This window comes from Aeromonas sp. 95A (assembly GCF_051919235.1).
Classification (GTDB): Bacteria; Pseudomonadota; Gammaproteobacteria; order Enterobacterales; family Aeromonadaceae; genus Aeromonas; species Aeromonas veronii.
Genome location: NZ_JBQBFC010000001.1, coordinates 287,146 through 402,488, shown reverse-complemented (window position 1 = coordinate 402,488; position 115,343 = coordinate 287,146). Strand labels below are relative to the sequence as shown.

General features: G+C 58.8%; 88 protein-coding genes, 7 tRNA genes and 12 pseudogenes (1 of these 107 running past the window's edge). 48 read left to right on the top strand and 59 right to left on the bottom strand.

Annotated elements, in window-relative coordinates; genetic code table 11:
* The 3 genes from dnaX to ACTG2U_RS01795 all read right to left on the bottom strand — a co-directional run.
* Window positions 1-906, bottom strand: the 5' end (the start) of a protein-coding gene (gene dnaX, locus ACTG2U_RS01805; RefSeq protein ID WP_439973936.1) for a DNA polymerase III subunit gamma/tau. 1,686 nt of this gene lie to the left of the window's left edge; 906 of the gene's 2,592 nt are visible here — the first part of the coding sequence; the start codon lies at window positions 904-906; its stop codon lies beyond the left edge, outside the window.
* A gap of 172 nt (window positions 907-1,078) precedes the next feature.
* Complete coding sequence (apt, locus tag ACTG2U_RS01800) at window positions 1,079-1,624, bottom strand: adenine phosphoribosyltransferase (RefSeq protein WP_005352403.1); 546 nt, start codon at window positions 1,622-1,624, stop codon at window positions 1,079-1,081.
* Between the two features lie 134 nt (window positions 1,625-1,758).
* Entirely contained in the window at window positions 1,759-2,136 is a 378-nt protein-coding gene (locus ACTG2U_RS01795) for a YbaN family protein (RefSeq protein ID WP_064335934.1), read from the bottom strand.
* Window positions 2,137-2,259: 123 nt separating this feature from the next.
* Here ACTG2U_RS01795 and dusC point away from each other — a divergent pair, with 123 nt between their 5' ends.
* The 3 genes from dusC to ACTG2U_RS01780 all read left to right on the top strand — a co-directional run bounded on the left by dusC (window position 2,260) and on the right by ACTG2U_RS01780 (window position 4,550).
* Entirely contained in the window at window positions 2,260-3,204 is a 945-nt protein-coding gene (dusC, locus tag ACTG2U_RS01790) for a tRNA dihydrouridine(16) synthase DusC (RefSeq protein WP_439973935.1), read from the top strand.
* Between the two features lie 97 nt (window positions 3,205-3,301).
* Window positions 3,302-3,670 carry a TraR/DksA family transcriptional regulator gene (locus ACTG2U_RS01785; protein WP_019445807.1) on the top strand — a complete coding sequence of 123 codons (369 nt, stop codon included), beginning with the start codon at window positions 3,302-3,304 and terminating at the stop codon, window positions 3,668-3,670.
* Window positions 3,671-3,830: 160 nt separating this feature from the next.
* The gene (locus ACTG2U_RS01780) at window positions 3,831-4,550 is read left to right on the top strand and encodes a substrate-binding periplasmic protein (protein WP_080764942.1); all 720 of its coding nucleotides are present in this window, start codon (window positions 3,831-3,833) and stop codon (window positions 4,548-4,550) included.
* Window positions 4,551-4,666: 116 nt separating this feature from the next.
* Here the strand turns inward: ACTG2U_RS01780 and yjjG are convergent, their stop codons facing one another.
* The 9 genes from yjjG to ACTG2U_RS01735 form a co-directional block, all read right to left on the bottom strand.
* Window positions 4,667-5,347, bottom strand: a complete 681-nt coding sequence (gene yjjG / locus ACTG2U_RS01775; RefSeq protein ID WP_042055441.1) for a pyrimidine 5'-nucleotidase — start codon at window positions 5,345-5,347, stop codon at window positions 4,667-4,669.
* A gap of 14 nt (window positions 5,348-5,361) precedes the next feature.
* Window positions 5,362-6,861, bottom strand: a complete 1,500-nt coding sequence (locus ACTG2U_RS01770) for a M17 family metallopeptidase (RefSeq protein ID WP_439975100.1) — start codon at window positions 6,859-6,861, stop codon at window positions 5,362-5,364.
* 171 nt (window positions 6,862-7,032) lie between these two features.
* A tRNA-Met gene (locus ACTG2U_RS01765) sits at window positions 7,033-7,109 on the bottom strand.
* An 87-nt stretch (window positions 7,110-7,196) separates the two neighbouring features.
* Window positions 7,197-7,273, bottom strand: a tRNA-Met gene (locus ACTG2U_RS01760).
* A gap of 88 nt (window positions 7,274-7,361) precedes the next feature.
* A tRNA-Met gene (locus ACTG2U_RS01755) sits at window positions 7,362-7,438 on the bottom strand.
* Window positions 7,439-7,526: 88 nt separating this feature from the next.
* Window positions 7,527-7,603: transfer RNA gene (locus ACTG2U_RS01750), tRNA-Met, on the bottom strand.
* A gap of 87 nt (window positions 7,604-7,690) precedes the next feature.
* Window positions 7,691-7,767 (bottom strand) — tRNA-Met (locus tag ACTG2U_RS01745).
* Window positions 7,768-7,855: 88 nt separating this feature from the next.
* Window positions 7,856-7,932, bottom strand: a tRNA-Met gene (locus tag ACTG2U_RS01740).
* A gap of 95 nt (window positions 7,933-8,027) precedes the next feature.
* Window positions 8,028-8,104 (bottom strand) — tRNA-Met (locus tag ACTG2U_RS01735).
* A gap of 196 nt (window positions 8,105-8,300) precedes the next feature.
* Between ACTG2U_RS01735 and glgX the strand changes: the two genes are divergently transcribed.
* Window positions 8,301-10,364, top strand: a complete 2,064-nt coding sequence (gene glgX / locus ACTG2U_RS01730; RefSeq protein WP_439973934.1) for a glycogen debranching protein GlgX — start codon at window positions 8,301-8,303, stop codon at window positions 10,362-10,364.
* Between the two features lie 94 nt (window positions 10,365-10,458).
* Here the strand turns inward: glgX and ACTG2U_RS01725 are convergent, their stop codons facing one another.
* The 3 genes and pseudogenes from ACTG2U_RS01725 to ACTG2U_RS01715 all read right to left on the bottom strand — a co-directional run bounded on the left by ACTG2U_RS01725 (window position 10,459) and on the right by ACTG2U_RS01715 (window position 14,155).
* Complete coding sequence (locus tag ACTG2U_RS01725; protein ID WP_335812906.1) at window positions 10,459-11,178, bottom strand: hypothetical protein; 720 nt, start codon at window positions 11,176-11,178, stop codon at window positions 10,459-10,461.
* 198 nt (window positions 11,179-11,376) lie between these two features.
* Window positions 11,377-13,014, bottom strand: a complete 1,638-nt coding sequence (locus ACTG2U_RS01720; protein ID WP_124929339.1) for an ATP-dependent endonuclease — start codon at window positions 13,012-13,014, stop codon at window positions 11,377-11,379.
* A gap of 262 nt (window positions 13,015-13,276) precedes the next feature.
* Window positions 13,277-14,155: pseudogene (locus ACTG2U_RS01715) on the bottom strand (helix-turn-helix domain-containing protein).
* 173 nt (window positions 14,156-14,328) lie between these two features.
* Here ACTG2U_RS01715 and ACTG2U_RS01710 point away from each other — a divergent pair.
* Together ACTG2U_RS01710 and ACTG2U_RS01705 are read left to right on the top strand one after the other, a co-directional pair.
* Window positions 14,329-15,244 (top strand): annotated as a pseudogene (locus tag ACTG2U_RS01710) (DMT family transporter).
* A gap of 70 nt (window positions 15,245-15,314) precedes the next feature.
* Window positions 15,315-16,181 carry a LysR family transcriptional regulator gene (locus ACTG2U_RS01705; RefSeq protein WP_429067776.1) on the top strand — a complete coding sequence of 289 codons (867 nt, stop codon included), beginning with the start codon at window positions 15,315-15,317 and terminating at the stop codon, window positions 16,179-16,181.
* Between the two features lie 76 nt (window positions 16,182-16,257).
* On the opposite strand, the gene ACTG2U_RS01700 is transcribed toward ACTG2U_RS01705, so the two are convergent.
* The 4 genes and pseudogenes from ACTG2U_RS01700 to ACTG2U_RS01685 all read right to left on the bottom strand — a co-directional run bounded on the left by ACTG2U_RS01700 (window position 16,258) and on the right by ACTG2U_RS01685 (window position 21,175).
* Window positions 16,258-17,034, bottom strand: coding sequence for a TSUP family transporter (locus tag ACTG2U_RS01700; RefSeq protein ID WP_005333472.1), 777 nt, complete (start codon window positions 17,032-17,034; stop codon window positions 16,258-16,260).
* 201 nt (window positions 17,035-17,235) lie between these two features.
* Entirely contained in the window at window positions 17,236-17,991 is a 756-nt protein-coding gene (locus ACTG2U_RS01695) for a tRNA-uridine aminocarboxypropyltransferase (protein ID WP_335812903.1), read from the bottom strand.
* Between the two features lie 173 nt (window positions 17,992-18,164).
* Window positions 18,165-19,375 (bottom strand): annotated as a pseudogene (locus ACTG2U_RS01690) (ROK family protein).
* Between the two features lie 132 nt (window positions 19,376-19,507).
* Window positions 19,508-21,175, bottom strand: coding sequence for a methyl-accepting chemotaxis protein (locus tag ACTG2U_RS01685; protein ID WP_182962845.1), 1,668 nt, complete (start codon window positions 21,173-21,175; stop codon window positions 19,508-19,510).
* 123 nt (window positions 21,176-21,298) lie between these two features.
* On the opposite strand from ACTG2U_RS01685, the gene ACTG2U_RS01680 reads away from it, so the two are divergent.
* The 4 genes from ACTG2U_RS01680 (at window position 21,299) to glpC (ending at window position 26,180) form a co-directional block, all read left to right on the top strand.
* Entirely contained in the window at window positions 21,299-21,754 is a 456-nt protein-coding gene (locus ACTG2U_RS01680; RefSeq protein WP_115522427.1) for a YchJ family protein, read from the top strand.
* 243 nt (window positions 21,755-21,997) lie between these two features.
* Window positions 21,998-23,671 carry an anaerobic glycerol-3-phosphate dehydrogenase subunit A gene (glpA, locus tag ACTG2U_RS01675; RefSeq protein WP_439973933.1) on the top strand — a complete coding sequence of 558 codons (1,674 nt, stop codon included), beginning with the start codon at window positions 21,998-22,000 and terminating at the stop codon, window positions 23,669-23,671.
* Window positions 23,661-24,926 carry a glycerol-3-phosphate dehydrogenase subunit GlpB gene (glpB, locus tag ACTG2U_RS01670; protein ID WP_439973932.1) on the top strand — a complete coding sequence of 422 codons (1,266 nt, stop codon included), beginning with the start codon at window positions 23,661-23,663 and terminating at the stop codon, window positions 24,924-24,926. The genes glpA and glpB overlap by 11 nt, the downstream gene beginning before the upstream one ends.
* A gap of 51 nt (window positions 24,927-24,977) precedes the next feature.
* A complete protein-coding gene (gene glpC, locus ACTG2U_RS01665; protein WP_429122866.1) occupies window positions 24,978-26,180 on the top strand; it encodes an anaerobic glycerol-3-phosphate dehydrogenase subunit GlpC in 1,203 nt (400 codons plus the stop codon).
* Between the two features lie 97 nt (window positions 26,181-26,277).
* Here the strand turns inward: glpC and ACTG2U_RS01660 are convergent, their stop codons facing one another.
* The 3 genes from ACTG2U_RS01660 to ACTG2U_RS01650 are packed head-to-tail and all read right to left on the bottom strand — an operon-like array spanning window position 26,278 to window position 29,753.
* A complete protein-coding gene (locus ACTG2U_RS01660) occupies window positions 26,278-27,870 on the bottom strand; it encodes a type I secretion C-terminal target domain-containing protein (protein WP_439973931.1) in 1,593 nt (530 codons plus the stop codon).
* Window positions 27,861-28,397, bottom strand: coding sequence for a hypothetical protein (locus ACTG2U_RS01655; RefSeq protein ID WP_439973930.1), 537 nt, complete (start codon window positions 28,395-28,397; stop codon window positions 27,861-27,863). The genes ACTG2U_RS01660 and ACTG2U_RS01655 overlap by 10 nt, the downstream gene beginning before the upstream one ends.
* Window positions 28,398-28,439: 42 nt before the next feature.
* Entirely contained in the window at window positions 28,440-29,753 is a 1,314-nt protein-coding gene (locus ACTG2U_RS01650) for a hypothetical protein (RefSeq protein WP_439973929.1), read from the bottom strand.
* Between the two features lie 7 nt (window positions 29,754-29,760).
* Between ACTG2U_RS01650 and ACTG2U_RS01645 the strand changes: the two are divergent.
* The 3 genes and pseudogenes from ACTG2U_RS01645 to ACTG2U_RS01635 form a co-directional block, all read left to right on the top strand.
* Window positions 29,761-30,666, top strand: a pseudogene (locus tag ACTG2U_RS01645) (TPR domain-containing protein); the annotation flags it as partial.
* A 91-nt stretch (window positions 30,667-30,757) separates the two neighbouring features.
* Window positions 30,758-31,387, top strand: coding sequence for a DUF2268 domain-containing putative Zn-dependent protease (locus ACTG2U_RS01640; protein ID WP_439973928.1), 630 nt, complete (start codon window positions 30,758-30,760; stop codon window positions 31,385-31,387).
* Between the two features lie 54 nt (window positions 31,388-31,441).
* Window positions 31,442-31,894: an NUDIX hydrolase gene (locus tag ACTG2U_RS01635; protein WP_139399289.1), complete on the top strand. Its 453-nt coding sequence runs from the start codon at window positions 31,442-31,444 to the stop codon at window positions 31,892-31,894.
* Between the two features lie 98 nt (window positions 31,895-31,992).
* On the opposite strand, the gene phnX is transcribed toward ACTG2U_RS01635, so the two are convergent.
* Genes phnX through phnW form a run of 3 tightly spaced genes read right to left on the bottom strand, consistent with a single transcriptional unit; the run spans window position 31,993 to window position 35,403 of the window.
* Complete coding sequence (gene phnX / locus ACTG2U_RS01630; protein ID WP_439973927.1) at window positions 31,993-32,832, bottom strand: phosphonoacetaldehyde hydrolase; 840 nt, start codon at window positions 32,830-32,832, stop codon at window positions 31,993-31,995.
* Window positions 32,825-34,264: an aspartate aminotransferase family protein gene (locus ACTG2U_RS01625; protein ID WP_429013420.1), complete on the bottom strand. Its 1,440-nt coding sequence runs from the start codon at window positions 34,262-34,264 to the stop codon at window positions 32,825-32,827. Before ACTG2U_RS01625 ends, phnX begins: the two co-directional genes overlap by 8 nt.
* Complete coding sequence (gene phnW / locus ACTG2U_RS01620; RefSeq protein WP_439973926.1) at window positions 34,261-35,403, bottom strand: 2-aminoethylphosphonate--pyruvate transaminase; 1,143 nt, start codon at window positions 35,401-35,403, stop codon at window positions 34,261-34,263. Before phnW ends, ACTG2U_RS01625 begins: the two co-directional genes overlap by 4 nt.
* A 265-nt stretch (window positions 35,404-35,668) precedes the next feature.
* Here phnW and phnR point away from each other — a divergent pair, with 265 nt between their 5' ends.
* From phnR to ACTG2U_RS01590, 6 genes are all read left to right on the top strand, one after another.
* A complete protein-coding gene (phnR, locus tag ACTG2U_RS01615) occupies window positions 35,669-36,376 on the top strand; it encodes a phosphonate utilization transcriptional regulator PhnR (protein ID WP_005352498.1) in 708 nt (235 codons plus the stop codon).
* Between the two features lie 120 nt (window positions 36,377-36,496).
* Window positions 36,497-37,516, top strand: coding sequence for a putative 2-aminoethylphosphonate ABC transporter substrate-binding protein (locus tag ACTG2U_RS01610; protein WP_439973925.1), 1,020 nt, complete (start codon window positions 36,497-36,499; stop codon window positions 37,514-37,516).
* 272 nt (window positions 37,517-37,788) lie between these two features.
* Window positions 37,789-38,883, top strand: coding sequence for a putative 2-aminoethylphosphonate ABC transporter ATP-binding protein (locus tag ACTG2U_RS01605; protein WP_064335907.1), 1,095 nt, complete (start codon window positions 37,789-37,791; stop codon window positions 38,881-38,883).
* On the top strand, window positions 38,880-40,616 hold the full coding sequence (locus ACTG2U_RS01600; RefSeq protein WP_439973924.1) for a putative 2-aminoethylphosphonate ABC transporter permease subunit: 1,737 nt from the start codon (window positions 38,880-38,882) through the stop codon (window positions 40,614-40,616). The genes ACTG2U_RS01605 and ACTG2U_RS01600 overlap by 4 nt, the downstream gene beginning before the upstream one ends.
* A gap of 18 nt (window positions 40,617-40,634) precedes the next feature.
* Window positions 40,635-42,041, top strand: a complete 1,407-nt coding sequence (locus ACTG2U_RS01595; RefSeq protein ID WP_439973923.1) for an FAD-dependent oxidoreductase — start codon at window positions 40,635-40,637, stop codon at window positions 42,039-42,041.
* A 488-nt stretch (window positions 42,042-42,529) separates the two neighbouring features.
* Window positions 42,530-43,411 carry a DUF4062 domain-containing protein gene (locus ACTG2U_RS01590; protein WP_439973922.1) on the top strand — a complete coding sequence of 294 codons (882 nt, stop codon included), beginning with the start codon at window positions 42,530-42,532 and terminating at the stop codon, window positions 43,409-43,411.
* Window positions 43,412-43,527: 116 nt separating this feature from the next.
* Here the strand turns inward: ACTG2U_RS01590 and sucD are convergent, their stop codons facing one another.
* From sucD to sdhC, 8 genes are all read right to left on the bottom strand, one after another.
* Window positions 43,528-44,400 carry a succinate--CoA ligase subunit alpha gene (gene sucD / locus ACTG2U_RS01585; protein WP_005333542.1) on the bottom strand — a complete coding sequence of 291 codons (873 nt, stop codon included), beginning with the start codon at window positions 44,398-44,400 and terminating at the stop codon, window positions 43,528-43,530.
* On the bottom strand, window positions 44,400-45,566 hold the full coding sequence (sucC, locus tag ACTG2U_RS01580) for an ADP-forming succinate--CoA ligase subunit beta (protein WP_005361097.1): 1,167 nt from the start codon (window positions 45,564-45,566) through the stop codon (window positions 44,400-44,402). The genes sucD and sucC overlap by 1 nt, the downstream gene beginning before the upstream one ends.
* A gap of 171 nt (window positions 45,567-45,737) precedes the next feature.
* Entirely contained in the window at window positions 45,738-46,928 is a 1,191-nt protein-coding gene (gene odhB, locus ACTG2U_RS01575; protein ID WP_043824260.1) for a 2-oxoglutarate dehydrogenase complex dihydrolipoyllysine-residue succinyltransferase, read from the bottom strand.
* A 35-nt stretch (window positions 46,929-46,963) separates the two neighbouring features.
* Window positions 46,964-49,771, bottom strand: a complete 2,808-nt coding sequence (gene sucA, locus ACTG2U_RS01570) for a 2-oxoglutarate dehydrogenase E1 component (protein ID WP_005333548.1) — start codon at window positions 49,769-49,771, stop codon at window positions 46,964-46,966.
* Between the two features lie 115 nt (window positions 49,772-49,886).
* The gene (locus ACTG2U_RS01565) at window positions 49,887-50,603 is read right to left on the bottom strand and encodes a succinate dehydrogenase iron-sulfur subunit (protein ID WP_005333549.1); all 717 of its coding nucleotides are present in this window, start codon (window positions 50,601-50,603) and stop codon (window positions 49,887-49,889) included.
* A gap of 16 nt (window positions 50,604-50,619) precedes the next feature.
* Window positions 50,620-52,386 carry a succinate dehydrogenase flavoprotein subunit gene (gene sdhA, locus ACTG2U_RS01560; protein ID WP_139471773.1) on the bottom strand — a complete coding sequence of 589 codons (1,767 nt, stop codon included), beginning with the start codon at window positions 52,384-52,386 and terminating at the stop codon, window positions 50,620-50,622.
* Window position 52,387: 1 nt separating this feature from the next.
* Window positions 52,388-52,732, bottom strand: a complete 345-nt coding sequence (sdhD, locus tag ACTG2U_RS01555) for a succinate dehydrogenase, hydrophobic membrane anchor protein (protein ID WP_236562494.1) — start codon at window positions 52,730-52,732, stop codon at window positions 52,388-52,390.
* Complete coding sequence (sdhC, locus tag ACTG2U_RS01550) at window positions 52,726-53,103, bottom strand: succinate dehydrogenase cytochrome b556 subunit (protein ID WP_021231296.1); 378 nt, start codon at window positions 53,101-53,103, stop codon at window positions 52,726-52,728. The genes sdhD and sdhC overlap by 7 nt, the downstream gene beginning before the upstream one ends.
* 64 nt (window positions 53,104-53,167) lie before the next feature.
* Here sdhC and ACTG2U_RS01545 point away from each other — a divergent pair, with 64 nt between their 5' ends.
* From ACTG2U_RS01545 to ACTG2U_RS01535, 3 genes are all read left to right on the top strand, one after another.
* A complete protein-coding gene (locus ACTG2U_RS01545) occupies window positions 53,168-53,368 on the top strand; it encodes a hypothetical protein (RefSeq protein ID WP_124929313.1) in 201 nt (66 codons plus the stop codon).
* 177 nt (window positions 53,369-53,545) lie between these two features.
* Window positions 53,546-54,832 carry a citrate synthase gene (locus ACTG2U_RS01540; RefSeq protein WP_005333572.1) on the top strand — a complete coding sequence of 429 codons (1,287 nt, stop codon included), beginning with the start codon at window positions 53,546-53,548 and terminating at the stop codon, window positions 54,830-54,832.
* A gap of 92 nt (window positions 54,833-54,924) precedes the next feature.
* Window positions 54,925-55,245: a DUF4377 domain-containing protein gene (locus ACTG2U_RS01535; RefSeq protein WP_005361103.1), complete on the top strand. Its 321-nt coding sequence runs from the start codon at window positions 54,925-54,927 to the stop codon at window positions 55,243-55,245.
* A 78-nt stretch (window positions 55,246-55,323) separates the two neighbouring features.
* Here ACTG2U_RS01535 and ACTG2U_RS01530 read toward each other — a convergent pair whose 3' ends face one another.
* A complete protein-coding gene (locus ACTG2U_RS01530; protein ID WP_103251155.1) occupies window positions 55,324-55,764 on the bottom strand; it encodes an acetyltransferase in 441 nt (146 codons plus the stop codon).
* A 57-nt stretch (window positions 55,765-55,821) separates the two neighbouring features.
* The gene (locus ACTG2U_RS01525; protein ID WP_103251154.1) at window positions 55,822-56,667 is read right to left on the bottom strand and encodes a DUF5718 family protein; all 846 of its coding nucleotides are present in this window, start codon (window positions 56,665-56,667) and stop codon (window positions 55,822-55,824) included.
* Between the two features lie 299 nt (window positions 56,668-56,966).
* Here ACTG2U_RS01525 and ACTG2U_RS01520 point away from each other — a divergent pair, with 299 nt between their 5' ends.
* From ACTG2U_RS01520 to ACTG2U_RS01505, 4 genes and pseudogenes are all read left to right on the top strand, one after another.
* A complete protein-coding gene (locus ACTG2U_RS01520) occupies window positions 56,967-57,545 on the top strand; it encodes a class IV adenylate cyclase (RefSeq protein ID WP_439973921.1) in 579 nt (192 codons plus the stop codon).
* A pseudogene (locus ACTG2U_RS01515) lies at window positions 57,542-57,928 on the top strand (NUDIX hydrolase); the annotation flags it as partial. The gene ACTG2U_RS01520 and the pseudogene ACTG2U_RS01515, both read left to right, overlap by 4 nt.
* 96 nt (window positions 57,929-58,024) lie before the next feature.
* A complete protein-coding gene (locus ACTG2U_RS01510) occupies window positions 58,025-58,531 on the top strand; it encodes an N-acetyltransferase family protein (protein ID WP_439975099.1) in 507 nt (168 codons plus the stop codon).
* Between the two features lie 298 nt (window positions 58,532-58,829).
* Window positions 58,830-59,948, top strand: coding sequence for a glycerol dehydrogenase (locus ACTG2U_RS01505; RefSeq protein WP_439973920.1), 1,119 nt, complete (start codon window positions 58,830-58,832; stop codon window positions 59,946-59,948).
* Window positions 59,949-60,055: 107 nt separating this feature from the next.
* Here the strand turns inward: ACTG2U_RS01505 and pdxY are convergent, their stop codons facing one another.
* From pdxY to ACTG2U_RS01490, 3 genes are all read right to left on the bottom strand, one after another.
* Window positions 60,056-60,919, bottom strand: a complete 864-nt coding sequence (gene pdxY, locus ACTG2U_RS01500; RefSeq protein WP_429067734.1) for a pyridoxal kinase PdxY — start codon at window positions 60,917-60,919, stop codon at window positions 60,056-60,058.
* A gap of 173 nt (window positions 60,920-61,092) precedes the next feature.
* Window positions 61,093-61,869, bottom strand: coding sequence for a DUF429 domain-containing protein (locus ACTG2U_RS01495; RefSeq protein ID WP_439973919.1), 777 nt, complete (start codon window positions 61,867-61,869; stop codon window positions 61,093-61,095).
* A gap of 83 nt (window positions 61,870-61,952) precedes the next feature.
* Window positions 61,953-62,516 (bottom strand): VC2662 family protein, encoded by a 564-nt coding sequence (locus ACTG2U_RS01490; RefSeq protein ID WP_439973918.1) that lies wholly within the window; start codon window positions 62,514-62,516, stop codon window positions 61,953-61,955.
* Between the two features lie 260 nt (window positions 62,517-62,776).
* Between ACTG2U_RS01490 and ybcJ the strand changes: the two genes are divergently transcribed.
* On the top strand, window positions 62,777-63,010 hold the full coding sequence (ybcJ, locus tag ACTG2U_RS01485; RefSeq protein ID WP_033137049.1) for a ribosome-associated protein YbcJ: 234 nt from the start codon (window positions 62,777-62,779) through the stop codon (window positions 63,008-63,010).
* Window positions 63,011-63,043: 33 nt separating this feature from the next.
* Here the strand turns inward: ybcJ and ACTG2U_RS01480 are convergent, their stop codons facing one another.
* From ACTG2U_RS01480 to ACTG2U_RS01465, 4 genes are all read right to left on the bottom strand, one after another.
* Window positions 63,044-63,517: a DUF4442 domain-containing protein gene (locus ACTG2U_RS01480; protein ID WP_439828975.1), complete on the bottom strand. Its 474-nt coding sequence runs from the start codon at window positions 63,515-63,517 to the stop codon at window positions 63,044-63,046.
* Window positions 63,518-63,684: 167 nt separating this feature from the next.
* The gene (locus ACTG2U_RS01475; RefSeq protein WP_439973917.1) at window positions 63,685-65,436 is read right to left on the bottom strand and encodes an ABC transporter transmembrane domain-containing protein; all 1,752 of its coding nucleotides are present in this window, start codon (window positions 65,434-65,436) and stop codon (window positions 63,685-63,687) included.
* Complete coding sequence (locus ACTG2U_RS01470; protein WP_439973916.1) at window positions 65,433-67,169, bottom strand: ABC transporter transmembrane domain-containing protein; 1,737 nt, start codon at window positions 67,167-67,169, stop codon at window positions 65,433-65,435. The genes ACTG2U_RS01475 and ACTG2U_RS01470 overlap by 4 nt, the downstream gene beginning before the upstream one ends.
* Before the next feature lie 166 nt (window positions 67,170-67,335).
* Complete coding sequence (locus ACTG2U_RS01465) at window positions 67,336-70,140, bottom strand: response regulator (RefSeq protein ID WP_439973915.1); 2,805 nt, start codon at window positions 70,138-70,140, stop codon at window positions 67,336-67,338.
* A 187-nt stretch (window positions 70,141-70,327) separates the two neighbouring features.
* On the opposite strand from ACTG2U_RS01465, the gene trxC reads away from it, so the two are divergent.
* Window positions 70,328-70,762 carry a thioredoxin TrxC gene (trxC, locus tag ACTG2U_RS01460; protein WP_042083398.1) on the top strand — a complete coding sequence of 145 codons (435 nt, stop codon included), beginning with the start codon at window positions 70,328-70,330 and terminating at the stop codon, window positions 70,760-70,762.
* A 161-nt stretch (window positions 70,763-70,923) separates the two neighbouring features.
* Window positions 70,924-72,306 (top strand): SLC13 family permease, encoded by a 1,383-nt coding sequence (locus ACTG2U_RS01455; RefSeq protein ID WP_005333606.1) that lies wholly within the window; start codon window positions 70,924-70,926, stop codon window positions 72,304-72,306.
* Window positions 72,307-72,369: 63 nt separating this feature from the next.
* Here the strand turns inward: ACTG2U_RS01455 and ACTG2U_RS01450 are convergent, their stop codons facing one another.
* Together ACTG2U_RS01450 and ACTG2U_RS01445 are read right to left on the bottom strand one after the other, a co-directional pair.
* Complete coding sequence (locus ACTG2U_RS01450; RefSeq protein ID WP_144713493.1) at window positions 72,370-74,844, bottom strand: glycogen/starch/alpha-glucan phosphorylase; 2,475 nt, start codon at window positions 74,842-74,844, stop codon at window positions 72,370-72,372.
* 375 nt (window positions 74,845-75,219) lie between these two features.
* Window positions 75,220-75,417 carry a DUF4250 domain-containing protein gene (locus tag ACTG2U_RS01445; RefSeq protein WP_439973914.1) on the bottom strand — a complete coding sequence of 66 codons (198 nt, stop codon included), beginning with the start codon at window positions 75,415-75,417 and terminating at the stop codon, window positions 75,220-75,222.
* A 230-nt stretch (window positions 75,418-75,647) separates the two neighbouring features.
* On the opposite strand from ACTG2U_RS01445, the gene ACTG2U_RS01440 reads away from it, so the two are divergent.
* The gene (locus ACTG2U_RS01440) at window positions 75,648-76,133 is read left to right on the top strand and encodes a cell division inhibitor (RefSeq protein WP_005333614.1); all 486 of its coding nucleotides are present in this window, start codon (window positions 75,648-75,650) and stop codon (window positions 76,131-76,133) included.
* A 196-nt stretch (window positions 76,134-76,329) separates the two neighbouring features.
* On the opposite strand, the gene ACTG2U_RS01435 is transcribed toward ACTG2U_RS01440, so the two are convergent.
* Together ACTG2U_RS01435 and ACTG2U_RS01430 are read right to left on the bottom strand one after the other, a co-directional pair.
* Window positions 76,330-77,115, bottom strand: a complete 786-nt coding sequence (locus tag ACTG2U_RS01435; protein ID WP_439975098.1) for a zinc-dependent peptidase — start codon at window positions 77,113-77,115, stop codon at window positions 76,330-76,332.
* 76 nt (window positions 77,116-77,191) lie between these two features.
* Complete coding sequence (locus tag ACTG2U_RS01430; protein ID WP_279485633.1) at window positions 77,192-77,629, bottom strand: GNAT family N-acetyltransferase; 438 nt, start codon at window positions 77,627-77,629, stop codon at window positions 77,192-77,194.
* A 348-nt stretch (window positions 77,630-77,977) separates the two neighbouring features.
* On the opposite strand from ACTG2U_RS01430, the gene ACTG2U_RS01425 reads away from it, so the two are divergent.
* Window positions 77,978-79,477: an alanine/glycine:cation symporter family protein gene (locus ACTG2U_RS01425; protein ID WP_159158831.1), complete on the top strand. Its 1,500-nt coding sequence runs from the start codon at window positions 77,978-77,980 to the stop codon at window positions 79,475-79,477.
* 70 nt (window positions 79,478-79,547) lie between these two features.
* Here the strand turns inward: ACTG2U_RS01425 and ACTG2U_RS01420 are convergent, their stop codons facing one another.
* Window positions 79,548-80,354: a crotonase/enoyl-CoA hydratase family protein gene (locus tag ACTG2U_RS01420; RefSeq protein ID WP_279485634.1), complete on the bottom strand. Its 807-nt coding sequence runs from the start codon at window positions 80,352-80,354 to the stop codon at window positions 79,548-79,550.
* A gap of 168 nt (window positions 80,355-80,522) precedes the next feature.
* Between ACTG2U_RS01420 and ACTG2U_RS01415 the strand changes: the two are divergent.
* The 8 genes and pseudogenes from ACTG2U_RS01415 (at window position 80,523) to ACTG2U_RS01380 (ending at window position 88,051) form a co-directional block, all read left to right on the top strand.
* Window positions 80,523-82,309: pseudogene (locus tag ACTG2U_RS01415) on the top strand (putative nucleotidyltransferase substrate binding domain-containing protein).
* 2 nt (window positions 82,310-82,311) lie between these two features.
* The gene (locus ACTG2U_RS01410) at window positions 82,312-82,938 is read left to right on the top strand and encodes a 3'-5' exonuclease (protein WP_439973913.1); all 627 of its coding nucleotides are present in this window, start codon (window positions 82,312-82,314) and stop codon (window positions 82,936-82,938) included.
* A 105-nt stretch (window positions 82,939-83,043) separates the two neighbouring features.
* The gene (locus ACTG2U_RS01405; protein ID WP_005336970.1) at window positions 83,044-83,355 is read left to right on the top strand and encodes a DUF485 domain-containing protein; all 312 of its coding nucleotides are present in this window, start codon (window positions 83,044-83,046) and stop codon (window positions 83,353-83,355) included.
* Window positions 83,356-83,366: 11 nt separating this feature from the next.
* Window positions 83,367-85,019, top strand: coding sequence for a cation acetate symporter (locus tag ACTG2U_RS01400; RefSeq protein ID WP_026035062.1), 1,653 nt, complete (start codon window positions 83,367-83,369; stop codon window positions 85,017-85,019).
* A gap of 235 nt (window positions 85,020-85,254) precedes the next feature.
* The gene (locus ACTG2U_RS01395) at window positions 85,255-86,172 is read left to right on the top strand and encodes an IS5 family transposase (RefSeq protein WP_335831282.1); all 918 of its coding nucleotides are present in this window, start codon (window positions 85,255-85,257) and stop codon (window positions 86,170-86,172) included.
* A gap of 181 nt (window positions 86,173-86,353) precedes the next feature.
* The gene (locus ACTG2U_RS01390) at window positions 86,354-86,647 is read left to right on the top strand and encodes a hypothetical protein (protein WP_335813377.1); all 294 of its coding nucleotides are present in this window, start codon (window positions 86,354-86,356) and stop codon (window positions 86,645-86,647) included.
* A 688-nt stretch (window positions 86,648-87,335) separates the two neighbouring features.
* A pseudogene (locus ACTG2U_RS01385) lies at window positions 87,336-87,476 on the top strand (IS3 family transposase); the annotation flags it as partial.
* Window positions 87,477-87,649: 173 nt separating this feature from the next.
* Window positions 87,650-88,051, top strand: a complete 402-nt coding sequence (locus ACTG2U_RS01380) for a DUF4019 domain-containing protein (RefSeq protein ID WP_335813378.1) — start codon at window positions 87,650-87,652, stop codon at window positions 88,049-88,051.
* A gap of 130 nt (window positions 88,052-88,181) precedes the next feature.
* On the opposite strand, the gene ACTG2U_RS01375 is transcribed toward ACTG2U_RS01380, so the two are convergent.
* Window positions 88,182-89,344, bottom strand: a protein-coding gene (locus ACTG2U_RS01375) for an IS3 family transposase (protein WP_439973912.1) whose coding sequence is annotated in 2 segments (ribosomal slippage) — window positions 88,182-89,089 and window positions 89,089-89,344 — 1,164 coding nt in all. Because the reading frame shifts where the segments join, the coding sequence is not laid out codon by codon here.
* A 296-nt stretch (window positions 89,345-89,640) separates the two neighbouring features.
* Complete coding sequence (locus ACTG2U_RS01370; protein ID WP_201035198.1) at window positions 89,641-90,675, bottom strand: IS110 family transposase; 1,035 nt, start codon at window positions 90,673-90,675, stop codon at window positions 89,641-89,643.
* 614 nt (window positions 90,676-91,289) lie between these two features.
* Between ACTG2U_RS01370 and ACTG2U_RS01365 the strand changes: the two genes are divergently transcribed.
* Both ACTG2U_RS01365 and ACTG2U_RS01360 read left to right on the top strand, forming a co-directional pair.
* Window positions 91,290-92,882 (top strand): ABC-F family ATPase, encoded by a 1,593-nt coding sequence (locus ACTG2U_RS01365; protein ID WP_005351341.1) that lies wholly within the window; start codon window positions 91,290-91,292, stop codon window positions 92,880-92,882.
* A 352-nt stretch (window positions 92,883-93,234) separates the two neighbouring features.
* Window positions 93,235-93,752 (top strand): annotated as a pseudogene (locus tag ACTG2U_RS01360) (IS3 family transposase); the annotation flags it as partial.
* 8 nt (window positions 93,753-93,760) lie between these two features.
* Here ACTG2U_RS01360 and ACTG2U_RS01355 read toward each other — a convergent pair.
* From ACTG2U_RS01355 to ACTG2U_RS01340, 4 genes and pseudogenes are all read right to left on the bottom strand, one after another.
* A pseudogene (locus tag ACTG2U_RS01355) lies at window positions 93,761-93,964 on the bottom strand (integrase core domain-containing protein); the annotation flags it as partial.
* A gap of 12 nt (window positions 93,965-93,976) precedes the next feature.
* A complete protein-coding gene (locus ACTG2U_RS01350) occupies window positions 93,977-95,038 on the bottom strand; it encodes an IS110 family transposase (RefSeq protein WP_439973911.1) in 1,062 nt (353 codons plus the stop codon).
* A 214-nt stretch (window positions 95,039-95,252) separates the two neighbouring features.
* Window positions 95,253-96,211 (bottom strand): annotated as a pseudogene (locus tag ACTG2U_RS01345) (IS3 family transposase); the annotation flags it as partial.
* A 296-nt stretch (window positions 96,212-96,507) separates the two neighbouring features.
* Window positions 96,508-97,542: an IS110 family transposase gene (locus tag ACTG2U_RS01340; protein ID WP_201035198.1), complete on the bottom strand. Its 1,035-nt coding sequence runs from the start codon at window positions 97,540-97,542 to the stop codon at window positions 96,508-96,510.
* Between the two features lie 79 nt (window positions 97,543-97,621).
* Between ACTG2U_RS01340 and ACTG2U_RS01335 the strand changes: the two are divergent.
* Both ACTG2U_RS01335 and ACTG2U_RS01330 read left to right on the top strand, forming a co-directional pair.
* Window positions 97,622-98,329: pseudogene (locus tag ACTG2U_RS01335) on the top strand (IS3 family transposase); the annotation flags it as partial.
* Between the two features lie 76 nt (window positions 98,330-98,405).
* Window positions 98,406-99,130: pseudogene (locus ACTG2U_RS01330) on the top strand (IS1595 family transposase).
* Between the two features lie 29 nt (window positions 99,131-99,159).
* Here the strand turns inward: ACTG2U_RS01330 and ACTG2U_RS01325 are convergent.
* Window positions 99,160-99,879 (bottom strand): GntR family transcriptional regulator, encoded by a 720-nt coding sequence (locus ACTG2U_RS01325; protein ID WP_129504196.1) that lies wholly within the window; start codon window positions 99,877-99,879, stop codon window positions 99,160-99,162.
* 247 nt (window positions 99,880-100,126) lie between these two features.
* On the opposite strand from ACTG2U_RS01325, the gene mngA reads away from it, so the two are divergent.
* Both mngA and mngB read left to right on the top strand, forming a co-directional pair.
* Window positions 100,127-102,073, top strand: coding sequence for a PTS 2-O-a-mannosyl-D-glycerate transporter subunit IIABC (gene mngA, locus ACTG2U_RS01320; RefSeq protein WP_439973910.1), 1,947 nt, complete (start codon window positions 100,127-100,129; stop codon window positions 102,071-102,073).
* A gap of 86 nt (window positions 102,074-102,159) precedes the next feature.
* Entirely contained in the window at window positions 102,160-104,814 is a 2,655-nt protein-coding gene (gene mngB / locus ACTG2U_RS01315) for a mannosylglycerate hydrolase (RefSeq protein ID WP_439973909.1), read from the top strand.
* 171 nt (window positions 104,815-104,985) lie between these two features.
* Here mngB and ACTG2U_RS01310 read toward each other — a convergent pair whose 3' ends face one another.
* Window positions 104,986-105,975, bottom strand: a complete 990-nt coding sequence (locus ACTG2U_RS01310; protein WP_129504199.1) for a D-alanine--D-alanine ligase — start codon at window positions 105,973-105,975, stop codon at window positions 104,986-104,988.
* 204 nt (window positions 105,976-106,179) lie between these two features.
* Entirely contained in the window at window positions 106,180-106,788 is a 609-nt protein-coding gene (locus tag ACTG2U_RS01305; RefSeq protein WP_019445550.1) for a 2OG-Fe(II) oxygenase, read from the bottom strand.
* Between the two features lie 350 nt (window positions 106,789-107,138).
* Here ACTG2U_RS01305 and ACTG2U_RS01300 point away from each other — a divergent pair, with 350 nt between their 5' ends.
* Window positions 107,139-107,615: a glutathione peroxidase gene (locus ACTG2U_RS01300; protein ID WP_236371660.1), complete on the top strand. Its 477-nt coding sequence runs from the start codon at window positions 107,139-107,141 to the stop codon at window positions 107,613-107,615.
* 182 nt (window positions 107,616-107,797) lie between these two features.
* Window positions 107,798-109,186, top strand: a complete 1,389-nt coding sequence (locus ACTG2U_RS01295) for a DEAD/DEAH box helicase (protein ID WP_439973908.1) — start codon at window positions 107,798-107,800, stop codon at window positions 109,184-109,186.
* A 98-nt stretch (window positions 109,187-109,284) separates the two neighbouring features.
* On the opposite strand, the gene hutW is transcribed toward ACTG2U_RS01295, so the two are convergent.
* Window positions 109,285-110,646 (bottom strand): heme anaerobic degradation radical SAM methyltransferase ChuW/HutW, encoded by a 1,362-nt coding sequence (gene hutW, locus ACTG2U_RS01290; RefSeq protein ID WP_439973907.1) that lies wholly within the window; start codon window positions 110,644-110,646, stop codon window positions 109,285-109,287.
* A 256-nt stretch (window positions 110,647-110,902) separates the two neighbouring features.
* On the opposite strand from hutW, the gene ACTG2U_RS01285 reads away from it, so the two are divergent.
* Entirely contained in the window at window positions 110,903-112,498 is a 1,596-nt protein-coding gene (locus tag ACTG2U_RS01285) for a methyl-accepting chemotaxis protein (protein WP_439973906.1), read from the top strand.
* A 126-nt stretch (window positions 112,499-112,624) separates the two neighbouring features.
* Here the strand turns inward: ACTG2U_RS01285 and aroG are convergent, their stop codons facing one another.
* A complete protein-coding gene (aroG, locus tag ACTG2U_RS01280) occupies window positions 112,625-113,680 on the bottom strand; it encodes a 3-deoxy-7-phosphoheptulonate synthase AroG (RefSeq protein ID WP_110303869.1) in 1,056 nt (351 codons plus the stop codon).
* Between the two features lie 220 nt (window positions 113,681-113,900).
* Window positions 113,901-115,184 (bottom strand): 3-phosphoshikimate 1-carboxyvinyltransferase, encoded by a 1,284-nt coding sequence (gene aroA / locus ACTG2U_RS01275; protein ID WP_005351267.1) that lies wholly within the window; start codon window positions 115,182-115,184, stop codon window positions 113,901-113,903.
* Window positions 115,185-115,343 lie beyond the last annotated feature (159 nt).

Here is a 115,343-nt window from a genome sequence, read left to right as displayed (position 1 = left end):
CACACTGGCAGGCAGCAGTTGCGCCATGGCGATGCGATGGAGCAAACCTTCCAGCTCGGCGTGGAGCTGATCAAAATCGGGGCCCAGGGTGGCGATCTCGGTGATCTTGGCCATAGTCGCGGGGGCATCTTGCCGCAAAATGGCTTCCAGCAGCTGGTGCAGATGGCGGTGATCGAGCGTGCCCAGCATCGCCAGCACGCTCTCGAGGCGCACGCTGCCATTGCCGTGGGCCAGCGCCTGATCGGTCAGGCTCAGGGCATCTCGCATACTGCCGTCGGCGGCTTTGGCCAGGGCCAGCAGGGCGCGTGGTTCGAAGGGCTGCCCCTCCTGATCCAGCACCCATTCGAGCTGCTTGGCGATCTGGGTCTGATCCAGACTCTTCAGATGAAACTGCAGGCAGCGCGAGAGAATGGTAATGGGCAACTTCTGCGGATCCGTGGTGGCCAGCAGAAACTTCACATAGGGGGGGGGCTCTTCCAGGGTTTTCAGCAGCGCGTTGAAGCTGTGGCGCGACAACATGTGCACTTCATCGATGAGGTAGACCTTGAAGCGGCCACGGGCCGGACGGTATTGCACGTTGTCGAGCAGCTCGCGGGTATCTTCCACCTTGGTACGGGACGCCGCGTCAATCTCCAGCAAGTCGACAAAGTTACCCTGATCGATCTCACGGCAGGTATCACAGACACCGCACGGGTGGCTGCTGATCCCCTGCTCGCAGTTGAGGCTCTTGGCCAGAATACGGGCGATGGTGGTCTTGCCGACCCCGCGGGTACCGCTCAGCAGATAGGCGTGATGCAGCCGTCCCTGATCCAGGGCGTTGGTCAAGGCGGTCAGCACATGTTGCTGGCCTACCACTTGTTCAAACGTATGGGGGCGCCATTTACGCGCCAGAACCTGATAGCTCATAAATCCATCATGCAGGGAAGACAGGGCATTGAGGCCGGATGCTAACACAAATGGCGGGCTGGCTGTATCGGCTATCGGTCAGAGCGGGAGGGATCGCTTGATTTTCAAACCGATGCCCGCAAGGGCACCGGTTCAATGCAGGCCCGATGCAGAGGATCGGGCCGAAGAGGCATTACTCGCCGGCCAGCTCGACCAGTGAGACCACCTTGATGCCAGCGGCAGTCAGGCGGGCATCGCCACCCAGAGACGGCAGGGAGATGATAAAGGCCGCATCGGCAACTTCACCACCAGCACGGCGGATTAGCTTGACGGTCGCATCGACGGTACCGCCGGTCGCCAGCAGATCGTCCACGACCAGCACCTTGTCACCGGGCACGATGGCATCGGTGTGCAGTTGCAGGGTGTCGGTGCCGTACTCGAGGGCATAGGACTCCTCGATCACTTCGCGCGGCAGCTTGCCCGGCTTGCGGACCGGCACGAAGCCCAGCCCCATGGCATAGGCAACCGGTGCGCCAAAGATGAAGCCGCGGGCTTCGGTGCCAACAATCTTGGTGATCCCTTGATCACGATAATGATTGGCCAGCAGATCGATGGTGGCCTTGAAGGCCTCGGCGTTCTCGATCAGGCTGGTGATGTCACGAAACAGAATGCCCGGCTTCGGATAGTCGGGAATGGTCTTGATGCTTGCTTCGATAAATTTCAGGGTTTCCGGATTCATGTGTTGACCGCTTATTTTTTTGACCCAGGGGTGGCCATTTTTTCTCAATTCCCTTCTGCGGGAAATAAAAAAGCCTGTCACGCAAAAATGACAGGCCGACTCCATAGCATTATTGCTGCAATAGCTTAGGGACTTCACTTCACCATTGCAACTGGCTCCAGCACCGGCAGGCGCATTAACCAGGTGAGCAGGATCACCATTATGATAACCAGCAACCCCTTGACCCACAGCAGTGGCACCACCGCCAGCGACACCGAAAAGGTGAGCAAAATGAAGATAATGGCGCGCCGTCTGGCCTGACGACGAATGCCGCGATACTGTTGCCAATCCACGATGGGCGGGCCAAACCAGGGATGGGTCAACAGCCAGCGATGAAAACGGGGCGACGAGCGGGCAAACAAAGCGGCAGCCAGCAACATGAAGGGGGTAGTCGGCAAGAGCGGCAGCACAATGCCCACAATACCGGTGGCAAATGCCAGCCACCCGAGCGCCATCAGACACCAACGCTTCATTCCGTCTCCTTGCGTGATTTATCTCCCTCTAGCCTAACAGAGTTTGAGCGGGTGCTGACAGCGGGCCGCAACCCCACTACAATCTGCGCTCTTTTTTCTTGCCACTCTCGTCGGAAAGCCGTTATGCGCGTTATTTTGGCCCCCATGCAGGGGGTACTGGATCACCTGATGCGGGAGGTACTCACCTCCGTCAATAATTACGATCTCTGCGTGAGCGAGTTTATCCGGGTCGTCGATCAGCTGCTGCCCGCCAAGGTGTTCTACCGCCTCTGCCCTGAACTGCTGCAAGATGGCAAAACCCGCGCAGGTACCCCGGTGCGGGTACAACTGCTGGGGCAACACCCCGAGTGGCTGGCCGAGAACGCCGTGCGCGCCATCGAGCTGGGCTCCCCCGGCGTCGATCTCAACTTCGGCTGTCCAGCCCCAACGGTCAACAAGAGCAAGGGTGGCGCTGTGCTGCTCAAAGAGCCCGAGACCATCTACCGCATCGTCAAGGCGGTGCGCGAGGCGGTGCCCGCCCATCTGCCGGTGAGCGCCAAAATTCGCCTCGGTTACGATGACAAGGATCTCTATCTGGAGAACGCTCAGGCGGTCTTCCAGGGGGGCGCCAACGAGCTGGCCGTTCATGCGCGCACCAAGCGCGAAGGGTACAAGGCCCCCGCCCACTGGGAGTATGTGGACGCCATTCGCCGCGCCCTGCCCATCCCCGTCACCGCCAACGGCGAGATTTGGGATCACAAAGATGCCCTCGCCTGCGCCAAGGCCTCGGGTTGTGATGCCCTGATGGTCGGGCGCGGCGCCATCTCCCTGCCCAATCTGGCCAACGTGATGAAAACCGGCTGCCCGCACATGAGCTGGGCCGAGGTGCTGCAGTTGATGGTGAGCTATACCGAGCAGGATCTGGCCAGCGAAAAAGCCGACTACTACCCCAGCCGCATCAAACAGTGGTTCAGCTATCTCAAGCGGGAATATCCCGAAGCGGACCAGCTGTTTCAGGAGATCCGGGTGCTCAAAGAGACGGATCCGATCCGCGATGCCCTGCTGCAAGCAGCCAAAAGCCACGGCTAACCACGTTTAACTTGACGCATATCATCTTGATAGAGTTATCGGATCCCTATACTGCCCCAAATCTGTCGTCTGTCCTGTGGGGGATAATGTGTGTGAAATGACGCAAGCACAGTTGACTGTCTGGCGTAATCGCCTGCTGTCAGACTGGGCCCAAGTACGAGAAACGCTGATCGGTCAGCTCAAAGCCTGCCGCCGTGACGAGTGGGCCGAACAGGTCGGTCACTGCGAGCAGGATCAACTGGTGGAACTGACCAGCCGGCTGGATCTGCCGAAGGTTGAGCAGAGCGTGGCCCGCCTCAAGCGGATCGATGCGGCACTCTGCCAGATGGATCTCGGCCTCTATGGCCTCTGCTCCGATTGTGAAGAGCCGCTTTCCATCGAACAGCTGGAACAGGATCCGACCCTGCAACGCTGCCCGCGCTGCGAAGCCCGCTATCGCAAGGGATTCCACGCCCACGAACTGTGAGGGATGCACATCTGTGCATCCGCTCAACCCTCAGCACTGGTTACTCCGTCGTTCCTGTCCAATACTCACCGTATCAGCCTGTTCGAGGGTATGCGTTGTGTACAGACTCTTGTTGTTATGGTGTTTGTGTTGCCAGGCTACGGCACAAGAGTCATTGGTCGTGGGCTGGGTCGACTGGCAGCCCTTCAGTTATCGCAATGAACAGCAACAGCTCCGCGGACTGGATGTGGAGCTGCTCAATGCCATCTTTCTGCGGGCCGGTTATCAGGCCAAATTCAGTGAAATGCCCTGGGCTCGCGTGCTGCACGAGCTGAAATTCGGCACGGTTCAACTGGCCATGTCAGCCAATATCACCGCCGAGCGGCAGCAATATGCCCGCTTCAGCCACCCCTATCGGGAAGAGGAGACGGCCATCGTCATCCGTCGGCAAGATGCCGATCGCTGGCGCGGGATCAACACCCTGGAGCAGTTGATCAACACCCCTGACTTCCATATCGGGGTGCTCAAGGGCTTTGATTACGGCAATACCTTCCGCCAGTTGATGGCAAGGCCCGAGCTGCAGCCCCGTTTGCAGATGCGCCTGCGGCTGGATCAGCTGCTGAAGATGTTGCAAGGGGGACGGATCCAAGGGTTTATTCTGGATCCCCACGGACTGCAGGAGTGGCAGGGTAAGGATGGCGTGCAGGACAAGCTGTATATTCTGCTGCATATCGAACAGACACCGGTTCACCTGATGCTTAGCAAAGAGAGCACCACAGAAGCGCAACTGCAGCGGATCAATCAGGCTATCGATCAATTGAAACAGAGCCCCGACTATCAGCAGATCCTCGATCGCTATCAGTTCAGATCCCTGCATTCACAGGAAAACACTCATAAGTAAGGGGAGCATCAGCTCCCCTTACTGTCTCAAGCAAACCCAATCCTGTCTCAAACAACCCTGGTTGCAACTTGCCAGGACGTTTTGGTCACCGATAACGTGATGGCTAAGCCTGGCTATCAGCGTCCCAGCACAATGTCGGCAAGGTGGGCGAAGTGGTGGATTTCGTGTGTGGCATCGCACTCGCCCGCTTGCCGCGCCGGGTTGTACCAGCAGGTTGCCAGCCCCTGCGCCGCCGCCCCGGCAATATCGGTTTTCGGGTTATCCCCCACCATCAGCACCCGGGCCGGATCTGGCTGTCCCATCAAGGAAAGAGTGTGCTGGAAAATGGCTGGCGCCGGCTTGGTCACCCGGATCTCGTCGGAGATCACCAGCGGCTCGAACCACTCGCTCCAGCCCAGTTTGCCGAGCCGCCCCCGCTGAGGCACACTGAAACCATTGGTGATGATCCCCATCCGCACCTTGCTGCGCAGTTGCTGCAGGGTCTCGACCACCCCTTCGAGAGGCATGCTAAGGGCAATGATTTGCTCCAGAAAGGTGTTGTTCATCGCCATGGGATCGGCGGCAACCTGCTGGGCAAAGAGGGAGAAGCGGGTCTGCTGCAACGCCGTTGCATCGATCTCGCCGTCGTTGTACTGCTGCCAGAGCCCGTGGTTGAGGGCGTGGTACTGCGCCATGCTGGCGTCATCAGCCTGTACGCCATAGATCTGCAGGGTGTGCGTCAGCGCAGAGGCGACCGGAAAATCGAGCAGGGTTTCATCCAAATCGAACAGCACCCAGTCATAGCTTGGTTTTTTCACAGAACTCCTTGTTATCATTCAGATTGTTCAGAGGCTTGGCGACCAACTCTGCCAAGCGGGCTGGCCAGCAGATCCAGCGTGAGACGCACGCCAAAGCCGGTCACTTCGCTGGAGACTACCCCATTGCCCCCCTTGTTGCGAAATCCGCTCAGGTCGAAGTGCAGCCAGGGGGTCTGCTCGGGCACGAAGTGGGCGAGGAAACGGGCCGCATCAATGTGATCCGGCGAACTGCCCGGTGCACACTGCAACAGATCGGCCCACTCGCTCTCGATGTTGTCGTCGTAATCGTCATCAAGCGGGAAGGGCCAGATCCGCTCACCGCTGCGCTGACCCAGATTGACCAGCGATGTCATCCATTCGCTGCGATTGGTAAAGACGCCGCTGTAGCGGCTACCCAGCGCCCGTTTGCAGGCCCCGGTCAGGGTCGCGTAATCGAGCAGCAGATCCGGAGTATCCTGCACCGCCATCGCCAGGGTGTCGGCCAATACCATCCGCCCTTCAGCATCGGTATCGACCACCTCGATGGAGGTGCCATTGATGGCGGTCACCACCTCGCCAGGGCGATAGGCGTGAGGGCCGATATGGTTCTCGGCAATGGCCAGCCAGCAGTGTACCTCGTACGGTAGCTGAGCTCGGCTGATAGCGTAGAGGGTGCCGAGCGCCACTGCACTCCCCCCCATGTCCAGATGCATGCCATACATGCTGCCGGAGACCTTGAGGTTGTAACCGCCAGAGTCGTGGCAGATCCCCTTGCCCACCAACGCAATGCGGCGCACCGGCTTGGGTGGATAGTAGCTGAGCTTGACCATGGCCCCCTGATTGTCTTCCGAGCCACGAGCAACAGCCAGAAACGCCCCCGCCCCCAGCTCGGCCAGCTGCGCCTGATCATAGTGATGGCACTGCCACCCCTCATCTTGCGCCAGCTTGCTGACAAACTCGCGATAGCTGGCGGCCGTCAACTCGGAGGCAGGCAACACCGCCAGATGGCGAGCCAGCCCGTTGCCCCCCGCTTCGCTGTAAAGGCGTGCCAAGTCCAGCACCACCGCGGGTGAAACCTTGATCTGCTGATAGCTCCAGCTGCTTTCACTGCGGCGCTTGCTGGTGGGCAACGAAATATTGGCGGCCAGCAGGGCCGACAACATCACTTCGGCCAGCATCACTCGCTCGGAGGGAGAAAAACCTTCCAGATGCAGCCCGAGCCGCTCCACATTGAGCCCAGAAAGAGGAGCAATCCAGCCTCGGATCTGTTTATAGAGGCGGTGATCCCGCGTCACACTGCCGGCCACAAACATCACCTGCAACAGGGTATTGCCATGTATCAGGGTAAAGGGCGCTTTTTTCCCCAGCGCAAGCTGGGTCTTGACTCCCGCAAGGGCGGGGAGCGAAAGCAAGGACTCCTTCTGCTCTTCGGCGATCAGCAGCAGTTGCAACGGCAGCCCTTGGGCAAGGGCTTCGGCCAGCGTGGCATCCCGGCTTTCAATAGCAGGAGGAAGATAGGTGAAGGGAGTGATCACAGGCGCGTGCCTCATCCATGAAGAGATACCTGATGATACCCAACAAATGGTTGATACGACCAGTTTTGGTCTTGAAAAAGCGTCAGAAATAGCAGCAATCACCAGACGATGACGAGCATCAAGACGGATTGTTCAATGATTTGCAATACAGGAAGGGAACGTACAGAAAGTTGGTTGCGGGGGCCGGATTTGAACCGACGACCTTCGGGTTATGAGCCCGACGAGCTACCGAGCTGCTCCACCCCGCGTCCGAATTGTCACCCTCAGCCGAGCAGTAGCCTGGTGGCGTTTGTCTGCTTTCGACTGTTTACACAATCGCAAGCTGACGAAAGAGTTGGTTGCGGGGGCCGGATTTGAACCGACGACCTTCGGGTTATGAGCCCGACGAGCTACCGAGCTGCTCCACCCCGCGTCCGAATTGTCACCCTCAAGCCGAGCAGTAGCTTGATGGCGTTTGTCAGCTTTCGACTGTTTACGCAATCGCAGGCTGACGAAAAAGTTGGTTGCGGGGGCCGGATTTGAACCGACGACCTTCGGGTTATGAGCCCGACGAGCTACCGAGCTGCTCCACCCCGCGTCCGAATTGTCACCTTCAAGCCGAGCAGTAGCTTGGTGGCGTTTGTCTGCTTTCGACTGTTTACACAATCGCAGGCTGACGAAAAAGTTGGTTGCGGGGGCCGGATTTGAACCGACGACCTTCGGGTTATGAGCCCGACGAGCTACCGAGCTGCTCCACCCCGCGTCCGAATTGTCACCTTCAAGCCGAGCAGTAGCTTGGTGGCGTTTGTCTGCTTTCGACTGTTTACACAATCGCAGGCTGACGAAAAGTTGGTTGCGGGGGCCGGATTTGAACCGACGACCTTCGGGTTATGAGCCCGACGAGCTACCGAGCTGCTCCACCCCGCGTCCGAATTGTCACCCTCAAGCCGAGCAGTGGCTTGGTGGCGTTTGCCTGCTTTCGACTGTTTACACAATCGCAAGCTGACGAAAGAGTTGGTTGCGGGGGCCGGATTTGAACCGACGACCTTCGGGTTATGAGCCCGACGAGCTACCGAGCTGCTCCACCCCGCGTCCGATTTTTTTCTCGAAGTGGCCGAGCAGTAGCCAGTTCGATTTCTCCTTTCCCACCAACCGGTTACACCGGCTTGACTGGTCAGGATCTCAGATGGTTGCGGGGGCCAGATTTGAACTGACGACCTTCGGGTTATGAGCCCGACGAGCTACCGGGCTGCTCCACCCCGCGTCTGAGGTCGCCAATAATAGGCGCCAGCGCACAGATTGCAAGTAAATATCTCAAAAAAAGTTTATTCGTAGATTAATCGGACAAATAGTGCGGTCATTAGCAGCATCATGCTGTTTTTTCAGGCAATCGAGTCCTTGCCAGGCATCCGGCACTACACTCAATAAGGTGAACACTCCTCATTTTGGGTAGGTAGAATATGCGCATCTCCGCCGGTCACTGCCGTCAGTTGGGGGCCACACCCGACAGTAACGGCGTCAACTTTGCGATCTGGGCACGCCTCGCCAGCCGGGTCGAACTGCTGCTCTTCGCAAGCGCAGACGATGCGACCCCCGAGGTGATCCCCCTCTCCCCGCGCCTCAACCGCACCGCCTACTACTGGCATATCCATGTGGAGGGGATCTCGGTCGGGCAGCGTTACGCCTATCGCATTCAGGGCCCGTGGCGCCCATATGGCGGCACCCGCTTCGATGCCGAGAAAGTGTTGCTCGACCCTTACGGCCGCAGCATCGAGCTTGGCGCCAATTACGATCGATGGGCGGCGGCCCGTCCAGGCAGCAATCTGGCTTGTTGCGCCAAAAACAAGGTGGTCGATACTCGCCACTACGACTGGGAAGGGGACAAACTGCCCGCTCACTCCCTCTCCCGCTCGGTGATCTACGAACTGCATCTGGGGGGCTTTACCAAGTCCCCGAGCTCCGGGGTCGATCCGGCGCTACGTGGCACCTATCTCGGGCTGATTGAGAAGATCCCCTATCTGCAATCTCTCGGCGTCACCGCCGTCGAGCTGCTGCCGGTGTTCCAGTTCGATCCTCAGGATGCGCCCAAAGGACTCTCCAACTACTGGGGTTACAGCCCCATGTCCTTTTTCGCCCCCCACGCCCAATACGCCTGCGGCGATGATCCGCTGACCGAATTTCGCGACATGGTCAAGGCGCTGCACAAGGCCAATATCGAGGTGATCCTGGACGTGGTTTACAACCACACCGCCGAAGGGGGTGATGATGGCCCCACCTTCTCGTTTCGCGGCATCGACAACGAGGCCTACTACATCCTCGACAACAACCAGAAGGACACCAACTATTCGGGCTGCGGCAACACCTTCAACGGCGCCCATCCGGTGGTGCTGCGGATGATCATGGACAGCCTCCACTTCTGGCGTCAGGAGATGCACGTCGATGGCTTTCGGTTTGATCTGGCCGCCATTCTGTCGCGGGATGAATCGGGTCAGCCGCAGGCCAATGCGCCGACCCTGCGCACTATAGATACCGACCCCAACATCGCCGACATCAAGCTAATTGCCGAAGCCTGGGACGCGGGGGGGCTCTATCAGGTGGGGTCACTGGCCGGCGCCCGCTGGCGTGAGTGGAACGGCCAGTTCCGGGATGATGTGCGCCGCTTTCTGCGCGGGGATGACAACAGCGTCACCGCCTTTGTCGAGCGGCTCTGCGGCAGCCCCGACATCTACCACTATCACCACGCCGATCCCGAGAAGAGCATCAACTTCGTTACCTGCCACGACGGTTTTACCCTGTGGGACTGGGCCAGTTACAACAGCAAGCACAACGAGGCCAACGGGGAGGAGAACCGTGACGGCTGCGATCACAACTTCAGCTGGAACCACGGCCATGAAGGGGTAACGGAAGATTCCCAGATCAACGCCCTGCGGATGCGCCAGGCCAAAAACATGATGGTGGCGACCCTGCTCTCGGTGGGCTCCCCCATGCTGCTGATGGGGGATGAGCTGCTGCGCACCCAGCGGGGCAACAACAACGGCTACTGTCAGGACAATGCCACCTGCTGGATGAACTGGCTGCCCAATGCCCGCAGTCAGGAGATGTTCCGCTTTATGAAGGAGCTGATCCAGTACCGCAAACACCTGTTCCAGCGCCCGGAGCAGGAGAGCATGCCGCTGTCGCTCACCGAGATCCTGCGCCACAGCGAGATCTGCTGGCACGGGGTCAACGCCGGGCAACCGGATTTCAGCCCCCACTCCCACGCCATCGCCATGTCAGCGCTGTCGAGCGAAACCAAGCTGGCGCTCTATGTGCTGTTCAACGCCTACTGGGAACCCCTCACCTTTAACCTGCCGAGCCCCCCCAAGGGGGTCGGCGGCTACTGGCGGCGGATCCTCGATACCGCCCTCCCCTCGCCGCAAGATATCTGCACCTTCGGCATGCCGCTGGAGGGATTGACCCGGGAGTATCTCGCCCAGCCGCGCAGCAGTTGCCTCTTTATCTGCGGGGCCGACGATTTCTATTGATCGATTGCTGTGAATTGATAGCAGCGATACCTGCAAGCCAGATATGCAAAAGCCCCGAGTGTTGGCTCGGGGCTTTCTCTTTTCAGCGCCAGTGTCAGATCAGCTGGTGCAACACACTGGTAGCGGCAATCTGGGCGATCAGCAGGCCACACAGGGAGGTGGAGACCACCACAGGCGCGGTATCACGCTGCAAGTAGAGCGGGCTGAACCAGAGCAGCAGAGAGGCCACCAGCAGCGCTGCCTGGGTCACCACCGCCGGGATCAGGGCATCGAGATTGGCCTCACCCCCTTGCCAGCCCACCAGCACTGCCAGCCAGACAAGGCTGGCCATCGCCCCCATCAGACCGGCCAGTGGCAACAGGGTGTTGAATGCCTTGAGACGATGACGGGCCCGCAGCAGCATCAGGTGGGCAAAGGCAGCCCCCAGAATCGCCATCTGCAGCAGGCCGCTCACCCAGCCCTGCAGTTGCAGCAGCCCGAAGCCATAGAGAGCGAGCGGCAACGCTGGTAGCCAGAGCAGTGTCGAGGGGACTGAACGCTTGCCCTCCAGCCGTGACTGGGCCAGTGACAAGCCGACTCCGAGCACCAGTGCGCCCCCACCACTCCAGATGAGCCAGCTGGCCGCCTTGGCCTCTACCGCCAGCATCAGGGAGAGCGCGGTAATGACCCAGATGGAGAAGAGCTGCTGAGTGATGCGCGAGCGCTGGCCAGGGCAGATATCACCGCGCCACAGCACGATGCCGAGGGCGATCAGGGCGCCAAGCGCCATCAATCCGGTGAGAGGAAAGAGCCAAAAAGGGAGTTGGACGAACACGACGCCTCCAGCAGTAAAGATTCGAGGTGCGCCACCGGGGCGCCAGAGAGGGGCGAGTATACCCAAACCGGCGGCTATCCCCAATCGCGACAAACAATCGTGGGCAAACAATCAGGGGCAATTTGTCGCCAGCAGGGCTCACCTTGAGGGGCGCCCTGCTGGCAGCCATGTCCATAGGGACGGGATACGGCGCTGGCGTTAGCCCTGACCGCGGGCCAGCGCCACCACCCGGGCAAACATCTGGCGGATCACCGGCGGAATATGCTCGGCGCCTAGCCGCTCCGCCTCTTCCACCACCGCCAGCGCCATTCCCGGCTTGCTGCGGTGATGGATCGCCTTGTTGATGATGTGACTGGCGCTCCACATGGCGCGCCCGCCCACCCCCGCCTCGCGGCGAAACACCGCTTCAAAACCGTTGTGATAGAGGTAGTGCTCGATGTCGGCGGCAGGGAGCTGGGTCAGTCGGTCCCGCTCCCGCTCTCCCTTGAGCTGGCCACGGGCCGAGGTGGCATACTTGAGCCCCGCCTCGTCGCCATCGGTCAGCAGGTGCCACTCGATGCCAAAATCCCGCGCCACCTTGATGAGCGGCGACTGGCCGCACTGGGCAAACTCGATGATCCGCACCCCTTCGGCCCGCAGACTGTAACCGCAGATCTGGGCCAGCTCGGAGAGCAGCCAGATCTCGGTCTCCCCCTCCACCAGCAGCCAGCAACGGGCAAACAGCGACATGGGGCGGTTGATCCGCACATGGAAGGCGATCTTGCGCAGATCGTCGCTGCTGTAACGCTCCCCCCCCAGCTGGTGACAGAGGATATCCTGCTGACGGCGCACCAGCCGCCGCACCTGATTGAGCGGCAGGGAAGAGAGCAAGTCCCCCGAGTTGGTGGTGAGCAGCTTCTGGCCCGGCAGTTGTTCCAGCAGCCCCCACGCCAGCGCCAGCATGGTCGGGTGCAGCCGGCTCTCCGGGTCCTCCAGGATCATGATGGGACGGGCCCCCTCCTCCAGCTCGCGGTTGCCACGCGCCTGCAACAAGGTAGCCGCCATCCCCGCCATCGCCAACTGCAGCGCACGGTTATCGGCGCGGCGCAGCAGGGTATGCAGGTTGCCCGGATTGCGCAATGTCATGGGGCGATTGATGATGTCGCGCTGACTGCGCGGCTTGTTCTTGATGGGGGCCAGGGCGTTGAAATAGTGATCCATCAGCTGGCGCACCGCCTGCAACGCCTCTTTGAGCTCCGGCTCGCCGATCCGCTGGGGTTCGTCGATCAGCTTGTCCGCCAGCTCGCTCAAGCGATGCTCGGAGAGATCTCCCCACTGCAATGTCTCCACCCCGTTGCGAGCGGTACGGGCGTCCCGCAGCCGGAACACCGGGTTCATGGTGATGAGCATGCAGACAAGCTCGTGGGTGTTGGCGATGGGCAAGCTCTTGCCTACCCCGTCGAGAAAGTCGTGAATGGTGAGCACAGAGCCATCCGCCTGCAGCTCGGCGCTGGCGCGATAGTGAATGCGGTGGAATTTGTCCTTGTGCAGCACCCAGGAGGGGCAAAGACGGGCCAGCCGACGGGAGTGCTGACACATCTGGGGTCTGTGCTCACTGAAGGTGAGCACCAGTTGCAGGTGGCGCGCCGGGGCCAATTCGGGATCTTCCGGTTGGTGAAAATCCTCGGCGGTGAACTGATAGGGCTCGGCATCCTGCCCCAGCAGACACCAGAGGGCGCGCAGCAGGCTTGATTTGCCCCAGGTATTTTCACCAATCAGCACTGTGGTGTGATCCAGCCCGAGCGACAGGCGATTAATCCCGCGAAAACCTTTTACTTCAATACGTTCCAGAAACATCCAGCCATGTCCACATCATTGTGATGGGGCAATAGTGGCAAAGTTACCGGAAAAATCCTATCGCAGGCGGGGCTTTTTCAACGTGAACTGTGAGGCACTGCAGGTTCGGGAGGGGTAACGACAGCGGTGCGATCTTGCGGGGCATTCCAGTGGCTGAACCAGAGATGACGGGTACGGATTTGACGTTTGCGATAATTCAATGGGCATTCCTTTCAATGGATAAGTGGTAGAGAGTACACCTCTTTTGCCCAAAGTCTCAGGGTTATCTGTGACGGGAAGATGACAATTGTGCCCGCCACTGCCCCGGCGTCAAACCAAACGCCTCGCGAAAACGATTACCGAAATGGGCCTGGGAAGAGAAGCCACACTGACTGGCGATACTGGCCAGTGGCTCGGGGCCAGCCAACAGCTGCTTGGCCCGTTTGAGCCGCAGCCCCAGCAGATAGCGGTGGGGCGGGCAGCCGAGACTCTGGCCGAACATGCGGGCAAAGTGATACTCGCTCAGCCCCGCCTGCTGGGCCAGCTCTGCCAGCGTGACCGAATCGGCCAGATGGGCCTGCAGATACTCCTGCACCCGCTTGATCACCACGGGCGCCAGCCCGCCGCGCAGAGGCGGCAGACCGGGAGCCTCCTCGGTGTGGTGGCGGTAGGCGTGGAGGATCAACATCCAGGCGCCGTGGGAAAGCGCCAGCCGATCGACCCCGTGCTGCCACTGCAGTTGCATCACCTAGCGCTGCACCAGTCCGGCCGCCTGCGGATCGTCGATAAAGGTCTTGTCCACCAGTTGCAGGTGGCGCCCCTCCTTGTCACACACCTCCTCGGCGATACGGGTGAGGTGAGCCGGGGTGAAGTAGAGATGAAAGAAGCGAAACTCTTCGCGCACCAGCCACTCGGATCTGTGGTGATCCGGCATGATGCACACCTTGCCGGTGCCGCCGTGGCCACCCGGCCCATCGAGTCGCTCGGTCTGCTCGCCTCCTTGCAGATAGACGCTCAGGGTGTGGTGGCCCGGCTTGTGATAGCGGGTCTGGTCATAGCAGTTGCGCCAACTGGCGACGCCAAGCCCGGGTTCGAGCCAGCAGGCGTCCTCCAGCCGGGCGCCGGTGCTGACCAGTGCATCAAATACCCCTGCTGTTTTCATTCGCCCCTGCCGCCTGTTCCGGTTATGTGTACGGGTTATCCCGCTGCCATCCATCTTACCGACCGCGCCCGCAGATGACAGCGCAGGGCGATGAAAAACCGCAAGATGGTGCAATCCAGCCATCAGGGCTCGCCCCATAGTGGGTCATCTCTCCCTGACTCACCGGAACTGTGATGAATCTGATGCTCTATCTTGCCACCGTGCTTATCTGGGGCAGCACCTGGATTGCCATCGCCTGGCAACTTGGCCCCATCCCCATCGAGGTCTCGGTGCTCTATCGCTTCCTGCTGGCAGCGGTGGCACTGTTTGCACTGCTCACCGCCAGCGGCCGCTTTCCGCGCCTGCCGTGGCATGGCCAGCGCTATGCGGCGCTGCTCGGTGCCCTGCTCTTTTCCACCAACTTTCTCTGCTTCTACCACGCCACACGCTATATCCCGAGCGGCATGTCGGCGGTGATCTTCGCCAGTGCCAGCATCTTCAACGGCCTCAACCTCTGGCTGTTCGAGAACAAGCGCCCCACCCTGCGCTGGTTGCAAGGCTCCTTGCTGGGGCTCTTTGGCACCCTGTTACTGTTCTGGCCGGTGCTGGCAGATGCGCAACTGGGTGCAAACGGCTGGAAGGGGCTGCTGCTCGCCTGCGGCGGCACCCTCTGCTTTTCGCTGGGCAATCTGGTCTCGGCCCGGGGCCAGCGCCACGGCTACCACGTACTGCAACTGGTGCCCTGGGGCATGGTTTACGGCGTGGTGCTGTTGCTGGGCTGGGTCATATTGCTCGGGCAGCAACTGGTGGTGCCGACCGATGGCCACTATCTGGCGGCCATGGTCTACCTCGCCCTGTTTCTCGGTGATCGCCTTTACCGCCTATCTGACGCTGGTGGGGCGCATCGGTGCCAGCAAGGCCTCCTACGCCACCGTGCTCTTTCCGCTAGTGGCGCTTACCCTATCCACCTTTTATGAAGGCTTTGTCTGGCAGCCGGTCTCGGTGGCCGGAGTGGTGATCAGCCTCATCGGCAATCTGGTGATCTTCGCGCCGCCCTTAAGCGAATGGCGCATTCGACCGGCCAAGGCAGCAAACGACCCTTGCTCCTGAGCCAGTCAGCCCCTAAGGTAACGCTGATCCAATCTGTGACGACTCTGATGGCGATAAACAAGGGGGCGAGATGTTACTGGAAGGGCTGGAGACGCTGAGCCTGCTGGCAAGTGAAGGAACCATGGCCAAGGTGGCCAGTCGCCTCTATATCAGCCAGTCGGCGGTGAGCAAGCGGATTGCCCAGCTGGAGCAACGCCTTGGCAAGAAGTTGATCGAGCCGGAGGGGCGCCAGATCCGCCTCACCCCGCAGGCCAAGGAGCTGCTGGAACGAGTTGCCCCGAGTCTGGCCGAAATGAAGGGGGTGCTGGCCGATAGTCAGGATCTGGCGGATCAGAGCCCCCTCCCCATCGCCTGCTCTGAAACCCTGCTGGCGGGTTATCTCGCCCACTTTATGCGCGACTATCTGGAGCGCGATCCCCATCTTGCCCTCTCTACCCACCACACGCCGGTCATTCTGGCTCGGGTGCGCAGCGGTGATGCCCTGCTCGGCATCTGCGCCGGTCGGCTCCCACCCGGCCATGGCCTCGGCGCCGATCTGCTGCTTGAGGAGCCCTTCTATCTGGTGGGCGAAACGCAGCAGAGCCTGCCGCCAGCCAGCGCAGAAAGCAGGTGCAAGATCCTCACCATGGATCTGGAGAACCCCTCCAACCGTTACCTGCGCGAACCGCTGGCTTATTTGGGGCTGGAGCCCGCCATGGAGCTCGACTCCTATCTTGCGCTCATCGAACTCGCCAAGGCAGGTATTGGCCCTGTGCTGCTCCCCGCTGGCCTGCTGGGGCTGGTGGAAGAGCAGGGAGAAATGGCGCGTCCACTGCCCGGGCTGGGCCGCCCCCTGCATCTGGTCTACCGGCCAAACAGCCTAAAGAGAGAGCGGATCGCCAGACTGGTCAGCGCCCTGCACCAACACTTTCGCCACTGCAGCGACACACCGCGCTAGCGCTGTAAAACACCAGATATGACAACGGGGCCCGAGGGCCCCGTTAACAATTGCGATGCGGCAAGCAAGGCGCACATCAGATCCAGGCAAACAGCTCCGGATACTGGCTCCACACCAGCTTGGCGGACATCAGCAAGGAGACGGTCACCAGCAGCGGCTTGATCAGCTTCACCCCTTTTTTCAGCACCATCTTGGAGCCAAAGCGGGCGCCGATAAACTGCCCCAACGCCATGCAAAAACCGACACTCCACACCACCTTGCCACCAAGAGCAAAGAACAGCAGGGAGGCAATATTCGAGGTGAAGTTGAGCAGCTTGGTATGGGCGGTGGCGCGCGCCATGCCAAAGCCTGCCAGCGCCACGAAACCGATGGCAAAAAACGAACCTGTGCCCGGCCCGAAAAACCCGTCATAAAAGCCGACCCCGCCCCCCACCAACAGCGCAAACAGCATGGGAGTCAGACGGCGGGAGCTCTCGGCATCGCTTACCCGCGGCGAGAAGTAGAAGTAGCAGGCAAAGGCCATCAGCAGGAAAGGGAGCAGGCGCTCGAGAATGGCGGCGTCTATGGTCTGCACCGCCAGCGTGCCGATAGCCGCACCGATAAAAGTGCAGATCACCGCAGGCCAGATCATGGCCCACTCCAGCAGCCCCTTGCGGGCATAGAACCAGGTGGCGGAGAAGGAGCCAAAACTGCTCTGCAGCTTGTTGGTACCGAGCACCAGCGCGGGCGGCATGCCGGTGGCAAGCAACGCTGGCACCGTCAGCAAGCCGCCGCCACCGGCGATGGCATCGATAAAGCCGGCGACAAGCGCCACACCGAACAGGGCAAACAGGGTAACCAGTTCCAATTCCATCCATAGACCTCACGAGAGTGGGTTGCCCGAAGAGTCGAGCAACCGGAGATAACCAAAACGACGTTGTGCGGGGGGCTGCACAGGCTGTCCGCTATCCTAGCGGGCCCCTGTACATGAATCTAACGAAACAGTGGCAGCCAATTGATTCCTGATTTTCATTGATTTGAGCGGCCATGCCCCTGCCCCCCCTCAGAAGGCCAGTTAGCAAGCCGTTGAAGCAACGTTCGCTTCCTTGATGGCCGCCAGCGCCTCACAGAGATGATCCTCATCGGCACCGGGGAAACGGCTGACCCGCCCGGCCATGTAGCGGCTGCTGAACAGATTGAACCAGTGCTGCAGTGCCTGCCCCGCCTTGAGCTCCCCCGCCACTTCCAGCACGCAGGCCGCCACTTCGGCGGTGCAGAGGTGCTCGTCGCAGTTGGCCACCCGCATGCCGTAGGTGGAGAGCGTATCGGGTTTGATGGCGAGCACCGGAAAACCGTCCAGATAGGGGCTCTTGTTGAACATCTTGCGCGCCTCCGGCCAGGTGCCATCGAGCAGGATAAAGAGCGGTTTTTTACCCGGTGCCAGCGTCACCTCACCGATCAGGCGGGCAGGCTCCTTCTCGCAAGCGGGAAAGACTACATAGGGCTGCCAAGCGGGATCGGCCAGCAGGGCCAGTAACTCGGGATGGGGCTGGGTGCGCGACCAGAGAAACGCCCAGGTGGTATCCGGCAACACATCGGCGATCAGGCGACCGGTGTTGGAGGGCTTCATCGGCTCGCTGTCATACATCAGCAGGCAGAAACCGGCCTCCGCTTTGAGCTCGGGGCGCCACTCGCAGGCACACCAGTCCTCGCGCAGCTGACAGGCCGGACAGCGGGCCAGGGTGCCGCCACGGGCAAGAAACGGTCGGGTAGAGATACTCTTGCGCCAGGCCCGCAGGCGGTTGACGGCGTGATCAGGAACAGGCTTCATCTAGGTTCACAACTGGAGTCAAAACAGGAACGGCAGCGGTGCCAACAAGTCACGGCGCCACAGGGCGCGATAACAGAGGGCTGCCGGAAAAGGGCAAGATTGTACCGAGTTACGCGCTGGCGGAACAGCAATCCCTGCCCCTTTCGCCAGACGCAGTGCCAACCCCTCTTGTCTTACGACTCCTGACAGCTGCGCAGCAGCTCCAGCAACAGGCTGCCATCGCGCAGTGCCTTGTGCACCTGCACCGAGGTGGGCTTGGTGGGATCTTCGTAGAAGTGGGTGGATTCAATCTGCAGCCGCACCAGATATTCGGCGGGCAACTGGCTGGCCAGCGACTGGTGCAACATGGGGAAGAGCAGCCGATCGGCACGGGTGATTTCCCCCCCAGCAGCAGCTTGCCCGGATTGAGCAGGCAGATGAGGTTGGAGAGCACCTTGGAGAGGCGACCCGCCGCCTGATGGAGAATATCCTGGCAAAGGCTGTTGCCCGCCAGCGCCAGCTCGCACAGCTCGCGAATGGTGACGCTCTCTGGCAAGTCGTGCTCCTGCATCCGCTCACGCAGATCCCGGTATTGCGCCTCCAGTGCCTGATTGGTCACCAGGGTGCAGGCGCAGCCAAAGCCGCCGCAGTAGCAGCGCTGGCCATAGGGTTCGAGCTGCAGGTGGCTGAGATCCCCGAGCAGCGCATTTTCGCTCTCGATGAGTTGACCATTGACCACCATGCCGACCCCGATGTCGTTGTGAACGAACACCAGCACCGCATCGGCGCAATTCTTGGCGGCCCCCCACTCCCGCTCGGCCTGGATCCAGGTGCGCACGTCACCGCTCACCAGCACGGGTACCGAGAACGCCTGTTGCAGAGTCGGGCCAAGGGGCCAGTTGCGCAGATCGTAGAAGGGGAAGTGCTTGACCATGCCGGAGTGGCGCTCTACCTGACCCGGCAGACAGAGGGCGATGCAGGCCAGACTGAGGGACTTTCTCGGCAAAAACACCTTGATGGCATGCACCAGACTGCCCAGCAGATCGGCGCGCTCCTCCTCGGTAAAGAGGTGGCGCTGGCGGGCCAGCGAGCGACCGGAGAAGTCAAACAGCGCCATATCCACGTAGCCACGGCCAAGACGCATGGAGAGAAACTGGAAGCGGCGCTCGTTAATGCGCAGCAAGGTCTGACGACGGCCGCGCCCCACCGAACTTTCACCACAGGTGACCACCAGACCCCCATCGAGCAGTTCCCTGGTGATCTTGGTGATACTAGCAGGCGAGAGGCCGGTCAGGCGGGAGAGATCGGTGCGCGACAGCTCCTTGTGCTCTTCCAGGCTGGCATAGACCAGGCCGTAGTTGAGCTGCCGGATCAAATCGATACTACCTTTCACGATCTCATTCATAGGGTATGGGGCAAAGGCTGAAAAAAAGAGGCTGGCAATTTTCACACATTATTGGTCAATCCCCAAATAAAGTGCGGCCTGAACAAGGGGTCAGGCCGCATCTTGTGGTTGCCGTCACGGACCATTACAAGATCAATAACGGAATTGCGAGACCAGTTTGCGCAATTTGTCGCCGGTACTGGCCAGATCGCGGGTGGTGCTGTTGGATTCCACCGCCGCGCTGGTCAGCTCGCTGACAATCTGCTGAATGGCCACCAGGTTCTTGTTGATCTCCTCGGAGACTGCGTGCTGCTCCTCGGCGGCGGTGGCGATCTGGATGTTCATGTCGTTGATGGTACTGACCGCCATCACCATGCTGTCGAGGGAGCTGGCGATATGGCTCGCCTCCTGCACCGTCTCCTGGCTGCGATCCTCGCTCGCCTGCATCACCTCCACCGCCTGCTTCACCCCGCCCTGCAGACGTTGCAGCATCTCGTTGATCTCCTTGGTACTCTGTTGGGTACGACCGGCCAGCGAACGCACTTCGTCCGCCACCACCGCAAAACCCCGCCCCTGCTCACCGGCGCGGGCCGCCTCGATGGCAGCGTTCAGCGCCAGCAGGTTGGTCTGCTCGGCAATGCCGCGAATGACCTCCACCACCGAGCCAATCTTGGCAGTCTCTTGCGCCAATTGTTCGATAACGCCGGAAGCAGTATGTACCTCCCCCACCAGCCGGTTGATACTGTTGATGGCCCCGCTCACCACACCCCGGGCGGCGTCCGATTCACGAGCCGCATCGCTGGTTGCCGTCGCGGCATTGGAGGCACTGGCCGCCACCTCCTGCGCGGTGGAGCTCATTTCGGTCACCGCGGTGACCACCTGATCGGTCTCGCGACTGTGACCCTGCATCTGATGGTCATAGTGCTCGCTCAGATGGTGCAACTTGTCGACCGCGCTGAAGAGGTGGTTGCTGGTCTCGCCCACCTGACTCACCACCGACTGGATCCGCTCGACAAAGCGGTTGAAAGCGCTGGCCAGTTGGCCAATCTCGTCCTCGCTTTGCACCTTGAGGCGCTGAGTCAGATCCCCGTCGCCGTTGGCGATATCGTTCAATGCCAGCACCGCATCCGCCAGCGGCTTGGTGACCCGATTGCCCACAATAACGGTCGCCGCCAGGGTGATACCGAGGATCAACAGGATCACCAGCACACTGCTCTGCAACGAGGCATGCATGTTGCTCTCGCGCTCTGCCCGCAGGGCTGCCAGCTCGTTGTCGATATCATCGATATAAAAACCGGTGCCAATGGCCCACTGGTATTTGTCCAGCACCAGAGTAAAGGCAAGTTTGGGGGCATCGCGACCGATGGAGGGCTTGGCCGTCCAGTATTCGGTAAAACCATCCCCCTGACGGGCCGATTTAAGGATCTCCTGGATCAGCAATTTGCCCTTGGCATCCTTGTCGTTCCAGCGGTTTTTCCCCTCCAGCTCAGTACGCACCGGCAACAGTATGGTGTTGCCCTCGAAGTCATAGACAAAGAAGTAGCCATCACTGCTGTAACGCAGCGGCCTGAGCAACTCTTTGACCTTTTGACGATTTTCCGGTGAATCCGGCAGAGAATACACGGCATCGACAGCGGTTTTGGCCATCATGATGTAACTGCTGAGCAGCGCTTTACGCTCCTTGATGGCATTTTCCCTCGCCACCACCAGATCAGACTCCAGATCGCGCTTGGAGACCATGTAGTTACTGAGATTGACCACCAGGGCCATCAACAGTACGGGGACTGCACCCAGTAACAGGATTTTCTGCTTTAGCGTCATCTTTCACATCCTTGCAGCTGTTTTTATTGGAATTCCTTGCTTACTCATCAGTATAGGTGCTGGCAGGGCGAGCCCAGCTTTCGTTACAATTCCCTTAAACAAATCGGCCAGAACGTGAAAATCATGAATCTTTGTCCTTGCGGCTCAACCCTTTCTCTCGAATTGTGCTGTGGCTCACGTCACAGTGGCGCTGTGGCTGACACCCCGGAACAGCTGATGCGCTCTCGCTACAGCGCTTTTGTGCTCGGTCTGGGGGAGTATCTGGTCCATAGCTGGCACCCGGCCCACCTTGGCGGCCTCACCGCCGAAGAGCTTTCACGCATCGACACCCGCTGGGATGGTCTCGAGATCATCGCCAGCCAGGGCGGCCCGGAGGATGAAACCGGGATGGTGGAGTTCAAAGCCTGGTTTCTGGAAGGGGATGAGCGTCACTGCCTCCATGAGCGTTCCCGCTTCGTGCGTTATCAGGGCCGCTGGGTCTACACCGATGGAGAGCAGGATCCGGCCCCACTCAAGGCGGGACGCAACGATCCCTGCCCCTGTGGCAGCGGCAAAAAGCACAAGAAGTGCTGCGGCTGACGCATCACACACCCACCAGACTCGTCAAACAGTGACAAGGGGCATCCGATGCCCCCTTTTTTGTACCTGCCATTCGCCACCAGCCCATTAACCGCTGCGATAACAAGCGTGACAAATGTCACATAATGCTCATTAACGCGCGAGCAAATGAGCGTTTGCGAACGCAAATTTGGCCCATATCAAACATTTCCACTCAGAAGTAGGCCACACTGGCCTCATCTGGAAGAGATGAGACGGGCAACAATGAAAAGAATAACTACACAAGTCGTCATCATAGGCGGCGGTGCCACAGGGGCCGGCATCATGCGCGATTGCGCACTGCGCGGCATCGACTGCATCCTGCTCGAGCGCGATGATATCGCCGCCGGCACCACCGGCCGCAACCACGGCCTGCTCCACTCCGGTGCCCGCTACGCGGTAACGGATCAGGAGTCCGCCCGCGAATGCATCCAGGAAAACCGCATCCTCAAGCGGATTGCCAGCCACTGTGTCGAGGACACGGGCGGCCTCTTCCTCACCCTGCCGGAAGATGACATCAATTTCCAAACCACCTTTATGGATGCCTGCGCCCTGGCCGGTATCGAAACTCGCCAACTTGATCCCGGTGAAGCCCTGCGCATGGAGCCCAACGCCAACCCGGCGATGATCGGCGCCATCCATGTGCCGGATGGCACGGTCGATCCGTTCCGCCTCGCCGCCGCCAACGTGCTGGACGCGAAAGAGCACGGCGCCCGCATTTTCACCCACTGCAAGGTGCTGGGGCTGCTGCGCACGCAAGATCGGGTACACGGGGTCAAGGCGATCAATATCCGCACCGGCGAAGCGTTCGAGGTGGAGTGTCAGGAGGTGATCAACGCCGCCGGCATCTGGGGCCAGCAAATTTGCGAATACGCCGATCTCGGCATCCGCATGTTCCCGGCCAAGGGCTCCCTGCTCATCATGGATTACCGGATCAACCAGCTGGTGCTCAACCGCGCCCGCAAACCGGCGGATGCGGACATTCTGGTGCCGGGCGATACCATCTCCCTCATCGGCACCACCTCCAGTCGCATCGATTACAACAAGATTGACCAGCTCACCGTCGAACCCGAAGAGGTCGAAGTGTTGCTGCGCGAAGGTATCAAGCTCGCTCCCATCATGGCGCGCACCCGACTGCTGCGCGCCTACGCCGGGGTGCGCCCGCTGGTAGCGGTGGACGGTGACGACACCGGCCGCAACATCAGTCGCGGCATCGTGCTGCTGGATCACGCCGAGCGCGACGGCCTCAAGGGCTTCAACACCATCACCGGCGGCAAGCTGATGACCTACCGCCTGATGGCGGAGTGGGCCACCGATCTGCTGGCCAAGAAACTCGGCAACAGCAAACCTTGCCAAACCGCCGAACTGAGCCTGCCCGGTTCGCGGGATCCGGAAAAGGTCTCCGCCCCCGGTCTCTCGGTGCCGGTCGAAGGCTCAGCCCAATACCGCCACGGCGAGCGGGTCATCGCCTTCTTCCGTGACAATCCCAAGGCCAACGCCCTGATCTGCGAGTGCGAAATGGTCACCGCGGGTGAAATCGAATACGCCCTGCGCGAGCTGGATGTGGACAACCTCATCGACCTGCGCCGCCGCACCCGTCTGGGAATGGGGCCCTGCCAGGGCGAGCTGTGCGCCTACCGCGCCGCCGGTCTGATGCAGGAGTATGGCAAAGCTGACGGCCGTCAGGCCTGCGTCATGCTGCGCCAGTTCCTGGAGGAGCGCTACAAGGGGACCCGCCCCGTCCTGTGGGGCGATGCCCTGCGCGAGGCCGAGTTCACCTACTGGATCTACGAAGGGCTGTTTGGCTTGGGGGAGTGGACGGCGCCGCAGCTGGTTGCCGATACCCCACGCGACCCAACCAGCGAGACCACTCACAAGGAGAGCCGTCATGAAGTTTGACAATATCGTTATCGGCGGTGGCATGGCGGGACTCTCGGCCGCCCTGCGGCTGGTGGAGGCGGGCCAGAAGACTCTGCTGATGGCCTCCGGCCAGAGTGCCCTGCACTTCTCCTCCGGCTCAGTCGATCTGCTCGAAAGCGAGGGAGATCCCCGCGCCGCCCTGCCCGCCTTTATGGCTGCCCATCCGGATCACCCCTACCGCAAAGTCGGAATGCAGAATATCGAAGCGAGCCTGGCCGATCTGCAGCGCCACTGCGCCGAACAGGGATTGCCGCTAGTGCGCCACGACACCAACCACCAGCGCCTGACCCCCATCGGCACCCTCAAGCGTACCTGGCTCTCCCCCGATACCTGTGCCTGCGTCACCGATGCGCCGATCCCGGATGTACTGCTGCTGGCCACCCTCGAGGGCTTTCGTGACTTTCATCCGGCACTGGCGGCGGCCAATCTGGCGACCCATCCGCGCTTTGCCCACTGCCGCATTCTGACCGGCGAAATCCGCCTGCCCCAGCTGGCCGAATTCAGCCGCAATCCCCACGAGTTTCGCTCAGCCGACATCGCGCGCCTCTGTGACAAGCATCATCTGGTGGCCGATCTGGCCCGCGAGATCAGTCGCATGGTGCAGGAGAGCGGCGTACCCGGCTGCCGCCATATCGTGCTGCCCGCCTGCCTGTCGCTGGGGCTGGTTGGCCCGCGTCTGGCGGAGCTGGAACAGCGTACCGGCTGCACCATCAAGGAGGTGGCCACCATGCCGCCGTCACTGATCGGCATGCGGATGCAGGAGGCGCTCAAGCGCCGCTTTATGGCCCTTGGCGGCACCTTCCTCACCAGCGAGCGGGTGCTGGGCGCCCGCTACGAAGGTGACCGGGTAGTCGGCGTACATACCCAGAATGGCGATGATCAGCTGTTCGAGGCGGACAACTTCGTGCTTGCCTCCGGCAGCTTCTTCAGCCGCGGGCTGGAATCCCGTCTGCGTGGCATTCGCGAACCCATCTTCGATGCCGATGTGTTGAGTCTGGAGGAACGTGATGCCTGGGCCGGTCGTCGCCTGTTTGACCATCACCCCTTCATGGGCTTCGGGGTCAAGACCGACGACAAACTCAGAGTGCTGCGTGGCGGCAAGCCGCTCACCAACCTCTATGGCGCGGGCAGTGTCTTGGCCCATTACGACCCAATTCGTGAAGGTTCCGGCTCCGGCGTTGCCGTTGCCACCGGCTGGCAGGCTGCCGGCCATATTCTGGGCGCGGCCCAATGATTACTACGTCCCATATCCCGTGTCTTCATCATCGCCGGGAGGAGAACTGACATGCTACTGGATCACGCCAACCAAACTTTCGATCAGTGCATCAAATGCACCGTCTGTACCGCCTACTGCCCGGTGGCCAAGGCCAACCCCGCCTACCCCGGCCCGAAACAGGCGGGCCCGGATGGGGAGCGGCTGCGGATCAAGAGCCCCGAGCTCTTTGACAGCGCCCTCAAGCACTGCACCAACTGCAAACGCTGCGAAGTAGCCTGCCCGAGCGGGGTGCGCATCGGCGATATCATCGCCAAGGCCAAGCATCAGTACAGCGGCTTCAAACCGGGGATCCGCGAGTTCGTGCTCTCCCACACCGATCTGATGGGCAGCATGTCTACCATGATGGCCCCGGTGGTCAACTTCACCACCGGCCTCAAGCCGATGAAGCTGGTGCTGGACAAGGCGCTGGGGGTCTCATCCCACCGCGACCTGCCCAAATACTCTCAGGGCACCTTCCGCGGCTGGTACAAGAAGCAAAAAGAAGCTCAGGCTCGTTATGAGCGCCAAATCGCCTACTTCCACGGCTGCTACGTCAACTACAACCACCCGCAGCTTGGCAAGGAGCTGGTACAGGTGCTCAACGCCATGAACATCGGTATGCAGTTGCTGGAGCGGGAGAAGTGCTGCGGCGTGCCGCTCATTGCCAACGGCTTTATGGACAAGGCCAAGCAGCAGGCGGCCTTTAATATCAAGCAGATGGAAAACTCCCTGCTGGGCAACGAGATGCCGCTGCTGGCCACCTCCTCCACCTGCGGCTTTACCCTGCGCGATGAATACCCCCACCTGCTGGAGCAGGACAACCACAAGGTACGGGATCGCATCTCGCTGGTGACCCGCTTCCTGTGGAATGAGTTCTACAAGGGCAACAAACCGGCGATGAAGCCGCTCAATCTGCACATCGCCTACCACACCCCCTGCCACATGGAAAAAATGGGGGGCGTCATCTACACCCTCGAATTGCTGCGCGCCATTCCCGGGGTCAAGGTGACGGTGCTGGAGTCCCAGTGTTGTGGTATCGCCGGCACCTACGGCTTCAAGTCGGAGAACTACCAGACCAGCCAGACCATCGGCGAGGGGCTGTTTGATCAGATCAACCGCCTCTCCCCCGATCTGGTGATCACCGACTGCGAGACCTGCAAATGGCAGATCGAGATGAGCACCAGCTTCCGCTGTGAACATCCGATCCACCTGCTGGCCCAGGCGCTGGCCTGAATCCCCCGGCCCTTGCGGCCGCATAAAAACAATCCACGCAGGGATAGACAAAGAGCCGGCAGTTGCCGGCTCTTCTTTTTACGCTTCACGCCCGCTATCAGGGGTGCTGGATGATCAGGCTATGTTGATCTTCCAGCATGCTCTGCAGGATATCGTGGGACGAGGTGCTGGTGAGATTCCAGCTGGTCAGGTCCACATCCTTCAGGGTGATCTGCTGGGTCACATGACCATCCCCAGCTGGCGCCACCGAGAGGTTCACATCGCTCAGGCCATTGCTTCCCGTGGTCACCGAGGCGGAGAGATGCTTGAGCAGATCATCGACACCATTGCCAGTGAACCCTTGCAGCATGTCAGCCAGATCGATCTTGTCCCCCTGTTCCGGATGGAAGTCGGTGATGGTATCGATGGCGGGCTGCCCCTGACTCCCCTCGTCCCCGTGCTGCCAGACGAAGAGATCGCTGCCAGCCCCGCCGGTGAGGATGTCGTTACCATGCCCCCCCAATAGACGGTCATCGCCGGAGGAGCCAAACAGCCAATCCCCCTGATCGGAACCGACAAGCTCATGACCACTCTGGCCGTGTACCGTGATGGTCTCAAGGGGCGTGCTGACGGTTGAGCCGCCGACACTCGACTCGGCACTGATCCCCAGCACATGGTCACCGTCGCCAAAACCGCTGAAGTAGAGCGGAACCGAGTGATCGGCCGGGATCAGCCAGTCGCCATTGCCATCGGCATGACCCACGATCTGACCATGCTCATCCTGCACCTGCGCCCCATTCAGGCCGCTGATGCGGATGGAGAGTTCACCGGTGGCCGGATTGACCACGCTGGCATTGATGCCAAGGGGGATAACGGCCCTCTGCAAGGCATGGAACGCATGCTGATCCACCGTCAGACCCGGCATATCCGGCTCGGGAGTGACCGTGATGGTCACCTGATCGGTGTCGCTCAGAGAACCGCCCGCACCGCTGTTGCCCTGATCGGAGGTAGTGACGGTAAGGGTATCTTCTCCCCAGAAATCTTTGGCCGGTTCATAATGCAGGTTACTTGCCAGCAACTGGTTGAGATCGGCCAGCGACCCCACCAGGGTGATCTCGCTGGTACCCGCTCCCTGCACCATCACGGCACCGGTTGCACCCAGCAAGGTCAGTACACCATGTTCGACCCGCAGCACCATGGAGACAGGCGCACTGCCTGCATCCACATCCTTCACGCTGACGCCGGAGAGCGACAGGGAGCCATCTTCCTTCACCGTCATGCTGCCAGGCAGCTGATTGACCGGCGCATCGTTGACCGGCTGCACCTCGATGGGCAGCACATCGGTATCGCTGAGTGCCCCGCCACTACCCGTGTTCCCCTGATCGTTGGTTACCATGGTCAGGGCGTCATTGCCGTAGAAATCACTGTTGCCCTGATAGGTGACCCCACCAGAGAGCAAGGCATTGAGATCGGCCAGCGTGCCGGTCAGCACCAGCGAACCGGTGCCGTTGCCGACTACCGTCACGCCGCTGCCAGCAGGTAGCGTCAGGGTGCCATGCTCCACCGACAGGGTGATCTTGATGGGACTGTTGCCCGCATCCACATCTTTCACCTGCAAACCGTGGATGACGAAGGGCTGATCTTCCTGCGCGACCTGAGGGGTCGTTGGCAATACGCTGATTGGCGCATCGTTGACCGGGCTTACATCCACATGGATGGTGCCATTGACCTCGGGGCCAAGGCGCCGTTGTCGAGGCTCTGGGCGGTGATCTTGAGATCCAGTGCACCGTTGGCATTATTGGTCACCAGCTCGACAGCGCCCAGCTTGCCGCCCTCGGTAGTGACCTGCCAGCGACCGCCACCCAGATCAACAACCGTCCCCGCCACGCCATTTGGCAAGCGGATCTCGGCACCATCAGGCACCCCTTCTATGGTGACCCGCACCTGCTCGGGCTTGTTCTCATGCACATTACCCGCACTGCCGCCGGTTGGCTGGGTATCCCGGGTCTCCAGCCCCAGATCCAGAGTAATCACATCCCCTTCGGTACCGCTCGCCTGACCCTGAATGTCGGCGATAAGGGCATCCCCCACCGGATTGACGGTAACGGTAAAGCTGCCACTGGTTTCGAGCGGGATGGTGAGCCCCTTGTCCAGGGTAAAGGCGCTGAGTGACAGCTCCACGGTGCCGCTGAAATCAGCTGGCGGGATCAGGGTCAGCTTGGAGAAATCGGTCCCCACGGGTACCTGCCAGACGCCGCCACCATTGTTGACCGCCGGAGCCTACAGCGTGAAGCCATCCGGTACCCCCTTGATCTGCAGCGCGACGATCTGCTCCGAGCCATCATTGTCGATAAGGGTTGCGCCAAATCCGGCAAGGTTGACCGTGCCATCCTCGCTCCCCGTGACGCTGTGCACCGAGAGCTGGGCCGGATCGTTGACCGGTCTCACCTCAAAGCCGACCTGGCCGCTCCAACTGCCGCTGTCGCTCACCTGTTGGCCACCGACCAGCGCGGTATCGACGATAGCGACCTTGATGTCGAGCGGTACCTGACCGCTGTAGTGCTCTTTGGGCACAAACACCAAGTCCTTGAGGGCAGCTACATCGTTGATCACCAGGGTGTTGACCGGCTTGCCGCTGCCATCGAGGAAGTAACCATATTTCGCATCCACCGTGATGGTGACCCGCTCAACGGTTTCGAGACCGCCGCCCGCGATGGAGGGGCTGATATCGGCCAGTTTCACCGAGAGATCGAGGTGGATCTCGCTATCTTCCAGATTGTCCGGCTGCCCGTCCTGATTGGTGTCCTGCACGGTCAGTGTCAGTTCCGGATGCTCGCCACGACCACCATTCACATCGACTACGGGGGCCACATCGACCCTAACCGTGCTGCTGTCGACCTTGATATCGCCACTGGCGGTATCGGTATTCACCACCTTCACCTCGATATTGAGCGAACCGGCAAAGTCCTGTGGCAAGCCGAGGGTCAACCCTTCCAGGCCCGCCAGTGACGGCGGCACCTTGATGACGTACTCACCGGTCGAGATGTTGTACTCGGCGCCGCTGATGGTGACGCCTGCTGGCAACCCCTTGAGGACAATGGTCACCTCGTCGCTGGCCTGATCGGCGGCGCCGATATGGATCACGCCTTTGAGCTGCTGACCAAAATCAACCCGGATATCCTCCTTGCCCACCAGCACGGCGTTGTCGTCGATATCGACAGTCGCCGCCGGCGTCTTGGGCGTCACTGGCTTGTTTTCAAATTCGGCACTGGTTTCCAGGCTCACTTTGACATGGGCGCTGGCATCGCCATCATCGCCCCGGTCGATCACCATGGCATCGATGCGGATCGGTTCGACCTTGCCGACAAACCCGTCCGGCGCATGCAGCTTGAAGCTACCGAGATTGCCCGCCGGCACGATCCAGCTGCCGTTACCGTTGTTGATACCGCCAACCACCACGAACTGATCGCCTGCACCACCGTTCAACACCGGCAGGTTGATCACCAGATAGTCGATCTCCTCCACGCTCGAGGGATCGAGGTCGGTAAAGATGAAGCGTCCAGTCAGGTCTATATCAGCACCGCTCTGCCCCACGAGAGCTCCACCGTTCTGGGCCAGCACGGCGCTGCTGTGGGGCGGTCCCCTGCTGCTGTTGGGGCTGGCGCTGTTGACTCTGTTTCGCCGCCTGACGCGCACAATGGCGCAACCCAACCCTGTCGTTAAGGCCATCGTTGAGGCTCCCCCTCAACCCGCGGCCGACCCGCGCAGCGAATTGAATTTGCTGATCATGCACGGGGAGCAAGCAGGCCTCTCCCCCGACCAACCACTCTACAGGGAGCTGAGCGCCGCCCGCCTGGCCAACGCCAACCCGGCGGCTGAGCTGGCCCTGCGCGCGCAACTGGCCAGCCAACGTGACAATCGCGGCCGCAATAACCAGCACGGGCGGGCCTTGTTGCTGCTTGGCCTCCTGGCCATCGCGGCCGTTGCCGCTGTGTATCTCAGCACCGGCCGCTATCAGGCATGGCAGGATTATGCATCCCGTCCCGATCCGCTGGCGGGGTTGAGCCCGCGGGATCTGCAGGACAAGGAGCTGGGGAGTCTGCATCAGAAGCTTCAGCGCAGCCCTGCCGATCTCGACGCTTGGGCGGCGCTCGGCCAGCTCTATCTCTATCGGGGTGAATATGACAACGCCCTGCTCGCCTACCAACGTCTCGCTCTGCTGGAGGGGGGCGCCAGCGCGGCGACTCAATCCGCCCAAGCCACCGTGCTCTACTATCAGGCGGGCCAGCAGCTGACCCCGGAGGCACTGCACCTGCTCGATAGCGCCCTCAAGCAGGACGCGGGGGAAGTGAGCGCCCTGATGCTGCTCGCCTCCGATCACTTCCTGCATGGCCGCTACAGCCAGGCCATTGCCCTGTGGCAACAACTGCTCGATGGCGAGCGCCCTCGCATCAACCGGGCTGCACTGATCGAGGCGATCCAGACGGCAAGCATAATGGGCGGGTAACCCCTTGATTGAAGGAGGGTAATCGTGGTGATATGGCGCCGCGACCACGCAAGTGGCTCAGCACTCTCTTTCAATAGACAAGGATGTCTGGATGCAACTCACCCTGTTAAACGACACGGGCAAATTCGATGGGCTCGATGACACCATTAGGCACGTTTTTGCCGAGACGGCGCACAAATTGAATGCCTTGTTCGATCTCTCCCAACTGGATGTCACCTTCAGCCCTTTTGCCGAGGGGGATGCTCCCGACTCGGGTATCGGTGGCTGGGCCATCAACATGTATCGAATAGAACTCCAGATTGATCTGGAACGGCCTGATATCAAAGAGGTGATCATCACCGAATTGCCTGCCGTACTGGCCCACGAAGTCCACCATATCGTGCAAAAGAAGAACAAGGTGGAAGCAGAAACACTGGCCGAAAACCTGATTTTTGAAGGGCTGGCCTGCTACTTTGAGCAGAGGTTCAATGGTGGCACACTCCCCTCGCTGTTCAAGGAGTCTCATCACCATGACTGGCAATCGCTCCTGGCAGAGATGACACCCCATCTATCCAGCAAGCAGTTCAACTATTTAGACTTTTTCTACTGCCGTGATAACCGGCCATTTCCCAAATATGCCGGTTACTGGGTGGGGTTCAATCTGGTGACCAACTATCTGGCCAAAAATGGACTGAATGAAATAGAGGTCATGGGACTACCCGCCGAGGCGTATTTCAATTAATACGCCTTCACACTGTTCGTGGCTATCACAGAGCCCAAATCCGGAGAGAAGATCATGATCCCCATTCGCTGCAAAGCCGTCTCCGGCGTTGCCCTTACCACTGTCGATGGCGAAACCAGATTGCTGGTGATGAAACGGGTCAAGGGGGGCTTCTGGTGCCATGTGGCGGGCACGGTGGAGGCGGGTGAAACCGGCTGGCAGACCATTATTCGGGAATTTGGCGAAGAGACGGGGATCCGGGTCACCGAGCTCTACAACGGCCAGTATCTGGAGCAGTTTTACGAGGCGAGCCTGAATACGATAGAGGTGGTGCCGGTCTTTGTGGTCTATTGCCCGGCCAATCAGGCGGTGACCCTCAACGACGAGCACACCGAATATCGCTGGTGTTCCCTGGCCGAGGCCAAGGCGCTGGTGAGTTTCCCCGGCCAGAAGGCGCTCTACGACCATATCTGGCACCATTTTGTCGACAACGCCCCCTCTCCCCTGATGCGGGTCGATATCCGCTGACCGCGCACGGCTTCCCCCTGTAAATGCAACACGCCCCCGGATGGGGGCGTGTTGTATCTAAAGCCAGCCAAGCGCTTTTGTTAGACCAAGCAGATGGCCTACGGCCGCTCGCCAGCGGCCAGACGGCGGTTGATATCGGCGATAACCGGGGCGATGTCAGCAAGGGTATCAATCACGTAGTGTGCCCCCGCCGCCCGCAGTTTGGCCTCGGCCGGTGCACGCCGGGCGGCGATCTCCGCCTCGCTCATGGAGGCAAACTCGTCCCAGGTGGCACCAAATTCGTTGCCGGAAACCGACAGCCCCACCGTCCACATGCCCGCGTTCAACCCTTCGCTGATACCGGGCACGGCGTCATCCACCTTGATGCAGCGATGCACCGCGCTCACTCCCAGCTCAATTACGTTGGCCAGCGCCATCCAAGGACCGGGGCGACCACCAGCCTTTAGATCGTCGGTGGCGACCCAGTGATCCGGGCGGTAGCCGTGATCGGCCGCAGCAGGTACCAGCGCCTCCATCACCGGACGGGGATAACCGGAGCAGGAGCCGATTTTCATCCCCTGCACCCGCAGAGCGTCCAGCACCGGCAGCACACCGGGGATGGGGGCGGCAAAGCGGGTCACCGCGGCAATCTGCAGCGGCATAAAGGTGTGATAAATGTGGTCCACCTCGGCGTGGCTCATAGGATGGCCGAAGCGGGCCTGCCAGCGCGCATCCACCGAGGGCAGACGGCCCAGCGCGGCGATATGATCCCACTTGCCAAGGCCCATGGGCTGGCGTGCTTCGTCCAGGGTCACAGCAAAGTCATAGGCGCGGGCGAAGGCCTCGACGAAGATGGAGGTGGGGGCGAAGGAGCCGAAATCGACGACGGTGCCGGCCCAGTCGAGGATCAGCGCCTCCACGTCGGTGGTCGGGTCGATGGCAGTCTGCAAGTCAGTCATGGTGGTGTTCCTGTTTCGGTGAAAGTGCGATCTCGCCGAGGGCGCGATCGAGAATGGTGATGGCGCGCACCAGATCGGCGCGGGCGATATTGAGCGGCGGCGAGAGCTGGATGACATTGCCCTGGGAGACCTTGAAGCTGAGCCCCAGCTCCAGACAGCGGTAGAGCAGCCGCTCGGTGGCCTGGCTGTTGCGGGTGCGACTCTGGTGATCGACCACCAGATCGAGCGCCCAGAGCAAACCGATACCGCGCACCTGCCCGATCAGCGGGTGACGCTTAGCCAACTTGCCGAGCTCGGCCGCCATAAAACGGCCATCCTCCTGCGCTTTTGCCAGCAATCCAGCTTCGCGGATTGTCTCTATAGTGGCGAGGGCCGCCGCGCAGCCGATAGGGCTCTTCTCGTGGGTGTAGTGACCGAGCGAGATGGCCGCCGCCTGATTGAACCGGTCGCGGGTAATGAGCGCGGCAAACGGTACCACCCCGCCCCCCAGCCCCTTGCCCAGACAGATGATGTCGGGCTCGATGCCGAACTCTTCAAAGCTGAACCAGTGGCCGGTGCGCCCCAGGGCATTGGGGATCTCGTCGACGATCAGCAGCACTTTGTGGCGATCGCAGATCTCCCGCACCCGCTGCCAGTAGGCCTTCGAGGGCACCTGCACATCGGTGTTGCGAATAGGTTCGGCGATAAAGGCGCCGATCCCTCCCTCCTTCTCGATGACGTACTCCAGATAATCGGCGTAGTGCAGGTCATCCCCCTCCCCGCGATACCAGACGCCGCGATAACGGGTGGGCGGCGGGATGCGCTCCACTCCGGCCATCAGCGGGCCCATACCGGCGCGAAAACAGGCCTCGCCGCCGACCGAGATGGCATCGAGGGAGGCGCCGTGAAAGGCATCCCACAGGGATACCACCTTGCTGTTGCCGGTGATAAAACGGGCGAGCTTTAGAGCAATCCCCACCACCTCGCTGCCGCCGGGGGCGAACAGCACCCGGTTGAGATCGCCGGGGGCCAGCTCGGCCAAGGTGCGGGCACAGTCGATGGCAACCTGATGGGTGTAGCGGCGGGGCGCAAACGGCAGATCGGCGAGTTGCTGTTGCACCGCGGCCACCACCCTGGGGTGGCCGTGGCCCAGCTGATGGACGCTGTTGCCGTGAAAATCGAGGTAACGCTTGCCCGATACGCTGGTCAACCAGCTCCCCTGCGCCCCCTCGATCAAATCCAGACAGGGGGTGGAGAGTGCCTGATGGAGGAAGTAGCGGCTATCCTCCGCCAATCCCGCCTGCACCGCCTCGCTCTGGTCAGCCCACCAACGCGCCCGCCCCTCGCCGAGGTTGATATCCCCTTCGCTGTCGGCGCGGCCGCTGCCGTGCAGCTTATGGTCATGCAAATCGCGGCCACGCAGATCACGACCCTGAGCCAGCATGCTGGTCATCGCGCGTCCCCTTGCCAGTAGCAGGCGCTGGCCATGGCGGCGAGCAGATCGCGCACCCGCTCAGGGGTCACGTCGCCGATATTGCCGATACGGAAGCAATCGGCCTGGGAGACCTTGCCCGGATAGATGACAAAGCCCTGCGCCTTGAGCCGCTGGTAGAAGTCGGCGAAGCGGTAGTCAGGGTGGGTCGGAGAGTAGAAGGCGGTGATGATGGGAGATTGCCACTGTTCTGGCAGCAGTGGCGCAAAGCCGAGGGCAGCCATCCCCGCCACCAGCGTGCGCTGATTTTCACTGTAACGCTGATGGCGGGCGGCGATGCCCCCCTCCTCGTCCAGCTCGCGCAGGGCCTGGGCAAAGGCGAGCACGGTATGGGTGGGCGAGGTAAAGCGCCACTTGCCCCCCTGCTGCTCCATGGTCTGCCACTGGGCGTGCAGGTCGAGGGAGACCGAGCGAGCACGACCGGCGCAGGCCGCCAGCGCGGCGCGGCGAGCGATGACAAAGCCAAAACCCGGCACCCCCTGAATGCACTTGTTGGCCGAGCTGATGAGAAACTCGATGCCAAGGCGCCCCATGTCGATGGGGATGCCGCCAAAGCTGCTCATGGCATCGACGATCAGGCGGATGCCGCGGCGCTGGCAGAGCTCAGCTACCTCCTCAAGGGGGTTGAGCATGCCGGTGGTGGTCTCGCAGTGCACCATGGCCAGATGGGTGATCTCGGGGTGGCGCGCCAGCATCGCCTCGATGGCGGCGGGCTCCGGGCGGGTCGTCTCGCCGCAATCCAGCTCGTGGTGGCGCAGGCCAAGGCAGCGGGCCATCTCCCCCATGCGGGCACCATAGGCGCCGTTGTTGATGATCAGCAGACACTCATCGACGCCGATCGCCGAGCCCAGCACACTCTCCACCACATAGCTGCCGCTCCCCTGCAGCAAGACGGCACTGTAGTCACTTTGATATTCCGGGCCAGTGGCGAGGCGCACCAGCTCGCGGCGGATGGGCTCCACCACCCCCTGGTTGTAGTCCGCATCCCAGGTACAGCTGTCTTGCAGCATGGCGGCACGCACCGTGGCGGTGGTCGAGAGGGGGCCCGGGGTCAGCAGCAGGTAATCGACGGCAGCAGGGGCCGCAGGAATATGGGTCATGACTTCGCTCCTTTTGGTATATACCAGAATGAGCGCATTGTGGGTAACTGCCCCGCCAAGGTCAAAGGGGTGGGGCTACGTGCAACAAAAAATTCATTTTCAGCGTCGGGATCGCGATAATCTAGGAAGCCTGAACAGCAGGGGCGATTCTGGTATCTACCAATGCATGTTGATGTCGCCGTTTAGCCACCGGGCAGATGACCAGCCCAGTGCCCAGTCCATTGCCCAACTCATTGCACAACTTATTGCAAAACCAGGGATTTTCATGAGCAAACCGCAATATCTGCAGATCAAGGATGCCCTCGCCAACCAGATCCTGGCGGGGGGTCTGGCCCCCAACGACAAGCTCCCCTCCGAGCGGCTGCTGGGGGAACTCTATGGCACCACCCGGGTTACCATTCGCGAGGCACTGGTTCAGCTGGAGGCGAACGGCCTTATCTATCGGGAGGATCGCCGCGGCTGGTTCGTCACCCCGCCACGCTTTCGCTTGAACCCCAGACGCACCTCCAACTTTCACCAGATAGTGCGGGAGCAAGGGGGTGAGCCGCACACCGAGCTGCTGGAGAAAAGCCGTCAGGCGGTACCGCCCGCGTTGATGGCGCAGCTGCAGCTCAAGCCGTTCGACAGCCTGTTTCTGCTAAAACGGTTGCGCTACGCCAACGGGCGCGCCATCTGCTACTGCGAGAACCACTGCCTGCCTGAGCGAGTGCCCGGCCTGCTGGCGCTGGATCTCAACGGCAGCCTGACCGAGATCTACCAGGCCCATTACGATCTCCACTACGCCCGCATGCAGGTGCGCTTTTTTCCCACCGCCCTACCGGACGAGGTGGCCAAGGCGCTGGGAGCCACCGCCGGTCTACCCGCCCTGCGCCTCGAGCGACTCAACTTCGATCAGCACGGCCGGGTGCTCGACTTCGATCTGGAGTACTGGCGCCACGACAGTCTGGAGATCGAGGTGGATACCCAGGATTAGTCACGAACAAATCAGGAACGGCAAAACGTCACGGGGCTGTCACGGTCACGTCATAAAGATCCCCTAGCCTCTCTCTCGACCAATCTGGTTTATACCAAACCAATTTAACTGGAGAAGAGGATGAAACAGGGAACCCATCTGCTGGCCGCCGCCGTGCTGGCTGCCATGACCGCCCCGGCACTGGCCGCGACCGATCTCACCGTCTACACCGCCTTCGAACCGGAGCAGCTCAACGAGCTGAAAACCGCGTTCGAGCGCCAGCATCCGGACATCAACATCAAGTGGGTGCGTGACTCCACCGGCGTGGTCACCGCCCGCTTGCTGGCAGAAAAAGCGCAGCCCAAAGCGGATGTGGTGTGGGGACTGGCCGCCACCAGCCTGATGCAGCTCGATCAGCAGCAGATGCTCAATGCCTATGCACCGAAAGGACTGGAGAAGCTCGACAGCCGCTTTCGCGACAGCAAGGCCGAGCCGCACTGGATCGGTCTGGACGCCTTCTTCAGCGCCATCTGCTTCAATAAGGTAGAGGCGGAGAAACAGGGGATCCCGGCCCCCACCCGCTGGGCCGACCTCACCAAGCCCATCTACAAGGGCAAGGTGATCATGCCCAACCCCAGCTCCTCCGGCACCGGTTACCTGAGCGTTGCTGGCTGGCTGCAGACCATGGGCGAGCAGCAGGGCTGGCAATTCATGAACGGCCTGCACCAGAACATCGACCGTTACACCCACTCGGGCTCCGCCCCCTGCAAGCTGGCCGCCAGCGGTGAAACGGTGATCGGTATCTCCTTCGACTTCCCGGCTACCAGCCTCAAGGCCAAGGGTGCCCCCATCGAGGTGGTGTTCCCGAAAGAGGGGTCGGGCTGGGATATGGAAGCCGCCGCCATCATCAAGGGCACCCCCAAGCTGGAAGCAGCCAAACAGCTGCTCGACTTTGCCGCCACCGAACAGGCCAACGCCCTCTACAACAAGTCGTTCGCCGTGGTCGCCATCCCCGATGTAGCCCAACCGAGAGCGGGCTATCCGGCGGATATCAAAGGCCAGATGATCGACAACGACTTTAGCTGGGCAGCCCGCGAACGTAACGCCATCCTGGCCCAGTGGAGCGCCAGCTTCGACGGCAAGACCGAAGCCAAACAGTAAGCGTGAAGGGCGGCGGTTTGTTCACGCCAGACACACCGCTGCCAATAAACTGCCAGTCGAAGGCCAACAGCTGTTGGCCTTCGCTTTTTGGTTTTAACTTCCCGAGTTTGCATTGCCTTCAATTAGCGATGCTTAGTCCATTCGCACAGTGCCCAGTCACTTGCTGGCGACCCGATGTCATTTGACTGTCATCAAGCTGTCATCTCCCGATCACCTGACCGTCACACTTTACCCGCAAACTGGTATATACCAAATCAGTAGCGAGTCGAACCATGACCCAGCCCTATCTGGACATTCAACATCTCAACAAGCAGTTCGGTGCTTTTCAGGCCCTCAAGGGGATCTCTCTGACCATTGAGCCGGGGGAGTTTATCTGCTTTCTCGGCCCCTCCGGCTGCGGCAAAACTACCCTGCTCAGAGCCATCGCCGGGCTGGATCTACCAGACAGCGGCGAGATCTGGCAAGGAGGGCGCAATATCTCCCGCCTGCCGCCCCAGGAGCGCGATTTTGGCATCGTGTTTCAGTCCTATGCTCTCTTCCCCAACCTGACGGTGGCCCAGAACATCGCCTTCGGCCTTGAGAATCAGGGGCTGGCGCGGGATCTCATCAAGGAGCGGGTCGATCACTGGCTGGGGCTGGTGGATCTCACTGCCCAGTCCCACAAATACCCGAGCCAGATCTCCGGCGGCCAGCAGCAGCGGGTGGCGCTGGCCCGGGCCTTGGCCCTCTCCCCCGGCCTGCTGCTGCTGGACGAGCCGCTCAGCGCGCTGGATGCACTGGTACGCACCCATCTTCGTAGCGAGATCCGCGCCCTGCAGCAGCGCCTTGGCATCACCACCATCATGGTGACCCACGATCAGGAAGAGGCGCTGACCATGGCCGACCGCATCGTGGTGATGGAGGGCGGCCGCATCGTACAGGTGGGCACCCCGCAGGAGATCTACCACCAGCCTGCCAGCCGTTTCGTGGCAAGCTTTGTCGGTACCATGAACTTCCTCGAGACCCTGGTGCTGAGCCCCAATCAGGTGCGCCTCAACGAACAACCGCTGACACTTGCCAACCAGGCCGCTGCCGGCAGCAAATTGCAGGTGGCGATCCGCCCCGAGGCAATCACGCTAAGCGCGCCGAACGAGCCGCACCTTGGGCAACATGGCGTTGAAGCAACCATCGATCAGGTGGAGTTTCTCGGCGCCGCCCAGCGACTGATCTGCACCGCCGACACCTATCTGGGCCCACAGCAAATTCTGGTGGAGCGCCCGACCCACGAGTTGCCCCGCCACGAACAAGGGGGCTGGCGCAGCGGCATGCGCTGCTCGCTGCACTGGCCCGCCGGTGCGATGCAGCTGTTTGAAGGAGATCGCCCATGACAGCCCCCTTCGCGACCTCCTCCCTGTTGCCGCCAGCGACAGCCCGCCAAGACTCTCGCTGGCAGCGGCTCTGTCGCGGCTGGAGCCGGGATCAGCTGCTGCAACTGATCCTGCTGGTGCTCGGCATCGCTCTGCTCACCGGCGGTCTGCTGCTGCCGCTGCTCACCATGTTGCAAAAAAGCCTGCAGGATGAGAACGGCCTCTGGATAGGCCTTGCCAATTTCAGCGCCTACTTCGACTCCCCCCATCTGGGGCGCACCATCGGCAACACCCTCTGGCTCGGGGTGCTGATCACCGCGCTGGTGGTGACCATCGCCTTTGGCTACGCCTACGCCCTCACCCGCACCTGTATGCCGGGCAAGCCCCTGTTTCGCCTCATCGGTTTGATCCCGCTGTTGATGCCCTCCCTGTTGCCCGCCATCAGTCTGGTCTACTGGTTTGGCAATCAGGGGATCGCCAAGGGGCTGCTCGGCGGCGAGAGCATCTACGGCCCCATCGGCATCGTCATCGGTCTTGGCTTCTGGTGCTTCCCTCACGCCCTGATGATCCTTATCACGGCGCTGGGTCAGAGCGATGCCCGCCTCTATGAAGCCTCCCGGGTACTCGGCAGCAGCGGCTGGCGCACCTTTGTCACCGTCACCCTGCCTACCGCCCGTTATGGCCTGCTCAGCGCCGCCATCGCGGTCTTCACCCTCACCATCTGCGACTTCGGGGTTGCCAAGGTGATTGGCGGCCAGTACAGCGTGCTGGCTACCGATATCTACCGGCAGGTGATCGGGATGCAGAACTTCTCCCTCGGCGCCGTTGCCAGCGTCACCCTGCTGCTGCCGGCACTGTTGAGCTTTGCGCTGGAGCACAGGGTACGCAGCAAGATGCAGGAGCAGAGCAGCACCAAGGCGGTGCCCTATCAGCCCAAGCCCCATCGGCTGCGGGATCTGCTGGCGCTCGGCTGGTGTACCCTCTGGGCCCTGCTGTTTCTGGCGCTGGTGGGCATGGCAGTCTACGGCTCGCTGGTGCAGTTCTGGCCCTACAACCTCGGGCTGACGCTGGATCACTACGCTTTTGACAGCAACAGCGTCTATGGCTGGCAGCCCTTTACCAACACCTTGCAGCTGGGCCTCTATACCGCGCTTATCGGTACCGTGCTGGTGATGGTGCTGGCCTGGGCACAGGAGAAGGGGCGCCACTTTGCGCCGCTGCGCCAGCTGTTGCATCTGCTTGCCATGCTGTCGCTGGCAGTACCCGGCATGGTGCTGGGGCTGGGTTACATCTTCTTTTTCAACGGCAATCCGCTCTTTGGCAGCCTCTATGGCACTCTGCCGCTGATGGTGCTCTCCTGCGTCATCCACTACTACACGGTGGGCCATATGACGGCGCTGACCAGCCTCAAGCAGTTGCCCAAGGAGCTGGAGCTGGTGGCCATCTCATTGCGCATTCCGCTCTGGAAGGCGTTCTGGCGAGTCACCCTGCCCGCCTCCCTGCCCGCACTGCTGGAGATCTTTATCTATCTGTTCGTCAACGCCATGACCACCACCTCGGCGGTGATCTTCCTCTATTCGAGCGACAGCGTGCTCGCCTCCATCGCCGTGCTGAACATGGAGGATTCCGGCGATACCGCCGCGGCCGCCGCCATGGCCACCCTGATCCTGCTGGCCGCCGCCACCGTCAAGCTGCTCCAGCTCTTTTTGAGCCGCGCCCTGCTGGATCGCACCCAGCGCTGGCGCCACCAATAACCTTATCGAGGAGTCATCATGTCCACTCTCCCCTTCTGGCTAGCCGAAGCGCTCGCCGCCGAACAGCCCGCGCTGCCCACGCCCCTAGTCAGCCACCACGAGGCCGATGTCTGCATCGTCGGTGGCGGCTTTACCGGGCTGTGGAGCGCCATCGCCCTTAAACAGGCCGAGCCACACTTGCGCATCATGGTGCTGGAAAAAGATCGCTGCGGCAGCGGCGCCTCCGGGCGCAACGGCGGCTGTTTGCTCACCTGGTCGGCCAAATACCTGACGTTAAAGCGCCTCTTTGGCGAGCAGCAGGCCGCCTGGCTGGTACAAAGATCCGAGCAGGCGGTACACGAGATCGCCCACTTCTGCGAAACGTACAGCATAGAAGCAGAGCTGAGGGTCGAGGGCACCTGCTACACAGCCACCAGCGAGGCCCAGCGTGGCCTGATGGAGCCGGTATTGCGGGAGCTACAGCGAGCCGATCTTAACCAGTGGCAGGCGATTGCGGAGGGTGAACTGGCGAGCCAGAGCGGCTCCCACGTTCATCTGGAGGGGCTCTACAGCCCCCACGCCGGTTCGGTGCAACCGGCACTGTTGGTGCGCGGCCTGCTGCGGGTAGCGCGGGAACTGGGGGTCGAGGTCTATGAGCACTCCCCCATGCAGCGCCTTGAGGCAGGCCAGCCAGCGCGGGTGCAAACGCCGCAGGGGGAGGTACGTGCCCGCAAGGTGGTACTGGCCCTCAACAGCGCCATGGTGCAGCACTTTCGCGAGTTTCGCCGCAGCATAGTGCTGGTCTCCTCCGATATGGTGATAACCGATCCCGCGCCGGATGCACTGGCCGCCCAGCAGCTTGAGCACGGCCGCTCCGTGGTGGATGGCCGCACCTTTGTCCATTACTACCGCTCCACCCCGCAAGGACGGCTGATGCTGGGCAAGGGGGGCAACACCTTCGCCTTTGCCAACCGCCATCTAGCCGAGTTTGATGCGCCGAGCCGCTATCTTGCCCCCCTCACCCGCACCCTGCGCCGCTTCTTTCCGGCGCTTAAAGAGGTGCCCATCGCCGCCAGCTGGTGCGGCGCCTCCGACCGCTCGGTGGATGGCCTCCCCTTCTTCGGCCACTGGCGAGGGCAGCCCAATATCGTCTATGGCCTCGGCTACTCCGGCAACGGGGTGGCGCAGAGCTGGATGGGTGGCCAGATCCTGGCAACTTTGGTGCGCGATGAAGTGCGGGAGGAGGACAAGCCGTGGCGCGACTGCGCGCTGGTCAGCGGCCCGCGTGGCTACTTCCCGCCCGAGCCATTCCGCTGGCTGGGTGCCATGGCGGTACGCAATGCCATCCGGCGCAAGGAGCGGGCGGAAGATGAGAACCGTCCGGTGGCCTGGTATGACAAACAGCTGGCCAAACTTGCCGATGCGGCGGGCAAGGCGGATAAATAGTTCGGCGATAGAGGGCAACCATTTCCCATACTATTTCGCCCCACACCCTATTTCTTGAAAATGCCGACCCGAGGGTCGGCATTTTTACAGGTGAACTCTGAGGGGCATTATCGCTAAGCGTGATCCGCTGATGGGCCCCAGCGGCGGCAGGGTTGAGATAGCGTGATTTGTAGGTTGGCGCAGAGCGTAGCGAAGCCCAACAGACGAGCATGATTACGCCAACCAGGGCGGAATAAACAAGGACGTGGCTAAGCCATAAGACTGATTGACAAGCATATTTCACGGTAAACGTTGGGCTTCACTTCGTTCAGCACCAACCTACCTTTTTAGCCCAACATACGAGATTGATTGTATCAAAACAACCATATTGAGGGGCTTGTCACTGGTAGCAAAAAATGTCTGTGGCATAATACATCGCACAGACGTCCGAATACGCTTCTCTATTCGAACAAACTATTTCACACAAATATTCTCGAGGTGTTTTTGCGATGAAAAAGAAGTACTCTGTATTTATAAGCTCTACTTTTATTGACCTCGAGGATGAACGTGAAACCATTAGAAAGCTTGTCATAGACATGGGCTATATACCACTTGGTATGGAGTCGTTTCCAGCGACAAATGAAGAGCAATTTGGATATATTCAAAAAGTAATCGACGATAGCGATTACTATATTTTAGTAATTGGTGGCCGTTATGGTTCACTGACTACCGATGGAATTAGTTTTACAGAGAAAGAATATGATTATGCCATATTAAAAAACAAAGTCGTTTTAGCATTTGTACATGAATCACCTGATAGTTTCACTGCTAAGGTAATAGACAAAGATCCCGTGCTTAGAGAAAAACTGGATGCCTTTAGGTGCAAGGCGACACAGGGTCGTATAGTAAAGTTTTGGAGCAATAAAGATCAGCTTGGCTATCAAGCAATGACAAGTTTACATCAAGCAGTGGACAGCTATCCGACCGTAGGTTGGGTACGTGGTGACTTTCAAAATACACAAGAAGTTAGTCAAGAATTTCGTCGAGCAGAAGGCGAGTTATTTCATTTAAAACATGAAGTAAATGACTTACGCCAAAAAATGGTTGAATATGAGTCTCTCATTTATTCTCAGTTTATGGAAAAAACAAAACCAGCAACTCAAGCCGAAATTCAGACTTGGATTAATGGTGCAAAAAATAATTATGACGATGCTGTAATCCGTCATAGCCATAATGTTAGATTCGCCGACCAAGACTTTATACTTCCTAGTTTATATGGGGCATCATCAGTCTCTGTTATAGTAGAAAAAGGTGTTAAGGTATACCGAACACAAAACGGAGGGCACTCAACCGTTTATTATATGGATGGTTTTAGAAAGGATAGTATTTAAAAATAACCAGCATGAGTTCGAATAATTAATTTTTGATATTCAGAAAAGATGACTATAGCCATAAAAAAGCCGCCCATCGGGCGGCACTTTTATTAGAGATAACGGGCTAAACAGAATTACCAGCCGGTCACTTCGCGCAGGGCCTTGCCGATATCGGCCAAGGAGCGGACGGTTTTCACGCCAGCATCTTCCAGCGCGGCAAACTTCTCGGCTGCGGTACCCTTGCCACCGGAGATGATGGCGCCAGCGTGGCCCATCCGCTTGCCGGGAGGTGCAGTAACACCGGCGATATAGGAGACCACCGGCTTGGTGACGTGGGCCTTGATATAGGCGGCCGCGTCTTCCTCGGCGTTGCCGCCGATCTCGCCAATCATCACGATCGCTTCGGTCTGCGGGTCGTTCTGGAACATCTCCAGAATGTCGATAAAGTTGGAGCCCGGGATGGGGTCGCCGCCGATACCGACGCAGGTGGACTGGCCAAAGCCCTCGTCAGTGGTCTGCTTGACCGCTTCGTAGGTCAGGGTGCCGGAGCGGGAGACGATGCCCACCTTGCCCGGCTTGTGAATGTGGCCCGGCATGATGCCGATCTTGCACTCACCCGGGGTGATCACACCCGGGCAGTTGGGGCCGATCATCCGCACACCGGTCTCTTGCAGCTTCACTTTGACGTCCAGCATATCCAGGGTCGGGATGCCTTCGGTGATGGTGACGATGAGCTTGATGCCCGCGTCGATCGCTTCCAGGATCGCGTCCTTGCAGAACGGTGCCGGCACATAGATGACGGAGGCGGTGGCGCCGGTCGCTTCGACTGCGTCACGAACGGTGTTGAACACCGGCAGGCCCAGATGGGTGGTGCCACCCTTGCCCGGGGAGACGCCGCCGACCAACTGGGTGCCGTAGGAGAGCGCCTGCTCGGAGTGGAAAGTACCCTGACCGCCGGTAAAGCCCTGGCAGATGACTCGGGTGTCCTTGTTGATCAGTACGCTCATCAGTTGGCCTCCGCTGCTTTGACGACTTGCTGCGCGGCATCGGTCAGACTCTTGGCCGCAATGATGTTGAGGCCGCTCTCGGCCAGCTTGATACCACCCAGCTCGGCGTTGTTGCCTTCCAGACGGACCACGACGGGCACCTTGACCCCCACTTCCTTGACCGCACCGATAATGCCTTCCGCGATCATGTCGCAGCGCACGATGCCGCCAAAGATGTTGACCAGCACCGCTTTGACGTTGCTGTCGGAGAGGATGATCTTGAACGCCTCGGTTACGCGCTCCTTGGTGGCGCCGCCGCCGACGTCAAGGAAGTTGGCCGGCTTGCCGCCGTGCAGGTTGACGATATCCATGGTGCCCATGGCCAGACCCGCGCCGTTGACCATGCAGCCGATGTTGCCATCGAGGGCCACATAGTTGAGCTCCCACTGGGCGGCGTGCGCTTCGCGGGGGTCATCCTGTGACGGGTCGTGCATCTCGCGCAACTTGGGCTGACGATAGAGGGCGTTGGCGTCGATGTTGATCTTGCCATCCAGGCAGTGCAGGTTGCCCTGCGCGGTGATCACCAGCGGGTTGATCTCCAGCAGCGCGAAATCGCAATCCAGGAACATCTGGCCCAGACCCATGAAGATCTTGGTGAACTGTTTGATCTGATCGCCGACCAGACCCAGTTTGAAGGCCAGTTCGCGAGCCTGATAAGCCTGCGGACCCACCAGCGGATCGATGGCCGCTTTGTGGATCAGATGGGGGGTTTCGTGGGCAATCTTCTCGATATCCACGCCACCTTCGGTCGAGGCCATGAAGACCACGCGGCGCGAACCACGGTCAACCACGGCGCCCAGGTAGAGCTCTTTGGCGATGTCGGTGCAAGATTCAACCAGGATCTTGGTGACCGGCTGGCCGTTGGCGTCGGTCTGGTAGGTCACCAGATTTTTGCCAAGCCAGTTTTGGGCAAAAGCACGGATCTCATCCTTGCTCTTGGCCACTTTCACGCCGCCCGCTTTACCGCGGCCACCGGCGTGTACCTGGCATTTGACGACCCAGGTATTGCCGCCAATCTTGTCGGCCGCTTCGGCCGCTTCTTGTGGGGTAGCACAGGCATAACCTTCGGAGACCGGCAGGCCATACTCGGCAAACAGCTGTTTTGCCTGATATTCATGCAGATTCATAGATGCTCTATCCGTGTTGTAGGTATTTCCGTCCGGGGCTGGTGTTTCTCAATCCCCTGTGAATGGGGGCCTGGGCGGCCCCTCGTTATCTTTCAATCGCTCGGGTATTACTCAAACGTCCAGCAGCACATCCTGCTCGGGGCGCAAACCCCTTGCCCGGGTGCCACAGGCTTAGACGTCCAGCAACAGACGGGTCGGGTCTTCCAGCAGCTCCTTGACGGAGACCAGGAAGCCTACCGATTCGCGTCCGTCGATGAGGCGGTGATCGTAGGAGAGCGCCAGATACATCATCGGCAGGATCTCGACCTTGCCGTCAACGGCCATCGGGCGATCCTGGATCTTGTGCATCCCCAGAATGGCGCTCTGGGGCGGGTTGATGATCGGGGTGGACATCAGGGAGCCGAACACGCCACCGTTGGTGATGGTGAAGTTGCCGCCAGTCAGTTCATCCACGGTCAGCTTTCCGTCACGGCCCTTGCCCGCCAGATCCTTTATGGCCTTCTCGATGTCCGCCAGGCTCATGTTGTCGCAGTCGCGCAGCACCGGCGTCACCAGACCACGGGGGGTGGAGACGGCGATACTGACGTCGAAGTAGTTGTGGTAAACCACGTCATCACCATCGAGTGCCGCATTCACTTCCGGATAGCGCTTGAGGGACTCCACTACCGCTTTCACATAGAAGGACATAAAGCCGAGCTTGATGCCGTGCTTCTTCTCGAAGATCTCGCCGTACTGCTTGCGCAGATCCATGATGGGCTTCATGTTGACCTCGTTGAAGGTGGTCAGCATGGCGGTGGTATTTTTCGCTTCCAGCAGACGCTCGGCAATGCGCTTGCGCAGACGGGTCATCGGTACCCGCTTGTCGGTACGACCACCCAGCGGAGTAACCTTGGCTGCCGGAGCGGCAGCGGCGACCGGTGCGGCTGCCGCAGGCTGGCTCTTGGCCTTGATGAAGGCTTCCACATCATCCTTGGTGATGCGACCGCCCTTGCCGGTACCGGTCAGCTTGGTCACATCGATGTCGTGCTCACCAATCAGGCGGCGCACCGAGGGGCTCAAGCCATCGGCACCATCATCGGCCACCGCTTCAGCGGGTTTCTCTTTGGTCTCTTCACCGGCCACCGGGGCGGCGGTGAGGATGGCAATCAGTTGACGGGACAACACAGTCGCCCCTTCCCCTTGCAGAATATCCCCCAGCACACCGGCTTGCGGTGCCGGCACTTCCAGCACCACCTTGTCGGTCTCGATGTCGACCAGCACTTCGTCACGGGCGACCAGATCGCCCGGTTTTTTGTGCCAGGTGGCGATAGTGGCATCGGCCACTGATTCCGGCAGATCCGGTACCTTGATTTCGATAGTCATCCAATCAGTTCCTTTTTACTTCTATGCCAGAGGCTTTACAGGGTAAGGGCATCTTCCACCAAGGCTTTTTGCTGCTTGGCGTGGACAGACATGTAACCGACGGCCGGTGAGGCTGACGCGGGGCGACCGGCATAACGCAGGGTAGCTCCGGCTGGCAGCACGCCATCGTAGTGGTGACGGGTGCAGTACCAGGCGCCCTGGTTCTGCGGCTCTTCCTGACACCAGACAAAGTCGGTGACGTGGCTGTAATCGGCCAGAATGGCGCGCACTTCCTCTTCCGGGAAGGGGTAGAGCTGCTCAATTCGCACCAGTGCCACATCTTGCTGCTCGGCCTTGCGACGGGCATCGAGCAGGTCGTAGTAGACCTTGCCAGAGCAGAAGACCACGCGCTTGACTGCTTTCGGATCCAGCGCATCGATCTCGCCGATGGCGTTCTGGAAAGTACCTTCCGCCAGCTCTTCGAGCTTGCTCACCGCCAGCGGATGGCGCAGCAGGGATTTTGGCGTCATCACGATAAGCGGACGGCGCATCGGGCGCACGACCTGACGGCGCAGCATATGGAACACCTGCGCCGGGGTAGAGGGCACGCACACCTGCATGTTGTGCTGGGCACACATCTGCAGATAACGCTCCAGACGGGCGGAGGAGTGCTCCGGCCCCTGCCCCTCGTAACCGTGCGGCAGCAACATGGTCAGGCCGCACATCCGGCCCCACTTCTGCTCACCGGAGGAGAGGAACTGATCCACCACTACCTGGGCACAGTTGGCGAAATCGCCGAACTGGGCTTCCCAGATGGTGAGGCCAGCCGGCTCGGCGCTGGCGTAACCATATTCAAAGGCCAGTACCGCGTTCTCGGTCAGCACAGAGTCATACACCTCGAACGGGCCCTGCTCGTCGTGCAGGTTGCACAGCGGGGTGTAGGTGCTGGCATCGGTCTGGCTGTGCAGCACGGCGTGGCGGTGGAAGAAGGTGCCACGGCCGGAATCTTCACCGGTAAAGCGGATGCGGGACCCCTTGTCCACCAGAGTGGCGTAGGCCAGGGTCTCGGCAAAGCCCCAATCCACCAGCTTCTCGCCAGCGGCCATCAGACGGCGGTCTTCGTAAATCTTCTCGACCTGACGCTGCAGCACGTGGGTCGCCGGATACTGGCTCACCCGCTCGCCGAGGCTCTTGAGGTGATCCATCGGCACTGCACTCTCATAGGCCATGTTCCAGTCGTGGCCCAGATAAGGGGTCCAGTCGACGGAGTGCAACTCCATCGGCCGCCACTCCTTGCTCACCCGCTCGCCGCGATCCAGCGCTTCGCGATACTCGTTGACCAGTTCGGTCGCCCGCTCCTGAGCGAGGCTCCCCTCGGCCACCAGCTGATCGGCGTAGATCTTGCGCGGGGTCGGGTGCTGCTTGATCTTCTGGTACATCAGCGGCTGAGTCGCGCTCGGCTCGTCCGCTTCGTTGTGACCGTGACGACGGTAGCAGACCAGTTCGATCACCACGTCGCGTTTGAAGGTATTGCGGTAATCCAGTGCAATCTGGGTCACCAGCACCACGGCTTCCGGATCATCCCCGTTGACGTGCAGCACCGGCGCCTGCACCGCCTTGGCGATGTCGGTGCAATATTCGGTGGAGCGCAGGTCACGGATATAGGAGGTGGTGAAACCAACCTGGTTGTTGATGACGATGCGCACCGTCCCGCCGACACCATAGGCGCGGGTCTGGGACATGTTGAAGGTCTCGGCCACCACGCCCTGACCGGCCATGGCCGAGTCACCGTGAATGGTGATGGGCAACACGCTGGAGCCATCCTTGTCACCGCGACGATCCATCCGGGCACGGACTGAGCCGATAACCACAGGGTTGACAATCTCGAGGTGAGAGGGGTTGAACGCCAGCGCAAGGTGGACGTTGCCACCCGGGGTGGCGAAGTCGGAGGAGAAGCCCATATGGTACTTCACATCACCGGTGCCCCAGGATTCGCCATGCTTACCGGCAAACTCGTCGAACAGGTCCTGCGCCCGTTTACCGAGCACGTTGATCAGCACGTTGAGGCGACCGCGGTGTGCCATACCGATAACGGCCTCTTTGCAGCCCTGCTCACCGGCGCGACGGATCAGCTCCTTGAGCATGGGGATCATGGCGTCGCCACCTTCCAGCGAGAAGCGCTTGGCTCCCGGGAACTTGGCGCCCAGATATTTCTCCAGCCCTTCGGCGGCGGTCAGGCTCTCGAGGAAACGGGTCTTCTCTTCGAGGGTGTAGCTCCCCTTCCCTTCAATGGATTCGAGACGCTGTTGCAGCCAGCGCTTCTCTTCCGTGGAGGTGAGGTGCATGTAGTCGGCGCCTATGCTGCCGCAATAGGTCTTCTTCAGCGAGGCGTAGAGGTCGGAGAGCACCATGGTCTCGCGACCGATGGCGTAGGAGCCCACATTGAAGGTGGCCTCCATATCTGCGCCCTGCAGGTTGTGGAACGCAGGATCCAGTTCGGCAACGGTTTCACGCTGCCACAGGCCCAGCGGGTCCAGATTGGCATTCTGGTGACCACGGAAACGGAAGGCGTTGATCAGCTGCAATACCCGCACCTGCTTGGCATCCACTTGCGGATCGGAGACGGGGGCACTGTAGCGAGAGGGATCCTTGGCCAGACGACGGAAATAATCGCGGACCTGGGAGTGGGGTTGTTCAACCGCATGGCCATTGACCTGGGGCAGCTCGCTAAACAGGCTGCGCCACTCGTCGGACACGGAGTCAGGATTTTCCAGGAAGGATTCGTACAAATCCTCGATATAGCTTGCATTCGCACCAGCCAGGTGAGATGACTCCAACCAGGCCTTCATCACGCCGTTATGCATTTCTATCCCTTGTACTTCTTGTTACTGCTGCGCAGCTTGTAGGGGTCAAATAGCCATCCTGCCACGGGTCGGATGGCTATCCAGAGGTCGGGCCAGCACCTGGCCGGCCCTGATACTAAACAGCCCGATTGAGCAACATCGACTTGATCTGGCCAATCGCCTTGGTCGGGTTCAAGCCTTTCGGACAGACGTTCACGCAGTTCATGATGCCATGGCAGCGGAACACGCTGAATGCGTCGTCCAGATTCCCCAATCGTTCGGTGGTCGCGGTGTCGCGGCTGTCAGCCAGCCAGCGGTAGGCGGCGAGTAGCCCGGCCGGACCGATGAACTTGTCGGGATTCCACCAGAAGGAGGGGCACGAAGTGGAGCAGCAGGCACAGAGAATGCACTCGTACAGGCCGTCAAGCTTGGCGCGCTCTTCGGGGGATTGCAGGTGCTCACGCACCGGCGGCAACTTGTCATCATTGATGAGGAAGGGTTTGACCTTCTCCCACTGGGTGTAGAACTGGGTCATGTCGATCACCAGATCACGGATCACCGGCAGGCCGGGCAAGGGGCGGATAACGACGTTATTGCCCTTCTTCAGCAGGTCGGAGAGCGGGGTGATACAGGCAAGACCGTTCTTGCCATTCATGTTGAGACCATCTGATCCACAGACCCCTTCGCGGCAAGAGCGGCGGAAGGCGAGCGTGGGATCCAGCTCTTTCAACTGGATCAGTGCGTCGAGCACCATCATGTCGGAACCTTCAGGAATATCAAGACGATATTCCTTCATATGGGGGACGTTATCAACATCCGGATTGTATCTGTAGACAGAGAATGTGACGTTCATTGGGCTGGCTCCGCAATCAGTAAGTCCGGACCTTGGGCGGGAACGCCTCACGGGTCTTGGGTGACATGTTGACAGCGCGACGGGTCATGGACTCGGTGTCCGGATGATAGAGGCTGTGGCACAGCCAGTTCTCATCGTCGCGATCCGGGAAGTCGAAACGGCAGTGAGCACCGCGACTCTCGGTACGGAAGTTGGCGGCAACCGCCGTGGCAAACGCCGTCTCCATCAGGTTGTCCAGCTCCAGGCACTCGATGCGCTGGGTGTTGAACTCTTTGGAGGTGTCATCCAGACGGGCTGACTTGAGGCGCTCGCGGATAACCTTGAGCTCGGCCAACCCTTCTGCCATCGCCGCACCTTCGCGGAATACGGAGAAGTTGTTCTGCATGCAGCGCTGCAGGTCTTTGCGGATCTGCACCGGGTCTTCGCCGTTACGGGTATTTTCCCAGCGGTTGAAGCGGGCCAGTGCAGCATCGAGATCCGACTCGGAGGCATCGCGGCCGTGATCCATCTCGCCCAGGGTGTTGACCAGATGCATGCCGGCCGCGCGGCCGAACACCACCAGATCCAGCAGGGAGTTGCCGCCCAGACGGTTGGCTCCGTGCACCGAGACGCAGGCAATTTCACCCACCGCAAACAGACCGACCACCGGCACGTCGTTGCCGTTCTTGTCCTGGGTCAGGCACTGGCCATTCACGTTGGTCGGCACGCCGCCCATCATGTAGTGGCAGGTCGGGATGATCGGGATCGGCTCTTTGACCGGATCCACGTGGGCGAAGGTGCGGGAGAGTTCGCAGATGCCCGGCAGACGGGATTCCAGCACCTCTTTGCCGAGGTGATCCAGCTTGAGCTTGATGTGCGGGCCCCAGGGACCATCGCAGCCACGGCCTTCACGGATCTCGATCATGATGGAGCGGGCCACCACGTCGCGACCGGCCAAGTCCTTGGCATTTGGCGCGTAACGCTCCATGAAGCGCTCGCCATCTTTATTGAGCAGATAGCCACCTTCACCACGGCAGCCTTCGGTTACCAGCACCCCTGCCCCGGCGATGCCGGTCGGGTGGAACTGCCACATCTCCATGTCCTGCACGCCGACGCCGGCACGCAGCGCCATACCGACACCGTCACCTGTATTGATGTGGGCGTTGGTGGTGGACTGGTAGATACGACCGGCACCGCCGGTGGCCAGCACGGTGGCCTTGGCCTTGAAGTAGACGACCTCGCCGCTCTCCATATCGATGGCGGTACAACCCACCACATGGCCATCCTGGTTCTTCACCAGATCCAGCGCATACCACTCGGAGAAGACGGTGGTCTTGTTCTTGACGTTCTGTTGGTAAAGGGTGTGCAGCAGGGCGTGACCGGTACGGTCGGCCGCAGCCGCAGTACGGGCAGCCTGCTCGCCACCGAAATTCTTGGACTGACCACCAAACGGACGCTGGTAGACAGACCCGTTGTCGAAACGGGAGAAGGGCAGCCCCATGTTCTCCAGCTCATAGATAGCCTCGGGGCCGGTTTTGCACATGTACTCGATGGCTTCCTGATCACCGATGTAATCGGAACCTTTTACCGTGTCATACATATGCCACTGCCAGTTGTCATCGTGGGCATTGCCCAGCGCAACCGTGATCCCGCCCTGGGCGGAGACAGTGTGAGAACGGGTTGGAAAAACCTTGGACAACAGAGCGCAGCTCTTGCCGGACTGGGCAATCTGCAGCGCGGCGCGCATACCGGCACCACCGGCACCAATCACCACCGCATCAAATTCACGAGTTGGAATAGTCACCTTACACACCCCACAGCACGACGAAACCCGTCATCAGATAGACAAACAGCACCACGACCAGGGCAAATTGCAGCGCCCCGCGCAGCCCTACCGGCTTGATATAGTCAGTCAGCACCTGCCACAGACCAATCCAGGCATGGATCAGTACGCAGAGCAGGGTCAACAGGGTGAATACCTTGGTGAATGTTTTGGCGAAGAAGCCTGCCCACACATCGTAGGTGATGTCGTTGAACGCGACAAAGCCCACCAGATAGAGGACATAACAGGTCATGATGAGGGCGGTGGCGCGGATCAGGATGTAATCATGAACGCCGCTGCGCCCGAAGGTTGCAGAATTGGTTACCATACAAGCACTCCCGCCAATACAGCCAGGATCGCGGTGATCACGAAGGCCACGCGGGCGCTCTGATTGCCGGATTCCAGCTCTTCCCAATAGCCCATATCCATGACCAGATGACGCAAGCCGCCCACAATGTGGTATGCCAGCGCAGTCAGGATCCCCCACAGCACGAGTTTGACCAGGAAGTTGTCCATGATGGCAACCACGGTTGCAAACCCTTCGGGAGAGGCGAGTGAAGTACCAAGCATCCACAGCAAGATGCCCAGTGCAACAAAGGTAATGACCCCTGAAACACGGTGCAGGATGGATGCAATGGCAGTGACAGGAAAGCTGATCGTCTGTAGGTCGAGGTTGACCGGTCTCTGTTTGTTTTTCACGCTTGCCCACTCAGCTCCATTGAGCACGTTAGTTATTGTTTTAACTCACACTTGAGGGCACGGAATGGTGATTGTTGGTTTTTTGTTACCAAAACACTCTGAAAAAGCCAAAACGCGAGTTTTCGGTTTCACATCAGGCTTTGCCAAAGCGTTTCAAACACCCGCAGCCATGACCCACGTGGCGCAGTATATCGGCGGCCTTAACCGAAGACAATCAATTAGCTACAAAGAAAACACAAAACCGCAAACTCGATCGCATATTTAATTTAACATTTCATTAATGCCATTAATGGGGTTCCAGCAAAATTGACATTGATAAGGAACTCTGTTTCAAATAAGGCGCTCCAGCCACTTCGGTATGGGTAACAACCTTTGCCAGCGTCATAAAAGTCGTAATAGAGTAGGACTGGAACCAAATTATAAAGAGCAAAGGAGACGTGCTATGGCTGATAAGATAGCCACCCTACACCTGCCCGGAAAAGATCCGGTCGAACTGCCGATCCTCTCCGGCACCATCGGCCCGGATGTCATCGATGTCAGAAAATTGGGATCACAGGGGTATTTCACCTTTGACCCCGGTTTTATGGCCACCGGTTCTTGCAAATCTGCCATTACCTACATTGACGGGGATCAGGGTGTCTTGCTGCACCGTGGTTACCCCATCGCCCAGTTGGCCACTCAGGCCACCTATCTGGAAGTCTGCTATATCCTGTTGTACGGCGAAGCGCCGACCAAGGCGCAATATGCCGAATTCGAACGCCTGGTCACCCGCCACACCATGGTGCACGAGCAGATCGCCTTCTTCTTCCGCGGCTTCCGTCGCGACTCCCACCCCATGGCCATCATGTGCGGTGTGGTCAGCGCCCTCTCCGCCTTCTATCATGATGCCCTCGACATCAATAACGAGCAGCATCGCGAGATCTGTGCCTTCCGTCTGCTCTCCAAGATGCCGACTCTGGCCGCCATGTGTTACAAGTACTCCATCGGCCAGCCGTTCATGCAGCCGCGTAACGCCCTCTCCTATGCCGGTAACTTCCTGCACATGATGTTTGGCGTGCCGACCGAAGAGTACAAGGTCAATCCTATCGTTGAACGCGCCATGGATCGTATCTTTACCCTCCATGCGGATCACGAGCAGAACGCCTCCACCTCCACCGTTCGTCTGGCTGGCTCCTCCGGTGCCAACCCGTTCGCCTGTATCGCCGCGGGGATCGCCTCCCTGTGGGGACCGGCCCACGGTGGTGCCAACGAAGCCTGCCTGCGCATGCTGGAAGAGATCGGCTCGGTGGATCGCATCCCCGAGTACATCGCCAAGGCCAAGGACAAGAATGATCCGTTCCGTCTGATGGGCTTCGGTCACCGTGTCTACAAAAACCACGACCCTCGTGCCACCGTGATGCGCGAAACCTGCCACGAAGTACTGACCGAGCTGCAGATCAAGGATCCGCTGCTGGACGTGGCCATGGAGCTGGAGCGTATTGCGCTCTCCGACCCCTACTTCGTCGAGAAGAAACTCTACCCGAACGTAGACTTCTACTCCGGCATCATCATGAAGGCGATCGGCATCCCGATGAGCATGTTCACCGTGATCTTCGCCATCTCCCGCACCATCGGCTGGATTGCACACTGGAACGAGTTCCACTCAGACCCGGACAGCAAGATTGGTCGTCCACGCCAGCTCTACGTAGGCCACCCGCTGCGCGAGTTCACTCCACTCGAGCAGCGCTAACCACTGCGCTGATATGGTTTGTTACAAAGGCGGTCATTGACCGCCTTTTTGTTTGCCGCTCTAATGCCCCCTTTCGCGTTAAGGAGTCCATTATGAAACCACTGTTTATCAGCGCAGCCTTGCTGCTGACCGCCTGCCAGAGCGCCCCCGTATCGTCACAGGGGGAGACCCTCTATATCAACAGCCAGCTGGTCGATTGCGTCGGAGTTGGCCCGATGCAGTGCATGCAGGTTCGCAGTGATGAGCAGCAGCCCTGGACGCTGTTCTACCAGAATATTGAAGGTTTCCAGTTCGAGCCGGGCTATCGCTATCAGCTCACAGTCAGCAAGGAGCAGCTCACCGATGTGCCGGCCGATGCCCCCTCCGTGCGCTATCAGCTGATCAAGGTAGTGAACAAGGTCGCCAGCAAGTAACAAACACGATCAAAAAAACGGGGGATGGCTGATGCCATCCCCCGTTGGTTTATGGGTACTGCGCCTCATCAGGCACGATCAGGTCGGCGCCAGCGCCATATGCAGCAGCGGATAGGGCTTGCCCTGATCATCCAGCGGCGAGCGACCCGTCACGGTGAATCCCATCTTCAGATAGAAGCCCACCGCCTGTTCGTTCTGCTCGTTGACGTCAACCTGCGTCGCGCCGCCCTGCGTGATGGCATGGGCCACCAGCAAACGCCCCACGCCACTACCGCGCGCCCCGGGAGCCACAAACAGCATCTCCAGCTTGCCCTCGTACACTCCGCTAAAACCCGTAATCTGCCCCTCTTTTGTGCGGGCACTGTGCAGTGTCACCGCATCGAAGTAGTGCTCCAGAATAAGCGGTTTAAGCGCGAGGATCTCGGCCTCGGGCAGGAAGTGGTGGGTCGCCCGAACAGAGGCCTCCCACAGATCGATCATGGCCGGATAATCGGCCCGGGATACCGGAACAATCGTCATGAAATGACTCGATATGATAACCAGCGGGAAGAGACACCTTCCCGCTGACAACGGTGATTAGCGCGCCTGCACCGCCTGCAACAGCACCGACATATCAGCGCCAAAGTTGCGGCTGCGGATCGCTTCGCGAATATCCGCTTCGCTATAACGGCTGCCCGGGTAGACCACTACGCAGGAGGTGTCGCCCGGTTTGAGGAAGTGGGTCTCGCCAAACGGGGTATAGCGGGTGGCACCGATACTGATGAGCGCATGGGGAGGATGTCCCGCCTGCGCCAGCAGTCCCTGAATGTGCTCCGCCGGCCCTTCATCCTGCTGATGATTGAACTTGTCGATGGCCCAGTCGAGCAGCTTGCCGTGGAAGTAGCTGTAGTCGATGGCGGCGCTGTCTACCCCGTAGGCGTGCAGCTCACCGTCCCGCTCCAGATAGCAGGCGATACGATAGTCATCAAGCTCGCAACCGGCGGCAAAACCGGAAAGCGGCAGCAGCTTGTCCGCCAGCCCCTTGCTCTCTTCGCCCCAGTTCTTCTTCTCGCTGATCTTCTTGGCGTTGGGACGACGGATGGAGCAGTCGTTATAGGCACCAAAGGCACGGGGATGGATCGCCACCACCTGCTTGTCGGCATACTCCAGCTCGCACCAGAGGGCTACTTCCGGCTCGATCTGCACCTTCTCGTCACCGCTGACCGCCGCTTCCGGCAGGAAGATCGCCTTGTCGCTCAACGGGAATACCCCGAGCTGACCCGGATGGCCCGGCACGAAAAAGGGAAACAGCGCCTTGGGCGCCGTGGTGTCGCGCACGACTACCGCTACGAAGTCCGACGCTTCACCCGCCTGCTCCAGATGACCGGCGAAATTGCCCGCGACCCCGAGTCCGATAAACTTGCTCTCTGCTGCTATCTGCATCTTGCTCACCTGCATCTTGCCAACGCAAGGTAGCAGGCTCGTCGCCTACTACCGCTAAAGTGGCAAGATTAAACCACAAGGACCCCGCCTTCGCCCAGTCCGGCCCTGTCGTGATGTGCGCCAGTCCGCTTTTTTAGGGACGAGAAGGCTGTGGCGAACCAGCCATTGCGCACTCATTCAGATACGCGGTCACCGCGCTGGAAACAGTGCGTTTCCGGCATCTCCCCTCTTTCTCCTTGGGACTCAACTTCATCTTTGTTAGGCTGCCTGCCACACAGGCTCACAGAGGGATCTTCTTGATGTCACAGGCGCACTTTCAGGGCCGCTTCGAAGTCGAGTTCAAATATCAGCTGACGGATCGCCCCGCCTTCCTCAAGGCACTGCTCGCCCTCAATCCGGAGATCATGCTGGAGGATAATCTGGAGCAGGATCGCTACTTCGACACCCCGGATGATGCCCTTGCCCGAGCTGGCAAAAGTCTGGCTATCCGCACCATGCAGCCCTCCGGCATCCAGCTCTGGATCGTCAAGGGGCCCGAGTCGGATCGCTGCGAGGCGGTCAATATCAATGATGCGGACAAGGTTGCCAACATGCTCCTCACCATGAACTACCGGCAGATACTCGTGATCACCAAAAGGCGCAGCATCTACTTCATTGGCCCGTTTCACGTCACCCTGGATCATCTGGCCGAGATCGGGGATTTTGCCGAGCTCGCCATCATGACCGATGACGAGGCACGCCTGCCTGAATTTCGCCAGCAACTGCTCGCGCTGGCAGATCAGTTGGGACTTTCTCCCGATGCGCAGGAGCCTCGCTCCTACCGCACCCTGCACATGCAGGCAATACACACCACACAACCAGAGGATGCAACTCAATGATCGACAAACTCGCCTGGCTCACCTTTAAAGATCAGCAGCTGCTCTGCGCCCGCTCCCACGGCAAGGACATCTATTACATCCCAGGCGGCAAGCGGGAACCGGGCGAGAGCGACGAGGCGGCACTGATCCGCGAGATTGAAGAGGAGCTGGCTGTCACCCTGCAACCCGATACCCTGCGCTTTGTCTGCGAGTTCAGCGCTCAGGCCGATGGCAAACCGGCAGGAGTCGAGGTGAGACTGCGCTGTTACACCGGCGAAACAAGCGGCACCCCGATCGCCTCGGCAGAAATTGCCGAGCTGCGCTGGCTCGACAGCTCTCACCTCGATGAGCTCTCCCCCGTCTCCCGCTTGCTGTTTACCTGGCTGGTTGAGCAGGGGCTGATCGCTGACAAGCCGTGCTTGCGGCAAGCATACGTATCCACCTCAAATTCACCAACGGTGGCAATCAGCCACATAACAGCGCAACGACAAGGATGTCAGATGGACATTGTGGAAGTTAATAGCGCAGCGACCTATCAAAGAGCGCTCATCACCCTGCTGCAAGATTGTGTCGATAGCGGCGCCTCGGTCGGTTTTTTACCACCGCTGACCACGGAGGAATCTGCCCGCTACTGGCAAGGAATTGAAGCGGATCTAGCGGCAGGTCACCGAAAGCTGTGGCTTGCCCTTGAGCAACAACAGCTCGTGGGAGCGATTCAGCTCGCGCTCTGTGGCAAGGCCAACGGTCGCCACCGGGCCGAAGTGGAAAAACTGATGGTACTGCAAACGGCGAGAGGTAAAGGTGTCGGTCGTGCGCTGATGCAGGCCTTGGAACAAGGCGCCCATGCCGCGGGCCGTTCGCTGCTGGTGCTGGATACTCGCGCCGGTGATGTGGCCTCCCACCTCTATCGTCAACTCGGCTATCTGGAAGCGGGCCAGATCCCGAGCTTTGCACGCAACGCCGATGGCTCCCTTGCTGCGACCGTCATCTTCTACAAACCGCTCTGACCATCCCCTATCCCTTATCCAAATACAGCAGGGCCGCACCAAGCGGCCCTGCTTGTTGCCAGCGTGACTGTTTGTTGCAGCAATATGGCTTGCGACGGATTGCCACGATAGAGCCATTGCTCCTGTATGCCTCAACACCGCCAATCGTTCGCCCCAAAATACAACCAAACAAACAGAAAGATTAATTAATGATTAAAACGTCCCCCTTTTCTTCTTCATCTATTGCCTCATCAGGCGTATCGTGAGAGACCCATTAGATAATCAAATCTATGTTGTTCACTGCCTTGAGGAATAATGGATGCCCACTTTGCCCCGTACAGTTACCTCCCCCAAAAAGTTCATCATCGGTCAACACCTTCTCCCGCAACTCCATGAGCACGTTAAAGATTTTGGTGACTATGCGTTGCTCATCAGCGATGAGTTCATTCTGGAGCGGGTACGGGAAGAAGCTTTGGCGGGGCTCCTGCAGGCAGGCCTCAGGGGAGTGGTCGACAAGTTTCGCTACGAATGCACCGAACAGGAGATCCACCGCCTGACCCACCTTGCAGAGCAATATGGTGCGAACGTGATTGTCGGGATCGGCGGCGGCAAGACGCTGGATGTCGCCAAGGCCGTGGCCTTCTATCTGCGCCGTCCGGTTGTGCTGTTCCCGACGATTGCCTCCACAGATGCCCCCTGCACGGCACTGGCGGTGATCTACAACCAGGCGGGGGAATTTGAGCGCTATCTGTTCCTGCCGCAAAATCCGGACGTGGTGCTGGCTGACACGGCCATCATTGCCGCCGCCCCTCCCCGCTTCTTTTCCGCTGGCGTTGGTGATGCCCTGGCCACCTATTTCGAGGCGCGCGCCTGCTATCGGTCGGACGGGCTCAATCTGGTCGGCAAGCGTCCTTCACGCACGGGCCTTGGTCTGGCACAGCTCTGTTACGAGCTGCTTGGTGAGAACATCGAGCTGGCCATGGATGCGATACGCCACCATGTCTCGACTCCGGCGCTGGAGCAGGTCATCGAGGCCACCATCTACCTCAGCGGGGTCGGCGCAGAAGCCGGTGGACTGGCCGCCGCTCATGCCGTCAACAACGGCATGTCACTGATCCCGGAGCTCCATCGCGCCCAGCATGGCGAGAAGGTGGTCTTCGGCCTGCTGACCCAACTCGTGCTTGAGCGCGCCCCGCAACATGAGCTTGATGAGGTGTTTCGCATCATAGACTGTGCAGGTCTGCCCATGACGCTGCAAGAGCTGGGGCTCTCCCACTTTGATGAAAGCGAGTGGCGCAAGGTAGCGCAGCTGGCCTGCGATCCCCTCGATACCATGGGCAACATGCCGATGACAGTGAGTGAACAGGATGTCTACGCCGCCATGGTGGCAGCTAATGCTATGGCTGAGCGTTATCGCCTCCGCCATCCCCGCATCTGATTGCTTGCCGCACTAAACAGGCAAACAGTAAAAAGGCTTGCCCATTGGCAAGCCTTTTTAATCTGCATCCCACCCTCTTGTCGGGATAGACGAAAGTCCGCGTTGACTCAGGGGAGTTTCACCGCTCGCACTTCAACCTCTGGCAGGGCGAAGGCATCTTGCGCGGCGATGAGTTGCAGCTCGTAAGCCTGCTGGCGCCAGGTCTCCTGCAGCACCGCATCCACCGAGGCGTTGGTGCGCTCGAACGCGCTGACCGCATCGTGACCGGCCAGCAAATTCGCCAGCATCAGGGCGCTGATAAGATCGCCAACCCCCACCGGCTGGCGGGCAAAGTCATAGAGCGGACGGGCAATCAGGTAATCCCCTTGCGGGGTCGCCAGCAGCATCTCGAAGCGGCTGGAGTCCTCTGCCGCACGACCGAGATGCTTGACCAGCACCAGCTTGACGCCGCGGGCCAGCAGCTGATGGGCAGCCGCGCGGGTCTGATCCAGATCAGCCAGATGGGTATCACAGAGGGTCTCCAGCTCCAGCAGGTTGGGGGCCATCATGTCGGCCACCGGCAGCGCCTGCTCGGTCAGGAAACGGGTGACGCCGGGGGCAACGATGCACCCCTTCTCCGGGTGACCCATCACAGGGTCGCAGAAGTAGATGGCATCGGGGTTGGCCGCCTTGACGGCGTTGACCACGGTCAGGATCTCGTCCCCCTGCTCGGCGGAGCCAAGGTAGCCGCTCAGCACGGCGTCACAGTGGCTCAACACCTCGATATTGCCCAATCCTTTCACCAGCGCACTGATATGACCCGCCGGCATCGCCATCCCCTGCCACCCCTGGGCATATTGGGTGTGGTTGGAAAACTGCACCGTGTTGATGGGCCATACATCCATGCCGAGGCGGCGCATGGGGAAGACGGCCGCGCTGTTGCCGGCACAACCAAAGACCACGTGGGACTGAATAGAGAGAACGGATTTCATCGGGAATACCACAGCAAAGGATCAGCAAGGTGGGCAATATATCGGATGAAGATAACGATGCGCCACCTTGGCGCGAGATGAACAGGCAATTTCCTGACTAAAGATAGGTTTTTTGCGCCATTTGGCCCGCGTCCACAGGGTGAGCGGCGCCATGATGTGCCGCGTCCCCGTCGTCACATGCCGCTCTGCTCTACAGCATGACGGGCAAAGTGATAGACCCATCCCTCATCACACGGCATGTCACTGGGTGGCGAAATCAGCTCAGGCAATACCGTCACCTTGCCACCAGCGGCATATTGCAGCGCCATCAGGGCACAGAGCGCCGCATCGTAGCGATCAGTGCCGACCAGCACATCCGCAGGCAGCTGCGCCGCCAGCTCGGGCCGTGCCGGGGAGGCCTTGCCGCCCACTTTGGCCAATGCCGGATAGACCTCCAGCACGGCACGACTGGCCTTCGGGGCAACGGTCGGCACCAGTTGCAGATCCGAGAGCCGCGGCAGCATGGAGAGCGCCAGAGTGGCGTTGTTACCGAGCCGATCGAAGGTGGCCGACAGCGGCTTCTTGCCGTACTGCTGATACAGCCAGCGCTCGCAGTCGCGATAGGCGTAGGGGTTGTCTATCTCCCGCTCGGGAGCGGCGCAGCTATGTGGCTGACCGTTGAGCAGATCCCGCAAGGCGCGGGGAAAGGCGAGCGGCGCATCGATACCGAGTGCCAGTTGCGGGCAGGCTTCTACCTGCATCAGGGTCAGCTCGTTTTGCAGGGCCGGACGCAGCAGGGCGGCCAGATCCGGTGCCACCCGCGAGCTCAGGCGAAACAGCGGCGACACCCCGAGCCAGTGCAGGCGGTTGGATTCGGCCTGCCAGCCCACCACGGCCACCGCCTGGGCACTGCCCTGCCAGCCACGCACATCCCAGCCGATCCCGATTGCACTCATCTGCCCTGCCGTCATCAATTACCTCTGTTTGCCTGTCACAAGTTGCAAGAGGCACAGGGTAATCAGCAGAGGCCCTTAACGCAAAGCGAACCGCCCACTCAGAACGATTTCTGGAAGTTCACCAGTGGCAAAATGGGAAACACGCCGTTGGCGGCGTAGTTGGCCAGCCCGATCTGCAAGCCATCGAGGTGCTTGGTCGCATTGATAAAGCCGATCTGGAAGGTGGTACGCTCGGCATAGTTGACGAAGCCGACGTTGGCCAACGCATTGCCCCTGGCGATATTGACCGCCCCCCAGTTGAGCCCCTGCACATTGTTGGTCAGGTTGACCAGCCCCAGATTGACGCCGGTATCCTGCCCTTCGTGCCAGTTGATGGCGTTGATGGCGACCCCGCCAAACTGGTGGCGCACTCGACCAGCACCCAGGAATACCCCGAGCTGCAGGCCGCTGAACTGATCCACATCGGAGAGGGCGAAGATCGGTAGATCAATGCCCTTCACCTGACCGGTCCGACCGTAGAGCAGCGAGGCGCGCGCCCCTTCCACCTGATGGGACGCGGGCAAATTGACCCCAGGCAGCGAGACCTGCACCGGAGTACTGGCCTGCGCGACACCGCACAGAGTAAGGGCGCTGCATGCCAGCAGCAGGCGGGAGAGTGTCATGGAAAGTTCCTTGGGCCATTGAGAGTGGCCCGATCCTAACAGTCAGGGGAGAGTGTGGGCACACCAGCAGGGACGAGGTGCGTCACGATACGTCACGGGTGGCCCTCTCACCTCTCCATCAGGACTTGCGAAAGCGCCACCTCAAGGACAATCGGCCACTTTTTCGCAGCGAGTGGCCCCTCTTCCTTTCTTTGCCTGAGCGAACTGCCTAAAATAGTCGCCCTGCTGTATCCGGCATTCATCCATCTAGAGGATTTCCCATGGAGACGTTTCTGCTCGAAGGTCACCCCTTCGTTGCCTTGTGTGACCTTATCAAACATCAGGGGTGGGCCGATTGTGGCGGCGCCGCCAAAGCCCTCGTTGCCGAAGGGCTGGTCGAGGTGGACGGTCAGGTCGAGACTCGCAAGCGCTGCAAGATCGTGGCCGAACAGGTGGTCAACTTCAACGGCATGAAGGTCGTGGTGAAAGAGGGCATCAGCCCGGAGATTGGCTAAACCCGTTTCGGGGAGCCACTCGCCGGCAACCCGCTAGCTGGCCTTGATCGACAGGGTCAGCACAAAACGCGCCATCGCCTCATCCCCGTTCAATGACGGACAGGTTGCCACCACCCGGATGGGGCGATTGATGCGCTGACCGCTTGCCAACGATTCGTCGATCATGGCGTCAATCTCCTCCCCTGCTGCGCAGTCGAACTGCACATCCCCCTCCGGTCGTTTCAAAAACTCCCCCTGCACATCCTTGAAGGCGAAGTGCACCTTCTTGCGCCGCTGCAGCCCCTTCTCCATCACCAGCAGACCGCCCACCAGATCGGCGCCGGTTGCCAGCGCGCCAAAATACATGCTGCCCAGGTGGTTGCGGGTACGCCAGCCAAGGGGAATGCGAATGCGCAGCGCCTTGGCGTTCATCTCTTCGATGATCGGGGCACAAAACCCGATGACGGGAATATAGCGCCAGGCAAACAGCCGAAGTGCCAGATTGGCTTTGAAGCGTTGCAAATCCATATGCGAACTGATCCGATGAGTTAATGTAAACAACATGTTGCCTGCATCTGCGCCATTCGACAAGCACAGGGATCACGGTTACGACCTTTTGCCCAACCCAAAAAAACAGAGGGAACCGCACCGGTTCCCTCTTTTCACTCATGTCGCTGTTACAGCAAATGTGCCGATCAGGCGCGCTTCTCTTCCAGCCAAGCCCCCTGACTCTGCATCTCGAACAGCTGGGCATAGTGACCGCCGAGGGCCATCAACTCACCATGGGTACCCCGCTCGCTCACCTGACCGCGGGAGAGCAGCAGGATCTCGTCCGCATCGACGATGGTCGAGAGGCGGTGGGCGATGGCGATGGTGGTGCGGCCACGACGGGCAGCAGAGATCGCCTGCGACAGCGCCAACTCGGTCTGGGAGTCCACGCTGGCCGTCGCTTCATCCAGAATGAGGATGCGCGGATCTCCCACCAGTGCACGGGCAAAGGAGAGCAGTTGCCGCTGACCGGCGGAGAGGTTCTTGCCACCCTCCTCCATCAGGGTGTTGATCCCCTGTGGCAAGCTGCGCACAAACTCGGCCAGCTGCACCTCGCTCAGCGCCTGCCAGAGCCGCGCGTCATCTATGCCGGCGCGGCCGAGACGCAGGTTCTCCGCCAGGGTGCCGACGAAGATAAAGGGATCTTGCTGCACCAGCCCGATGCTGCGGCGCACCGCCGCCAGCGACAGGGTATCCAGTGCGTGATCATCGAAGCGGATCTGCCCCTGATCCAGCGGATAGAAGCCCATCAGCAAGCTGATAATGGTGGACTTGCCGCTGCCGGTATGGCCCACCAGCGCCAGCATCTGGCCCGGTTTTGCGGCAAAGCTGACCTCGCGCAGCACCTGCTGCTCGCCATCGTAGGAGAAGCTCACCCGTTCGAAACTGACCCGCCCTTCCAGCGGGAGCAGCTCGCCCTCGGTGCTCTCGCGGGGTTCATCAAGCAGGGCAAAGACCCGCTCCCCCGCCACCATCGCCTGCTGCAACTGGTTAAGCTGGTTGGTCATCTCGATGAGCGGCTCGATCATCCGCCCCAGATAGCTGATAAAGGCGTAGAGCACCCCCACCTGAATGGCACCGGCGTGGCTCCCCCCCTCGTGGGCGAACAGCGCCAACAGACCGATCAGCACCATCATGTAGAAGAGATCGATGAGCGGACGCAGCAAAATGCCGTTGATCTTGAGGCTCTTGATCCGTGCCGACCAGTGCTGCTGGTTCACCTCGGCAAAGGCGTTGGCAAAGTGGCGCTCCTGCACCATCGCCTGGATCACCGGCATCCCCTGCAGCGACTCGTTGAGGCGGCTGTTGATGTCGGAGAGCAGACTGCGGGTCGCTCGCACCACCGGCACGCTCAGTTTCTGGTAGAGCCACATCACCCCGCCCACAGCGGGCAGCAACAGGGAGCAGACCAGCATCAGCCGCAGATCCAGCAGCGCCATCGAGATGAGGATGCCGCACAAGAGCACCACCTTTTGCACCAGCAAGCCGATCACCTGCACATAGAGGTTCATGATCGCTTCGGTGTCGTTGGTGATGCGGGAAATCAGCGAGCCGGATCGATGCTTGTCAAAGTAGCGGGCCGGCAAGCGGATGGCGGTGGCAAACACCTGCTCGCGCAAGGTTTGCACCACCGCCTGGGCGATACGGTTAAAGCGCAGGGATTGCAAATAGAAGCCCGCCGCCGAGAGTACCTGCAAGCCCAGATAGCCCGCTGCAATCAGGGCTATGGTGGGCAGCACGATATTGCGAGGCGCCAGATAGTCATCGATAAAGAGCTTGATCAGCAGCGGCCCGGCCACTTCGGCGCCGGTCGCAAGCAGCAGGCAAATCCCCGCCTGGATCAGCCAGCGAGGATACTGGGCGCAGTAGGCGAGCAGTCGTTTAATGGTCGGATTCACAGGCTCTCCTCCACCGCTTCTTCGAGACGCTGATAACGCACCATATCTGCGTACCAGCCATTGTGCGCCATCAGGGCACCGTGATGACCCCACTCGCTAACGGTCCCCTGCTCCAGCACCAGGATCTCGTCGGCCTGCTCCACCGCTGTCATGCGATGGCTGACCAGGATCAGGGTGCGACGATGGGCTTTGAGAGCGTGCAGAATTTGCTGCTCGGTGTGGGCATCCACCGCCGAGAGCGCATCATCGAGCACCAGAATGGGCGCATCCAGCAGCAGGGCGCGGGCAATGGCCAGCCGCTGTTTCTGGCCGCCGGAGAGGGTCACCCCTTTCTCCCCCACCTCGGTCTCATAGCCCTTGGGGAAACGCACGATATCATCGTGGACACAGGCAATGCGCGCCACCCGTTCGACCTCCTCGCGGCTCGCATCGGGTTTGCCCAGGGCGATATTGGCGGCGATAGTGGTGGAAAACAGGAATGGCTCCTGCGGCACATAGGCAAACTGGCTGCGCAGTGTGGCGAGCGGCAGCAGGTCAATCGGAACGCCACCCATGACAATCGAACCGTGAGTCGGATTGACAAGGCGCATCAACAGCTTGAGCAGGGAGCTCTTGCCTGCCCCGGTGCGCCCCACCACCCCGAGCATCCCCCCTTGCTTGAGGGTAACGTCGATATCCGCAAGCAGGGTGCGCTGCTCAAGTTGATAGCTCACCCCTTTGATCTGCAAAGGAAAGGCAGAGGTAAACGCGGCCGGCTGGGCGGGCTCTTCGATATCGCTGCGCTCCCCAAGCAGGCTCTCGATACGGGAGTAGGCGGCGCTGCCCCGCTCGATGATGTTGAACAGCCAGGCGATGGCAAACATCGGCCAGATCAGCTGGCCAAGGTACATGGTGAAGCTGGTGAGCTCACCCAGAGTCAACTCACCCTGCAGCACCAGCACACTGCCCCCCGCCACCGCGAGGAAGTAGGAGCAACCGATACAGAGATAGATGACCGGATCGAATTTGGCATCGATGCGGGCCACCGCCATATTGCGCTCCCCCGCCTGTTTGGTCAGCTCGGCAAAGCCTTCATCTTCCAGCGATTCAACCGCATAGGATTTCAACACCCGTACGCCGGAAAGGGCCTCCTGGGTCTTGTTGTTGAGCCTGGAGAAGGCCCCTTGCGCCGCCTTGAACTGGGTGTAGATCTGGGTGCCGAAGCGGTTCATGAAATAGGCCATCACCGGCAGCGGCAGCAAGGAGACCAGCGTCAACTGCCAGGAGTACTGGCTGCACATGATGGAGAGCACCAATACCCCGACCATGATGGAGTCCACCAGAGTCAGCACCCCTTCGCCAGCGGTCATCTCCACCGCCTGAATGTCATTGGTGGCATGGGCCATCAAATCGCCAGTACGGTGGCGCTGATAAAAATCTGGGCTCATCCGGGTGAAATGACTGAACAGGCGATTGCGCAACACATAGGCCAGACGGTAAGAGGCACCGAACAGCATCACCCGCCAGACGTAGCGCAGCAGATAAATCAGCACACCCAGACCAAACAGCCCCGCCAGATAGCGCATCAGGGTGCCATTGTCGAGACCGCCCTTGGTGATGCCATCAACCACCCAGCCCACCACTTTGGGCGGAATAACGGTCAACAGGGCCACCATCAGCAGCAGGGAGATGGCAGCCAGATAACGGGGCCACTGCTCCTTGAAAAACCAGCTCAATCGTAGAAATACGCTCACACTACCAACCTTTAGCGCTCTCTGCCCGTGACCGCTCCAAGGAGCGGCCATCAGAGAAGCCACGCAGAAATAGAAGAATGAAAACAATCGCCTCCGGCTGGAGGCGATTCGAACGAAAGCTCATCATATCCCGAACCGGGATGGTTGAGAATAATTACTATTTAATTCACTGTGACATGCGATCATCCCCTGATGAATAGGGATTATACGAATTTTCATGCTGCTCACCGGTCAACAGGAAGTGTGACACCTCTTCCCGGGTCTGGCTGAACACCTGTTGCAACTGCTCCAGATCCGTCTCGCTCAGCACCTCGTTTTGCCGCAAGCGCCACTCCAGCTCGCCAGCCACCAATTGCAGACGGGCCGCCGAGATATTGGCAGACACCCCCTTGAGGGTGTGCAGCAGCTTGCTTGCCACCTCGGGCTGCTGACGGCGCAGGGCGGAGCGGATCTCCCACAGATCGTCCTTGTGCTCCGACATGAACAGCTTGAACAGGATCTGCAATGCCTCCTTGTCCTGCTCCAGCCGCTTGAGGGCATCCTGCAGATCGAGGATCCCGATCATATCCGGCGGTTTCACCTCCATGATCCCCGCCTGCTCCACCCCTTGCGGCTTTACCCACTGCAGCAGGTTGTTGTAGAGATCCAGCTTGCTCACCGGCTTGGTGACATAGCCATTCATCCCCACCCCCAGACAACGCTCCTTGTCACCGGGCATGGCACTGGCGGTGAGGGCAATGATGGGCACATCGTGTTTGTCGACCATCTTGCGGATCTGGCGGGTGGCATCGAGTCCGTCCAGCACCGGCATCTGCAAATCCATCAGGATCACGTCAAAAGGCTGCTCGGCGACCCGCTCCACCGCCTCCCGACCATTGCTGACCACACACACTACCGCATCGACGCGCCGCAGATACTCGATGATGAGCTGCTGATTGACCCGGTTATCTTCCGCCAACAGCACTCGGGTACCCTGCAACAGGGATTTGAAGTGTTGCTGATCCCCCTGTGCCTCTGCCTTGCGCAGGTTGAGCTCGTAGGAGCTGCCGTTGAGCAGTTCGTCCACCTTGGCCAGCAGGGCATTTTCGGTCATCGGTTTGGGCAGAAAATGGGGCAGCCCCATGCTATCCATCCGGGCGTGTAGCCCCTCTCTGGCCCAGGCACTGATCATCAGGATGGGGATCCGCCGCCACTGGCTGTGCTGATACATCTCCAGCGCCAGATCGAGCCCGTCCTCCTGACCCATGCGCCAGTCGAGGATCGCCAACCGCAGATTCGGTCCCTCTTCACGGAGCAGCTGACGGGCGCGGGAAAGGGAGTTAACCGGCAGCACTCGCACTCCCGCCCGAGTCAGAATGTCCCGGGCCAGATCCAGCACCAGTTCGTTGTCATCCATCACCATCACCAGCGGCTGGTTTTCGAAGAAGACTTTCCGTCCAGCCACGCCGTAGACCGCCTGCGCCATCGGAATATCAAACTTGAACAGAGAGCCGACGCCAGGCTTGCTCTCTACGGTGATCCGCCCCCCCATCAGCTCCACCAGACGCTGGGAGATATTGAGCCCAAGACCCGAGCCGCCATATTTGCGGGTATTACCCGCCTCCAGCTGAGTAAACGCCTGAAACAGTTGGGTCTGCTTCTCTTCGGCAATGCCGATGCCGGTATCGCGCACACTGAAGCGGATCCGCATTGGGTGAGGATTGGCCAGCTCGATGCAGACTTCGACTTCACCGCGTTCGGTAAACTTGATGGCGTTGTTCACCAGATTGACCAGCACTTGTCCCAACCGCAGGGGATCCCCACGCAAGAAGACCGGCACCTCCGGTGACTTGCGAATAACCACTTCCACGTGTTTGCGCTCCGCCAGATCGGCAAACATGCCCGCCAGCGAATCGAGCTGCTCGCTGAGATCGAAGTCGATCTCCTCCAACGTCAGCTTGCCTGACTCCACCTTGGTCAAATCAAGGATGTCGTTGATCAGCAGCAGCAGGGTATCGGATGAGGATTTGATCTTGCCCAAATAGTCCCGCTGTTGTTGATCCAGTTCAGTCTGCAGTGCCAGCGAGCTAAAACCTATGATGGCATTCATGGGGGTGCGGATCTCGTGGCTCATGTTGGCCAGAAAATCGCTTTTAGCCTGGGCCAGCAAGCCGGTCTGGCGCGACAGTTCGCTCAGCTTCTGGTTGCGGCGCCACAGGGTGAAGGCCACCAGCGCAAAGCAGATCAAAGCCCCGCACAACACCATCAGATAGAAGCGGTTCATCAAAGAGGAAGCGCGCTCCAGCTTGTCGAGTTTCCAGCGCACCAGACTCTCGATCACATGCATGTCGATGAGCTGGTAACGCAAGGTGTGATAGGCAACCACCTGCTGGCTCATCTCCTTGCTCAGGCGGATCAGGGTCGCGATCTCCGGCAAGTTGCCATAACGGGATTGCAACTGCTGTTGCAGCTGGTCCAGCGTAGTCTGTTCACGTTTGTCCCAACTGCGCTGCAGATAGTTGCTCAGTTGCGCCAGCTCCTCCAGGTCGCGATGAAGCGCACTGTCTGACGGGCTTATCCCCCGCACCTTTTGAATCTGGGCCTGCAGGGGCGCATTGAGATACTCGATAGCCATCTCAATGGCATGAAGCCTGGCCAGCGCCATCAGATAGGTGTCCATGTCCTCAAGCAGTGCCTGGGAGAGATCGTCTTGCACCAGCTCGGGATCGCTTCTGACTTCCCGTACAAAACCGTCAAGGGTGATGGATAACTGGTTCAGGCGCTGCTGGACATTGCTGTCATTGGCCTGCTCCCGCCCAAGCAGATAGACGGTATCGGCGTTGATCCGGTTCAGCACCACCTCGGCCGCGTCGTTCAGGTCGTGGGCCTGTTGCTGCTGACTGAGCGACTGCCAGCAGTAGCCCGAAAAGGCGAGCAGCAAGGCAACGATCAGCCCTGGCACAGCACGGTTTTTCCGTGATCCTTTATTCATCCCGTCTCGACTCTCATCTGGTGGTCGCTGAATTATCCGGTCAGGCAATGACCCCTGGGGGAATTATCCACTCCCGCTGGGCACTGTGTTACCGTTATTGCTCTGATATTTCGCTATTGTTTCGCGATTGCTTCATTCTGGCTTCTCATCATATCCCCGGCCAGAGCTGATTTAGAAGGAACCAATTATGTCATTTATCACTACTTATTGTAGCCACTGCTTTACCAGGAACCGCCTGCCCATTACCCATATCGATACATCTGCCAAATGCGGGCGCTGCAAAGCCCCCCTGTTCAGCCAGACCCCTTGCCTCGGGAAGACGGATAACTTCGATACCCTGATCAACTCAGATATCCCGGTCGTGGTCGATTTCTGGGCCAGCTGGTGCGGCCCCTGCCAGCAGTTTGCTCCGGTATTTCATGAGGTTGCCCATGAACTCGAACCACGGATGCGCTTTGCCAAAGTCGATACCGAGCAACAGAGCACCATTGCCGCCCGTTACGCCATTCGCAGCATCCCCACCCTGATGGTCTTCAAACAGGGCAAACTGGTGAACCAGATAAATGGCTCCTTGCCCAAGAGCATGTTCAAGCAATGGCTGGAACAGTTCATGGATGTTTGATTTATATTTCGCACATGTTTTATTTATGTGTTCATTTCCTCATTTTTATCAATGAGTATGTGAGTAGAGGCTGATTTTCAACATGTGAGTCTGTTTCAAACAAGTGAATGGATGTAATCTCGGCAACACAAAAACAACCATAAATTAACCGAGAGAACATTATGCACACATCAGCTGTACCCTCTGCTCCATCTCGCTGGCTGGACATCAAATCAGGGATCGTCATCCTGGATGTTTTGCTACTTTGTGCCATGCTCGCCTGGCTCCCGTTTGACCCCATGGTCAACAAGGGGCTGGGCATTCTGGTCTTTATCGCCATCCTCTGGCTGACCGAAGCACTGCACGTCACCATCACCGCACTGCTGGTACCCCTGCTGGCTACCGTGCTCGGGGTGTTTGACATGAGCAAATCCCTCACCGATTTTGCCAACCCGATCCTGTTCCTCTTTTTTGGCGGTTTCGCCCTCGCGGCAGCCCTCTCAAAACAGGGACTGGATACCCTGATGGCAGGCAAGGTGATGCACCTGGCCAATGGTCATCTGGGTTGGGGCGTCATCCTGCTCTTTACCATCACAGCCGCCATGTCGATGTGGATCAGCAACACCGCTACCACCGCCATGATGCTGCCACTGGCGATCGGTATGCTGGCACGCCTCGATAGCAAAAAAGAGCGCGCCACCTTCGTCTTCGTATTGCTGGGGATCGCCTACAGCGCCAGTATCGGCGGCATCGGTACCCTGGTGGGTAGCCCACCCAACGCCATCGCAGCCGCCCAGATGGGGATTGGCTTCACTGACTGGATGAAATTCGGTGTTCCAGTAGTGCTGATCCTGATGCCCTGCGGCATTGCCCTGCTCTATCTGGTAACCCGCCCGCGTCTCAGCCACCGCGTCGAGATCCAGGATGTCACCATCAACTGGACCCGCGAGCGTAAAGTGACGCTGGCAATCTTCCTGACCACAGTTGTGCTCTGGATCGGCTCACAACCCATCTCCAACGCCTTTGGCGGTATTCCGCAACTCGACACCCTGATTGCCATGGGCGCCATCGTGGCCATTGTGGTCAGCCGTGTCGCCAGCTGGGATGACGTCAACCAGAACACCGACTGGGGCGTGCTGATGCTGTTTGGCGGCGGTCTGACCCTGAGCGCCATTCTCAAGGCCACCGGTACCAGCGCGTTCCTGGCCAGCCATCTGTCGGCCGTGCTCTCCAACGCCAACATTTTTGTCGTGTTGCTTATGCTGGCCGCCTTCGTGGTATTCCTGACCGAACTGGTTTCCAACACAGCTACCGCCGCGCTGTTGGTTCCCCTGTTTGCCGGTGTCGCCGAGGCGCTGGGTGTATCACCAGTGGTGATGTCGGTGTTGATCGCTATCGGTGCCTCCTGTGCCTTTATGCTGCCGGTCGCCACGCCGCCCAATGCCATCGTCTTTGCTAGTGGCCACATCCGCCAAAGGGAGATGATGAAAGCCGGTATGGCTCTGAACGTTGTCTTTACCGTGTTGCTCGCCCTGCTGGCCTACTTTGTTGGCGATATCCTCTGATCCAGCTCCCCCCAATAAACAAAAACCCCCGCATTGCGGGGGTTTTCTCATTTATGAATCCGATTAGCCGATGTTGCAGGCCTTCAGATCCCAGATCCGATCTACATAGTCCTGAATAGAGCGGTCGGAGTTGAACTTGCCCATGGTGGCCGAGTTGATGATGGCCTTCTTCGCCCACAGTGCCGGATCCCGATACCAGGTATCGATCAGCTTGTGTGCATCCGAGTAGGACTGGAAGTCCGCCAGGGTCAGGTAAGGGTCTCCCCCTTCCAGCAAGGAGCGCTTGATGGAGGCCAGCTCACCCGGACGACCAGGCGTGAAGTAGTCGGTATCAAACCAGTCCAGCACGGCTTTGAGCTCGGAGTTGGCATAGTAGAAGTCGTACGGGTTGTAACCACGCGCCTTCAGCGACTTCACTTCGTCCACGTTCAGACCGAAGATGGCACAGTTTTCGGCACCCGCCTCTTCCGCGATCTCGATGTTGGCTCCATCCAGCGTCCCGATGGTGATTGCACCGTTGAGCGCCATCTTCATGTTGCCGGTACCGGATGCTTCATAACCTGCAGTAGAGATCTGCTCGGAGACATCTGCCGCCGGGATCAGCTTCTCGGCCAGACTCACGCGGTAGTTCGGCATGAACACCACTTTCAGCTTGCCCTGGATACGAGCATCGTTATTGACCCGATCCGCCAGCTTGTTTATGGCATAGATGATGTCTTTGGCCAGCTTGTAACCGGGCGCTGCTTTGGAGCCGAAGATAAACACGCGCGGATGCATGTCATAGTCCGGGTTGGCCAGCAGACGACGATAGAGTGCCATGATGTGAATGAGGTTCAGCTGCTGGCGCTTGTACTCGTGCAGACGCTTGATCTGAACGTCAAAGATCGCCTCGGCACTGACATCGATACCTGTTTCGTCTTTGATGACCTTGACCAGCTTCTCTTTGTTGTGACGCTTGATGGTCATGAACTGCTGCTGGAACGCCTTGTCGTCTGCAAACTTCACCACGCCACGCAGTTTGTCCAGTTGCAGCGGCCACTCCTTGCCCACTACTTCGTTGTAGAGGCCAGCCAGTTCCGGGTTGCACGCCAGCAGCCAGCGACGCGGGGTCACCCCGTTGGTCACGTTGCACATTTTTTCCGGCCACAGCTCGGCATACTCGGGGAAGAGATCTTCCTTCACCAGCTTGGAGTGGATCTCGGCCACACCGTTCACTTTGGACGAACCGATCACGCACAGGTTGCCCATGCGAACCTTGCGCACATCTCCCTCTTCGATGATGGAGAGCTTGGCTTTGATAGCATCGTTGCCCGGCCACTTGGGCTCCACCAACTCGTTCAGGAAGCGGGCGTTGATCTCGTAAATCACCTCCAGATGGCGAGGCAGTACTTTCTCGAACAGGCTGACCGACCACTTCTCCAGCGCTTCCGGCAGCAGAGTGTGGTTGGTATAAGAGAAGACCTGATAGCAGATAGCCCAAGCGGCATCCCAGTTCAGATCTTCCTCGTCAACCAGCACCCGCATCAGTTCCGGGATGGCGACAGTCGGGTGAGTATCGTTGAGCTGAATGGCAATTTGCGAGGCAAAGTTGCTGAAGTCACTGCCATGGACCCGCTTGTAGCGGCGCATGATGTCCTTGATGGAGCAAGCACAGAAGAAGTACTGCTGGATCAGACGCAGCTCTTTACCTGCATCGGTCTCATCGTTCGGATACAGCACCTTGGAGATGGTCTCGGCCTGGGCTTTCTCAGCCTGGGAGTCGATGTAACCACCGGCGTTGAACACGTCCCAGTCGAAAAACTCGGAGGCGCGGGATTCCCACAAACGCAGGATGTTGACGGTGTGACCGCCAAAACCGACCACCGGAATATCCCAAGGCACCCCTTTAATCTTGCGACCGGCGTGCCATACCTTCTTCAGGCCGCCATTGTCACCAAACACGGTCTCGACGTAGCCATAGAGCGGCACTTCTTGCACCGACTCGGGGCGGCAGATCTCCCAGGGGTTGCCATATTCACGCCAAGAGTCCGGACGCTCGATCTGGCGGCCATCCTGGATTTCCTGACGGAACAGACCGTGTTCGTAGTGGATACCGTAACCAACCGCCGGATAGTTCAGAGTGGCCAGCGAGTCGATAAAGCAGGCAGCCAGACGACCCAGGCCGCCGTTGCCAAGTGCCATGTCCGGCTCTTGTTCGCACAGGTCGGTCAGTTCCAGACCGAGTTCGCCCAGCGCCTCTTCGCAAGTCTTGTAGAGGGAGAGGTTGTGCAGGTTGTTGGAAGTCAATCGTCCCATCAGGAATTCAGCAGAGAGATAGTGAATCGCACGAGTATCTTTCTTGAAATGAGTCTGCTGAGTGCGGGTCAGGCGCTCGTACACCTGTTCATTGACAGCCGCAGCAGTGGCTTTCCACCACGCTTCGGGAGAGGCTTTCTGTTCGCTTGTTCCCAAGGTAGAACGCAGGTGACGCACGATACTCGCCTTGAGCTGATCTTTATCCAGTTGGAGATCCTGGTCTGTCTTCTTCTTGGTAGCCATAAACCATATTCCTTCGTTACAAATAAAATTGTTATCCCGCTTGCGGGACCGGCGCTGTTGTTATCTCAAAATATGTACCGGCGTGAGAATACTAACTAAAGCGGCAGAATTAAAAGTTAACGCAAGTCACACTTTAACCGATAAAAACAGCCTGAAAAGCTTGAAAACCCTTTCCTTTAATTGATCACACAAAAACAAACATTCCCTTTATTATCATAAACTTAATGAAATAATAAAAATATTCTGGCATGAATAGGTTTTCAGAGATTGCCAAGCCTTGAAAATCCCTGAAAATAGGCAGCAAGACGGCACATTGAAACCGGTTTCAATGTGCCTGAAAAATTACCGTATAAATATGAAGCAATCATTGCACCCTTAAAGATGTGCCTTGAACTGATTACTCAATGGATCGTAATGGTTCCCAATCTGATCCAGACGCCCTGCCAACTGCTCTTCACTCATATCATAATAGGCCAGCAACTCCTCCAATCCGTCGCACTCAAGCCTTAGCTTCTCATTGATGATGCCCAGCAAGATGTTGGCATCAAGACGTTGCAAGGTACTGATATCCATGGCGGCACCTCCTGTAAATGACCTGTATAACCATGGGCGGTGACGCAAGGTTTGTCCATAGTACGAAAAACACCCAGCCAGCTTTATATTAAATAGTGTTTAAAAACATAACCTTACTAACGACACATGCCAACACCATCACATTTTTCAGCAAAAACACCTTGTCACTGCCACAGGATAGAACTACTGTATGCGTATACAGCTTGGATATTCATACAGGAACCCCATATATGAACCAGCCCCTGCACTCACTGCCCTTTGCGATGAATCGTGTCATGAGCAAGCCCTGGCCAACCAGAACCGCCTGCAAAGCGGAGTTGGCTCATTATGGTGTGACTATCCAGTCTGATGATCAGTTTCTGAGCGAGCTGACAAAGCTTGGGGAGGCTCATACCGGCTGGATCTTGTTGATCGCCCCGCCGGGACGCCCCACAGTCAGCCGTCTGGAAGAGCGAGGTATCGATCCCAAGAGAGTGCTGGTGGTACATAGCCCCAAAATCAAGAACTGGCAGCAAACCCTGGAGCGCAGTCTGGGCAATGGTCACTGCGCCGCTGTATTTACCTGGCTGCCTGAGCAGATCGAGCTGGATCACGTCAAGCTGCAACGACTGGGACAGCAATCTGGCGTACTCACCCGCTTCTTTGGCGCGAAACGGACTAACCTCGGCACACCTCTGCTGGCCTATGCAGAGCAAGATATCTATCTCAATCATTAAGACAAAAAACGAAAACAAATACTGGTTGTTGTGATGTAATAGAAAGAGGTTTGCCACGAAATCAACTACTGCCTGCCGCTTTCGTTTAGAAGGCTATTGCAAAAATCGAGCGCAGCAAAATTATATGCCCAGAGCGCGCTAGCTCTGGGCATATAGCGAAAAAGCAAACCGATATTAATGGTGCTTTTTCACTGTTTTACAATTGGTGATTTGTATTTATGGCACGGGATCCTGCAACCCCCTCCCCCGCCAGCAAGCGGGTCGCGGGAAAACGCTGCGCGGGATCCTGGCTAAAGAACTGGCTCAGTTGCCGGTATACCGCGGGATAGACCTGCTGCAGCCGAAGCGGATCGGTAAAGAAACACTCGCAGCTGACGGCAAAAAACTCGGCGGGATGTTCAGCAGCATAGGGATCGATATCGGTCACTTCGTCCCGATCAAGCTGCTGGCACAGCTCATCGAAGGCAGCCTGAAAGGCCTGCTGCCACAGCTGGCTGCTCATCGGCCCCGGCAACGGCGGCGCACCGTCCGCCTCACCGCCCAGCATATCGAGCTTGTGAGCCAGCTCGTGGATCACCAGATTAAAGCCGTCCCAGTCGCCATCTTGCTGCAGTTCGCTCCAGGCCAGCACCAGCGGCCCTTGCGGCCAGGATTCGCCGGCGTTCTCCTCTTCAAACTCGCTCACCAGCCCGAACTCATCCTGCACCTCCTGACGCCGGGTGACGGGCTCGGGAATGATGATGATTTCGTGAAAGCCGCGATACCAGTCAAGGCCAAGGTGCAAGATGGGCAACGCAGCCTGCAGCGCCAGCACCGCCTGTTGGCGGGGGCTGAGCTCGACCCCGATCAGGGTCAGAGTCTTGCGCTTGAGTAGCTGTTGCCCCAAGCCGATAAGCGTCGTCTGCTCGGCATCGCTGAGCCCTTGCAAGATGGGCACTGCCGCCAGCGCCTGACGCCACAATGCCAACTCATCCTCACTCATGGACGTTTGCGGGCGACCACCCAGCCATTTGAACCATCCCAGCACGCCTACTCCTTCTTTTGATGCAAACAACAGGTCACAGCAGTTTGACGAACCGTTTCGGCCGCTCCAGATAATCCTGCGCCAGATAGAAACGGTGGGCCGCCTCGCGCTTGAGACTGCTGGATAGCTCCAGCTGGGCGCAACCTGCGGCCCGCGCCATCGCTTCGGCTCCCTTGAGCAGGGCTGCGCCCACTCCCGCCCCTCTTGCCCCTTCATCGACAACCAGCGCCGAGATCAGGCCCCAAGCTGGTGCAACATGCAGCGGTGCCAGCTTGTGCCACACCAACACGCCGACCACCTTGTCGGCCAGGGATGCCAGCAGCACAACGCTCGCGGGATCCGGCACCAACAGGCGCGCCGTCACGTCAGCGCCTTCGGCAGGATACCCCAATTGGGTGAACAGGTGGGCGATGGCGCTCCCGTCGTCGGCCTCGGGGGGACGGATCGTCAACGTCTCAGGGTCATTTTTCATTGTTGGCCTCATGTTTGCTTTCCATTGTGTTACGCCCGTCACATTGTCCGGCGCAGATCAACAAGGAGGATCTCATCTTTACTCATAGAAAACGCTGCCTGCCATTATCCCCCCACCCTTGTCAATTCACAAATTTGCAACAAGGCAACATTTTTCGCTGGGAAGCACCGATACAACTCGATATGTTACAAGCCATGCATGGCGCGTGTTTGCGCTCTGCTTAACCCCTCAACCTCGTGCTCATTTGTTAACTGGATTGTTAACAAACAGGGCCGAAGACAGTGACAGAGAGCGAGGCCAAGATCTCGCCAAGACAGCGCCACAAACACAACAAAGGAGTTGTTGTACATGAATGAAATCGTCAATGCCATCAATGGTGTAATCTGGAGCCCTGCGCTCATCTACCTGTGTCTGGGGGTCGGTCTTTACTTCTCCCTGCGCACCCGTTTTTTACAACTGCGTCATATCAAAGAGATGGTGCGCCTGATGTTTGATGGCAAGAGCACCGATGCCGGTGTCTCCTCCTTCCAGGCGCTGGCCATGACCCTGGCCGGTCGCGTGGGTACCGGTAACATCGCCGGTGTGGCCACCGCCATCACCTTCGGTGGCCCGGGCGCCCTGTTCTGGATGTGGATGGTCGCCTTCCTCGGCGCCAGCTCCGCCTTCGTGGAGTCCACCCTGGGTCAGGTTTACAAAGAGAAGATCAACGGTGAATACCGCGGCGGCCCGGCCTTCTACATCGAGAAAGGGCTTGGCATGAAGTGGTACGCCTGGACCTTCGCCATCGCTACCGTCTTCGCCTGCGGCGTGCTGCTGCCGGGCGTGCAGGCCAACTCCATCGGCTCCAGCCTGCAGACCGCCTTTAATATCGATCCGAACGTCACCGCCGCCGGTCTGGCGCTGCTGCTCGGCTTTATTATCTTCGGCGGCGTCAAGCGTATCGCCAGCTTTGCCAGTACCGTGGTGCCCTTTATGGCGCTGGGCTACATCATCGTGGCTTGCGTCATCATCGCCCTCAATATCGGCCAGCTGCCGAGCGTGATCCTGCTGATCTGGAAGAGCGCCTTCGGTCTGGATGCCGGTTTCGGTGCCATTTTGGGTCTGGCCATCATGTGGGGGGTAAAACGCGGGGTCTACTCCAACGAAGCGGGCCAGGGTACCGGGCCGCACGCCTCCTCTGCTGCGGCAGTGAGCCACCCGGCCAAGCAGGGTCTGGTGCAGGCGTTCTCCGTCTATATCGACACCCTGTTCGTCTGCTCCGCCACCGGCTTTATGCTGCTGATCACCGGCCTCTATAACGTACAAGGGCCGGACGGCGCAGCCATCTACACGGGTATTGCCGGTATCGCAGCAGGCCCGGGCTATGTGCAGACCGCCATGGAGAGCATGATGCCGGGCTTTGGCAGCATTTTCGTGGCCATCGCGTTGTTCTTCTTCGCGTTCACCACCATCGTTGCCTACTACTACATCGCAGAAACCAACATCGCCTACATCAACCGCAAGATTAATCGCCCCTGGCTCACCTTCTTGCTGAAGATTGCGCTGATGGCTGCCACCGTCTACGGCACCGTCAAGACGGCGGATCTGGCGTGGGGCATGGGTGATATCGGGGTCGGCCTGATGGCATGGCTCAACATCATCGCCATTCTGCTGCTGCAAAAGACCGCCTTCACCTGTCTGAAGGATTATGAAGCGCAGCAGGCACAAGGGATTGACCCCGTATTCCACCCGGAGAAGCTCGGCATCAAGAACGCCGATTACTGGGTGGGCAAACGCTCCGAAGAGAACCTGGAGCGGGAGAAATCAGGCCATCAGTTCGAACCGGATCAGGATCGCAAGACCTCCTGAATCAGAACGACATAAGACATCAATAAAAATGGCAGCCTCGACTGCCATTTCTTTTTCCTGTCACCTCATCTCAGAGCGGATTGCGGCGCGGCCCGAATGGCAGACGCCAGCGAAACAGGCTGTTAAGGGTGGCCCGCCACTGATTGGGTCGCCCCAGGATCTGCATTTGCAACCGGGTCTCCTCTTTGAGCATCGCCTCGTCACTGCGGGCCCAGGCCTGGCTGTAGAGCTGCTTGATCCCCGCCAGTGCATCCGGCGACTTGGTGATGAGGGTGCGGGCAAACTCTCGCGCCTCCACCAGCGGATCGGCGCAGACCCGGCTTACCAGCCCGAGGGATTTGGCCTCGACGGCATCCAGCTCGCGCCCGCTCATGGCCAGCTCCATGGCGGTATCCAGCCCCATCAGGTTGCGCATGGTGACGCTGCCACTCATGTCGGGAATGATCCCCCATTTGATCTCCATCACCGAGAAGCGGCAATCGGGGGTACTGAAGCGAAAATCGGCGCCGAGCGCAATCTGCAAGCCACCGCCAAAACAGACTCCCTGGGTCACCGCAATCACCGGCACAGGCAGCTGATGCCAGCCATAGGCGACCCGCTGGGCCAGATTGGTCGCTTCGTCTGCTTCACGCTTGAGAATATCGAGCGCCGCTACCGGCTGCTTGAGCATGGATTTCACATCCAGTCCGGCGCAGAAGGCCCGCCCCTCGCCGTGCAGGATCACCGCCCGCAGCCCCTTGTGCCGGGCGAGCTGTGTCAGCGTCTCGTCGATAGCACTGAACATGGCGCGGTCCAGCGCATTGAGTTTGTCCCCCCGCGTCAGCATCACTTCGGCAATCCCGTCGTGGATCTCGCACTTGACCCTTGGTTTTTCCATCTCCCTTGTCCTCTCCTTGATACCTGAAACTGACTCACTGGTCATACCACCACGTTATCAGAGTGTGAACAGGCGGTACAGCTGAGACTAAAGTCGGCTGGTCGCCTCCCCCTCCCTTTGTCACACTGGGAGCAGCATGAGTGCCGCAAGCCAGCAGAGGACGCTGTCATGTCAACCCTGTTCAATTTTGCCAGACCACCGTTCGACCGACTGGATGAGGAGGCGCGCGAGCGGCTATCCCGTCACCTCTCGCTCTGCTATTTTCGCGCTGGCGATATTCTGCTCAAGGAGGGGGAAGAGCCTCCCGGCCTCTATCTCATCATCAAGGGGGCGGTGGAAGAGTCTGCCCCTCACCACCAGTTTGGTGATTACGGGGTCGATGATCTGTTCGACGTGCGCGCCCAGTTTGACGGCCGCTGCCGCCACCGCTTCACCGCGCTGGAAGATAGCCTCTGCCAGCTCATTCCTCGCCACACCTTTCTGGCGCTCTGTGAGCAGGATCCGCAGTTTGCCAGCTACTTCACCGCCAATCTGGCCGAGCGCCAGCGCCAGCAGGAGCAACGCGAACAACTGGGTCAGAAGAATCTGGCGGAATTTATCCTGACCCGCATCGAACCCGGCCACCTGCAGGCACCGCTTATCGTCGACAGCAAGCTCTCACTGCTCGCGGCCACAGAAGCCATGGTGAGCAAGGGTACCGATTGCCTGCTCTACCCGGCCCACGATGGCTCCCTCACGCTGGCAACCCGCAAGACCTTGCTCCACGCCCTGACCCTCAAGGGATTGCCGCTGACGGCCCCCCTCTCGGTGCTGACCCCCACGCCCCTGATTGGTCTGCCGCTGGAGAGCTATCTGTTTGATGCCCTACTGCTGATGACCCGCCATCGCATCAAGCGACTGGTGGTGTGGCGCGGCAATGAAGTGGCGGGGATCCTGCAACTGACTCAGGTGCTGGGGCTCTTCTCTACCCACTCCCACGTGCTGACGTTGCGTATCGCCCGCGCCGACAGCCTACCGGCGCTGGAGGCGGTCGCCCGCGAGCAGCAACAATTGACTCGCTCGCTGTTTGCCCAGGGGATCCACACCGCCTTTTTGATGAAGCTCATCGCCACCATCAATGAACAGCTGATCGCCAAAGCCTTTGCGCTGGTGATCCCCCCGAGGTGCAGGATAGAGTCTGCCTGTTGATGCTGGGCTCGGAGGGGCGCGGCGAGCAGATCCTCAAAACCGATCAGGACAACGCCCTGATCCTGCCAGAGGGGCTGACATGGCCCACCCAGACAGCCGATCTGGTCGAATTCAGCGCCCTGCTGGAGCGCCTCGGCTACCCGCTGTGCCCCGGGCAGGTGATGGTGAACAATCCGGCCTGGGTAAAAACAGGCAGCGAGTGGCAAAGCGCCATTGCCAGCGCCTGTACCACGGCAAATGAGGATGAGCTGCTCTGGCTCGCCACCCTGGCCGATGCTCACCCCATAGCAGGGGATCGTCAGCTCCATCTGCCGGTTGCCAGAGCGCTGCGCGAGCAGTTGGCGGACAGGCGGGATCTGCTGGCAGAGATGGTGCGACCGGCGGTGGCCTTTCATGCTCCGCTCACCCTGTTTGGCAGGCTGGAGCAGCCACCGGAAGGGCTGGATCTGAAGCGGGGCGGCCTGTTCCCGCTGGTACACGGTATCCGCATGTTGGCCCTTGAGGCAGGCATTCTGGAGACTTCAACCCTTGGGCGTATCGATGCGCTGGTGGCCGCCGAGCGGCTCAGCGCCGACTATGGCAGCAATCTGGCGGAGGCGTTCCGGCTCTTTATCCGGCTGAGGCTACGCAGCCAGCTCAAGGGGAGCGGTAGTCGGGTGCAGACAAGCGAGCTCAGCCACAGCGAGCGGGATCTGTTGCGCCAGGCGCTGCATCAGGTGAAAAAGTTCCAGCAGTGGCTCACCTTGCACTTTCGTCTGAGACAATAGCCATGTTGAGCCGCGCTCGACGCTACTGGTATGGCCGCACGTTCCGAACGGGCGAGTTCGCGCCGCTCTTTGCCACCCCACTGGAAGATGAACGGATCGCCCTCGATTTCGAGACCACCAGTCTCGATCCCGAGCAGGCAGAGATCGTCTCCATCGGGGCGGTGCGCATTCAGGGCAACCGGCTGCTGACCGGTGAGGCCCTCGCCATCAAAGTACAGCCACCGGCCAGCCTGACCAGCCAATCTGTGGTGATCCATGGTCTGCGCCATCAGGATCTGCAACAGGGGATGGAGCTGGAAGCCGCGCTGCGCCTGCTACTCGACTATATCGGCCCGCGCGAACTGGTGGGCTATCACATCGCCTACGACCTGCGCATTCTCAATCTTGCCTGCCAGAAATTGTGGGGATTGACCCTGCCCCAGCGAGGGATCGAGGTAAGCCAGCTCTATCACGACCACCTCTATCGCCGCTACCCCGATGCGGCGATTGACCTCCATTTAAGTGCCATATGCAGCCACCTTGAACTGCCATCCCTGCCCGCCCACGATGCCCTTGCCGATGCCACCACGGCCGCGCTCATCTACCTGCGCCTGACCTGCGGCTCGCCGCTCACTTATCCCAAAGTCTAATTGTCGAGAAATAACATTTAATTCACATTTTGCTTACATGAGCAGATTGCCTGCTCGTCGGGGTTACCCCATCCACCGCTGACACTCATGTCATGGAGAACTGCAATGGAACAGCAAAGCTATCTGAGGATCCAGCAAGATCCCAACTTCCAGGAGCTGGTCGCCAAGCGCCAGCGTTTTGCCTGGGCCCTCTCGGCTCTGATGCTGGGACTCTACCTGGCGTTTATTCTGCTCATCGCCTTTGCCCCCGGTTGGCTCGGCACCCCGCTCAGCGACAGCACCACCGTCACCCGTGGCATTCCGGTCGGGGTGGGACTGATCCTCTCCTCCTTCGTGTTGACCGGCATCTATGTGTTTCGGGCCAACGGCGAGTTTGACGAGCTGAATCAGAAGATCCTCAAGGGAGTGCAGTCATGAGCGCAAAAAGCATGAAAGGCAAGTGGCTGCTGTTGGCCTCACTGGCCTCCTCCCCCCTGCTGGCAGCGGATGCGCTGACCGGCGAAGTACAACGCCAACCCCTCAATGTATCGGCCATCGTGATGTTCGTGGTCTTTGTAGCCGCCACCTTGTTCATCACCTACTGGGCCTCCAAGCGCAACCGCTCGGCTTCCGACTACTATGCGGCCGGTGGCCGTATCACCGGCTTCCAGAACGGTCTGGCAATCGCCGGTGACTATATGTCCGCCGCCTCCTTCCTCGGGATCTCCGCGCTGGTCTACACCTCCGGTTATGACGGCCTCATCTACTCCATCGGCTTTCTGGTGGGCTGGCCCATCATTCTGTTCCTGATCGCCGAGCGGCTGCGCAACCTCGGCAAATACACCTTCGCCGATGTCGCCTCCTATCGTCTCAAGCAGACTGAAGTCCGCACCCTCTCCGCCTGCGGTTCGCTGGTGGTGGTCGCCCTCTACCTGATCGCCCAGATGGTCGGTGCCGGCAAACTGATCGAGCTGCTGTTTGGCCTGCAATACCATGTGGCCGTGGTGCTGGTCGGTATCCTGATGGTGCTCTACGTGCTGTTTGGCGGCATGCTGGCCACAACCTGGGTGCAGATCATCAAGGCTGTGATGCTGCTCTCCGGTGCCAGCTTCATGGCCATCATGGTCATGAAATCGGTCAACTTCGATATCGGTGCCCTGTTTAGCGAAGCGGTCAAGGTGCACGAGAAAGGGATCGCCATCATGAGCCCGGGTGGCCTGGTTGCTGACCCCATCTCCGCCATCTCGCTCGGTCTGGCATTGATGTTCGGTACCGCCGGTCTGCCCCATATCCTGATGCGTTTCTTCACCGTGAGCGATGCCAAGGAAGCGCGTAAATCTGTGTTCTACGCCACCGGCTTTATCGGCTACTTCTACATCCTCACCTTCATCATCGGCTTTGGCGCCATCTTGCTGGTGAGCACCAACCCGGCCTTCAAGGACGCCACCGGCGCCCTGCTGGGCGGCACCAACATGGCGGCAGTCCATCTGGCCAATGCGGTCGGTGGCAGCCTGTTCCTCGGCTTCATCTCCGCCGTGGCATTTGCCACCATCCTGGCGGTAGTTGCCGGATTGACCCTGGCCGGAGCCTCTGCGGTCTCCCATGACCTCTATGCCAGCGTGTTGAAGAAGGGCAAGGCCAACGAGACCGATGAACTGCGCGTCTCCAAGATGACGACTCTGGTGCTGGGTGTGGTTGCCATTGGTCTTGGGATCCTGTTCGAGAAGCAGAACATCGCCTTCATGGTAGGTCTGGCCTTCTCCATCGCCGCCAGCTGCAACTTCCCGGTACTGTTCCTCTCCATGTTCTGGTCACGCCTGACCACCCGTGGCGCCGTTTACGGTGGCTGGCTGGGACTGGTGAGCGCCGTGACCCTGATGATCCTGGGCCCGACAGTGTGGGTGAAAGTGCTGGGCCATGCCCAGGCCATCTTCCCCTACGAATACCCTGCCCTCTTCTCCATGGGGTTGGCCTTCGTCGGGATCTGGTTCTTCTCCATCACCGACAGCTCCCAGAACGCCGCCGACGAACATGCCAAGTTCTTGCCGCAGTTCGTTCGATCCCAAACCGGGCTGGGTGCCTCTGGCGCCACCTCCCACTAACAGATCAAGTTCATACTTCCAAGCCGGCCTCGCGCCGGCTTTTTTTATGGTCGTGTCTAGTCCTGAAATAGGTTTACACATTTTCAACTAGCATTTTTCTACTCAGAACCCCCTATGTACCGCATCGGGGGTTCTGTATTTCAACGCGGCGTTGTTGCCCAAATCGATGCAGCTTGAATGGAACTAACTGAGGACTCGGTGATCTGATCACCACCACCCTCTTCAAGTCTGCATCATGGGCACGTCGCTTCACCCCATCACCAACTGGCCTAAATACAACAAGTCTTTGATTAACCGTGGTTCACTCACCTTCTGGGTTGATGCCGAGGCCATGAGCAACTGGTTTCACCACGACCATCATGGGCGGCGGGGCCGCAGCCAGCTTTACACTGACCAGACCATCTGTACCTTCCTGATGCTCAAGGGGATTTTTAACCTCACTCTGCGGGCCACCCAGGGACTACTCGACTCCCTGTTCGAGTTGATGAACGTACCGCTTTGTGCCCCCGATTACAGCTGTGTCAGCAAGCGAGCACACACGGTGACGGTGGCTTATCGACAGCCCTCTAAGGGGCGCATCACTGACTTGGTTATCGATTCGACGGGCCTGAAGGTATTTGGTGAAGGCGAGTGGAAGGTCAGAAAACACGGCGCCGAGAAGCGGCGAGTCTGGCGCAAGTTGCATCTGGCTGTGGACCCGGCCACTCACGATATCGTGGCAGCGGAAGTGTCGTTGGAAAATGTCCATGATGCCGAGGTGCTGCCGACCTTGCTCAACCCACTGCGGCGCAATCTGGGACGTGTTTATGCGGATGGCGCCTATGACAGCAAAGCCAGCCATCAGCTTATCTCACGCAAAGGGGCGACAGCCTGTATCCCGCCTCGCAAGAACGCGGGGTTATGGAAAAAGGGGCACCCAAGAAATGACGCTGTGCTGGTGATGCGTAAGGAAGGGCTGGCGCACTGGAAGAAGATATCGGGGTATCACCGTCGCTCACTTGCAGAGACAGCGATGTATCGGTTCAAACAGTTGTTAGCGGGGAAAGTCAGTTTACGTAACTACCACGGCCAAGTGGGAGAGGTGATGGCGTATGTCAGCGCCATAAACAAACTCAATACCCTGGGTCTGCCTGTCAGAAAGCCGCGAGTGTAACGGTCACTTGGGGCTGGGGCAGTTGTGGCTTGATGGTTGATTTGGGAAACAGCGCCACTTCAGCCCATTCAAGATAAGAATATTCTGATAATGAAGGGCTGCTGTACGTAATGACTAGATTCCTTTGTGGCCAATGTCTAGAATGCAAATCAAATAATGTTTGCAACAACGAGGGGCTGCTATGCAAATCCAAGTTATTGAAAAAACATTCAGGCTTGCAGGAGAAAGTGAACAAGTTGCTCAATTTACTTTAACTACATCTGGAATATTACATATTTGGTTTCCTGAGATAGGCCTACAGATGGAGGCCCACCGAAATCAGCTGCGTATTCAGAATAACACCATCATCTACACTGATAGGCTGGATTATGGTGAGCAGCGAGCCCACTGGGCTTTGACACTTCATGAAGATGATATGAAGGATTTTAAAAAGGTTATGTCAAAACATAACCGGCCAGTGCATCGCACGGCCTAATGTAAAAGTTGATAAGCCTAAGCTGGAGTCTTTCCAGTTAGCGTAAAGAACAGCTTTGCTGATATCGAGTCCGTACCTGTGCTCGATATGCAAGTTGTGCCGTCCCTTGCTACTACGTTATTTGTCGAACCTACCCTTGGTTCCTCTGGTCTGGTAATTAGGCATTTTTCGTAGTGACGGCTTTGGTGGTCATAGGGGTGTTCCAGATAGATACGGTAGGGAAGCTGCTCTTTTATCCGGCTCGTAGTCCTATGACCACTTTTTTGGTAACTGTCAGAAAAACCTATCTCCATGGATATTGTAGAGATCTGGTTATTACCTGACATAGGCCTTACATCGAGGGGAAAATTGCTCATAGATATGATGACCCAGGCGATCGCCACTAGTTCCCCGGTTTTGTAGGCTTTTATTTTGTGTGTTTGTGGAACTCGGACATGGCATGTCCGAGAAGTTGACTGAGTTTGTTTCGTCTGGTGTTCCCTTGGTGGTCATAAGGCGGAGTCAGATAACACAGCAGGGAGAGACTGTCCTGTTATCTGTTTCAACCCCTTATGACTTCCCTTTTTTCAGTCGATATCCCATCCTGATTATTAAACTAGCGTAGGTCGAACAGATCGAATGAGGTTGGCCTGACAGCGAGCACTAGGCCCGTTGTGGCATTCGAGGTAACCCAGCAGGAGACATCATTATGTCTGACCCCGATAACCTGGCACCTGAAGATCGCATCAAGGAGCTCGAGCAACAGTTGGAGCAAATGAGGCTTAAGGCTGATTTTTATGAGGCAATGGTCGGTGTGCTCAAGAAGGACTTCGGCATCTCCATAGCAAAAGACCGGCCTGGCAATCCCTCTCACCGCCGCAGGTCTAAAGAGTGACTCATTGCTTCCCTGCTCATTGGGATCAGCTTCTGGTTTACTTCAAGCGCAACCGGAGTGCGGAGCTGCGTGGGGCATCCTGAGCTATTCGTTGTACAGAGTGAGCAAACCCAATAAAGGAGTTCAAGGTGAAACAATGGGTCATTGCGGTGACAGTTTTATTTTCATGTTTTGCGGTTGCACAAGATGACCATGCATCATCATCAGTAGCGAGAGCGTGGCTTGAGATCGTTGATGCTGAAAATTACTTTCAAAGCTATCAACTAACAGACAATGCTTTTAAATATGTTCTAACTGCGCCCCAATGGGAAGATGCATTGAATAACATTCGACTTCCTTTTGGGCGTGTTGTTTGGCGTTCTGAAATTAAACGTAAAGAAATGAATAGTATTCCTGGGTGGCCAAGAGGCGAATATATCACTATAGAATTCAATACTAAATTTGAAATGTCTAATGCTATTATTGAAACAGTCACATTGAGTAGAAATAGTGGTGAGTGGCGTCCTATTGGATACTTCATAAAGTTATAATTTACACCTAGAACTATTTATGGTTAGAAATCAACAGAAATCAGAGACAACTATATTAGAACGCTCGCTATTATTGTACAGAGCTAAATAACTGATCCTAATAGTGCTACACCTTCGTGTACTGTAGTGGTCAACTAAATCCGGACACTTGGTTAGGCCGAACCTCGGCTTTTGCTGGCGGTATCCCGTCATTGTATTGATGTGGACGCCGCCAGTTGTAGTAATCCATCAGGTAATAACTGATATCCCGCTTTGCCTCCCGCACGCTCATGTATCCCATAGCCGGAACCCACTCCGTTTTAAGACTTCTGAACAATCGCTCCATCGGGGCATTATCCCAGCAGTTGCCACGCCGACTCATGCTCTGGGTCATGCGATAGCGCCACAGTCGTTGCCGAAATGCCCGGCTACCATATTGGCTGCCCTGGTCAGAGTGAAACAGCACACCAGATGGGCAACCACGCTGCTGATAGGCCATCTCCAGTGCTTTGATTGCCAATTCTGCATCAGGTTTATCAGACATCGCCCAGCCCACGACCCGCCGGGTGTGCAGGTCAAGAACCGCTGCCAGGTAATGCCTGCGACCACCGGCCCAGACGTAGGTGATATCGCCACACCACACCTGATTGGGTTGCTGGACATCAAATTCGCGAGCCAGCAGATTGGGAATATCCGGTCGTTCTGACCGTGCCACCTTATAACGGTGTGCGCCCGGCTGTTTGGATGCCAGCCCGGCTTCCTTCATCAGGTTACGTACTTTGCATCGGCCAATCTGATACCCCAACTCTCGCATCATCGACATCAAGGCGTGGCTGCCAGCCGAATCCCTGCTCTCTTTGAACAAACGGCGCAACTCACTGCGTTGCTGTATCCGCTCACGGTTAATCGCCCGTCTGCGGGCCAGATAATCGTAAAAACAGGAGGTGGGAACATCGAAAGCGCAGCAGACCAGGGTGATGGGGGCTTGCTCCCTTAATCGGTCTATCAGCGCGTACGTGTGAACTCGTCCGCCATCAAGAGAGCAGTAGCCTTTTTTAGAATGTCCTTTTCACGTTCGAGCCGGTTGATACGGGCTTCCAGCTCCTGAATTTTTTGCTGCTCCGGAGTCAGTGCTTTGCCGATTGGGGTTGTGCCAGTTCGTTCGGATTGCAGTTGCTGAACCCAGCGACGGAGCACTGTTTCACCGACATCCAGTGAACGGCTGGCTTCAGGGACAGAATATCCTTGGTCGAGCACCAGGGATGCAGCTTCGAGTTTGAATTCGGCAGTAAATGAGCGACGTAATCTTGTCATTAAACACCTCAGGTCATGGTGGCGACTGTACCACCTAAAATGGTGTCCGGGATGATTAGACCATATATGGACGCCCCCGGGTTGTGCAAGAACTGAACTGATACGGTTTGCGACCATATATCCGGCGTTATGATGGGATTAACTCCCTCGCCATGATGTCATCCGAGCCTTGCTTCCTTATCACTACACCGGTATATGCATACCCAGGTCTAATTCAGGCTGTTACAAGGACGGTACCCGTTTCTTCATCAGTGCCTGCAAACTCAGTAACGTAGATTTTCTAAGCAAATATCAAATTAACTTCCTGCAAAAGCTCTGTTCATACTGAAATCAACCGAGTCAGTTAGTACACGCCAGATGATCCGAGTTAACTTATTTGCCAGGGCGACAGTGGCTTTCAAGAAGCCACGCCGCAATTCAATTGCCTTAACCCATCTCCCTAAACTGTCATCCCGTTTTTGCACACAACGCATCACCGCTCGAGCGCCATGGATGATCAAGGTCCTCAAGTTACGATTACCGTTCTTGGTCATGGATGAAAGCCGTTGTTTTCCACCTGAACTGTGCTGTCGAGGGACTAAGCCACACCAAGCAGAAAGCTCACGGCCGCTGGAAAACTGGGTGGCATCAACCTCACTGACCACCGCAGCGGCAATCAGTGGCCCGACACCAGGAATGGTCAATAAGTGGTGATAGGCAACCTGCTGGCTGGACAGTTCAGCTAGTTCCTTATCCAAGACATCAATCCGTTCAGTGAGCATCTGCATATCTTCTCGTAACAGGCTCAGTAGTCGGCGAAGCGTGAAGGTTATCGTATTGTCTCCGTCTTCAAGCACTTCTGGCAGTTGTCGTTGCAGGCGTTGTAACCCGGCTGGAATAATGACTCCGTACTCGGCAAGTAATGCCCGTAGTTGGTTAGCCAGAGCGGTTCGCTGCTCAACTATGAGCTGGCGAGCACTACGTAACGCCTTGATATCTTGTTGTTCTGTAGTTTTAACTGAGACGAAGTGGATCCCTGGTCGGCAAGCTGTTTCACAAATAGCTAATGCATCGTTGGCATCATTCTTCTGGTGTCTTGCAAAGGCTTTGACATGCTGTGTGGGAATGAGCTTTACGTCATAGCCCATCGATATCAGTGCTCGTCCCCAGAAATGAGATGTTGAGCAAGCTTCCATAGCAATCAGTGTTTGCGGTGGAAACTGGCGCAACGTGTGGAGCAGTTTCTGGCGAGATATTTTACGATTCCAGGCAACAGAACCATCAGCCATCCATACACACACCTGAAAAACAGACTTAGCAATATCGATTCCAACTACTTTGATCGTGTTCATGTGGTGATCCCCCAAGTTGAACGCTGTCAGCCTAAGTATGAAACTGACCGCGCAGGGAGGGGGCGTCCATCACATCACTACAAATTCAAGCTACCGAAGACAAACAGGACGAGAACAGTTCATCTTTTGCCCCCTGCGCTGAACGCGCTGCAGGATCAATTCAAGATAACTGGGGTACTTTTGGACGCAGAGATTGACATGCACCTAGCTGGTGGCATGATCGTGCGCCAAACATTGCGCCCAGTCTTCCGACCAACCAAAGTTGTGCCGGACAGGCCACCTTTTTACTCTGGTGTTTTCCTGGTGGCCCCATGGCAGGCAGCAATCAAGAAGTCTGGGGTTCGTTATCGCTGGGCCTACCAACTTAGGCATACTTATGCCAGTTGGAACATCACCGCTCACGGAAACCTTGCGTTCATAGCTGAACAGATGGGTCACAACTCTGCAAGAATGTTGCAAGAGGTCTATGGAAAATGGATCGAATCGGCCAGCCGAAGTGAGGTCGATTCTATCTGGAGTTCGATGCAAAAAAATGGGCATTTGCCCCAATAGCGCCCCCGAATTTTCAACCAGTGCAATAATGCGCTGATAATTAAGGAATTTTTTAACACACTATGCTTAGTAGCAACAACATCACCATGCAGTTCGGCGCCAAGCCGCTGTTTGAGAACATCAACGTCAAGTTTGGCGGCGGCAACCGCTATGGCCTTATCGGCGCCAACGGCTGTGGCAAGTCCACCTTTATGAAGATCCTCGGCGGTGATCTGGAGCCCACTGGCGGTAATGTGAGCCTGGACGTCAACGAGCGCATCGGGAAGCTGCGTCAGGATCAGTTCGCCTACGAAGATATGCGCGTACTGGACGTGGTCATGATGGGTCACACCGAGCTGTGGGCGGCCATCGCCGAGCGCGATGCCATCTACGCCAACCTCGAAGCGACCGACGACGACTACATGAAGGCCGCCGAGCTGGAAGGTCTGGTCGCCGAGTATGACGGCTATACCGCCGAATCTCGCGCAGGCGAACTGCTGCTGGGTGCCGGTATTCCAATCGAGCAGCACAACGGTCCAATGAGCGAAGTGGCCCCGGGCTGGAAACTGCGTGTGCTGCTGGCACAGGCGCTGTTCTCAAACCCTGACATCCTGCTGCTGGACGAACCGACCAACAACCTGGATATCAACACCATTCGCTGGCTGGAGCAGGTGCTCAACGAACGTGAAAGCACCATGATCATCATCTCTCACGACCGTCACTTCCTGAACTCCGTCTGTACCCACATGGCGGATCTGGACTACGGCGAGCTGCGCGTCTATCCGGGCAACTACGATGACTACATGCTGGCCGCCACTCAGGCGCGCGAACGTCTGCTGGCCGACAACGCCAAGAAGAAGGCCCAGATCGCCGATCTGCAATCCTTCGTCTCCCGTTTCAGTGCCAACGCCTCCAAGTCCAGCCAGGCGACCTCCCGCCTCAAGCAGATCGACAAGATCAAGATTGAGGAAGTGAAGGTCTCCAGCCGTCAGAACCCCTTCATCCGCTTCGAGCAGGAGAAGAAGCTCTACCGCAACATTCTGGAGATCGAAGGCCTGTCCAAAGGTTATGGCGAGGCGCCCCTGTTCAAGGGCCTCAACATGATGCTGGAAGTGGGTGAGAAGGTCGCCATTCTGGGTACCAACGGAATCGGTAAGTCCACCCTGATCAAGACGCTGGTCGGGGATCTGGCACCGGATACCGGTACCATCAAGTGGTCCGAGAACGCCCAGATCGGTTACTACGCTCAGGATCACGCCGAAGATTTCGACACCGATCTCAACGTGTTCGACTGGATGGCCCAGTGGAAACAGGAGAACGAAGACGAGCAGGCTGTGCGCTCCGTATTGGGTCGTCTGCTGTTCTCTCAGGACGACATCAAGAAGCCGGTCAAGGTGCTCTCCGGTGGTGAACAGGGCCGTATGCTGTTCGGCAAGCTGATGATGCAGCGTCCCAACATCCTGATCATGGATGAGCCGACCAACCACCTGGACATGGAATCTATCGAATCCTTGAACCTGGCCCTCGAGATGTATAAGGGCACCCTGATCTTCGTCTCCCACGACCGCGAATTCGTCTCCTCTCTGGCGACCCGCATCCTGGAGCTGAGCGAAGATGGTATCCGCGACTTCGGCGGCACCTACGAGGATTACCTGCGCACCCAGGGCGTGGTATAACCCCGCTCCTGCGCAAGTGCGCAATGCAAAGCCGGCACTCAGGTGCCGGTTTTTTTATATCCCGTTTTTGGACGACTGAGATGGCATATAACCGCGGTGTGAATACACGCCACAGGCAAAGCGAAAACAGTAGATAGCAGAGAACTGAGCTTGAGCACCCCCTCGCACCCTCGCACCCTCGCACCCTCGCACCCTCGCACCCAGATAAAAATGCTATCTCGGTGATATGTTGAAAGGCCCATGGTCGCCTAAATAAGGCTCTGTCCCAATTACGTGTCGAAAGGCTAATCTTGAAGTAGTATCCCGTCCTGAATAGGGTTTACACCTTTCCCCCCAATAAATGGAGAACCCGATGGGACAAGGTGTGAAACGGACACAGCGCGATTACTCGCTGACTTTTAAGCAGGCACTGGTCGAGCAGATTGAAAAAGGCGAGCTCACCTACAAACAGGCTCAGGTGCGTTATGGCATTCAGGGCCGCTCCACCGTTCTGGTATGGTTGCGTAAACATGGTCGGCAAGATTGGAGCCAGGGGGCTTCTGTGCGTGCCGGCAGGAGTATCACCATGCCTGACCCCGACAACCAGACGCCCGAACAGCGTATCAAGGAACTCGAGCAGCAGTTGGTGCTGATGAGCCAGAAGGCCCAGTTCTTTGAGGCCGTCGTCGATGTACTGAAGAATGACTACGGCGTCTCCATCGTAAAAAAGCGACCCGGCAAGTCCTCTCGCAGCGGCAAGTCGAGAGGCTGACCATTGTCAGGGCTTGCCTGTTTCTGGGGATAAGCCGGCAGGCTTACTACAAGCGCAATCGGGTCGCCGACGAGCACCATGCACAAGGGCTGCAGGTGGTGCGCTTCGTGCGTCAGGTTTGTAGTGGTCAACTAAATCCGGACACTTGGTTAGGCCGAACCTCGGCTTTTGCTGGCGGTATCCCGTCATTGTATTGATGTGGACGCCGCCAGTTGTAGTAATCCATCAGGTAATAACTGATATCCCGCTTTGCCTCCCGCACGCTCATGTATCCCATAGCCGGAACCCACTCCGTTTTAAGACTTCTGAACAATCGCTCCATCGGGGCATTGACGCTCCTATGTCAACAGGCTCGCGCTGAGTCAGCTAAATCGGCCAAGATCAAAGGGTAGAGTTCCCTGACGATATAGCGTTTCAAACAACGCTGGATCTCTTTCGAAGATAAGCCTTGGGCGCTACGTCGTGCGACGTAAGATTGGGTTTGTGGATCTCCCCGCATCCGGACCATTGCAATCGTCCATAACGCATTATTTGCTGCACGGTTACCACCTCGGTTTAAGCGATGTCGTACGGTCTTTCCAGAGGAGGCGGGTAAAGGGTTAACCCCACAAAGTGCCGCAAGCGATGCTTCATTTCTTAACCGTTCCGGGTTATCGCCAGCCGTTGAAAGCAGCACCGCTGCGGTTTGAGGGCCGACGCCAAATTGCTCGCGCAGACGACGAGCATGTTGATGGGTCAAGGCATCCAACATGGCATCAAGTTTTTCAACTTCGTCTGCCAATAGCAGCCAACGCTTGGCCAGCAGACACAGGGTAGTCGTTAACGTATGAAGGAGTTCAGTGGTACCCAATGACCTCACTCGTGCGCATCCCTTTGCACAGTCAGCGGGCTTGCTTTTCCAGAGTCGTTCACGAACATCCTGGGGGGCACTGACAAGCAATGATCTGAGTTGATTCATTGCCTGAGTTTTGGCTTTGACGGCGCTGCGTCTGGCTACTGATACCACTCGCATCATTTCTGCCGCGCCTGACTGGGTCTTTGCTATCGCGTTAGCACTACCGGAAAGAACGGATCTCGCTGCACTTTCAGCATCAGTAGGATCCGATTTCCCCTGAAGCCTGCGTTTGGAGCGGTCAGGGCGATTAACTTCGAACACTTCGATACCATGCTTGCGCAGTACACTGGCCAAGCCAGCACCATACGTGCCTGTGCCTTCAACGCCTGCTCTCTTCAAGCACCCGAAAGAGTTTGCCCAGGTCACGAGTCTCTCATATCCGCTGGTATTGGTCGTGACCATCAAGCATCCCAACTGGTGCCCTTGTGCATTAAGCAAAACCCCGACATGGGTATCCATATGGGTGTCTACACCAAGGATAACTTCAGCTTTGTTTCTGGAATTGTTCATGGCTCATTCCTCCAAGGAATATGCACTACCAACCCCATACGCAGGACAGGACACTCAAGATGCAGCACAAGGCTCCTATTAGGTCACAGACGCTGGGCCCAGCAATGCCAGGGAACATCAGCATCCAATCGACAGGTCAACGCAAAGGCATTATGTTCGCCAATCCCAGCACGGGTCAGATTGGGCTGATGTTCTTGAGCATAATGAACTGAGTATCCCAGCAGTTGCCACGCCGACTCATGCTCTGGGTCATGCGATAGCGCCACAGTCGTTGCCGAAATGCCCTACTGCCATATTGGCTGCCCTGGTCAGAGTGAAATAGCACACCGGATGGGCAACCCCGCTGCTGATAGGCCATCTCCAGTGCTTTGATTGCCAATTCTGCATCAGGTTTATCAGACATCGCCCAGCCCACGACCCGCCGGGTGTGCAGGTCAAGCACCGCTGCCAGGTAATGCCAGCGTCCACCTGCCCAGACGTAGGTGATATCGCCACACCACACCTGATTGGGTTGCTGGACATCAAATTCGCGAGCCAGCAGATTGGAAATGTCCGGTCGCTCAGACTGGGCGACCTGATAACGATGAGCGCCCGGCTGTTTGGATACCAGCCCGGCTTCCTTCATCAGGTTACGTACTTTGAATCGACCAATCTGATACCCCAACTCCCGCATCATCGACATCAAGGCGCGGCTGCCTGCAGAGCTCCTGCTCTCTTTGAACAACCGGCGCAACTCACTGCGTTGCTGTATCCGCTCACGGTTAATCGCCCGTCTGCGGGCCAGATAGTCGTAAAAGCAGGATGTTGGAACATCGAAAGCGCAGCAGACCAAGGTGATGGGGGCTTGCTCCCTTAATCGGTCTATCAGCGCGTACGTGTGAACTCGTCCGTCATCAAGAGAGCCGTAGCCTTTTTTAGAATGTCCTTTTCACGTTCGAGCCGGTTGATGCGGGCTTCCAGCTCCTGAATTTTTTGCTGCTCCGGAGTCAGTGCTTTGCCGATTGGGGTTGTGCCAGTTCGTTCGGATTGCAGTTGCTGAACCCAGCGGCGAAGTACGGTTTCACCGACATCCAGTGAACGGCTGGCTTCAGGGACAGAATATCCCTGGTCGAGCACCAGGGATGCGGCTTCGAGTTTGAATTCGGCAGTAAATGAGCGACGTAATCTTGTCATTGAACACCTCAGGTCATGGTGGCGACTGTACCACCTAAAATGGTGTCCGGGATGATTAGACCATATATGGACGCCCCCGGGTTGTGCAAGAACTGAACTGATACGGTTTGCGACCATATATCCGGCGTTATGATGGGATTAACTCCCTCGCCATGATGTCATCCGAGCCTTGCTTCCTTATCACTACACCGGTATATGCATACCCAGGTCTAATTCAGGCTGTTACAAGGACGGTACCCGTTTCTTCATCAGTGCCTGCAAACTCAGTAACGTAGATTTTCTAAGCAAATATCAAATTAACTTCCTGCAAAAGCTCTGTTCATACTGAAATCAACCGAGTCAGTTAGTACACGCCAGATGATCCGAGTTAACTTATTTGCCAGGGCGACAGTGGCTTTCAAGAAGCCACGCCGCAATTCAATTGCCTTAACCCATCTCCCTAAACTGTCATCCCGTTTTTGCACACAACGCATCACCGCTCGAGCGCCATGGATGATCAAGGTCCTCAAGTTACGATTACCGTTCTTGGTCATGGATGAAAGCCGTTGTTTTCCACCTGAACTGTGCTGTCGAGGGACTAAGCCACACCAAGCAGAAAGCTCACGGCCGCTGGAAAACTGGGTGGCATCAACCTCACTGACCACCGCAGCGGCAATCAGTGGCCCGACACCAGGAATGGTCAATAAGTGGTGATAGGCAACCTGCTGGCTGGACAGTTCAGCTAGTTCCTTATCCAAGACATCAATCCGTTCAGTGAGCATCTGCATATCTTCTCGTAACAGGCTCAGTAGTCGGCGAAGCGTGAAGGTTATCGTATTGTCTCCGTCTTCAAGCACTTCTGGCAGTTGTCGTTGCAGGCGTTGTAACCCGGCTGGAATAATGACTCCGTACTCGGCAAGTAATGCCCGTAGTTGGTTAGCCAGAGCGGTTCGCTGCTCAACTATGAGCTGGCGAGCACTACGTAACGCCTTGATATCTTGTTGTTCTGTAGTTTTAACTGAGACGAAGTGGATCCCTGGTCGGCAAGCTGTTTCACAAATAGCTAATGCATCGTTGGCATCATTCTTCTGGTGTCTTGCAAAGGCTTTGACATGCTGTGTGGGAATGAGCTTTACGTCATAGCCCATCGATATCAGTGCTCGTCCCCAGAAATGAGATGTTGAGCAAGCTTCCATAGCAATCAGTGTTTGCGGTGGAAACTGGCGCAACGTGTGGAGCAGTTTCTGGCGAGATATTTTACGATTCCAGGCAACAGAACCATCAGCCATCCATACACACACCTGAAAAACAGACTTAGCAATATCGATTCCAACTACTTTGATCGTGTTCATGTGGTGATCCCCCAAGTTGAACGCTGTCAGCCTAAGTATGAAACTGACCGCGCAGGGAGGGGGCGTCCATCACATCACTACAGTTCGACTGCGACAACCGCGGGTCGGCACCCGCAAGCTGCATTATCTGCTGCAGGGTCAGGATGATGGCGGGCTCAAGGTCGGGCGGGACAGGCTGTTTCGGATATTGGCCGAGCACCGCCTGCTGGTGCTGCCCAGGCGGGCGTATCACAAGACCACCCACAGTTTTCACCGTTTCTACCGTCATCCCAACTTGCTCAAGACGGGGCCAGAGCAGGTCACGCCGGTGGCCCCGGAGCAGGTCTGGGTCGCAGATATCACCTATCTGCCCGCCAGGAGCGGACCGCTGTACCTGAGCCTGGTGACGGATGCCTACTCACGCAAGATAGTAGGCCACCACGTACACGAAGGAATGCACGCGGAGTCGGTGGCGATGGCGTTCAAGAAAGCGCTGAAGCAACGACGTGGCGGCGGGGAGCTAATCCATCACTCGGACCGCGGCGTGCAGTATTGCTTTGGGCTGTATCAGTCATTACATGAACGGTACGGGGTGAAATGCTCGATGACGGATGGGTATGACTGTTACCAGAATGCGTTGGCGGAGCGGGTGAACGGGATTTTGAAAGGAGAGTTATTGTTGCAAAGCCCGCAGGATTTGACGCAAGCGCGGGAAATGGTGCGTGAAGCGGTGGATATTTACAACGTGGAGCGGCCGCATCATGCGTTGAAATACAGAACCCCCGATGCGGTACATAGGGGGTTCTGAGTAGAGAAATGCTAGTTGAAAATGTGTAAACCTATTTCAGGACTAGACATAGGCCATCACATTGAGGTCTACCATCATGGATACCCCAGCCTTTCAAAACCTGTTGTCACTATTTCCCCAGTTAACCCTGCGCCAGCGCCGTATTGCTCAGCAGGAGCTTGCTGCACCCCACACCATTACCTCTCTCAATACTCAGTTACGAGCATGTGGAGTCGGGGACTGCGCCGCTACCGTTGCAAAGTGTTCCTACGCACCAGTTTCGCGCTGACCAAGACGCCTTTGGCGCGGTTGCGCAAAGCCCGGTGCTGGGAAGACTACGCGCAAGCCCCCATCGAAGGACTGACCGTCCGCCAGGCCGCGCGGCGCTGTGGGTCAGCAAAAACACCGCGTTCCTCTGGCGTCACCACTTCTTGCGCGCGATGGCGACCCATCAGGTTGGAGAAAATTGATGCCGAGACGGTCATCGCGGTGTTGAAGCCGTTGGTGTCACCCGATTCGGTGTTGTGTAGCGATGGCGCGGGCGTGTATGCCAGTTTCAGTAAAGTGCAGGGAGTGACTCATCAAGTAGTGCGCAATCGTCAGGGTGAGAGGGTGGTAGGGGCATTCCACATCCAACATGTAAACGGATATCACTATTGATTGAAAGAATGGATGGTGCGCTTTCATGGAGTGGCAACTCATTATCTGAGGAATTATCTGGGTTGGCGCAGGATGCTGGAACGTTACGGGAGGGGCGTAAATATCAAAGCATGTTTGCATGAGGCGCTGGGGCACTCCATGCAACACATAATTGGAACATAGCCTTTTTTATCTCGGGTGCTGTCGCCTGCTCACCCCTTGGCGCGGCGGGCGACCAGGGTGAACTTGTAGTCATCGCTCTTGAAGAAGTTGCGACTGAACTCGAACACGGTGCCATCTTGCAAGAAGCCGCGGGAGACCTTCTCGATGATTGGCTTGGCAGGATCGATACCGAGCGCCTCCACCACCTGCGCCGAAGGGAGCACCGGAATGATCTCCTGCTCGCTGCGGTCGATCACCAGCTGCTTCACCTCTTCGATGTAGTGGTACTTGGAGCCCTGCATCACCGCATAACTGAGATCGGGAAAGAGAGCGAGCGGCATCCAGGTCTCCTCCAGCGTCACTGCAATCTGGCGAATAAAGCGCACCCGCTTGACGTAGTAGACCAGCGCCCCCTTCACCAGATTGAGCCGCTCAGCCAACTCACTGCTCGCCTTGATCACCTCGAAGGCGAGAATGTCGCTGTGGGTCTCGGCCGCCGGATCGGTCACCTTCTCATAGAGGCTGGTGAGCTGATAGATGTCGTAGTTCACCTTCTCCTGCCGCACGTAGCTGCCGCTGCCCTGAATGCTCTCGATGACGTTGAGTTCGGTCAGCTGCTTGAGGGCCTGACGCACCGTCACCCGGCTCACCCCGAACTGCTCGCGCAGCTCGGCTTCGGTGGGCAGGGCATCGCCGGGGGCCAGCTCCCCTTGCGCAATCCACTGCTGGATGGTGTCGGCTATCTGGCGATACATGGGTTTTTTCGACACGAAAGGCCACCTCGTCGGCTCTGCGCCATGATAAATGGAAGAGGCGCCATTCTACCCCAGTTGCCTGGCAGACAAAACGGCTCAGCCCCATTTGACCTAACAAATCACCTTGACCAAGCAATACAAAAACAATACAAATAGCGAATTGTATGATACTACTCACAAAAATCAGTCGGCCGGTTTGTTAGCATCGCTGTCACTTTCACCATGACGGCTTGCTGGCAAGCCAACCTGACAGAGGATCATCATGAATCTGACCAGTCTTACCGGCCCCCATCTCATCACGCTGCAAACCCGGTTTGCCGATCGGGATGCGGCCATTCATGCCCTGGCTGATCGGCTCGATCAGGCCGGCAAGCTGCACGACAAGGCCGCCTTTCTGGCCGCGGTCATGGCCCGCGAGGCGCAGGGCCCCACCGCCCTTGGCGAAGGGCTGGCGGTGCCCCACGGCAAGTGCGATGCGGTGCGCGAAGCGGCCTTTGCTGTCGCTACCTTGAGCCAGGAGCTGGGCTGGGAGGGGATCGACGGCCCCGAGCCGGTCAACCTGATCTTCATGCTGGCGATCCCGACCGATCAGGCGGGCTCCACCCATATGCAGCTGCTCACCACCCTCACCACCGCCCTGGTGGATGACGATACCCGCGAGGCGGTGCTGGCAGCTCAAAGTGCCGAGCAACTGATGGCACTGCTCGATGGTGAGGGGGATAGTGGCAAGCAACCAGAAAAAGAAGACAAATCAGATACAAATCAACCCACAGTGGTCTGTGTCACCGCCTGCCCGGCTGGGATCGCCCACACATATATGGCTGCCGAGTATCTGGAAAAGGCGGGGCGCAAGCTGGGTATTCGGGTACTGGTCGAGAAGCAGGGTGCCAACGGCATCGAGGATCGCCTGCCGCAAGAGGCACTCGATACTGCGGTGGCCTGCATCTTCGCCGCCGAGGTGGCCATCAAGGAGCAGGAGCGTTTTGCCGGCATCCCCCGGATCGAGACGCCGGTGGCCGAGCCCATCCGCCATGCCGAGCGGATCCTCAATGATGCGCTGGAAGCGGCCAAGGCAGGGCGCACCGCCCCGACCCCCAGCACCAGCCAGAGCGACGCGCAGACCGGCAAGAAGGTGGGCCTCAAGACCGAGCTCAAGCAGGCGCTGCTGAGCGGCATCTCCTTTGCCGTGCCGCTGATCGTGGCAGGCGGTACCGTGCTCGCCGTCTCTGTGCTGCTGGCCCAGATCTTCGGCCTGCAACATCTGTTTGATACCGAGAACTCCTGGCTCTGGATGTACCGAAAACTCGGCGGCGGCATGCTGGGCACCCTGATGGTGCCGGTGCTGGCGGCCTATACAGCCTACTCGCTGGCAGACAAACCGGCGCTGGGCCCGGGCTTTGCGGCGGGACTGGCCGCCAACATGATTGGCTCCGGTTTTCTCGGCGGCGTGGTCGGTGGTCTTATCGCCGGTTACCTGATGCGCTGGGTCAAGCAGCATGTGCGCCTTAGCCCCAACTTCAACGGCTTTCTCACCTTTTACCTCTATCCGGTGATCGGCACTCTGGTGGCGGGCAGCCTGATGCTGTTTGTCATCGGCCAGCCGGTGGCCTGGCTCAACAACAGCCTCACCGAATGGCTCAACGGCCTCTCCGGCACCAATGCGCTGGTGCTGGGCGCCTTGCTCGGCTTTATGTGCTCGTTTGACCTGGGTGGCCCGGTCAACAAGGCAGCCTACGCTTTCTGCCTCGGCGCCATGGCCAACGGGGTCTACGGCCCCTACGCCATCTTCGGCGCGGTCAAGATGGTCTCGGCCTTTACCGTCACCTTCTCCACCATGCTGGCACCGCGCCTGTTCCAGACCTTCGAGATCGAGACCGGCAAGTCGACCTGGCTGCTGGGGCTGGCAGGGATCACCGAGGGCGCCATTCCGATGGCCATCGAAGATCCGATCCGGGTGATCGGCTCCTTCCTCGCAGGCTCGGTGGTCACCGGCGCCATGGTGGGTGCCATGGGGATTGGTCTCTCCACCCCGGGGGCCGGCATCTTCTCCCTGTTCCTGCTCCACGATGGCGGCCACGGCGCCCTGATGGCTGCTGCCGTCTGGCTCGGTGCGGCGCTGGTGGGCACCCTTATCTCCACTGTGGTGCTGATCGGCTGGCGCCGTCACGCCATGCAGCGCGGCACCTATCAGGTGGTCGCCACAGAGTAAGGCTCATCTGCACAACCGCTTTTTCAACAGACTATTTTTCCGCACGGCAGGCAAGGGCCGCTGTGCGTCAGCAAAGGATCATTGTCATGACAGTTTCACGAGTTCACATCACCCCGCACATGCACTGGGATCGGGAGTGGTACTTCACCACCGAGGAGTCCCGCATCCTGCTGGTCAACAACATGGCGGAGATCCTGGCGCGGCTTGAATCCGACCCCGACTACAAGTTCTACGTGCTGGACGGCCAGACTGCGGTGCTGGAGGATTACTTCGCCATCCAGCCCGAGAACAAGGCCCGGGTGAAGGCACTGGTGGAGGCGGGCAAGCTCATCATCGGCCCCTGGTACACCCAGACCGACACCATGCAGGTGAGCGGCGAGTCCATCCTGCGCAACCTGCTCTACGGGATGCGCGACTGCCTCAGCCTTGGCGAGCCGATGAAGATCGGTTACCTGCCCGACTCGTTCGGCATGTCTTCCCAACTGCCCCACATCTTCAACGGCTTCGGGATTGACCGTGCCATGTTCTGGCGCGGCTGCTCCGAGCGCCACGGCACTGACAAGACCGAGTTCCTCTGGCAGAGCAACGACGGCAGCGAGGTGACCGCCCAGGTACTGCCGCTCGGCTACGCCATCGGCAAGTACCTGCCGGAAGATGAAGCGGGCCTGCGCAAGCGGCTCGAATCCTACTTCGAGGTGCTGGAAAAGGCCTCGGTGACCAAGGATATCCTGCTGCCCAACGGCCACGACCAGATGCCGCTGCAACAGAACATCTTCGCCATTATCGACAAGCTGCGGGAGATCTACCCCCAGCGTGAATTCCACATGAGCCGCTTCGAGCAGGTCTTCGAGCGCATCGAGGCGTGCCGCGACCAGCTGGCCACCCTCAAGGGGGAGTTCAACGACGGCAAATACATGCGGGTACACCGCACCATCTCCTCCACCCGGATGGATATCAAGCTGGCCCACGCCGCCATCGAGAACAAGATCGTCAACATCCTCGAGCCGCTGGCGAGCATCGCCTGGGCGCTCGGCTTTGAGTACCACCATGGGCTTTTGGAGAAGATGTGGAAGGAGATCATGAAGAACCACGCCCATGACAGCATCGGCTGCTGCTGCAGCGACAAGGTGCATCAGGAGGTGATGACCCGCTTCATTCTGGCCGACGACATGGCCGAGAACCTGATCCGCTTCTACATGCGCAAGATTGTCGACAACATGCCGGTGGCGTTGTGTGAAGACGGGGTACAGGTGGCCGACAAGCTCTGCCTGTTCAACCTGATGCCCTTCCCCCGTCAGGAGGTGATCAATACCAGCATCCGCATTCGCGCCCAATCCTTTGCCCTGCGCGATGAAGCGGGCCAGCCGGTTCCCTACTTCATCCGCGCCAGACGCGAGATTGACCCGGGACTGGTAGACAGACAGATCGTGCACTACGGCAACTACGACCCCTTTATGGAGTACGACATCCAGCTCTGCCATCCGCTGCCAGCCATGGGCTACTGCACTCTCCATATCGAGGGCAACCAACCGGGACTGGAACAGCCGGTGACGGCCAGCGGCGAGCTGCTGGAGAACGATTTTTACCGCATCGCCCTCAACGACAACGGCACTTTGCAGATCCTGGACAAGCTGCGCGGCACCGCCTTCGATCAGGTGCTCACGCTGGAAGAGGGCTCCGATGATGGTGACGAGTATGACTACTCGCCGTCGCGCGAAGAGTGGCTGCGCTACTCCACCGAGTTTGCGGTGACCCGTGAGGTCACCCATCAGGCGTGGCAGAGCATCGCTACGCTCAAACTGCGTATGGCATTGCCTGCCAACCTCGCCGAGCGCGCCAACCGCCAGTGCAGCGGCCACCTTGATGTCATCTGCCGCATCACGCTGGCGCATCAGAGCCCACGCATCGACATCGAGCTGGAGCTCGACAATCAGGCTGATGATCACCGAGTACGGGTACTGATCCCCACCCCCTTCCCGAGCGATACAGTGGTCTCCGACAACCAGTTTGGCTGTATCACCCGCCCCACTCGCGACAGAGCCATGGCGAACTGGGAGGCTGAAGGGTGGAAAGAGGCCCCCATTCCGGTCTGGCAGCTGATGAACTTCGTCGCCCTGCAAGATGGCAAGCAGGGGCTGGCGGTGCTGAGCGATGGCCTGCGCGAGTTTGAAGTGATCGGCGAGCAGTGCGACACCCTGGCTCTCACCTTGCTGCGCGGGGTCGGCGTACTCGGTAAAGAGGAGCTGCTGCTGCGCCCGGGTCGCCCCTCCGGCATCAAACTGCCCACCCCGGACTCCCAGGTGCGTGGCAAACTCAGCTGCCGTTTCAGCCTGCTGGCGTTTGCTGGCGATCACATCAGCGCCAACGTGATGCAGGCGGCGCGCAGCTACCTCACCCCGGTGCGCTGCTACAACAAGATCCCGTTCGATGCCATGAAGGTCAACAAGGCAAGCTTCACTACCCCGCTCCACTTCAGTCTGCTCACCATGGATCCCTCCGGTCCGGTGCTGAGCGCCCTGAAAAAAGCCGAGGATGAAGAAGCGCTGGTGATCCGGGTCTACAACCCGAGCGAGCAGGCGATACTGGAGGGAGGCAAAGTGAGCAGCGAACACGCCCTGAGCGACTGGCAAGCGGTGCGAATGGACGAGCAGCCCCTGCCCCTTGAGCTGGCTGCTGGCGAGTTTGGCGAGCTGGCGCCCTGCCACTCCCGCAGCGTGCGCTTTCGGGTGGCTCGCGGCTAACCGCCGGTAACACCGACAGGTAGCAACAGGCGGGGAAGAGTCATCCCCTCCCCGCCTGTTTATCCCTTCAAGCTGGCCTGCCCCGCTTGATAAAGGCATAAAAAAATCCCCGCCAATTGGCGGGGATTTTTATTGGAACGGTATTAGCCCCCGTCAGCGAGAGCGATCCGCTTAGCTGGCCTTGCGCAGGATCTGCTCAAGGTAGTCAGCGAAGCGGTGACCGTGATGCTCCAGCAGTTTCGGGAACATGGAGATGGAGGTCATGCCCGGGAAGGTGTTGATTTCATTCAGCAGGATCTCCCCCTCCTCAGTCAGGAAGAAGTCGATGCGCGAGAGATGGGTCAGTTTCAGCTGACGGAACGCCTTGAGGGCATAGTCGTGAATCGCATCGGCCTGCGCCTGGGTCAGCCCCTCGGCACGCAGTGCCGTCTCGGTATGGCTGGCGCTGCTGTACTTCTCTTCATAGGTGTAGAACTTGTCCTGCGGCACGCAGATCTCGCCCGGATAAGTCGCCACCAGCTCGTCACCGTACTGGTAAACCGCTACTTCCAGCTCGCGCGGCTTGACCGCTTTCTCGATCAGTACCTGTTCGGAGTAACCGAAGGCATCGGCAATACCTTTTACCAGATCCGCTTCGTTACTAGCGGAGTAGCAGCCAACGGAAGAGCCCTGGGAAGCCGCCTTGATAAAGACCTTGCCCCACTTGGCCAGCGCGGCTTTGGCCTCGGCAAGCGCCGCCTCATTTTGCTCGGTCAGGAACAGGTACGGGGTGTTGGGAATGCCGATGGCGGAGAGCCACAGCTTGGTGCTGATCTTGTTGAAGCAGATCTTGCTCGCCTCGGCATCGCAACCGAGATAAGGCAATCCGGCCAGCTCGAGGAAGGATTGCAGATCGCCGGTCTCACCCGGGTAGCCGTGGATGCAGGGCACCACGTAATCCACCGGACGGGCCACGCTGTCGAACGAGAGCAGCTTGTCGAGCCCCAGCTTGCACTCGCGGCCATCGGCACTGAGCCAGCGATCGGCGAACATCTCGACGCGGGTCACTTCGACACCGGGCAGAAGGCCCAGTTGTTGCTCGAGGAAATTGGCGCTGCGCAGAGAAACCTCGTGCTCGGAGCCACCGCCGCCGCACAGCAGCAAGACATGCATGTTCTTCATTAGATGTGATCCCTTGGGAAAAGCGGCCTCGTCATGACCATTTGATAAGCCAACCACCATAAAAACCGGACGAAGCCAGATACGAACATAAGTGCGCGCCAGTGTAGCAAGGGAGATCAACCCTTGTCAGCTGATGGGAGACCCATGACCCCACTTCTTGCAGTGAAAAGTCTCCCCTGTGTCAAAATCGGGACACATTGCCCCTCAGCGCGGGGGATCGACCCTTCCCATGCCGTTACCATTGACCCTAAACCAGCCGGCAATACTGTAGCGCTCCTGATTGGCAGGCAGTACCTCGTGGGGAAACTCCTCGGAGAGAAACATGACCAGCCGCCCCCCCTTGGGGCTGACATCCATCAGAAACTGCTCCTTGTCGTCATACATGCGCAGCACTCCACCCGCTTCGGGCAGCCAGTCGTTGTTGAGGTAAAACACAGTGGTAAGACGGCGGTTGGAGCGACCGGCAAAGGCATCCCGATGGGTGGCGTAAAAATCCCCGCTGCGATAGCGGGCGAAGTGGGCCTCGTAGTCGAACAGCCCCAGCATCAACATCCGGTTGGCGGCAAGACGCAGGGACTCCATCCGGGCGAGGTAGTCAGCCACCGGCGCACCTAGGGAGGGCTCCAGCCAGTGGATCTGGTCACGGCGAATGTCGGGATTGCCCTGATGCAGGGCGTCACGGCCGATCCCGGCCGGTTGCCATTCGCCTGGCAAACAGGCTTTGAGGGCATCCACTTCGGCGGCAGTCAAAAAATCATCCACTATCACCCATCCCCGGGTGTAAATGGCATCCATGGCAGCTTGATAGTCCAAGATTGGCTCACAATGAGTGGAGAGAGGGCGCTTTGTAGCGACTTACCGGCAAAGTCACAAACCGGTTTGCTTCTCTTGAGAAGTCCCAACATCAATACGCGAGTTGCTGCCCGCCTCCCCGCATTTTTGTCGCCAGTTGTGATCCCGCCCTGCCAAAGAGCGTATTGGCTGTCGAAACTGTGATGGCCCTTGCAATCGGGACGAGGAGGCGCCGCGGCCTCCTTGCGGTGCCAAGAGCCAGCCGATACCGTATCCGCATCGCCATGTTGCTGTTCATCCGGCGCTTGTCTCTGTCACCGACCGAACCACTCACGGCACAACCCGCGCATCACCCACGAAAGGATCTTCTTATGCCTCTGCCCGATCTCACTTTGCAACGACTGGATGGTACCCCCTACCCGCTGACTCAACTGGCGGGCAAGGTGGTGCTGGTGGTCAATGTGGCCAGTCGCTGCGGTTTTACTCCCCAATATGAAGGGCTGGAAACGCTCTATCAGGAGCTCGGCCCCAAGGGGCTGGTGATTTTGGGCTTCCCCTGCAACCAGTTTGGCAATCAGGAGCCGGGGGATGCGGACGAGATCGCCCGCTTCTGCTCCCTCGACTATCCGGTCACCTTCCCCATCATGGCCAAGTGCGATGTCAACGGTGAGCATGCCCACCCCTTCTATCAGTGGCTCAAGCAACAGAAACCGGGCTTTCTTGGGCTGGAAAACGTCAAATGGAACTTCACCAAGTTCCTGATCGACCGCGATGGCAATGTGGTAGAGCGTTTCGCCCCCCAGGCCAAACCGGAGAGTCTGGCCGAGCAGATCCGAGAGATGCTCTGATGCTCCCGCACCGTTTTACGCCACTGCGTTGAACGATTGTATGGCGGCCGGTGCGACAGCTACTGCGCAGCGGCCGCTCTTTTGCTATATTACGGCCCCACTATCTTTTCCATATCGTGGCTGGCCCCAACATGCTGGCTGCCCGTTGAGCCAAAGGCTCATCTCAGGAGTTTCTCTCGAACATGTCATTCAACGAACTGGGTCTGTCTCCGCATATTCTGGGGGCCGTCAAGGAGCTGGGTTACGAACAGCCAACCCCCATCCAGCAGCAAGCGATTCCGGCCATTCTGGCCGGTCAGGATGTGCTCGGCGGCGCTCAGACAGGCACAGGCAAAACGGCCGGTTTCACCCTGCCGATGTTGCAGCGTCTGCTGGCCAACCACGGTCGTGGCCGTCGTCAGGTGCGCGCACTGGTACTGACCCCGACCCGCGAACTGGCGGCACAGGTGGGCGAGAGCATCATCAAGTATGCCCACCACCTACCGTTCAAGACGCTGATCGCCTATGGCGGTGTCAGCATCAAGCCCAATCTGGACGCCATCAAGCTGGGGGTAGACATTCTGGTCGCCACCCCGGGCCGTCTGCTGGATCTGCTGACCCAGGGCGCCCTGACCCTGAGCCAGCTGGAAGTGCTGGTGCTGGATGAAGCGGATCGCATGCTCGACATGGGCTTTATCGTCGACATCCGCCGCATCATGAAGGCGCTGCCTGCAGAGCGGCAAACCCTGCTCTTCTCTGCCACCTTCTCAAACGACATCAAGGCGCTGGCGGATGACCTGCTGAACGACCCCACCCTGATCGAGGTGGACCCCAGCAATACTGCCGCCGAGCAGGTGACCCAACGCATCATTCAGGTGGATCGGGAACGCCGCCGCGAGCTGCTCTCCCACATGATTGGCCGTGGCAACTGGCAACGGGTGCTGGTGTTTGTTCGCACCAAGCAGATCGCCGACCGCCTCGCCCAGCAGATGCAAAAAGATGGCCTCAATACCGTGGCGATCCACGGTGACAAGAGCCAGGGTGCCCGCAACCGGGCGCTGGCCGATTTTCGCAGTGGCGAGGTGCGGGTGCTGGTAGCGACCGATATCGCCGCCCGCGGTCTGGACATCGATCAACTGCCCTACGTGATCAACTTTGAACTGCCCCAGATGGCGGAAGATTACATCCACCGTATCGGCCGTACCGGCCGCGCCGGTCGTGGCGGCGAGGCCATCTCGCTGGTCAGCCAGGACGAGCTGGGTCAGCTCAAGGCGATCGAAGCCCTGATCGGCCAATCCCTGTCCGTAGAGACCCTGGAAGGGTATGAGCCCAGCGGCAAGCCGAGTCGCCAGACTCTGCCCGGCAGCAAGCCGGTGCAGAACCCGCCTCGGGCTCGCGGTCATGCTAACGCCAAGAGCAGCAATGCCAAGGGCAAGCCAGCCGCGGGCAAGGGCAAAGCCAAGGGTGACGCCAGCAAAAAAACTGCACCGGCCCGCAAGCGGGAAGTGGTGGGCGAGGATATCGGCTTTGCGCCAATGCGCCGCTTGCCCAAAGCAATGCGCGACAGCTATCAGGAGAGCAGCGACGAGTAAGCTCGCGCGACGCTAACTGCCAAGCCAAAAGAGGGAGCCTGCAAGGCTCCCTCTTTCGTTATGGTTCACTCGGAGCCATGCAAATGCTCCGCTCGGGCTCAAACCAGCGAATGGCGTACCGGGGCAGTACCATGGCTGGGCGGCGCTGAACCATCGAGCGGATTGAGCTGCAAGAACTCGAACAAGCCAGCCTGCATATTGACGTTCCAGAAGCGTCCGGCGAGGGTGAGTTGCAACCGTGCGTTCTTGGTCTCGGCCAGCCCGTGCTGCTGCCAGGCGGCAAAAAGCGGCATCAGATGGGTCAGCAAAGGCGCTGGCAGACGATCCAGCGCCAGCACACCGCTGTCGAGGGATCCACGGAGCAGACCGTCCATCCTTGCATTGGGATTGCGTCCCATCACCATCCCGGGCGCCCGCTTGCCACTGGCCAGTGCATCGTGCCAGGGGGCCAGATCCCGTCCATACATCAAGCCATGGCCAAGAATGCTGCCCCCAGCACCGGCACCAAAGGGGAGGATCTCCGCACCGCGCTTGGCCATCTGGTTATAACGACTCTGCTCGGCCGGACTGCGCCGCCAGTGGCTGCAAGAGAGACGCTCCCAGCCGTGGGCTTCCAGTTGCGCCCCGCCATAGGCATACATAGCCGCCCGCTGCTGACCATCGGCGAGCCAATCCAGGGTGCCCTTCTCCTGCGCTCGCTCCAGATTGGTGCCTTGCATGGCGATGAGCTGGTAGAGATCGACCCCGTGCACCCCGCTTGCCATCACATCGCGGATATCCTGCTGCCACACGGCATCATCCTGACCGGGCAGACCAAAGATGAGATCCGCCACGATCACAGCCGCATCATCCCGGGTCAGCTCACCCAGACGGGTCAGCAAGGTCTCCCTGTCATCGAAACGGGCCGCCTGCTGACGCACCCGGGTATCAAAGCTCTGCACCCCGAAGGAGAAGCGGTTGAAGCCCCCCGCCAACGCCACCTGCCATTTCTCATCATCAAAGCCGTTGAGGCGTCCCTCCAGCGTCACCTCGGCATCCGCCGCCAGCGGAAAACGGCGGATCACGGCGGCCAGCATGGCCAGCTCGTCGGCGCTCATGTCGGTCGGCGTACCGCCCCCCACATAGACGGCTGAAAACGGCATGCTCTGCGCCAGCGGGGTGTCAGCCGCCTGCGCAAGGGAGGCGCACAAGGCGTTGACATAGCGGTTGATCCGCGCCGGGTTGGCGCCATTTTCAAAGAAATTGCAGAAGCTGCAGCGCTTTCGGCAAAACGGAATATGGATGTAAAGGGCGCGATCCTCAGCTTCACTCTCTCGCTGCCACCAGCTCTGCCAGCCAGCCTCATCCAGCGGGAAGGGGCGCATCCCTCCCCGACTGGCGTGAGCCGAGGTCTTGGCGCTAAAAGCAAACTTGAGGGGATCCGGCGTGGCAATACCGGTCATGGAAGGGGTCAGATTCATGATGGTCACTATTATCAGCAAATAATGACAATGATAACGATTATCGTTACTGGCAATTTGTTCTGGATCAACCCGAGGAGCAGCCCCCCTCCCGAAAGGCATTTTGGCAACCTGCATTACCGATCTGCTTAACAGATTATTTACTCAAGAGTGGTTATCGTGTGCCGATAGAGAACCATCTCCCGCCGTTTCTTCGTCTACGATCAAGATGATACGGGATCACATAACAACACCAAGCGCATGGAACTTGCCCAAAATGCATAACCTCTCCTTGAACTGGAAAATATTCCTCCCTCTTGCGCTGGTCATCAGCACCACCTTTGGCCTCTGCTTCGAACTCTCCGCCTGGCTGCAACGGGATCTCGCCATCCGGCTGGCAGAGGAGAAAGTTGAGAGCATGGCCAACACCTATATGGATCAGGTGAACGTGCTGATGATGACCGGTGGCATGGCCAACCGGCAGATAGTGCAGACCAAACTCAAGAGTGAAGCGGGCATCGTTGAGGCCCGTCTGGTGCGAGCGCCGGCCGTCAGCAACCTGTTTGGCCCGGGTTATCCGGATCAGAAAGCGCAGGATCCCCTCGATGAGCGTGCCATCAATCAGGGCGAAGCCATCCTGGAGCAGCAGGGCAACCGGCTCACCCTGATCAAACCGTTCAAAGCCTACAAGGAGTATCGCGGCACCCAGTGCCTCACCTGTCACCAGGTCAATGAAGGAACCGTGATGGGGGCAGTGCGGATCAGTTATGACCTCAGCCACACCTTCGGCGAGATCCGCCACAACAACCTGATCCTGAGCGGCAGCCTGGCCGCCGTCTTCAGCATTGGCTTCGGCTTGCTCTGGTGGGTATTGCAACGCTACGTGAAACACCCACTGCGCCAGCTGCAGCTCACCATGATCCGGATGGCCAAAGAGCGCGACCTCGCCCTCCCCCTGGTCAATCACAGCCGGGATGAACTGGGCCAGATGACCCGCGCCGTCAATGACATGGTGCAGGGATTCCGCCACAGCCTGCAGGAGGTGGAAGGAGCGACCCACCAGCTCTATCAGGAATCAAACCAGATCCGTCAGGTCGCGACCCAGACCGAAAACTCGGCCCGTCAGCAAGAGGGGATGACCACCCAGGTCGCCGCCGCCGTCAGCGAACTGGCCGCCAGCTCTCATGAAGTGCGCGAACATGCCCGTCACAGCGCCGAGCTCTCCGCCCTCACCAATCAGGATGCCGCCGACACCAGCCGTCTCGCCCAGCACTCCATCACCGACATGGGCGAGATGTCGGCAGAGATCGATCGGGTGGATCAGGTGATCCAGCAACTCGACAGCCGCTGCCTAGCGGTAGACGGCGTACTCGAGGTGATCAAGGGGATTGCCGATCAGACCAACCTGCTGGCCCTTAACGCTGCAATTGAAGCGGCCCGGGCAGGTGAGCAAGGCCGTGGCTTTGCGGTGGTGGCCGATGAAGTTCGAGCCCTCTCCAACCGCAGCCGCGCCGCCAGCGAAGAGATCTCCCAGATGATCGCCGCCCTGCAAAATGAGGCCCAGAGCGCAGTTACGGTGATCGGGGATGCAAAAAGCAAAGCCGATGAGAGCATCAGCAAGACCGAAGCGACCCTGGCAGCCATGCAGAACATCATCGAGCGCATCGCCCGCATCAACGACCTCAACGCCCAAATGGCCCAGTCGGCCGAAGAGCAGGACAGGGTCTGCCATGAGGTAGACAGCTCGGTGAGTGACATCCGCAACACCTCCAACGACACACTGGGTCAGGCGCACGCCGCCAACCTCGCCAGCATCCAGTTGGTGGAGCAGTGTCAGAAACTGGAGGCGCTGCTGAAAACCTACCGCTGGTAATCCACTTCACATATGAAAAAGCGCGACCCGAGGGTCGCGCTTTTGCTTTATGGATTCGATTTGGCCGAACGGTCGCGTTGCTACTCCAGCGGCGCGCTGACTATTAACAGCGCCGCCAGGATAGCTTTAACGGGCGTTACGGGTTGCGACGGCATCCGCCAGATTGCGCAGCAGCACTTCGGTATCGGCCCAACCGATGCAGGCATCGGTGATGCTCTGGCCGACGGTGAGTTCACACCCTTCCACCAGATCCTGACGGCCTTCTACCAGATGGCTCTCCACCATTACCCCAAACACCGCCTTGCTACCGGCACGCAGTTGGCTGGCCACATCTTCAGCCACCACCATCTGGTTCTTGAACTGTTTGCTGCTGTTGGCGTGACTAAAGTCGATCATCACCTTCTGTGGCAGACCAGCCTTCTCCAGCCCCTTCACAACTTCGCTGACATGGGCCGCGCTGTAGTTCGGCTCACGACCACCACGCAGAATGATGTGACAGTCCGGGTTGCCGCGGGTCGCCACGATGGCGGAGTGACCGTATTTGGTGACCGACAGGAAGTGGTGCGGCGCACTGGCGGCACCGATGGCATCGATGGCAACCTTGATGGTACCGTCTGTGCCGTTCTTGAAGCCCACCGGACAGGAGAGACCGGAGGCCAGCTCGCGGTGTACCTGGGATTCGGTGGTTCGGGCACCGATAGCGCCCCAGCTCATCAGGTCCGCCACATATTGCGGGGTGATCATGTCGAGGAACTCGGAGGCAGTCGGCAGCCCCATGTCGTTGAGATCCAGTAACAGCTTGCGACCAATGCGCAGACCATCGTTGATCTTGCAGCTATTGTCGAGGTACGGATCGTTGATCAGCCCCTTCCAGCCCACTGTGGTGCGCGGTTTTTCGAAATAGACCCGCATCACGATCTCCAGCTGACCTTTCAGCTCGTCGCGCAACGCTTTGAGGCGCTTGCCGTACTCCAGCGCGGCAACCGGATCATGGATGGAGCATGGGCCAATCACCACCAGCAGACGATCATCTTCGCCGGCCAGGATGTTGTGAATGGCCTGACGGGATTCAAAAACGGTGGACGAGGCAACCTCGGTAGCCGGAAACTTCTCAAGCACCGCAACCGGGGGTAATAACTCTTTGATTTCACTGATACGAACGTCGTCGGTTTGATGCTGCATGACAAGGCTTCCTGCTAGATGACTGCGATTAGGAAATCTCAACATAGCCCGCGACAGCGCATGTGTAAATAGGAAATTACAGCAATCACAAAACTATTTTATATGACAATCTTGCAAGTTATTGAAATGATGCTAGGCGAAATGGAAGTGCGGATAAGGAAGGCAAAAAGGCCCGCTCAGCGCGGGCCCGAAGCGTCGGTGATGACGGGTTTGTCAGTGATCAGCCACGCTGGCTGATACTGGCCAGCTTGTCGAAGTAATCCGGGAAGGTCTTCGAGGTGCACTTGGGATCATTGATGGTGACCGGGGTATCCGACAGCGCCACCAGCGAGAAGCACATGGCGATACGGTGATCGTTGTAGGTATCGATCTCGGCATGCTTGAGCTGGGTCGGCGGGGTCACGGTGATAAAGTCATGCCCCTCCTCCACTTCGACGCCCAGCTTGCGCAACTCGGTCGCCATTGCGTGCAGACGATCGGTCTCCTTCACCCGCCAGTTGTAGATATTGCGAATGGAGGTCGGCCCCTCGGCAAACAGCGCGGCAACCGCGATGGTCATGGCCGCATCGGGAATATGGTTCATGTCCATATCCACTCCGTGCAACGGCGCCTGCTCCGCCTCGATGAAATCATCACCCCAGGTGATGCGCGCGCCCATCTTCTCCAGCACGTCAGCGAAGTGGATATCACCCTGAATGCTGTGCTTGCCGATACCGGTGACCCGCACCTTGCCCTTGATGGCGCCCGCCGCGAGGAAGTAGGAGGCGCTGGAGGCATCCCCTTCCACTAGAAAATCACCCGGGCTGATATAGGTCTGGTTGCCCTTGATATAGAACAGCTTGTAGTTGTCGTGCTCGATGACCACCCCGAACTGCTTCATGATGTGCAGGGTGATGTCGATGTAGGGCTTGGAGACCAGCTCCCCCTTGATGTGGATCCGGGTATCACCGGCCGCCATCGGCGCTGCCATCAAAAACGCGGTCAGGAACTGGCTGGAGACGGAGCCGTCGACGTGCACATCGCCGCCCCACAGCCCCTTGGCATCCACCACCAGCGGCGGATAACCATCGTGTTTCAGGTACTGGATATGGGCACCCGCTTCACGCAGGGCATCCACCAGATGGCCGATGGGACGCTCTTCCATGCGCGGCTCGCCGCCCAGGGTATATTCACCGGAGCCGAGGCACAGGGCGGCGCACAGCGGTCGCATGGCGGTACCGGCGTTGCCGAGGAACAGATTGACCGGCTCTTTCACCGCAAAGCTGCGACCCAGACCCTGCACGGTACACTCGGTCTTGTCGGCGGAGAGCTTGTACTTGACCCCGAGCTGGGTCAGCGCAGCCAGCATATGACGAATGTCATCGCTGTCGAGCAGGTTGGTCAGACGGGTGGTGCCACGAGCCAGCGCCGCCAACAGCAACGCACGGTTAGAGACACTCTTGGAGCCGGGCAGATTGACCTCACCAGCCACACGAGAAATGGGTTCCAAACGCAACGAATTCATAGACTTCCTGTGCTATCTCAAAAATAAACGCCTGTCCGGACGTTAACAGCCTGCGTCCCGCTCGGCAAGGGCACTTTCAGGGGAAATCGCACGGCAAACGCCAGCGCGCTGGTTCTGTTGAAAAAAAGACGCCGGGGTATCCCCGGCGTCTTGAATCAC

Coding starts and splice junctions, on each gene's coding strand:
- ACTG2U_RS01685 (WP_182962845.1), bottom strand. CDS start 21,175: ATGACGCTAAAGCAGAAAATCCTGTTACTGGGTGCAGTCCCCGTACTG.
- ACTG2U_RS01365 (WP_005351341.1), top strand. CDS start 91,290: ATGCTTAGTAGCAACAACATCACCATGCAGTTCGGCGCCAAGCCGCTG.
- sdhD (WP_236562494.1), bottom strand. CDS start 52,732: ATGGTAACCAATTCTGCAACCTTCGGGCGCAGCGGCGTTCATGATTAC.
- ACTG2U_RS01430 (WP_279485633.1), bottom strand. CDS start 77,629: ATGAAAAATGACCCTGAGACGTTGACGATCCGTCCCCCCGAGGCCGAC.
- aroA (WP_005351267.1), bottom strand. CDS start 115,184: ATGAATTCGTTGCGTTTGGAACCCATTTCTCGTGTGGCTGGTGAGGTC.
- ACTG2U_RS01540 (WP_005333572.1), top strand. CDS start 53,546: ATGGCTGATAAGATAGCCACCCTACACCTGCCCGGAAAAGATCCGGTC.
- ACTG2U_RS01505 (WP_439973920.1), top strand. CDS start 58,830: ATGCCCACTTTGCCCCGTACAGTTACCTCCCCCAAAAAGTTCATCATC.
- ACTG2U_RS01700 (WP_005333472.1), bottom strand. CDS start 17,034: ATGGAATTGGAACTGGTTACCCTGTTTGCCCTGTTCGGTGTGGCGCTT.
- ACTG2U_RS01605 (WP_064335907.1), top strand. CDS start 37,789: ATGACCCAGCCCTATCTGGACATTCAACATCTCAACAAGCAGTTCGGT.
- ACTG2U_RS01510 (WP_439975099.1), top strand. CDS start 58,025: ATGGACATTGTGGAAGTTAATAGCGCAGCGACCTATCAAAGAGCGCTC.
- sucD (WP_005333542.1), bottom strand. CDS start 44,400: ATGAGCGTACTGATCAACAAGGACACCCGAGTCATCTGCCAGGGCTTT.
- ACTG2U_RS01455 (WP_005333606.1), top strand. CDS start 70,924: ATGCACACATCAGCTGTACCCTCTGCTCCATCTCGCTGGCTGGACATC.
- glpB (WP_439973932.1), top strand. CDS start 23,661: ATGAAGTTTGACAATATCGTTATCGGCGGTGGCATGGCGGGACTCTCG.
- ACTG2U_RS01295 (WP_439973908.1), top strand. CDS start 107,798: ATGTCATTCAACGAACTGGGTCTGTCTCCGCATATTCTGGGGGCCGTC.
- phnW (WP_439973926.1), bottom strand. CDS start 35,403: ATGACCCATATTCCTGCGGCCCCTGCTGCCGTCGATTACCTGCTGCTG.
- mngB (WP_439973909.1), top strand. CDS start 102,160: ATGACAGTTTCACGAGTTCACATCACCCCGCACATGCACTGGGATCGG.
- glpA (WP_439973933.1), top strand. CDS start 21,998: ATGAAAAGAATAACTACACAAGTCGTCATCATAGGCGGCGGTGCCACA.
- ACTG2U_RS01545 (WP_124929313.1), top strand. CDS start 53,168: ATGGTGATTGTTGGTTTTTTGTTACCAAAACACTCTGAAAAAGCCAAA.
- ACTG2U_RS01695 (WP_335812903.1), bottom strand. CDS start 17,991: ATGAAGCCTGTTCCTGATCACGCCGTCAACCGCCTGCGGGCCTGGCGC.
- ACTG2U_RS01300 (WP_236371660.1), top strand. CDS start 107,139: ATGCCTCTGCCCGATCTCACTTTGCAACGACTGGATGGTACCCCCTAC.
- phnR (WP_005352498.1), top strand. CDS start 35,669: ATGAGCAAACCGCAATATCTGCAGATCAAGGATGCCCTCGCCAACCAG.
- ACTG2U_RS01410 (WP_439973913.1), top strand. CDS start 82,312: ATGTTGAGCCGCGCTCGACGCTACTGGTATGGCCGCACGTTCCGAACG.
- ACTG2U_RS01425 (WP_159158831.1), top strand. CDS start 77,978: ATGAATGAAATCGTCAATGCCATCAATGGTGTAATCTGGAGCCCTGCG.
- ACTG2U_RS01445 (WP_439973914.1), bottom strand. CDS start 75,417: ATGGATATCAGTACCTTGCAACGTCTTGATGCCAACATCTTGCTGGGC.
- trxC (WP_042083398.1), top strand. CDS start 70,328: ATGTCATTTATCACTACTTATTGTAGCCACTGCTTTACCAGGAACCGC.
- ACTG2U_RS01440 (WP_005333614.1), top strand. CDS start 75,648: ATGAACCAGCCCCTGCACTCACTGCCCTTTGCGATGAATCGTGTCATG.
- ACTG2U_RS01480 (WP_439828975.1), bottom strand. CDS start 63,517: ATGGATTTGCAACGCTTCAAAGCCAATCTGGCACTTCGGCTGTTTGCC.
- ACTG2U_RS01340 (WP_201035198.1), bottom strand. CDS start 97,542: ATGAACACGATCAAAGTAGTTGGAATCGATATTGCTAAGTCTGTTTTT.
- ACTG2U_RS01640 (WP_439973928.1), top strand. CDS start 30,758: ATGCAACTCACCCTGTTAAACGACACGGGCAAATTCGATGGGCTCGAT.
- ACTG2U_RS01420 (WP_279485634.1), bottom strand. CDS start 80,354: ATGGAAAAACCAAGGGTCAAGTGCGAGATCCACGACGGGATTGCCGAA.
- ACTG2U_RS01490 (WP_439973918.1), bottom strand. CDS start 62,516: ATGACACTCTCCCGCCTGCTGCTGGCATGCAGCGCCCTTACTCTGTGC.
- ACTG2U_RS01400 (WP_026035062.1), top strand. CDS start 83,367: ATGAAAGGCAAGTGGCTGCTGTTGGCCTCACTGGCCTCCTCCCCCCTG.
- ACTG2U_RS01705 (WP_429067776.1), top strand. CDS start 15,315: ATGTTACTGGAAGGGCTGGAGACGCTGAGCCTGCTGGCAAGTGAAGGA.
- ACTG2U_RS01795 (WP_064335934.1), bottom strand. CDS start 2,136: ATGAAGCGTTGGTGTCTGATGGCGCTCGGGTGGCTGGCATTTGCCACC.
- ybcJ (WP_033137049.1), top strand. CDS start 62,777: ATGGAGACGTTTCTGCTCGAAGGTCACCCCTTCGTTGCCTTGTGTGAC.
- sucC (WP_005361097.1), bottom strand. CDS start 45,566: ATGAATCTGCATGAATATCAGGCAAAACAGCTGTTTGCCGAGTATGGC.
- ACTG2U_RS01435 (WP_439975098.1), bottom strand. CDS start 77,115: ATGAGTGAGGATGAGTTGGCATTGTGGCGTCAGGCGCTGGCGGCAGTG.
- ACTG2U_RS01600 (WP_439973924.1), top strand. CDS start 38,880: ATGACAGCCCCCTTCGCGACCTCCTCCCTGTTGCCGCCAGCGACAGCC.
- ACTG2U_RS01680 (WP_115522427.1), top strand. CDS start 21,299: ATGAATCTTTGTCCTTGCGGCTCAACCCTTTCTCTCGAATTGTGCTGT.
- sucA (WP_005333548.1), bottom strand. CDS start 49,771: ATGCATAACGGCGTGATGAAGGCCTGGTTGGAGTCATCTCACCTGGCT.
- ACTG2U_RS01610 (WP_439973925.1), top strand. CDS start 36,497: ATGAAACAGGGAACCCATCTGCTGGCCGCCGCCGTGCTGGCTGCCATG.
- ACTG2U_RS01465 (WP_439973915.1), bottom strand. CDS start 70,140: ATGAATAAAGGATCACGGAAAAACCGTGCTGTGCCAGGGCTGATCGTT.
- glgX (WP_439973934.1), top strand. CDS start 8,301: ATGCGCATCTCCGCCGGTCACTGCCGTCAGTTGGGGGCCACACCCGAC.
- ACTG2U_RS01525 (WP_103251154.1), bottom strand. CDS start 56,667: ATGCAGATAGCAGCAGAGAGCAAGTTTATCGGACTCGGGGTCGCGGGC.
- ACTG2U_RS01625 (WP_429013420.1), bottom strand. CDS start 34,264: ATGACCAGCATGCTGGCTCAGGGTCGTGATCTGCGTGGCCGCGATTTG.
- ACTG2U_RS01535 (WP_005361103.1), top strand. CDS start 54,925: ATGAAACCACTGTTTATCAGCGCAGCCTTGCTGCTGACCGCCTGCCAG.
- dusC (WP_439973935.1), top strand. CDS start 2,260: ATGCGCGTTATTTTGGCCCCCATGCAGGGGGTACTGGATCACCTGATG.
- ACTG2U_RS01530 (WP_103251155.1), bottom strand. CDS start 55,764: ATGACGATTGTTCCGGTATCCCGGGCCGATTATCCGGCCATGATCGAT.
- aroG (WP_110303869.1), bottom strand. CDS start 113,680: ATGCAGCATCAAACCGACGACGTTCGTATCAGTGAAATCAAAGAGTTA.
- apt (WP_005352403.1), bottom strand. CDS start 1,624: ATGAATCCGGAAACCCTGAAATTTATCGAAGCAAGCATCAAGACCATT.
- ACTG2U_RS01350 (WP_439973911.1), bottom strand. CDS start 95,038: ATGAACAATTCCAGAAACAAAGCTGAAGTTATCCTTGGTGTAGACACC.
- ACTG2U_RS01370 (WP_201035198.1), bottom strand. CDS start 90,675: ATGAACACGATCAAAGTAGTTGGAATCGATATTGCTAAGTCTGTTTTT.
- pdxY (WP_429067734.1), bottom strand. CDS start 60,919: ATGAAATCCGTTCTCTCTATTCAGTCCCACGTGGTCTTTGGTTGTGCC.
- phnX (WP_439973927.1), bottom strand. CDS start 32,832: ATGACTGACTTGCAGACTGCCATCGACCCGACCACCGACGTGGAGGCG.
- hutW (WP_439973907.1), bottom strand. CDS start 110,646: ATGAATCTGACCCCTTCCATGACCGGTATTGCCACGCCGGATCCCCTC.
- ACTG2U_RS01310 (WP_129504199.1), bottom strand. CDS start 105,975: ATGAAGAACATGCATGTCTTGCTGCTGTGCGGCGGCGGTGGCTCCGAG.
- ACTG2U_RS01390 (WP_335813377.1), top strand. CDS start 86,354: ATGCAAATCCAAGTTATTGAAAAAACATTCAGGCTTGCAGGAGAAAGT.
- ACTG2U_RS01785 (WP_019445807.1), top strand. CDS start 3,302: ATGACGCAAGCACAGTTGACTGTCTGGCGTAATCGCCTGCTGTCAGAC.
- ACTG2U_RS01720 (WP_124929339.1), bottom strand. CDS start 13,014: ATGTTTCTGGAACGTATTGAAGTAAAAGGTTTTCGCGGGATTAATCGC.
- ACTG2U_RS01635 (WP_139399289.1), top strand. CDS start 31,442: ATGATCCCCATTCGCTGCAAAGCCGTCTCCGGCGTTGCCCTTACCACT.
- glpC (WP_429122866.1), top strand. CDS start 24,978: ATGCTACTGGATCACGCCAACCAAACTTTCGATCAGTGCATCAAATGC.
- ACTG2U_RS01565 (WP_005333549.1), bottom strand. CDS start 50,603: ATGAACGTCACATTCTCTGTCTACAGATACAATCCGGATGTTGATAAC.
- mngA (WP_439973910.1), top strand. CDS start 100,127: ATGAATCTGACCAGTCTTACCGGCCCCCATCTCATCACGCTGCAAACC.
- ACTG2U_RS01450 (WP_144713493.1), bottom strand. CDS start 74,844: ATGGCTACCAAGAAGAAGACAGACCAGGATCTCCAACTGGATAAAGAT.
- ACTG2U_RS01405 (WP_005336970.1), top strand. CDS start 83,044: ATGGAACAGCAAAGCTATCTGAGGATCCAGCAAGATCCCAACTTCCAG.
- odhB (WP_043824260.1), bottom strand. CDS start 46,928: ATGACTATCGAAATCAAGGTACCGGATCTGCCGGAATCAGTGGCCGAT.
- ACTG2U_RS01395 (WP_335831282.1), top strand. CDS start 85,255: ATGGGCACGTCGCTTCACCCCATCACCAACTGGCCTAAATACAACAAG.
- ACTG2U_RS01285 (WP_439973906.1), top strand. CDS start 110,903: ATGCATAACCTCTCCTTGAACTGGAAAATATTCCTCCCTCTTGCGCTG.
- ACTG2U_RS01590 (WP_439973922.1), top strand. CDS start 42,530: ATGAAAAAGAAGTACTCTGTATTTATAAGCTCTACTTTTATTGACCTC.
- ACTG2U_RS01595 (WP_439973923.1), top strand. CDS start 40,635: ATGTCCACTCTCCCCTTCTGGCTAGCCGAAGCGCTCGCCGCCGAACAG.
- ACTG2U_RS01495 (WP_439973919.1), bottom strand. CDS start 61,869: ATGACGGCAGGGCAGATGAGTGCAATCGGGATCGGCTGGGATGTGCGT.
- ACTG2U_RS01520 (WP_439973921.1), top strand. CDS start 56,967: ATGTCACAGGCGCACTTTCAGGGCCGCTTCGAAGTCGAGTTCAAATAT.